This is a genomic window from Dactylosporangium sp. NPDC049742, from assembly GCF_040674675.1.
GTDB classification, from domain to species: domain Bacteria; phylum Actinomycetota; class Actinomycetes; order Mycobacteriales; family Micromonosporaceae; genus Dactylosporangium; species Dactylosporangium maewongense.
In genome coordinates, this window is the sequence record NZ_JBFANF010000029.1 from 1 (window position 1) to 114,879 (window position 114,879).

The following is a 114,879-nucleotide window of genomic DNA, read 5'->3' on the forward strand; positions in this document are numbered from 1 at the left end:
AGGCGATCCAGCCCAGCCCGCGGGCCTGCGCCTCGGACATGATCGTCTCGTGGTCGACCTCGCCGGAGTTGAACTTCCAGCCGAACTCGCCGACGGCGACGTCCCCGCCGCGGCCCGCTGCGCCGACGCCGGGCTGCGCGAGTTCGAGGCGCACCGGGCCAGCCTCGGCGCCACCGAGCTGCGCGTCCGCAGCGGCGGCACGGTCGCCGACCTCGCCGCGTTCCGGCTGCGCCTGGCCGTGGAGCACGAGCCCGCGGAGCAGATCCTGCAGTGGTCGCAGCGGTGCCGGGCCGCGGCGCTCTGGCTGCCGCCCGCCCGGCCCAGCGGCGACCCCGTGATCGCCCGCGACCTGGCCCGCCTGCGCAGCGTCCACGCCGACCTGGCCGCCGCCCCGATCGGCGCCGCACACACCGGCCGCCTGCTGCAGCGCCAGCGCGACCTGGAGGAGCAGGTGCGCCGCCGCTCCTGGCAGGCGCACGGCACCGAGGAGGCGACCGCCGCCGGCCCGCCCCTCGACGTGCTCGCCGCGGCCCTCGGCGACCTCGCGTTCGTCGACCTGCTCGCCGTCGACGCCTGCCTGCACGCCCTGGTCCTCGTCGGCGGCCGGGTCACGCACCGCCCTCTGGGCCCGGCCCAGCCGGTCCTCGACGAACTGCACGCCCTGCGCTTCGCCCAGCGCCGCCTCGTCGCCGGCCGCGGCCACCGCGGCGCCGCGACCCTCGCCGCCGACCACGCCGCCACCGACCTCGACCGCATGCTGCTCGCCCCGCTCGACGACCTCATCGGCGACCGCGACCTGGTCCTCGCCCCGACCGGCCAGCTGCAGGCGCTGTCCTGGTCCCTGCTGCCCCGCTGCCGCGGCCGCGCCGTCCGCGTCACCCCTTCGGCCGCGACCTGGTGGCGGGCGCAGCGCACCCCCCGCCCCGACGGCCCCTCGGTCTTCGTCGGCGCCGCCGACCCGCCGCAGGCGCTGCGCGAGGTCACGGGGATCGCCGCCGGCACACCCGGCGCGACGCTGCTCGCCGGCGACCGCGCCCTCGTCGCCGACGTGCTGCATGCCCTGGACGGCGCCTCGCTGGGCCACATCGCCTGCCACGGCCAGTTCCGCACCGACAACGCCCTCTTCTCCGCACTCCTGCTCGCCGACGGCCCTTTGACGATGTACGACCTTTCCGCCGTCAACCGCCCGCCCGGCACTCTGGTGCTGTCCGGCTGCGACACCGGCCTGTCCGCCGTGCACCCCGGCGAGGAGCTGCTCGGCCTGACCAGCACCCTGCTCCAGCTCGGCACCCGCACCGTGGTCGCGAGCACCGGCCCGGTCGACGACGAGGCCACCCGCACCCTCATGACCGACTTCCACAAACGCCTGGGCACCGGCTACACGGAGGCCGCCGCCCTCGCCGCCGCCCAGCTCGCCACCGACGGCGACGCCCGCTACAGCAGCGCCGGCTTCGTCTGCTACGGCGCCGGCTGAGCTGTACTTCCGCCCCACCGCTGCCGCGGCGCGTCCCGGCGGGGGTTCTCACCCGCGCCCCAATGCGCCGCTGCGCGGCGCACTGCCAGCGCTTGCGCGCGGCAGCTTCGGGCGCGTGCGCGCGGCGTCCGCTGGCCGGCCTGCGACGAGTTGTGCTCCCGGCGTCCGGCCACCATGCGCGCAACGCTGATTTCGCGCCGCGGCATGATCGAAGGACGGTTCTGGCCGCCAGCACGACCGGATCCGTCCTTGGATCACCAGGCGGGGGATCCAGCAGCGACGCGCTTGGCGACCGGATTGATCCCTGCCCCCGAGTCGGTCCTGGCCGCGGTCTGCCTGCGCGGGATTCGTCCGGGGCGGCGCCGGCCGGGCTGAGCTTCCGGCCCACTGCTGGCGCGGCGGGCACTGGCGGGATCCTCACCCGCGCCCCAGTGCGCCGCTGCGCGGCGCGCGGCAGCCTCACCCGCCTGCGCGTCGCATCCGCTGGCCGGGCTGCGATGGTTTGTGCTTCCGGCGCTCGATGTCTGGGTCGATCCCGCGTCCGCCCCCCGTGCCGGTGTTCCGGGCCCAGCCGCCAGGTGTGCAACGCCGATCTTCGCGCCGCGGCATGATCGAAGGACGGTTCTGGCCGCCAGCACGACCGGATCCGTCCTTTGATCGCCAGGCGGGGATCCAGCAGCGACGCGCTTGGCGACCGGATCGATCCCTGACCCCGAGCCGGTCCTGGCAGCGGCTTGCCTGCCGCAGGATTCGTCCGCTACGGCGCCGGCCGGGCTGAGCTTCCGGCTCACCGCTGGCGCGGCGGGCACCAGCGGGGATCGTCGCCCGCCTGCGCGCTACATCGCTGAGCCCGGTCGCCGTGCAATGTCACACGCCAGCCGAACTGCGCGGGATCTCGATCATGAGACCGGTGATCCAATAGCGAATCTGGCTGTCGGGACGACCAGATCCGCGATCTGATCACGGTGGGGACTGGTTCGAGGCCTGGAGCGCGCTCGTGGTTCCAGTTCTTCCGCGCCTTTGGCGCAAATACGAAATGTCGGATAAGTCCGGGCGCTTGCGCCTGGACTTATCCGGGAAGGGGGCGTGGTGCGTACGCCTGGGCTATCCGGGGGAAGGGAGGGCGGCGGTGGCGGTGGTGCGGGCGGTGTCGGCGGTGGTGCGGGCCGCGGTCACGATGCCGACGATCGCGCCGATGAGTAGGACGACGGACCAGATCAGGGCGACGATCGCCACGACGATGCCGGCCACGGCGTCGGTGATGCTGACCAGGATGCCCGGCACCAGGCCGTGCAGGAACGCCACCACCACGTTGCACAGCAGGGAGCACAGGGTCAGCAGGACCAGGCCCTTGTTCTGCAGGAAGCGGGGCTGGGCGGCGACCAGCGAGCCGGCGAAGACGAGCTTCAGGAACATGAGCAGCGAGAGGATGACGGTGGCGGTACCGCGGGGGAACGAGGCGAACAGAATCAGGTAGGCGATCGTGCCGAACGGGAACGCCAGCAGCAGGGCGACCATCAGGACCAGCTTCGCCACGGCGAGGAGGATGAGGCCGATGGACGCCAGGAGCAGCAGGATCGCCACGATCAGCGTGACGACGCCCTGGAGGCGGCCGTGCAGGCGCTGGGGGACCACGAGGCCGGCCGCCATCAGGGCGACGGTGAAGAGGGCCGCGAAGTCCAGCAGCGCCAGGTACGGGATGCCGACGCCGGAGGGGCGTTCGACGTGGCCGCCGGCCGGGACCTGGGCACCGAGGGCGGCGGCGTGGTCGGTGAGGGCGGTGCCCGCGTCGACGCCGCCGATCAGCAGCTGCTCGCCGAGCTCGACGCAGACGACGAGGGCCATCGCGACGAGCGCGACGATGAAGAACGGGGTGCGGAGGCGTTCCACGGCTCAGCCCCTCTTCGCGATGGTGAGGACGCAGGTGCGTTCGCCGGCGCAGATGAGGTCGATGTCGGTGGCGGCGTCGCCGACGGTGACCGAGACCGTGTCGCCGGCCTTGGCGTCGCTGCGCACGAGCGTGTCCTGCCCGGGGGCCGGAGCCTGCACGCCGACGTCGCTGTCGGCGCGCAGGCGGACCGTGCGGCGGCCCTGACGGGCGGCGACCCGCAGCACGCAGCTGCCGTCGCGCACGACGAACGTGTCGCCGGAGCGGCAGGGGGCGCTGAGGTCGGCCGGGTCGGCGTCCGGGGTCTTCGCGAACTTCGCCCCGAACCACTCGACGAGCGCCCCGGGCGCCTCGAGCGAGCCGCCGCCCGGGCGTTGCGCGGCGGAGCCGGCGAACATCACCGTGATCACGACGAGCGCCGCGATCACGATCTTCGTCTGCCGGGTCATCACGGCACCATCTGGGCGGGCAGGACGGCGGCGGCCGGGCCGATGCCGCCGAAGTCGTCGACGGCCTGGACGGTCCACACGAAGGTGCCGTTGAAGGCCAGGACCGTGCCGCCGAGGCCCATGCTCTGCGCGGGGCGCAGCGACGGCGCGTAGCTCTTCACGTCGGTGCGGGCCGTCACCATCGGCACGTTGTTGCAGGCCTGCGGGGTCAGCGGGCCCTGCGCGCACACCGAGACCGACAGGCTGACGACCCAGCGGGTCACGTACGCCTCCGGCTGCTCCCAGACGAGCCTGCCGTCGGCCTGCTTCAGCTGCGCGTTGGCGGGGGTCTTCAGCACGGGCGGGGCCAGCCGGACCGCGACGACCAGGTCGACGGCCGTGCCCGCCGCGACGGTCTTCGCGGCCGGGACGCCCTGCTCCACGACCGTGTCGGCCCTGGTCGGGTCGTTGCGGTGCTTGATGGTGCCGGCGACGAGGCCCGCCTGCTTCAGCGCGAAGACGGCCTGGGTCTCGTTGAGGCGGGCCAGGTCCGGCACGGGGATCGCCCCGGACGGCGGCGCGGTGACGACCGGTGCGGCCGACGCCGACGCCGAGGGCGCCGGTGAGGAGCCGCCGAGCGTCAGCACCAGGGTGACCGTGACGGCGGTGATGACGACGAGACCGGCGGCGATCGCGATGATCCACCACGGGATCCGGCGCTCCGGCGGCGCCGGCGGGGCCGCGACGTCGAAGACGACCCGGCCGCTGAGCACCGACGACTCCTCGGGCGCGGAGTCCGCCGAGTAGGCGCGGCCCTGCACCTCGTACGAGCCGGGCTTCGCCTGCGCCGGGACGTGGACCTTCAGCAGGAACGACGCGGACGCCGCCGGCAGGACCCGGCGCTGCGGGTCGTCGACGGTGAACCAGGACGGGTCCGCGTCGCCGCCGGCGACCGGCTCGAACACGACCCGGTCGGCGGCCTTGCCGGGGTTGGTGACGGTGAACGTGGTGCCGCCCTGGTGCGCGTCGTCCAGGACGATGCGCTCGGCGGCGGTCGTGACGACCCACTTCGTGGACATGACACACAGCTCCTAGGGAATCGAGACGGTGACGGCCGCGGGCTTCTCCTGCTGCACCACCAGCCGGATCAGGGACAGCTGGTCGCGGGCGGGATCGGGCACCCGCACCACGACGTGGAAGGGGCGGGGCTCCTCGACGGTGAAGCCGGGCACCCCGGTCACCGTCTCCAGCAGCGCGCACAGGCCGCCCGCGGTGCCCCGGCGGCGGGCCAGGTCGCCGGCGCGGGCGACGAGGTCGCGCTGCCGGCCGGACGGCAGCGACCGTCCGATGTGGTCCATCGCCACGCACCGCAGCAGGAACGGCAGGAAGGCGTCGGGCGTCCGGTACGCGGCGAAGAGCTCGTCCACGGCCGCGAGCCGCCGCTCGGCCGGCGCGTGCATCGCCTCCATCACGTCCAGCAGCCCCGTCAGGACGCTGCCGGGCTGCGCGGCCGACTGGTACACGGCCGGGAGCAGCCGCACGATGTCGTCATGCCGCATTGAGACGCACCACCTCGACGTCGTGCTCGCCGGAGCACAGCAGCCAGGTGGGCGGGATCGTCACCGGCTGCCGGGTCTCACGGTCGGCGGTGAAGGCCCACGTCCTGGCGTCGTCGCTGCGGTACGCGCCGCGGGGCCCACCCGCGAGGACCCGCCCCACGCCGCCGGTCCCAGTGCTGGTCCCAGTGCTGGTCGCGAGGGCCGCCACCGGCTCGAACCGGGTCCGGTCCCGCAGCGGCAGGCCACCGTTGACGTTGGCCGCCTCCCACTGCGGGGTCTTGCTCGCCAGGTCCAGCCGCAGCACCCCGGCGCTCTGCGTGGCGGCGACGACGGCCTGGCCGGTGAAGTCGAGGTCCCAGCAGGTGCCGCCGGTCCAGCCGGCGTTGAGCTGCTCCCACCGCACGTCCGCCTCGAACAGGCGGGCCCGGTGGCAGCCCTGCCCGGGGCGGCTCGGGTCCGACTCGCCGGCGCCGACCCACACCACGGTGGACGGGCCGTCGTACTGGATCTCGATGGCGCGCGCGTCGGTGCCGCGCAGCCCGACGTGGGCGAACGTGCCGGCGGTGCCGCCCTCGGTGGACAGGTAGACGCCGTACTTCGCCTGGGCCGCGAGGACCACGCCGTGGGTGCCGCGTTCGGAGACGAACGACCGGACGCCGGAGAAGCCGCGGCCCGGGTCGGTGTTGTCGACGAGCACCTGCAGCGGCACCGCGCCGGGTTCGGCGGCGACCTCGTACAGGCCGGCGTCGGTCGCGCACAGCAGCGTCGCCACGCCCTCCCGGTCGATCCAGGCGACGTCGGCGATCGCCGGCTCCAGGGCGGCGACCAGCGCCCACGTCTCGCCGAGGTCCCGCGACACGTGCACGGCGCTGGTCCCGTCGGCGGTGTGGGTGACCGCGGCCAGCAGCCCCGGGCGGGCGGTGATCCCGGGCCGGTTCGGCGCGGGCGCGGCGACGACCCGGCGGACCTCCTCGCCCGGGAACCGCCCGGCGGGCTCCCAGCCGGCGCCGCCGTTGGTGGAGCGGAACACGACCTCGCCGCTGCCGGCGTACCAGGTGTCGTCCTGGAACCGGTCGGCGACGACGGACCGGACGGCCTTGTCGGGCGCCTCGTCGACCACGAACCGCACGTCGTCGACGTACCGGACGCCGGGCTCCGCGGACTCGAGCATCCGGTACACGTTGGACGCGCGCAGCGGCTCGCCGAACGCCCAGCCGGTGGGGGTCATCGGCGTCGGCAGCGGGCTGATCGTCGCGTACAGCCGGTCGTTGATCCGCCGGCGGACCGCGTCGACGTCCTCGTGGTCGCCGACCACGACCCGGGCCCGCACGGCGACCGCCTTGTAGCGGGCCCAGCCGGCGACGACCCGGGTGCCGAGCGCCCGGCGCGCCTCGAGGTCCTGCTGCGTGTGCCGGCGCACGTCCTCGTCCTGCACCTCCAGCAGCCTCGCCACCGGCAGCCGCCAGTCGGGCCGGGACTCCGCGCCGACGTGCGGCACGAGGACGACCTCGACCTCGCCGGGCTGCGCGAAGGACCACATGGTGGCGCGGGTGAACGCGGTCGCCCGGGCCACCGCCGCCGACGCGGCCGTGGCGAGCAGCTCGAAGTCGCGGGCGGTGACGGCCCGGCGGAGTGCGAAGAACTCGTACGGGCCGCGGGTCAGCGCGGCGTCGACGGGCTCCAGGTCCCGGCCGCCGAACGCGGGCAGCTCGTTGGTGACCCGCACGCCGGGCACCGGGTCCCGCAGCGCCGTCACGGTGTGCGCGGCCACGTTGCCGGCCGAGCCGCCGCCGACGCGGTACCAGATCCGCACCTCCCGGCCCGCCGGCGGGACCGCCGCGACGGGCGCGCCACCGGCGTCGACGGCCGGCGCGAACGTGACCGTGCCGGTGCCGCGGTCCAGCTGGTAGACGAGGGCGTCCGCCGGTACACCGGCGAAACCCGCGACGGGCTGCCAGATGACGAACGAGCGGCCGTCGTGCTCCCGCGCCGGGACCCCGTCGGCGAGTTCCTCGGCGGGCGTCTGCACGCCCAGCATCACGTCGAGGTGTTCGGTGGTGGTCACGATCGGCGCCCGCGCCGTGCGCAGCACCTGCCCCGGCATGCCGGTGCCGAGACCGAGCAGCTCGGCCGCGACGGGCTCGCAGTGGTGCGCCCGTACCGTGACCGCGGCCTGCCCCTCGGCGAGCACCGCGGACTCGGTGGTGACGAACAGGACCGGCTGCGGGTCGGCGCCCTGCGCGGCCGCCTTCGTCCCGGCCGGCACCGTGATCCTGGTGGTGGTGTCGTCGCCGGTACGGGTGAACGTCAGCTCCGTCCACGCCGCGGCGGGCGCGTGCCGGGTGACGCCGAGCAGGTTGAGGTACTCGATGTAGGCCTTGTCGGGCAGCCGGTTCAGCCGGTACAGCATGACCTCCGTCAGGTGCGCGAACACCTCGACGAGGGCGATGCCGGGGTCGTGCACCGACAGGTCGGTCCAGCCGGGGCAGGACCGGGCGATGCGGTCGCGGGCCTCACGGACGAGGTCGGTGAACGTGCGGTCGTCGAGGTTGGGGATCGGCAGGGTCATGACGGGCTCCCGTCGGCCGCCGGACCGAGGTCCAGCGGGATGTCGAGGTCGGCGAGGGTGAGGGTGGCGAGGACCCGGTACCGCAGGTGGATGGTCAGCCGGGTCGGCACGTCGGGGTCGGCGGCGGCGTCCAGCGACACGATCTCCGCGCGCGGCTCCCACCGCTGGACCGCCTGCCGGACGTAGTGCACGGCGAGGCCGGCGGTCGTGTGGTCGTTGGGGGCGAACAGCAGCCGGTTGAGGTGGCACCCGTACTGCGGCCGCATCAGCCGCTCGCCCGGGGTCGTGGCGAGCAGGAGCAGCAGCGCCTGCCGTACCGCGGCGTCTCCGTCCACCATGGACAGCGCCCCGGTGGCGGTGAGGGCGGGCGCGAACCTGATCGCCCTCATGCGTCGGCCCCCACGAAGGTCTGGCCGGGGTCGCGGACCGTGTAGTGGACGGTGCCGGGGACCGTGCCGTCGGTGAGACCGTCCAGGTTGGACAGTGCGACCCGCTTGCCGTCGACGCGGATCCAGTCGCTGTACCCCGCCTGCACCGCCAGGGTGAGGGTGCAGGGCTTCATGGTCGGGCCGATGTTGGGGCAGCCGGCGACCGCGCGGCCCTGCGGGTCGTCGTCGACGAGTACGTCTGCGCCGGCGACGGTGACCCAGTGCTGCGAGGCGTTGTTGCGCACCCGGCCGTCGTGGCCGCAGCGCACGACCGCCTGCACCGTCACGAGTTTCATGCCGGACCTCCCGGGAGCGTCGGGACCGCGATGAGGGCGTGCTCGAAGTCGACCGTGCGGGCCTTGACCGTGACGCCGTGCCCTGGTGCCTCCAGGACCAGGTCGGTGGCGGCGTGCAGCCGCACCACGTCCGGCGCGAGCTGGAGGTAGCTGCCGTCGGCGGTCTCCACCCGCAGCGACCGCTCGGCGTCGTCGACGACGATCGACTGGCCGTGCGCGGTCCGCATCGACCAGCGCCGCACGCCGCCGCCCGTGACCCCGGCGCCGTCGGGCGCCTTGGCGGTGCCGAACAGGGAGCCGAGGACGACCGCGTCGCCGGACGCGTCGTGCGGCAGCGCGACCAGCACCGAGTCGCCGACGTCGGGCAGCAGCACCAGGCCCTTGCCGTCGCCGGCGCCGGGCACCAGCAGCGCCACCCAGCCGGCGTCAAGCCCGCCGTGCGCCTGCAGCGCCACCCGCACCCGGCCGCAGCCGTCGGGGTCGTCGACCGCGGTCACCCGCCCGAGCGTCAGCGACGCGCCGGGCCGGGCCACGTCCCGCGCCGGCGGCCGGGTCGACACCGCCGCCAGGTAGCCGTCGGCGTCCACGGTGGACACGACCTCGGTGAGCACGTAGGTGCCGTCCAGAGCGTCGGCGACGCCGCGCACGGCGATCCGGCGCCCGGCCCGCAGCGCGGCGCTGCCGGCGGCGACGCCGTCGAGCGTGACCGCCCGGGCCGCGCTCGCGTCGAGGGCGCCCTGGGCGACGGCGCGCAGCTCGTCGCCGGTCCGCGCGGACTCGTCGACCAGCGTCAGCGGCGCCGGGCTGTCCGGCCGCAGCGCGATGTCGCGGCCCTGCCGGGGCTGCCCGGCGGTCTCGGTGAACGCCTTCGCCCGCTGCGGGTGCCAGCCGACCGCCTCGCAGCGGGCCGCGAGCCGGTCGACGCCGGCGGCCACCTCGACGTGGTGCAGGTCCCGGCCGTACCGGAGCGGGACCGGGTCGCCGTGCCCCTGCAGGGTCAGCACCCGCAGGTCGGTGCCGTCGAGGACGACGTACATCCCGATCCGGCCGAGGGTCTCCGTCAGCAGCTGGAGGTCGCGCTGCCGGTGCTGCACCACCCGCTCGAACCGGGGGCCGTCGCCGCCGTGCACGTGCACCCCCAGGTCGCCGGCGACCGCCTCGACCAGGTCCTTCGGGTCGACGCGGTCGAAGCAGCGGACGGTCTGCCGGGCGCGGAGCCGGTGCAGCAGGTCGTAGCCGGTCAGCCGGGTCTCCGCGGTGCCGTCCGCGGCCCGGGTGAGGCCCACCCCCGTCACCTCGCCGGTGAACAGGGGCCCGTCGTCGCCGGCGACGCGCACGACGAGGCTCGCGCCGAGCAGGTGCAGGGCCTCGCCGCGCGGGTCGTCGAGGGTCAGCTCGCACTGCGCGGGCTGCGAGAGCCGGCTGGTGACCCGCACCCCGGTGACCGGGAGCTCCCGGTCGCCCGCCGTCGCGTGGACCGCCGGCATCATGGCCGGCCGCCCGTCGCCGGCACCGACAGCACCCGGCCCGGCGCGACCGCGAACGGGTCGTCGACGCCGTTGTGCTCGGCGAGCTCCCGCCAGCGCATCGGGCTGCCGAGGGCCTCCATGGCGAGCAGGTCGATCCTGCCGGTGCCGCCCGGGCCGGTGCTGCCGTCGCCGAGCGCCTGCACCGCCGTCGGTGCCGTGCCCGGTGCGGTGCCGGCGCCCGAGCGGGCCAGCTCCCCGTCGAAGTCGCGGGCGCCGGCCTGCTTCGGCTCGTCGACCCGCACCAGCTTCAGCCGCATCCACGACCGTCCCGGCGCGCCCGTGGGGCCGAACGCGTCGAAGCGCTCCGCGATGGCGGCGATGACGCCCGGCACGTTCCACGACCGGCCCCACACGAGCCGGACCAGCGGCGGGCGGGCGGAGCCGAGCTCCTCGGCGGTGTTCTCGGCCAGGTCCCACAGCTTGGCGGTCAGCTGCCGCACGTCCTGCGGCCCGGACCGCGACTCGACCAGCGCCACGTCGAACACCATGTCCAGCAGCAGCTCGGTGCGCCCGCCGCCGGTGAACCGCACCGGGTCGTCGACCCGGCCCCGCCCGACGAGGCGGCTCTCACCGGCGGCGGGCGTGCGGATGCCGGCGAGCCGTTTGACCTCGAACGTCTCCGGGTTGAGCAGGCAGTCGATCCGCTCGCCGGTCTCGTCGACGACGAACGCTACGCGTTCCATGGCAGTCCTCGCTGTTCCTCGTCGAGCCTGCGGATCCGGTCGCCGCCGCGCCGCGGGGTGACCTCCCACTGGGCGCTGTCGTCGGGCAGCTCCGGCCACCGGCGGTGCGTCTCGTTCCCGAGCCGCGGCCACGGCCCGCTCCTCACCACGTGCTCCGCGACCTCGGGCAGCTCGGACCGCCGCTCGGTCGTCCGGTGGCGTCGCGGCGGAGCGTCGGCGTGGTGGGGCGCGGTGCGGCGTGGCGCGACCTCGTCGGGCGGTGTCTCGCCGGTCCATGCGGCGCGGGCCGAGTCCGGCAGGTCCGGCCACCGCAGCACCACCGGGCCGCGGCCGGGCGTCCCGGGGTGCTGGGCCCGGCCGGCGGGACGCCACGCGGGCTCCTCACGGTCGACGCTCATCGGCGCGGGGCTCCAGCCGGGGCGAGGGGCGGCGTCGACCCGCACGGCCGGCTTCGTCCGCGGTGCGGTGTCGTCCTCTGGTACTGGTCTGACCAGCGGGGCGCGGTCTTCCTGCGGCGCCGGCGCGGGGCGCACGGCCGGTGCCTCGGCAGGTTCGGGAAGTCGCCGCGGTGCCGGGGAGCGGACCGGCTCCGGGGCCGCCGGTCGCAGCCGGACCTCCGGCCGTGGCGGCTCGGTGTCCTCAGTGGACATCTGGCGGATCTCCGGCCGGGACGGCTCGACGTCCTGAGTGGACGCCAGGCGGACCGCCGGCCGGGACGGCTCGGTGTCCTCAGTGGACACCCGGCGGATCTCCGGTCGGAACGGCTCGACGTCATGAGTCGACGCCAGGCGGATCGCTGGGCGTGGCGGCTCGGTGTCCTCGATGGACACCCGGCGGGCCGGGGGCGGGGCGGCCGCGGAGACCGCGACCGCCACACCCGTCCATCGCACCGGAGTCTCGTCGGCGGGCGGGGGAGCGGGCGCTGCCCGTACCGACGCCGCCGCCGCGACGGAGAGCACCTTCGCCGGCCGCAGCAGGTGCGGTGCCCGGTCCCGGACCAGGCTGAGCCAGTGCTCCGGCGCTCCCGGCAGCGACCGCTCCTCGACGACCGCCTCCGCGGCGGGCACGAGCCGGTCGGCCGCCCACCGCAGCCACCCGGCGAGGGCGTCACGCAGCCGCGCGGCCACCGCCGGCCTCCCGCTGCAGCCCTTCGTGCGCGAGCACCAGGGTCTCGATGGCCAGTTCCCGGCTCATGGCGTCCAGCGGCGCGCCGCTCCACTCCTGCGGCCAGGCGTTGATGAGGTTCCACCGCAGCGCCTCGGCGGTGCCGGCGGGGTCGAGCATGACGATGGAGACGTTGCGGCGGCTGACCTTGCCCTCGACGGCGGTCATCAGCCAGTTCCACAGCTCGGCGGAGTTGGTCAGGCCGAAGCGCAGCGTCACCGGCGGGTACGTGACCCGGCCGGGGATCGCGCGCACCACGCTGCCGTTGCCGGCCTCCCGGTAGGAGATCCGCTCGACCTTGACGCCGAGCCCCTGCACCTCCGTGAAGTGACCCTCGTTGACGTTGTTGATGAGGAGTTTGAAGTTGTACGCGCGGTACGGGTCGACCCAGTTGCCGGGCTGAGCGGACGGGGCCGGGACGGGTGCGGTCATCGAGCTGCTCCCTTACTGGGCTTCGGTGCCGATGGCGGACTGGCTGAGCTTGAACACGACGAACTCGGCGGGCTTGACCGGCGCGACGCCGATCAGCGCGACGACCTGGCCCGCGTCGCGGACCTCGGCGGGGTTGGTCTCGGCGTCGCACTTGACGAAGAACGCCTCCTGCGGCGTCGCGCCGAGCAGCGCGCCGTCGCGCCAGACCCGGGTCAGGAACGCGCTGATGTCCCGGCGGATCGAGCGCCACAGCTGCTCGTCGTTGGGCTCGAACACGATCCAGCGGGTCCCGTCGCCGATGGACTCCTTCAGCATCGAGAAGAGCCGGCGGACGTTGAGGTAGCGCCACTCCGACGCCTCGGCCGCGAGGGTGCGGGCGCCCCAGACGCGGATGCCCTCGGACGGGAAGTAGCGGATGCAGTTGACGCCGGCCGGGTTCAGCAGGTCCTGTTCGGCGCGGGTCACCCGGTACGTGAGGTCGACGGCGCCCCGGACGGGCTCGTTCGCGGGCGCCTTGTGCACGCCGCGGATGCTGTCGTTGCGCGCCCACAGGCCGGCGACGTGCCCGCTCGGCGGGGTGGTGACGACGTCGCCGCTCATCGGGTCGCGGACGACCAGCCACGGCAGGTAGAAGGTGCCGTAGTCGCTGTTGCGGGGCCGCAGGCCGCCGTCGTCCGCCGTGGGGGCGGGCTGCGCGGGCTGCTGGCCGTCCTGCGCGGGGGTCTTCGCCTTCTTGGGCGCGGGCGCGGTCTCGACCCGCACGAGCCGCTCGACGTCGGTGATCTCCTCCGGCGGGTCGAGGATCGCCATCCGGTCGCCGAGGTTCTCGCAGTGCTTCAGCAGGTCCTCGTGCGACAGCACGTCGGTGTACCCGGGCGCGGCCACGATCGCGATCTCGTCGATCGCCTCCAGCAGGCCGAGGCCGGAGCGGGTGCGGCCGGCGCCGGCGATCGGCTCGCCCGGCGCGATGTTGACGATGTAGCACCGCCCGCCGCCGTTGTCGAAGAACCCGTACACGGCGCGGGACAGCGGCGTGCCGGCGCCCGGCTCGTCCCCGCCGGCGTAGATCCGCAGGAACTCCGACCAGCTGCCGACGGCGACCGCCTCGTTGCGGCGGGCGTCGCGGTCCGGCGCCGTGCCGACGAAGCCGGCGGTGCTGGTGCCGACGGCGCCGATGGGCCGGGCGCCGCCGCTGACCTCCTCGACGTACACGCCGGGAGACGCGTAGTAGGGCATGTCATGCCTCCTTGATCTCGCACCGGATGACCGCCGGGGAGGCGGCACCGGCGGTGACGGTGTGGTGGAACCGAAGGCCGCGGCCGGACAGCCGCAACCTGGCCGGCCGGTCCGCGGGCAGCCCGTCCAGGACGAACGTGCCGTCGGCGCCGGTGTAGGTGACCTCGGACCGGTCGGCGCTCTCGACCCGCATGCCGGCCAGCGGCGTGTCGCCGGGCCCGAGCACCACCCCCGACAGCGGCCGCAGCGGCACCGTCTCGATCCGCAGCGGCGCGGTGACCCGCGGCGCGACGGGCGCGGGCCGGTCGAGCCGCCCGGGGACGTCGACGTAGAACGCGGGTCTCGCCGGTACCCCCGACGACTGCCACACGTGCGCCGGCACCTCGTCGAAGACGGGCCGGTGCGGGCCGGTGGTCGTGGCGCCCAGCAGCCGGTCGAGCGCCGCGACGTCGTCGGCGCGGGCGGTGGCGAGCAGGAACCGCATCCTGAACCGGACCGGCTCCAGCCCGGTGACGGGCCGCATGCCCTGCTCCGGCAGCAGCGCGGTGAGCCACACGTGCACGTCAGCCGGCTTGGCGCCTTTGCCGTCGCTCTTGATGTCGCCGCTCGGCGGCCCTTGCCTCGCGCTGAGGCCCGCGCCGCCGACCCAGCGCAGCAGGGCGGTGGTGGCGGTCTCGACGATGCCCGGTTCAGGCATGACGGTGTCCCCTCGTTCATGGGCTCGGGGTTTCGGTTCGGTGCAAGCAGGACGTACGGCGGCCCCGGTTGATACGGGGAGCCGTGTCGCCTACCTGACTGGGTGAACCGGTATCAGCGGCCCCGGCGGCCACCTCCGCCGGCGCGCAACCCGGCGGCCCGCACCGGGCTACGATGCTCGGGCGGACAGTGACGGACGTCGAAGGGAGACCGGCCGGTGGCGGACAGCGGGCTGGAGCGGGCGCTCGAGGAGCACCTAGGGGCGCTGGAGCGCAAGGACCTCGCGGCGTACGCGGCGACGCTCGCCGAGGAGGTGGTGCTGATCCTGCCCAACGGCACGGTCGTCGACGGCAAGGCGGCCATGGTCGAGTTCCACCGCGAGATGTTCGCCGACGACACCTGGACGCAGGAGCGCACCGTCCGGAAGGTCACCCTGGCCGGCAGCACCGGGTGGGTGCTGATCGAGTACCTGTGGACCACCGTCGACGCGACCGGCGCGGTCGAGTCGCAGACCCGGGCGTACTTCACCCTCACCTACGCGCTCGTCGACGGCAGGTGGCTCGTCGTGGCCGACCAGAACACCCGCCTGCCGTAGCGGGCGGGTGCGGCGGGCCCAGGCGGCGGCGCGGGTGACGGCGGCGCCGAGGGCGGGGGAGAGCAGGCCGGCCAGGATCCAGCCGGGGATGCCGAGGCCCAGCACGACACCGGTGGCCAGCAGCGGTCCGGCGACGCCTTCCACCGACATCCCGAGGCTGAACATGCCCTGGTAGCGGCCGGGTTCGCGGGTGTCGGCGAGGTCGAAGTTCAGCGTCCAGGCGGCCATCGACGTGAGCAGCTCGCTGACGGTCAGCACCGTCACACCGGCCGCGAGCAGCGCGACGGCGGGCGCCGCCGGTACCACGGCGGAACAGGCGACCAGGGCACAGGCCGGGGCCGATGAGCGCGGCTCCACGCCAGGCCGAACCCAGACCGGCGCCGCGGGTGAGCGGGACCTGGAGGGCGACGCTGAGCAGGGTGTGCCCGCCGAGCAGGGCGGCGACCGTGACGTCGGGGGCGTCGGTGCGGGTGATGACCCACAGCGGCAGGGCGATCGTCAGCAGGCTGCGGTACGTCGCCTGCAGGCCGCACAGCACCGCCACCGACAGGTACGGATCGAAGATCCCCTTCCGTCGCAGAGGCAGACGGCGGGGAAGCGTCCACCCGGACGGCCGGAACCGTCGGCTACCCGACTCGCGGAAGAGCGGAATAGCGCGGTGAATTCAAGTGCCCGAATTGGCCGGATCACCGTCGGTGAATTTATGTGAAGGTTTCCGCCGTCGCCGCCGTCGCCCTAAGTGATCTTGGGTGGTCAGCCCGCATGATGGTTGACCTGCGGCGGTGACACTCTGTACCGCAGGGCACGCGGAGCGTTCGGTGCTCATTGCGTTCGCGGGTGGGCTGCCGTACGTTGCCGTCGTCGTCAAGCGATACGGGGGCACGACGTGACCGGCGGGTCTTCTTTCGGTATGTCCAGAATCGTTCTCGGGATTCTGGCGGTGACGTTCCTCCAATTCGTGACCGTTGATCGGGCGGCGGCGAAGCCGCCGTGCCCGGCGGTGATGGCGAGCCTCTCCGCCGCGGAGGCGACGGCGCGGAACTGCGCCGGGCCGGTCGAGGCGCTGGACCGGCGGACCGTCGACTCGCGGACGCTGATCGCCGGCGACGGCACGGCGACGGTCGAGCACCACGTCGCGCCGCGCTGGGTGCGCCGCGCCGACGGCGGCTGGGCGGACATCGACACGACGCTGCGGTTCGTGGACGGTGCCGTGGCACCGGCCGCGACGCTGGTGCCGGTGACGTTCTCGGCCAAGGGCACGGGACCGCTGGCCACGCTGTCGCTGGACGGCCGGCGGATCGCGATGTCGTGGCCGGGCGGCCGGCTGCCGGTGCCGGTGCTGTCCGGTGCGACGGCGACGTACGAGGACGTCCTGCCGGGTGTCGACCTGCGGATGACGGCGCTCGCCGACGGCTTCTCCGAGGTGCTCGTCGTGGAGTCGCCCCAGGCGGCGGCGAACCCGGCCCTGGCGAAGCTCGCGTTCGGCCTGGAGGCGACCGGGGTGACCCTGGGCGTCTCCGAGGACGGCGGGGTCCACGCCAAGGACGGCAAGGGACAGGTCGTGTTCACCTCGCCGCGCGCACTGATGTGGGACAGCGCGGCCGACGGGACGGGCGACGCGGTGACGGCGAAGTCCGCGAAGGCGCCGACCGGTGGGCACGGCGCGCCGCGGATCAAGACGATGGGTGAGTCGCTGTCCGGTGGCAAGCTGACGATCACCCCGGACAAGGCGTTCCTGACCGACCCCGCGACGCGGTACCCGGTCTACATCGACCCGACGTTCACCGGCGGCAAGTCGGGCAACGCCTGGGCGGTGGTGGCGAGCCGGTCGGACCTGGCGGGTTCGAAGTTCTGGCAGACGACGTTCATGTCCAACAGCGGCACCTACGGCGACGCCGGTTCCGGTCTGACCTGTGACAACTTCACCGGCAACACGTGCACCAGCACCACGTACAAGGTGCGGTCGCTGTTCCGGATGGAGACCTACGGCGCCGCCGGCGCGACGGTGATCAGCTCCAACTTCGAGATCACCCAGAAGTGGTCGTGGACCTGCAACACCGCCTCCGACGCGAAGCTGTGGGTGATCGGCGGGTTCGACAGCAACACGACGTGGAACAACCAGCCCTCGTGGGACGGCGCCCACACCTCGACCACCCCGGGCAACCGCGCGGTCGGTTCGGCGAACGGATGTCAGGCGCCCGGGACCGTCAGCTTCGACGCGACCGGCATGGTGCAGTGGGGCTTCTCCCAGGGCTGGTCCGTGCTCAACCTCGGCCTGCAGGCGCTGAGCGAAGGCACGAACCAGCAGTGGAAGCGGTTCGACTCCTCGACCGCCACGCTGAAGATCCGCTACGACCACGCCCCGACCACGCCGGCCCTGTCGGACCTGAAGGTCGGCCCGAACGGCTTCACCAGCTGCGGTCCGTCCGCGGGCACCGCCACGCGCGTCAACACGACGAACGGCCTGACCCTCAACGCCGTGCTGAGCGACGTCGACGCCCCGGCCGGGGACCTTGTCAAGGCCGAGTGGGCCGTGACCGGTGTCGCGGCGCAGTACGCGCCGGCGCCCGAGACGGCGGGGCTGACGTCCGGGTCGAACCACCAGACGACGATCCCGGCGGCCGCGTTCACCAACGGCGCCGCGATCTCCTGGCAGGCGCGCGGCGTCGACACCGACAACGACGCGGCCGGGGGCTGGAGCCCGGCCTGCCACCTGCTGGTGGACAACACCGCGCCCAGCCCGCCCGGGGTCACCAGCACCGACCTCGCGCTGCGGGTCGGCGTCGGTATCGTCCCGGCGCCGAAGCCGACCACCGCGGTCGTCGGCCGCAGCGCGACGGTGACCTTCGCCGCCGACGCCGCCGACGTGGGGTCGATCGTCGGCTTCCGGTACGGGGTGAGCGCCGACATGGACGCGACCCCGACGATCTGGGTCGCCGCCGCCGCGGACGGCACCGCGCAGGCGGCCGTGGTGCCGCTGGACGCGGTGTTCTACAACAGCGTCGTCGTCACCGCCGTCAAGGCCGACGGCACCGCCGGCGCCTCGACGTCCGCCAGGTTCCGGGTGGCCGCGGCGACGGGCACCCCGCACGTGCTGGGCGACGCGACCGGTGACGGCCGGGCCGACGTGACCCTCCTGTCCGACGTCGGCGGCGGCAAGAGCGCGCTGTGGCGGTGGGACGCCACCGCGGCCGGCACCGGCGCGTTCAATGCCCCGGTCGCGCCGCAGGGCAACGCCGGGATCTACACCACCGCCACGACGCTGTCGGCGACCGGCGACTTCGACGGCAACGGACAGTCCGACGTCGCGACGCTCGCGCCGGCCGGTTCCGACGTCACCGTGACCGTTCAGCAGTCGGACGCCAACCAGCTGCTCTCCACCCCGGTCCTGCGGACCATGACCGGCTGGACCCTGTCGAGGATCAAGGCGGTCGGCGGCGGCGACGTCAATGCCGACGGCAAGGCCGACCTGACCGTCGCCTACGACAACGGCAACGTCAGCTGGACGCTCTTCGTCCTGCTGTCCACGTCGACCCCAGGGTCGGTGAGCTTCGCCGCGCCCGCCGACTGGTACCACTTCCCGGTCGGCGGCTCGGACCCCAGCAAGGTGAAGCTGGTCTTCGGCGACTTCAACGGCGACGGCCGGTCCGACGTCGGCCAGTTCTACGACTACGGCAACGTGCACACCAAGCTGTGGATGCACTGGTCGCAGACGAACAACACGTACACCGAGTCGACGCTGACCTGGGACTCCGGCGTCGGTGGCTGGGGCTCGCAGGCCAGCAAGTACGTCGCCGGGGACTTCACCGGCGACGGCAAGACCGACATCGTCTCCTTCTACTTCCCCGGCGGCGTCCTCAACGGCACCCTGGGCATGTCCACCTTCGTGGCGAAGGCCGACGGCACCGGCATCAACGCGCCGACCACCACCTGGACCTCGCCCGCCAACACCTGGGACTGGACCGTCACCGAGCCGCAGCCGGGCGACTTCAACGGCGACGGCAAGGCCGACATCGCCCTCACGTACGGCTGCTGCGGCCCGTACCAGCGCAGCCTGTACACGTTGACCTCGACCGGCCCGTCCTTCGGCGCACCGGCGCTGCGGTGGCAGGGCGGCATCGGCCCGCTGAGCGGCGGCAGCCTCGCCCTGGACACCACCGGCACCGTCCGGTACCAGCTGGTCAACGTCAACTCCGGCAAGTGCCTGCAGATCACCGGGGCGTCCACCACCAGCGGGGCGTGGGCCCAGCAGTCGACCTGCAACGCCACCGCGACCCACCAGCTGTTCACCGCTGAACGGGTCGGCGCCGTGAACACCTACCTCCACCCGGTCCACGCCCCCGGCCAGTGCCTGGCCGTCCCGGGCGGCTACACCACCGACAACGCCGGCATCGGCCAATGGGCCTGCAACACCGCCCCCGACCAGTTCCAGCAGCTGGACTACGTCGCGGGCACCGGGCAGAACACCATGGTCCGGATCCGTCCGACCCACTCCAACAAGTGTGTCGCCATCCCCAACGGCTCCCTCGCCGAAGGCACCGGCGCCATCCAATGGACCTGCGGCGCCTACGCCGACCAGACCTGGTACCTGCGCATCGTCCCCTGATCACGACCGTGCTTCTGGTCCTGCGGGTTGTTGGTCGCGTGACGTCAATCGTGAAGGAGCGCCCGATGTTGCGGCGAGTTCTTGCCCTGTCCCTCCCCGCGGTGCTCGCGGCGACCATCGGTGCCCAGGCGTCGGCATTCGCCGCGCCGCCGAAGCGGATCGGCAAGCCGGCACCGGTCCAATCCGTGCCGGGCTCCTACAGCCGCCCGGCGACGTCGTCGGTCAAGTCGCTGCTGGGCGGCGCGGCACCGGTGTCGGTGCGGTGGCCGGCGGCGACCACGGCCGACGTGACGCTGGCGGTCGCCGGTGACCTGTCCCCGGCGGTGGACCGGGACGTCTCGGCGGCGGTCGCGGTGCCGAACACGCCCGTGCGACTGACCGCCGCGTCGGTGAGCGGCAAGGCGGCGGCGAAGCTGCAGCAGGCCGGCGCGGCACCGAAGATGCGCGTCGAGGTGCTGCCGCACCAGACGGACGCGCATCACCCGGTGGTGCTGCGGCTGTCCCGTGTGGACGGTGCCGCGGCAGCCGGTGGCTCGGTGCGCGTGTCGCTGGACTACAGCGGTTTCCGCGATGCCTACGGCGGCGACTGGTCGAGCCGTCTGCAGCTGGTACGCCTGCCGGAATGCGGATTGAGCACCCCGGGCGCGGCAGCCTGCCAGGCGACGCCGCTGAGCACGGTGAACGACGCGGGGTCCCGGTCGGTGTCCGCGATGGTGCCGGCGTCCGGGGGCGTCGTCGCCCTCGCCGCGTCGACGCAGTCCTCCAACGGCGGCGGTGACTTCGGGGCCACCACCCTGTCCGCGACGAGCAGCTGGGCCGGTGGCGGCTCGGGCGGCGACTTCACCTACAGCTACCCGATCCAGGCCCCGCCGCCGATCGCGGGTCCTGCGCCGGCGGTGGCATTGAGCTACTCGTCCGGCTCGATGGACGGGTTGACCGCGGCGACGAACAACCAGCCGTCGTGGGCGGGCGAAGGGTTCGACTACGCCCCTGGCATGATCAACCGCAGCTACGTGGGCTGCGCCGACGACGGCAAGACCGGCATCGGCGACTACTGCTGGGCCACCGACAACGCGTCGCTGTCGATGCCCGGTCACGCGGGCGAGCTGCTGCAGGTGTCGACGAACCCGGACGTCTGGAAGCTGCGGGCCGACGACGGCACGAAGGTCGAACGGTTGACCGGGGCGACCAACGGCGCGCTCAACGGCGAGCACTGGAAGGTCACGACGACCGACGGCTGGACGTACTGGTTCGGTCTGAACCGGCTGCCCGGCTGGAGCACCGGCAAGCCCACCACGGCATCCGTGTTCACCGTGCCGGTGTTCGGCAACAACACCGGCGAGCCGTGCTACAACGCGACGTTCGCCAACGCCTGGTGCGACCAGGGTTCGACGTGGAACCTCGACTACGTCGAGGACCCGCGCGGCAACACGATGTCCTACTGGTACGACCAGGAGATCAACCACTACGGCCGCAACGTGACGGCGTCGGCGGTGTCGACGTACGTCCGTGGCGGGCACATCGACCACATCGACTACGGCACCCGCAAGGACGCCGGGGTCGACAGCATCTACAGCGCCGGGTTCGCGCCCGCGCGGGTCAGCTTCGGCACGGCGGACCGGTGCGAGACGGCGGGTGCCACGTGTGTGCAGAGCAATCCGTCGAACTGGCCGGACGTGCCGTGGGACCAGCAGTGCGACTCGACCACGTCGTGCCCGACCCAGTTCTCGCCGGCGTTCTTCACTTCCAAGAAGCTGGCCACGATCACGACCCGGGTCTGGTCCGGCACCGGCACGACCTACCGTGACGTGGAGCGGTGGACGTTCAACACGGTGATGAAGACGCCCGGCGACGGCCATCCGAAGCTGCTCTGGCTGGACAGCATCTCGCACGCGGGTCTCGAGGACGGCACCACCCTGACGATGCCGGACGTGAAGTTCACGTCGGTGTCGATGAGCAACCGGGTGGACACGTCGCCGACGAAGAACCCGATCCAGCGGCTGCGGATCTCGTCGGTGCAGTCCGAGTTCGGCAGCGAGATCGCGGTCACGTACTCGCCGCCGGAGTGCGTGCTGAACACGAACATGCCGGCCTCGGCCGAGTCGAACACGAAGCGGTGCTATCCGGTGTACTGGACGCCGTACGGCACGAGCACGGCGACGTTCGACTGGTTCCACAAGTACGTGGTCACCGGGGTCACGGTCACCGACAAGACCGGCGCGCCCGTGTCGAGGGTCGGCAAGCAGGAGACCTACCAGTACATCGGCACGCCCGGCTGGCACTACGACGACAACGAGCTGGTGCCGGTGGCGCACAAGTCGTGGGGTCAGTGGCGGGGCTACCAGAAGGTCCGCACGCTCACCGGCGCGGCCGACACCGCCCAGCTGCAGACCGACACGATCTACTTCCGTGGCATGCACGGCGACAAGCTGCCCAACAACGGCAGCCGCACCGCGCAGATCGCGGCGGACCCCGACTTCGGCGGCACGGCGATCGACGACGAGGACTGGCGGGTCGGCCAGGTCCGCGAGACGATCAGCTACAACGGGGTCGGCGACGCCGCGCCGGTGCTGTCCAAGACGCTGACCACGCCGTGGGAGTACGGCCCGACCGTCACCCGGACCCGTAACGGTGTGACGACGAAGGCCTACGTCGCCAGCGTCAAGTCGTCGACGACGAAACTGGCGCTGGACGCGAGCCGCGGCTGGATGACCACGAGCGTGACCAACACGTTCGACGCCGACGCCGGGCTGCCGACCAAGATCGGCCGGATCGTCAAGGTCGACACCGCCAACGACACCAGCACCACCACCGACGACCGGTGCACGCTGACGACGTACGCCACCGACCCCGCCGGGAAGATCCTGAACGCGGTGGCGCAGGAGCAGGTCATCGCGGCGCCGTGCTCGAACCCGACCCCGAACCTCGCCACCGACCTCATCTCCGACGTGCGGACCTGGTACGACGGCGCGACCAGCTTCGACAAGTCGGTGTCGACCGGCGTCGTCACCAGGAGCGAGGTGGTCGGCAGCATCAGCGGCGGCAACCCGGTCTACGTCAAGAAGGCCGAGGCCACCTACGACCCGTACGGCCGGGTGCTGACCTCGACCGACGCCTTGAACCGGGTGACCACGACCGCCTACACGCCGTCGGCAGGCTCGCAGGCGACCTCGATCTCGGTGAAGAACCCGAAGCTGTGGGAGACGGTCACCACGATCAACCCGGCGTTCGGCAACGTGACGTCCCAGGTGGACCCGAACGGCCGCCGGACCGACGCCACCTACGACGCGCTCGGCCGCACGGTGGCGGTGTGGGAACCGGACCGCAGCAAGTCGGCCGGCCAGTCCGCCACGACGAAGTACGCCTACGTCATCGCCGGCACGACAGCGATCACGTCGGTGGCGACCTCCACGCTGAACACCGCCGGCGACGGGTACATCACCTCGTACCAGCTCTACGACGGGCTGCTCCGGCCGAGGCAGGCGCAGCGCCCGGCCGTCGGTGGCGGTGTCGTGCTGACCGACACCATCTACGACTCGCGGAGCCTGGCCGTGCAGGCCAACAACGCGTACTTCCAGGCCGGGGTGTCGTGGGGCAACCTGTTCACCCCGTCCAGCCCGACGCCCAGCCGGGCGCTGACGGTGTACGACAACGCGGGCCGGGCCACCGACGTCATCTACCAGGTGTCGGGCGTCGAGAAGTGGCGGACGAAGACCACGTTCGGCGGCGACCACACCGACACGACGCCGCCGGCCGGTGAGACGCCGACCTCGGTGTGGATGAACGCGCTCGGGCAGACGACACAGATCCGCCAGTACCGCGGCACCACCCCCACCGGCGCCTACGACACGACGACATACACGTACAACAAGCGTGGCAACACCGAGACGATCACCGACCCGGCCCTCACGGTGTGGTCGTTCACCTTCGATGTGCGTGGCCGGACCCTCACGACCGTCGACCCGGACCGGGGCACCACCGAGTTCACCTATGACGACGCGGACCAGCAGCTGACCGTCAAGGACGGCCGCAACGTCACCCGCACCAGCGTCTACGACGAGCTCGGCCGGGTCACCGACATCTACGAGGGCACCGTCGCCACCGGTACGAAACTGATCCACAACGACTTCGACGGCGTGCTCAAGGGCGAGCTCAGCACGGCGACGCGGTACACGCCCGACGGACGCCAGTACGTCAACGCGATCACCGAGTACAAGCCCGGCACGTACCTGCCCACCAAACTCTCGGTGGTCATCCCGGCGGCCGAGGGCACCCGGCTGGCCGGCACCTACACGACCGAGACGACGTACAACGCCAACGGCACTCCCGCAACGGTGAAGCTGCCCGCGATCGGTGGCACCGGCACCGGGTCGCAGCCGGCGGAGACGCTGACCTACGGCTACGACGCCCTGGGCAACTCCACGACGCTCAGCGGCACGAACTCGTACGTCGCGGCGACGACGTACGACCAGTTCGGGCGGGTCAGCGGCACGCTGTACAACAACGGCAGCAAGAACCTGGCTCAGCTGTGGAGCTACGACCCGGGCACCGACCGGCTGCTGGAGCACGGCGTCTACGACAACGACACGGGCGACGTGTTCCAGGACGTCTACTACGACTACGAGAACTCCGGCCGGATCAAGTCGGTCAGGGACCTCACCAACCAGTACGGCGCCGGCCCGGACGACAACCAGTGCTTCCGCTACGACTACCTGCAGCACCTGACGAACGCCTGGACGCCGGCAAACGGCGACTGCACCGCCGACCCGGCCAACGTCCAGGCGTCGGCGCTGGGCGGGCCCAGCCCGTACTGGCAGGCATGGACCTACGACGCGGCGGGCAACCGCAAGACCCAGACGGACCGCACCGCCGCCGGCGACACGACCGCCACGTCGACCTACGCGGCGCCGACGGCGAGCCAGCCGCACGCGCTGGCCTCGCTGTCCGTGCAGCCGCCGACCGGGGCCGCGACCAGCAACACGTACGACTACGACCCGGCGGGCAACACCACCGGCCGGGCACTGGCCGGGCAACCCGCGCAGGAGCTGAAGTGGGACGCGGAGGGCAGGCTCAAGTCGGTCACCGACACCGCCGGTACCTCCTCGTACGTGTACGACGCGGCGGGCAACCGGCTCATCGCCCGCGACGGCACCGGCACCACCCTCTATCTTGCCGGTCAGCAGGTGCATGTCTCCCCGTCGAACCAGGTCACCACGACCCGGTTCTACGGCACCGGCGCGGTCCGCACCACCGCGGGCGGGCTCGCGTGGACGGTCGCCGACCACCACGGCACCGGCGAGTTGGTGTTCAGGGCCTCCGACCTGGCCAAGACCCAGCGCCGGACGACCCCGTTCGGTTCGCCTCGCGGCGCGAACCCGGCGTGGCCGACCACCCGCGGCTTCGTCGGCGGGACCATCGACCCGACCGGCCTGACCCAGATCGGTGCCCGGCCGTACGACGCGGCACTGGGCCGGTTCATCTCCGCCGACCCGGTCTTCAACAGCGGTGACGTCCAGGCGTTCAACAGCTACGGCTACGCCAACTACAACCCCGTGTCCGACAGCGACCCGTCCGGGCTGGTGCACGACAACGGCGGCTCCGGCGGCATCGACATCAAGGTCCTGTACTTCAACGACGGCAAGTACTACTACCGGAAGCTGGGCATCGCGGTAACGGCACCGTACTGCCACGCGCGAGGTGGTTGCCACGGTCCGAACCTCAACATGATCTTCCCGGACTACGTCTGGATCACCTCGATCATCGGCGTCGTCAAGCACTCGCTCTACCCGCTGCCGCAGCACACGCTCACGGTCAAGGCCAACACCCCGAAGGTGGCGTGCCCCGTCCCGCCGTCGCCGCCCCCGCCGCCGCCGTCGTGTGGCTTCTTCGACGTGAAGTGCGGCTGGAAACACCCCGGCTGGTGGTGGAACGGCAACAAGGGGTGGGTCTACGCCGCCGGCACCATCGCGAGCATCGCCGCCTGCTTCAACCCCGTGCTGTGCCTCGTCGGCGGGGCGCTGATGTCCGGGATGTCGATGGCGGACCGCACCTACGAGTTCGTCAACAGCGGCGGCTACAAGGACGGGTGGATGGCCTGGGGCGGATTCGCCCTCGGCACGGGCATCGACGCCTTGGGGTTCATCCCCGGGGCGGCGTTGGCCAGTCGCGGCGCGACCGCCGGCGAACACATGGTGGGGGCGGCGGCCCGCACCTGTGGACACAGCTTCGACCCCTCGACCGAGGTCCTGCTCGCCGACTCCTCGACGAAGCCGATCAAGGATGTCGTGGTCGGCGACAAGGTCAGGTCGACAGATCCGCAGACCGGCGCCGACACCGCGGAGACGGTCACGGCGCTGCACGTCAACCAGGACACCGACCTGGCCGACGTCACGGTGCTGACCGCGGAGGGCGCGTCGGTCCTGCACACGACGCAGCACCACCCGTTCTGGAACGAGACGCGCCACGAGTGGACCGACGCGGCCGCCCTGCGCGCGACGGACCTGCTGCGCGCCGCCGACGGCACCGTGCAGATCGTGATCTCGGTCGTCGTGTTCACCGGCGACAAGCAGATGCGCGACCTCACCGTCACCCGGCTGCACAACTACTACGTGCTGGCCGGCTCCGTCCCGGTCCTCGTCCACAACTGCCCGAACCCGCTGCTCGGCTGGACGCACTGGGACGGCGCCGGCGGCATGGAAGAGGCGCTGAGAGGCAACTGGAACGATGGTCTGAGCTGGGAGCACGTCGTCGAGCAGTCGCAGATCGACAAGGCCTATTACAGCGGGTTCGATCCCCGGATCATCCACCACCCGGACAACCTCATCCGGATGGACATGAAGTTGAACTCGGCGAAGAACATCTACTACAGCAGTAGGCACTCCTTCACCAATGGGGTGCCGTTGCGCAAGTGGATCGCGAACGAGGGATGGACGTACCAGCAGCAGCGCAGCTTCGGTCTGTACATAATCAACCTTCTGGAAACGGGCAGGCCGCTTCCCGGGTGATGAGAGGAGCAGGCGTGTTCACCACCCTGGGTGCCCAGGTCTGGGACGACAGCCTGGGCCTGGCCATGCGGATGCTCACCGAGGGCGAGGACGTGGCCCTTGATCAGCCGGTGGCGATGCGGCATCTGGCCTACGTCGCCTGGTTCGACAGTCGCGTGGAGGGTTCCAGTCTGAGTCAGGCGCTGGAGTGGCATCCGGCGGAGCGGATGTTGAAGGTGGCGGCCGGCTGCGACTACTTCGGGCTGAGTGGGCTTGCGGAGCTGATCCGTGAGCTCGCGGCGGACCACGAGAACGTCGAGCGGGCGATGGCCCTGGACGGCGAGTACCGGGACCGCAGGGGCCGCGATCCCGAGGACAACCGGATCGTGGACGCCATTGAGGAACGCCTGCGGAGCGCGCCGCAGGATTTCGGCCTGGTGTGAGTGGCGGGTGCCGGCCGGCACCCGCCGTTACAGGCGCTTCTCGAACCAGTGGTGGGCGTAGGGCTCGTCGTTGAAGGCGGGCACCTCCTTGTAGCCGGTGCTGCGGTACAGCGCGATCGCCTCGGTGAGGTTGCGGTTGGTGTCCAGGCGGACGGAGCGGTGGCCGGCCTCGGCGGCGTGGCGCTCCAGCTCGCCCAGGATGCGGCGGCCGAGGCCCAGGCCGCGGACGGTGCCGGAGACCCAGACGCGCTTGATCTCGGCGGGGGCGTCGCGGTGGAGTTTCAGGGCGCCGCAGCCGACGGGCTCGCCGGACAGGGTGGCGAGGAGGAACGCGCCCCGGGGCGGGGTCAGGTCCTCGTCGTCGACCGGTCTGCTGACGCCCGTGTCGAAGCCGTCGTCGAAGCGCTGGGACAGCTCGCGGGCGTAGGCGCGCAGGCAGGCGCGGGCCCGTGGGTCGGCCGGCGGGCAGACCGTGAGCTCGACCATCGAGGCCAGCAGCAGGCGCTCGACCTCCGCCATCGCGGTCGCCAGGCGGGACCGCTGGGTGTCGCTGAGCGGGCCGAGGATCGAGTGCGCCAGGTCGTCGGAGGCGCGGTCGAGGATCGCCCACTCGGCCCGCCCGGCGTCCGTCAGCGAGGCTTCGCGGACGCGCGCGTCGCCGCTCGTACCGGCGCCGACGACGACAAGGTCGTCAGCCTCGAGGGCCCGCAGCAGGCGGCTCAGGTAGCCGGCGTCGAGGCCGAGGCGGGCGCGCAGGGCGGCCACCTCGGCGCCGGCGGGGCCGATCTCCCACAGCAGGCGGGCCTGGCCGAGCGGGCGGCCGCGGGACAGGTATTCGTCGTCGAGCGCGCCGACGCGCTGCGTCACGGTCCGGTTGAAGCGGCGGACGGTCTGGAGGAGTTCCACATGTCTGACTATAGTCAGGTAACGCTCCGCAGTGGTATCCGCCAGGCATACTCGACGCGTGAAACGAGGCTGGTTGCTCGCGGTGGTCGCGACGACGCTGATGGGCTGCATCGGGCCGTTCGCCGACACGGTCGACGAGGCGCTCCAGGACACCCCCGGTGACTACGACGAGTGCTGCATCAACGCCGAGCGGCCGCTGCTCGGCAAGCTCGCCGGCACCCCGATCACCGTGGTGACCGCCCCGGACTTCCCCGGGTTCCGGGTCGACGCCGTCGTCACGACGCACCAGTTCGACGCCGCCACCGAGAAGAAGGTGACCTGGGAGAAGGACGGCGACGGGCTGATCGCGCCGGACGACGCCCACGACTACGTGCTCGCCCTCGTCGCCGGCGTGCCCGGCGGCGACTCGAAGGCGTACCCGCAGACGGTCGTGACCGTCGTGAAGGGGGCTGCCTACGAGTCCACGCCGCTCGTCGACCCGTCCAACGGCAGCCGCATCAGCTCGGTGATCCTCGCCGTGCGGGTCCCCGCCGGGCAGACGGTCCTGCTCACCGCCGAGGACCCCGGCCCGGGCGACCCCGCGGTCGACCTGCGCACCGGCCGCGCCGTGAAGTTCCCCGCCGATGCGTAGCCGCCTGCTCGCCCTCGCCGGCGTCGCGGCGGCCCTGGCGGTCGCGTTCGCGATCCGGGCGGTCGACGACGGCGCGCTGCGCCAGTACTCCGGGACCGCGCTGTACGCCTCCATGATCTACGCCGGGGTCTTCGTCCTGCGGCCCCGGACGACCCCGCTCGTCGCGGGCGCCGTCGCGATCGCCTGGTGCTGGGCGGTGGAGCTGGCGCAGCTGACCGGCGTCCCCGCCGAGCTGTCCGCGCGGAGCCTCCTGGCGCGGTACGCGCTCGGCGTGAAGTTCGACGCTGTCGACCTGGCCTGGTACCCGGTCGGCGTCGTGCCGCTGGTCCTCGTACACCTCGCGCTAACGCGAAAGTTTCATGCCGTGACCAGGCAGGACGACCCGGCCAGACGGTGATATGCCCGCGCCGGGGCGGTGACGCGGTTCAATCCGCGCACCGCCACCCGGAGAGGAGCACCACCCATGCGCAGGAGGATTCTCGGCGCAGTCGCGGCGCTCGGGGTCGCCGCCGCCACGACGGTCATCGCCGTGGCAGCCTCGACCCCGGCGACAGCCGCCCCCGCGTACAACTACGCGGAGGCACTGCAGAAGTCCATCTGGTTCTACGAGGCCCAGCAGGCCGGGCCGAAGCCCGCGTGGAGCCGGGTCGGGTGGCGCGGCAACGCCGCCACGACCGACGGCGCCGACGTCGGCCTCGACCTGACCGGCGGCTGGTTCGACGCCGGCGACCACGTGAAGTTCGGCTTCCCGATGGCGTTCTCGACCACCATGCTCGCGTGGGGTGCGGTGGAGTACCGCGACGCGTACGTGCAGTCGGGGCAGCTGACCAACCTGGTGAACAACCTGAAGTTCGTCAACGACTACTTCATCAAGGCGCACCCGTCCCCGAACGTCCTCTATGGACAGATCGGCTCCGGCAACCCCGACCACGCCTGGTGGGGCCCGGCCGAGGTGATGCCGATGGCGCGACCCTCGTACAAGATCGACGCCACCTGCGGCGGCTCGGACCTCGCCGGTGAGACGGCCGCCGCCATGGCCGCCTCGTCGATCGTGATCCGCCCGACCGACGCCGCGTACGCCGACAAGCTCGTCACGCACGCGAAGCAGCTGTACACGTTCGCCGACACCGTGCGCCGCAAGTACAGCGACTGCATCACCGACGCGGCCAGCTACTACAACTCGTGGAGCGGCTTCAACGACGAGCTCGTGTGGGGCGCGATCTGGCTCTACCGCGCCACCAACGACGCGGCCTACCTCACGAAGGCCGAGGCCGGCTACGACAACCTCAGCAACGAGAACCAGACCACGACGAAGTCCTACCGGTGGACGATCGCGTGGGACGACAAGTCGTACGGCTGCTACGTGCTGCTCGCCAAGCTCACCGGCAAGCAGCGGTACGTCGACGACGCCAACCGCTGGCTGGACTACTGGACCGTCGGCGTCAACGGGCAGAAGGTGCCCACGTCACCCGGCGGCCAGGCGGTGCTGGACAGCTGGGGCTCGCTGCGGTACGCCGCGAACACGTCCTTCGTGGCGCTGCTCTACAGCGACTGGCTCACCGACGCCACCCGCAAGGCCCGCTACCACGACTTCGGCGCCCGGCAGATCAACTACATCCTCGGCGACAACCCCCGCAAGTCCAGCTACATGATCGGCTTCGGGGCGAACCCGCCGAAGAACCCGCACCACCGCACCGCGCACGGGTCGTGGACGGACCAGATCACCAACCCGGAGGTCTCGCGGCACACGCTGTACGGCGCGCTCGTCGGCGGGCCGTCGTCGCCGAACGACGCCTACACCGACAGCCGGTCCGACTACGTGATGAACGAGGTCGCCACCGACTACAACTCCGGGCTCACCTCCGCCCTCGCCCGCATGTACGGCGAGTACGGCGGCACGGCGCTGTCCGGCTTCCCGGCCGCGGAGACCCCGGACGGGCCGGAGATGTACGTCGAGTCCTCCATCAACACCCCCGGGACCACGTTCACCGAGGTCAAGGCGATGGTCTACAACAAGTCGGCGTGGCCGGCGCGGACCCTCGACCAGGGCTCGTTCCGCTACTACTTCACCCTCGACGGCGCCACCACGCCCGCGCAGATCTCGCTCAGCAGCGCCTACAACCAGTGCTCCGCGCCCACCGGCCCGACGCTGGTCAGCGGCAGCACGTACTACGTCACCGTCAGCTGCGCCGGGCAGAAGATCGCCCCGGCCGGCCAGTCCGCGTGGCGGCGCGAGGTGCAGTTCCGCATCTCGTCCGCCGGCACCTGGGACCCGACGAACGACTGGTCGTTCCCGGCCGGCGCCACGCAGAGCCCGAACAGCCACATCACGCTGTACGACGGGGCCACCAAGGTCTGGGGCGACGCCCCCGGCACCGGGCCGGTCGACACCACCCCGCCGTCGGCGCCGGGCAGGCCCGCGTTCACGAACGTCACGTCGACGTCGGTCACCGCCTCGTGGGCGGCGTCCACCGACAACGTGGGCGTCGCGTCCTACCGGGTGTCCTCGGCGGCCGGGGTCGTCGGCACCACGAGCGGCACGTCCGTCGCGATCACCGGTCTCTCGCCGGCGACCGCGTACAGCTTCACGGTCGTCGCGGTCGACGCCTCCGGCAACACGTCGGCGGCCTCGCCGGTCGGCACCGTCACCACCGAGCCGGCGACCGGTGACGTCACCCCGCCGTCGAAGCCCGGCACGCCCGTCGCGTCGGCGGTCACCAGCAGCGGCGCGACCCTCACCTGGGCCGCGTCGACCGACGCCGTCGGCGTCACCGGCTACGACGTCCTGCGCCTCGGCGGCACCGCCGGACCGGTCGTCGTCGCCACCGCCACCGGCACGACCGCCACGGTCACCGGCCTGACGGCGTCCACGGCGTACCAGTTCGCGATCCGGGCGAAGGACGCCGCCGGCAACCTGTCGGTGCTGTCCGACCCGGTCACGGTCACGACCACCGGCACCAGCACCGGCAAGTCCTGCGAGGCCACCTACCGCGTCACGAACCAGTGGGGCGACGGCTTCAACGGCGAGGTGACCGTGCGCAACTCCGGCGGCCAGGCGATCACCGGCTGGACGGTCACGTTCACGTTCCCGGGCAACCAGCGGGTCACCAACGGCTGGTCCGGCGTCTGGACGCAGACCGGCGCCGCCGTCACGGTCCGCAACGCCGACTGGAACGGCGCACTGGCACCCACCGCGTCGACGGCGGCCGGGTTCAACGCCTCCGTCAGCGGCACCAACACCGCTCCGGCCACGGTCACCTGTACCGCGAGCTGAATCAATCCGGTCGGCCCCGGCGCACCACGCGCCGGGGCCGTACCATTGGCAGGGATGATCGACCTCGATGTGCCCGCCGCCACGGTGCCACCCCGGCGCCGCCGCGGCGTGCTGCCGCGGGTCGCGGTGCTGGCCGCGTGCGTCGTGACGGCCGCCGTCCCGGCCGCCGCGCCCGTGCCGGTGTCGGTCGGGCAGCGGCTGCCGATCCCCAGCTACTGCACCGGCGACCCGCTGCCGGGCGGCCGCCTCAACATCGTGCAGGACCACGTGTACATCCTCCTCGACGGCCAGACCGGCGTGGTCCTGAGCACCGGCCGCTGCCCCCGTTGACCACCGACGTCCTGTTCCTCGGTGGCCGGTCCGGCGTCGGCAAGAGCAGCGTGGCGCTGGAGCTGCACGCGCAGCTGTCGGCGGCCGGTGTACGGCACTGCGTCGTCGAAGGGGACAACCTCGACCTCGCGTACCCGCCGCCGTGGGAGCACCACCTCGCGGAGCGCAACCTCGCCGCCATGTGGGCCAACTACCGCGCCCTCGGCTACCGCCGCCTGATCTACACCAACACCGTCAGCGTCCGGCAGGTCTCCGCGCTCACGGCCGCGATGGGCGACGACCCACGCGTCACCGCCGTCCTGCTCACCTCCTCCGACGCGACCGCCCGCACCCGCCTGGCCCGCCGCGAGATCGGCACCGCCTACGACCTGCACGTCTCGCGCAGCGACGCCGCCGCCAGGTCCCTCGACGCGTCGGTCCCGCCGTCGGTACACCGGATCCCCACCGACGACAGAACCGTCGCCGACGTCGCCACCGAGATCCTGGCCCTGACCGGCTGGCCGTCCCGTTAGGCGCCGCCTACCGCAGGTGCACCTCGACGCCGTGTTCGTGCAGGACCGTGAGCGCGTCGTCCCCGGCGGTGTGCCGTTCGTCGAGGACGACGGTGCCGACATTGCCGTCCGGTGCGCCCGCTGCCGCCACGGCGTCGTGGAGCCGGCCCGCAGGGCGGCAGCCGACCAGCACGAAGCGTTCGTACAACGGCGGCGGCGCATCCCCGAACATGCCTTCGACATCCACGCAGGTGCCGAACGGTGCCTCGTCGACGTTGTCGTCCAGCAGGTTCACGATCCGCCACCGTGGGTGGGGGCGGGCAGCGGCGGGGACGGTGCCGGTGAGCGTATCCGCCGGCGGAAAAAGCGCGTGCGCGGTGTGGGAGTGGCGTGGTGGCATCTGGCATGCGGATCGACCGGGATGATCTGGGTGACCGGATGAAGAGCTATGAGCGGGTGACGAAGGCGGTGCTGCCGCGGCGCACCCACACGCTGCTGCGGGTCGACGGGCGGGCGTTCCACGGGTACCTGCGGGGGGCGGCGAAGCCGTTCGACCACGGGTTCATGGCGGACATGGACGCCGTGGCGGAGGCGCTGTGCGCGGAGATCTCGGGCAGCGTGTTCGCCTACGTGCAGTCGGACGAGGTGTCGGTGCTCGTGGTCGACTTCGCGGGAGCCGGGACGCAGGCGTGGTTCGGGGGCGAGGTGCAGAAGTGGTGCTCGGTCGCGGCGTCGGTGGCGACGGCGACGCTGAACGCGCGGCGGCCCGGGAAGCTCGCGCTCTTCGACGCGCGGGTGTTCACCGTCGCCGACCCGGCCGAGGTCGCCGCGTACTTCATCTGGCGGCAGCGCGACGCCGTCCGCAACAGCATCACCATGGCGGCCCAGGCGGTGTTCCCGCACAGCCGGCTCCAGGGCGTGCACTCCGGGCAGGCCCAGGACATGCTCTACACCGAGCACGGCATCAACTGGAACGACTACCCCGACGGCTGCAAGCGCGGGCGCGTGGTCGTCAAGGCGTCCGGCGAGCGCACGGTCACGTTCGTCCACAAGCGCACCGGCGAGACCGAGACGGTGACGGCCCTGCGGTCGTGGTGGGAGACCCGCCCGGCCCCGCACTTCACGGGCGCCCCGGACGGCTTCCTCGCCACCACGATCCCCGTGTTGCCGCCCCTCTGACCGGCGCGGCGCCCCGGAAAACCACGTGCGCGGGAGCGGCGGGGCGTGTTGCGATCGGGGTATGACGATCGACCGGGACGGGACGGGGGTCCGGATGCGGGTGTTCACGGTGGCGGACTCGGTACTGGTTACCGAGTACGTCGTGCGGCGGCAGCGGGACGCGGTCAGGGAGAGCGTCTCGGCGGCGGTGTTCGCGGTGCTGCCGAGCCGCCGGATCCGCGGCGACCACTCGGGCCCGGCGCGGGGGACGCCGTTCGCCAGGCACGGCGCCGGCCGGGGTGCCCCCATGGGCGGCCGCCGGCAGGTCTGGGGCCCGGCGCGGCGCCGGGGAGCCGGCCGCTCGCCGGCATGCGTCAACGGAACGGCGACGCGAGGACGGTAGTGCGTCAAAACGGGACGGCGACGCAAGGCCGGTAGTGCGTTGACGGGACGGGGACGCGAGGACGGTAGTGCCTGACGACCCCCGGCCGGCCCGCCCCCGAAACTGCGGGCCGGCCGGGGGAGGCGGGCGTCAGAAGCGCTTCGCGGCCTCGACCGCGTCGGCCGTGGCAAGGGCGCGGCCCGCGTCGGCGTCGGCGGTGGCGAGGTTGGGGCGGAAGGTGACCGGCGTGATGTCGGTGATGCCCGCCCAGCGCAGCCACCCCTCGAAGAACGGCCGCTGGAAGTCGGCGCCGAACGCCGGGCCGCGGCCCTCGCCGTAGACGGCGCTGGTGTAGACGACCGCGGCCTTGCGGCCGGTGAGCAGGCCGCTGTACCCCTCGACGGGGTCGAAGCCGAAGACCAGGCCCGGCTGGCTGACCACGTCGATGAGCTGCTTGAGGATGTACGGGACCCCGGCGTTCCACATGGGGACCGAGAAGAGCAGCTTGTCGGCGGCGGCGAGGCGGTCGAACGCGGCGCGCGCGGCGGCCCAGGCGGCGGCGCCCTCGCCGGTGGGCTCGATCCCCGCGAACACGTCCATCTTCGCGCCGGCGGCGGCCGGACCGAACGCCGGCAGCGTGCCGTCCCACAGGTCCCACTCGGCGATCTCATGGTCGGGGTGCTGCTCGCCGTACACCTGCAGAAAACGCGACGCGAGCGCGAGTGACTCGGAGCGGGTGCCGCGCGGGGACGCCGAGATGTGCAGCAGCTTGGTCATCGTGAACCTCCGGAAGAAAGTGTGTGCGCACGCACCTAACAACGGCAAAGCTAGCCACTTGCGTGCGCACGCACAAGAGTTGGTACGGTGTGACGATGGACAACACGGCCGCCTGGGCGGGCCTGCTGCGGGTGCACGCCGCGCTGGTCCCGGTGCTGGACCAGGAGCTGCAGGCGGCCCACGGCCTGCCGCTGACCTGGTATGACGTGCTGCTGGAGCTCAACTCGGCGAAGGACCGCCGGCTCACGATGGGGGAGCTGGGCGCGAAGGCGGTGGTCAGCCGCAGCCGCAGCAGCCGGGTCGTCGACGAGCTCACCCGGGCCGGCCTCGTCGAGCGGGTCGCCAACCCGGCCGACGGGCGCTCGGCGTTCGCGCGGATCACGGCCGCGGGCCGGGCCAGGCTGCGGGCCGCCGCGCCGACCTACCTCGCCGGCATCGAGGCGCACTTCACCAGCAGGATGACCGCGGCCGAGGCGCGCACGGTCGCGACGGCATTGGAAAAAGTGCTCAAGGGGTAGATACTCACCGGGCATGGAGAAGGGCCCGGGTCGTGACCTCGCGCACGCGCTGCGCACCGGCCCGTTCTCCGCGGCGCTGCACCTCGCCATCGAGGACCGCGGCATCCGCCTCGACGAGATCCAGCAGCAGCTCGCCAGCAAGGGCGTCAGTGTCAGCATCACCACGCTGAGCTACTGGCGGCGGGGGCGCAGCCGCCCCGAGCGGCCCGAGTCGCTCAAGGCCGTCCGGCTGCTCGAGCAGATCCTGGCGCTGCCCGAGGAGTCGCTGATCGTGCAGCTCGGGCCGCGCCGCCCGCGGGGGCGCTGGCTGAGCCAGCCGCCGGGCACCATCGACGTCGACCGGCTGTTCAGCGACGGCACCAGCGTGGCGAAGATGGTCGGCGAGCTCGACCGGTGGATGTACCACGAGCTGACCAGGCTGAGCCTGCACGACCTGTACGTCGTCGGGCCCCATCGGCAGGAGCTGGGCCTGACCTGCCGGCAGGTGCTGCGGGCCAACATCGACCGGGTCTCCCGCACCGTGGCGGTCTTCCTCACCGACGACCCGGCCGCGAAGGTGACCATCAGCGCGATCCGCAACTGCCGCATCGGCCGGGTCCGGTCCGACGCCGGCGGGCTCGTCGCGGCGGAGATCATCTTCGACCGGATGCTGGCGCAGGGGGAGACGGTGGTGCTGGAGTACCAGTACCGCAGCGACTCGCTCTCCGCGACCGACAACTACTACCGGGGCTTCTCGACCCCGGTCACGGAGTACGTGCTGCAGGTGCAGTTCGACCACGACGCGGTGCCGGCGCGCTGCCGGCGGTTCGAACGTCGCGCGCTCAACGCGCCGGACCAGGGCGTGTGGGAGACGTGGATCGGCTCGACCCACGGCGCCCACGTCGTCGCGTCCGACGTACCCCCCGGCATCGTCGGCATGCGATGGGAGTGGGAGTGAGCCTCGTTGATCACTCCCACCCCCGGGTGGTGACCGGGCGCCCGATGTCGGCGGGCGCCCGGCCGGCTTTCAGGAGGCGCTGATCGACACGTCGTCGAGGACGAAGCTGGTCTGCAACGACCAGTCCTCGACGCCGTTGAACTTCAGCGTCACCGTCTGCCCCGCGAACGCGCTCGCGTCGATGACCTTCTCCACGTACCCGTTGGTCTTGTCCAGGTTCGTGTACGTGGCCACGGTGGTGCTGCCGAGGGTGACGGTCAGCTTGTCGTAGACCAGGTTCTCGGTCTCCGCGGTGGTGATGCGGATCCAGAAGCGCAGCTGCACGGTCGTGCAGCCGGACGGGACCGCGACGGGCTGCGAGACGGTGTCGGTCTGCACCTGCCCGCCGCCGTTGAGCCACGCGTTGCGGGTGCCGCCGCGCGCCGGGTACTGCGACCACGTGCCGATCACGTTCGCGGTCGCGGTCCACGGCGACGTGCCGCTCTCGAAGCCACCGTTGCCGACGGGCTGCGAGGGTGTGCAGCCGCCGCCACCGGTGGTGACCGTCCAGGTGAACTGGGCCGACGCGGTCTTGTTCGCCGCGTCCTTCAGGGTCACCGTGACGTTCGAGGTGCCCGCCGTCGTCGCGCTGCCGGTGATCCGACCGGTCGACGCGCCGATGGACAGCCCGGCCGGGAGGCCGGACGCGCTCCAGGTGTACGGCGTGGTGCCGCCGCTGCCCTGGACCTGCACGTCGACCTGCTGGCCGACGACGGAGCTCTTGTTGCCCGGGTTGGTCACGGCCGGGTCGGTCGGCGTGCCGCCGCCGATGAACGCCGTGTACAGCAGCACGTTGGGCGAGCCGCTCCCCGCGCTGGTGATCTTCCCGGTGGTGCCGTTGTTCACGAGCGCGTCGCGGACCTGCGCCGGCGTCGCGTTCGGGTTCGCGCCGAGGTACAGCGCGGCGGCGCCGGCCACGTGCGGCGACGCCATCGAGGTGCCCGTCATCGTCGCGCTGCCGGTGTTGCTGGAGTACGACGCCGACACGATGCTCGTCCCCGGCGCGAACAGGTCCAGGCACGAGCCGTAGTTGCTGGTGCTGTTGCGGGCGTCGGAGCTGTTGCTGTTGCCGACGGTGATCGCCGCGCCGACCCCCTGCGGGCTGTAGTAGCAGGCGTCGTCGCCGTTGTTGCCGGCCGCCTGCACGAACTGCACGCCCGAGCTGATCAGGCTCGACACGGCGCTGTCCATGGCCTGGCTGCTGCACCGGCTGCCGCAGCCGATGGAGTAGTTCGCGACCGCCGGCTTCTGGGCGTTGGTGCGCACCCAGTTGATCCCCGCGATCAGGTCGTCGTTGGTGCCGCTGCCCTGGCAGTTCAGGACGCGGACCGAGACGAGGTTCGCCTTCTTCGCGATGCCGTACGTGGTGCCGACGGCGGTGCCCGCGACGTGCGTGCCGTGGCCGTGGCAGTCGGCGGGGTTGCTGTCCCCGTCGACGATGTCGGTGCCCTGCTTCACCCGGCCGCTGAACTCGGTGTGGCTCGCGTTGAGGCCGGTGTCCAGCACGTACACGGTGACGCCCTGGCCCGGGTTCGCCGGGTAGGTGAACGCCTGGTTCAGGGGCAGGCTCCGCTGGTCGATGCGGTCGTCGCCCCAGTTCGGCGGGTTGTTCTGGGTGTCGAGCACGGTGATGCGCTGGACCGCCTCGACCGACGCGACGGCCGGGTCTGCGGCCAGCCGCTGCGCCTGCTGCACGGACATGTTCGCCGAGAAGCCCCGCTGCACGCTGTCGAACACGTGCCGGGTCTGCCCGCCGAACCGGCCGGTGAGCCGCTGGGCCTGGGTGGCGATCGCGGTGGAGCCGTCCTTCAGCGTGACGATGTAGCGGCCTGCCACCGCGTCGGGACTGTCCGCGTACAGGATCGCGCCTTGCGCGACGGCCGCCGCCGGCGCGGCCACCGCGAAGGCGCCGGCCAGGGCCGCCACGAGCGCGGTGCCGGCCGCCGTAATTCGGTGGAACACGGTGAGACCTCCTCCGAGGGGATGCCAGCTCCGTGGCCGGGTCCGGTTGACGCCGACCCCGGAGGGCTGGAGCAGAAGGTAGGAGGACACGACCGGCGAAGGTCACCCCGCTGAACAGACGGCGACGATCTGCGCCGTCAAAACTGTTTATGAGTTGCGCGTGCTCACCGGCAGTGACCGGCGGATCGGTTGAGAAGTCAGCCGACGATGAGCCGACCGGCCAAAAGCTGCGTCGAATGGTGCGGGGAAAGATTGCTTCGTGCGAGGCTGGCCGCGGCACCCGCACCAGCTCAGGAGGCATGGATTGAGCAACAACCTGGACGTCGCGCTGAAGAGCGCGATGAACATCGAGGGGGCGTTCGCGGTCGCGCTCGTCGACTACACCAGCGGCATGACGCTGGGCACCCTCGGCGGCGGCGCCGACTTCGACATCACGGTGGCCGCGGCCGGCAACACCGACGTCGTACGGGCGAAGCTGCGCACCATCGAGATGCTCGGTCTCGGCGAGCCGATCGAGGACATCCTCATCACGCTCGACAGCCAGTACCACATCATCCGGCCGCTGCACTCCCGCAACGGCCACGGGCTGTTCCTGTACGTCGCGCTCGCGAAGGCGCGCGCCAACCTCGCGCTGGCCCGCCACCAGCTGCGCGCGATCGAAGAGGGCCTCGAACTGTGACGTCCAGCTTCTTCGGCGGCGCCCCCGACGCGGACGGCCTGCCGCGCAGGGAGAGCCTCGAGCCCGGCGGCGGCGGCGTCGGTCAGCTGCAGCAGCCGCGGCTGGGCGCGCGGCCGGAGCCGCTCGACGCCGCCCTGTCCCCGGTGCGCGCCGCGATGGCGGACCTGCGCCTGCGCGTGCCGGGGGTCCGCGGCAGCGTGCTCGCCGGCGTCGACGGCCTGCTGGTCACCTATGACCTGGGCGCGTACGACGCCGGCGGAGGCACCGAGCCGCACGACGCGGCCGCGCTGGCGGCGACGACGTTCGGCCTGGGCCGGCAGGTGGCGCTGGTGCTGGGGCAGTCACCGTTCCGGGACGCGACCATGCGCAACGACGGCGGCTACTTCACCGTGTACGCCGTGGACGGCAGCACGCTGCTCGCGGTGCTCGGCAGCGACGGGCTCAACGTCGCCCGCCTGCACCTGGAGGCCCGCCCGACCTGCCAGCAGCTCGCCGCGCTGCTCTGAGCCCCGCCCCGGCCCCGGTCCCGCCCGGCGCTGTGCCCGCCCCGCGCGGCGCCGGTCACCAGCGGTCGTGGTGCACGGCGTCGGCGAGCGGGGCCCGGCGGCGCCAGCCGTGCCGCTCCAGGTCGGGGACGGACTCCAGGTGGGTCACCGGGCCCAGGCACAGCCACGCGACCGGGCGGATGCCGGCCGGGACGCCCAGCAGCTCACGGACGAACGGCTCGCGGTAGAACGACACCCAGCCGACGCCGAGCCCCTCCGCGGTCGCGGCCAGCCACAGGTTCTGGATGGCGAGGCAGACGGAGTAGAGGCCGGCGTCGGCGATCGCGTGCCGGCCGAGGACCGCCGGGCCGCCGCGGCCGGGGTCGTACGTGACGACCACCGACAGGGTCGACTCCAGCACACCGTCGATCTTGATGCGGGCGAAGGCCGCGGCCCGGTCGGCGTCCAGCGTCGCGGCGAACGTGTCGCGTTCGGTGCGGACGTGGTCGTGGAAGGCGCCGCGCAGGGCGGGGTCGCGGACGAGGACGAAGTCCCACGGCTGGGACAGGCCGACGCTCGGCGCGGCGTGGGCGGCGCCCAGCACGCGGTCGAGGACGTCGCCGGGGATCGGCGCGCCGTTGAACTGGCCGCGCACGTCGCGGCGGCGGTGCACGACGTCGTACAGGTCGGTGCTCATCAGGGCAGGCTCCCGCTGCTCGTGGCCGCCCGTCACGGACGGCCGGTGACCGCGAGGCCGGTCTTCGGACTCTCGGATCAACGCCTGCACCGTCCGCCTTCCCAGCCCTGGGGCCAGTGACCGCGCACCGCTGGTGCGCATGGACGGCAGCTCCCCGATCACCGCGGCGGGCCCGTGCCGGATTCACACCGGCTTCCCGATTCTCCCCGGTCGCCCGGGGCACCTCGCTTCAGTTCGTGCCGTCCGGCAGCATACGCGGCGGCCCGGCCGGGCCGCGGCGATTGCGGACCGCCGGGGCTCAGGGCACACAGAGCCGGTAGTGGGTGGTGAGCCGGCCGTCCTCGACGAGGTGGAACGCGAGCGCCGGCGGCGGCCCGGGCCGGTCCCGGCTACCGCGGCGGGCGCGCGTCGGCCGCGGCGGTCTCGCGGCTACCGGGGTGGTGCGCGTCGCCCGCGGCGGTCTCGATGTGCTACCGCAGCAGGTGTGCGCTGCCCGCGGTTTCGAAGGCGGCGCGGACGTCGGCGATGCCTTCGGTGAAGTGGGCCCAGCTGTCGACGTGGACCGGGACCACGGTCTTCGCGTCCAGGAGCCTGGCCGCCGCCAGCATCCCGGCCGCGCCGAGGGTGAGGTCGGCGTCGCCGAGCAGCGCGGTGCGGGCCCGGCCGCCGAACAGGATCGCCACGTCGACGGACGGGAAGCGCTCCGCGACCGCGGCGACGACGTCCAGCGACGCGTTGTCGCCGCTGACGTAGACGGTCGGCAGGCCGTCGCCGTGCAGGACGAACCCGGTGACCGGGCCGGTGAGGTGCTCGGTGCCGTCGGGGCCGTGCTGCGCGGGGACGGCGGTGACCCGCACGTGGCCGTCGCCGCCGGGGCGGGGCAGGTCGGTGTGGGACCACGGCTCCAGGTCGGTGACCTGGCCGCCCAGTCGGGCGGCCGCCGCCGGGGTGCTGAGCACCACCGGTACCGACGCCGCGAACGCACGACCGAGGGTGTCGAGGTTGTCGGGGTGCTGGTCGTGCGAGAGCAGCACGACGTCGACGGCGCCGGCGTCCTCAGGGGTGCCGGCAGCGGGCTCGGTCTTGGTCAGCACGCGGCTGCCGAGCGGGTACTGCCCGGGCGGGTCGAACGTGGGGTCGGTGATGAACGTGACGCCACCGACGCCGAACACCACGGTCGGGCCGCCGAATCGCTGGAACTGCATCGTCATGGCTTCACCTTCGCCGGTCCCGGCGCCCGCCGGCAGTGGCTGGAACGCCATCCTCCGATACGATCGAGCCATGACGCGCTCGGCGACGACGGTCGGGGTGCTCATCGGCGACGGCGCGCCGATGCTGGAGGTCGCCGTGGCGCCCCGGGTGTTCGGCGTCGCGGCCGTCTTCGACGTGCGGACCGTGGGGGAGCACCCCGGCCCCCTGGCGACGACGGCCGGCATCGCCCTCACCGCCCCGCACGACCTCGACGACCTCGACACCGCCGGCGTCGTCGTCGTGCCCGGCTGGCGGGTGCCCGGCGGCGCGCCGGTCGCGCCCGGCATCCTCGACCGGCTCCGCCGCGCGCACGACGAGGGCGCCACCGTGGTCGGGCTGTGCCTGGGCGCGTTCGTGCTCGCCGAGGCCGGCCTGCTCGACGGCCGCCGCGCCACGACGCACTGGCGGCACCTGCCCGAGTTCGCTTCCCGCTTCCCCGCGGTCGACGTCGTCGAGGACGTGCTGTATGTCGACGAGGGCCCGGTCGTCACCAGCGCCGGCAGCGCCGCGGGCCTCGACGCCTGCCTGCACCTGCTGCGCCGCGACCACGGCCCGGCGCTCGCCGAAGCGGCCGCCCGCGCCCTCGTCGTCGCCCCGCACCGGGCCGGCGGGCAGGCCCAGTTCATCGAGCGCCCGGTCCCGCGGCTGCGCGCCGGCGACGCCGTGGGCGACGCGATGCGCTTCGCCCTGGAACACCTCGACGACCCGGCCCTGGACGTCGACCGCCTCGCCGCCACCGCCCACCTGAGCCGCCGCACGTTCGACCGCCGCTTCCGCCAGGCGACCGGCTCGTCCCCGCTGCGCTGGCTGCTCCAGCAGCGCGTCCTGCGCGCCCAGCACGTCCTGACCACCACCGACCTGGACATCGACGCGGTCGCCCGCGCGTGCGGCTTCACCGACGGCGTCGCCCTGCGCCCCCACTTCCGCCGCCAGGTCGGGATCCCGCCGCACTCGTACCGCGCCAGCTTCCGCACCCCCTGACGCCGCCCCGGCTCGGCGGTCCGGCGGCTCAGTGGGGGAGCAGGAGGGCGGGCAGCTCGCGCAGTGAGCCGATCCGGTGCGCCTCGCCGGGTGGGGCGGTGCCGGGGCGGTCGAGGTGGACGGCGCGCAGGCCGGCGGCGCGGGCGGGCAGGACGTCCAGGTCGTGGCGGTCGCCGACGCTCACGACGGTCTCCGGGGCGAGGCCCCAGCGGCGGCACGCCTCGGTGAAGACGGCGGGGTCGGGCTTGAACAGGCCGAGGGTCTCGGCGGTGTAGACGGGGCCGGCGAGGTCGCGCAGGCCGATGCGGGCGAGCTTGGCGGTCTGCTGCTCCTCGATGCCGTTGGTGAGGACGGCCGTGCGCAGTCCGGCCTGCCGGATCGCCGCCAGCGCCGGGCGGGCGTCGGGGTAGGCGGCCCACGACTGTTCGTACATCAGCAGAAAGCCGGAGAAGAGGGTGTCGAGCCGCCCGTCGTCCTCGCAGGGGGTGCCGACGGCGGCGAGGAAGTCGCGGAGCCGGCCGCGGCGCTGCTGCTGGAACGTGACCAGGCCGGCCCGCCACGCCTCGAGGTGCCGCTCCTGGACCGTCGCCCACAGGCTCCGGGTGCCGGCGTCCGGCTCGACCCCGATCGTGGGCAGCCAGCGCAGGAGGGCCGCGCTGACGGCGGCCTCGTGGTCGAGCAGGGTGCCGTCGAGGTCGAGCAGGACGCCGCACAGCTTCACGCCGCGCACTCTACGGGGTGACGTTCATAACCCTATTTCCTATCGGAAAAGCAGGTATACGATCGCCCGGTGGAAGGGGTCAGGGCGCGGTGGGTCGTCGCGGTCTGCCTCGGCGCCGGGTTCACCACGCTGCTGGACCAGTCGGTGCTGAACGTGGTCGTGCCCGCGCTGCGCGGCTCGCTGCACGCCGGCACCGCGTCGCTGCAATGGATCCTCGCCGGGTACTCGCTGACGTTCGGGCTGGCGCTGGTGCCCGCGGGGCGGCTCGGCGACCTGTACGGCAGGCGGCTGCTCTTCGTCGGCGGCCTCATCGTGTTCGCCGCGGGTGCGATCGCGGCCGCCACCGCCCGGCACGGCTGGGTCGTCGCCGCGGCCAGGCTCGTGCAGGGTTTCGGCGCCGGCACCGTCAACCCGCAGATCATCGGGCTGTTCCAGGACCTGTTCCGCGGGCGTGCCCGCGCCCGCGCGCTCGGGGCCTACGCCTTCGTCGGCGGGGTCGCCGGCATGCTGGGGCCGCTGCTCGGCGGGGCGGTGCTGCAGGCGGCCGGGCCCGGGTCCGGCTGGCGGCTCGTCCTGCTGGCGAACCTGCCGTTCGCGGTCGTGACGATCCCCCTCGCACTGCGCTTCCTGCCCCCCGGCCGGCCCGCGGGCCACACCGGCGACCTCGACCTCGGCGGCCTGCTGCTGCTCGGTGGCACCACCCTCGCCGCGCTGCTGCCGCTCGCCGGCACCGGCGGCGGCGCCTGGTGGCTGCTCGCCGCCGGCGCGGGGCTGGTGGCGTTCCTCGCGTGGGAGCGCCGGTGGACCGCGCTCGGCCGCACCGCGATCCTGCTGCCGGCGCTGACCCGCAACCGGGGCTACGTCCTCGGCGTGCTCGTGGCCATGTGCTACTTCGGCGCCACCCTCGCCCTCAACCTGGTGTTGTCGCTGTACCTGCAGGACGGCCTGCACCACCCGCCGCTCGCCGCCGCGGCGATCGCACTGCCGAGCGCGGTCGGCTTCACACTGACGTCGGCGCTCGCCTCGGGGCTGCGGCGGCGGGGGACCACGGTCGCGCTCGGCGTCGCGGTGGCCGGCATCGCGGCCTCGATCGCCTCGGTCGAGCTCCTTCCGGAAGGGCAGGTGGTGTGGGCCCTCGCGGTGGGGCAGTTCGTGACGGGGGCGGCGGGCGGCTTCGTCAACTCGCCGAACCAGGCGCTGACCCTGTCCCACGCGCCGCCCGGCGCCAACGGGCTCAGCGCCGCGCTGCTGCAACTGTCGCAGCGGCTCGCCGCGAGCGTCAGCATCGCGGCCGTCAGCGGCATCTTCCTGGCGACGGCGGCCGCGCCCGGCGGTCACACCGACGCGATGGCCCGCGGCGCGGCGCTGTGCCTGGGACTCGCCGCGCTCGGCCTGCTCTTCGCCGCCCTCGACCGCGACCGGCCCCGGGACGCGCCCGGCCCGTCGCCCGTCGCGGCCGGGCGCCCGTCGCGGGTGCCATCCGGGGACTGATCGCCGGCATCGGCCTCGCTATTGGTCGCCGTTGATGCGTGATGGCTAGCGTGGCCGGCGTGTACATCGCCCGGCCGGCGTCGACCGGTCCGCAGCACCGGGTCGTGGTCGGCCATCAGCTCTTCGGGATCGACGCGTCGGTCCGCGCGTTCGCCGACCGGCTCGCCGCCGAGGGGTGCCTGGTCGCCGTGCCCGACCTGTACCGCCGCAGCGCACCCGGCGTCGAGCTCCCCCAGGACGACGAGGGGCGGGCCCGCGGCTTCGAGCTGCTGCACCGCCTCGACCGGGACGAGGTCGTCGCCGACGTCGCGGCGGCGGTCGACGTCCTCGGCGGCGACCCGGCCGGCGTCAGCATGGTCGGGCTGAGCGTGGGCGGGCACGCCGCCTATCTCGCCGCCGCGCGGCTCGGGCTGGGGGCGACCGCGGTGCTGTACCCGGGCTGGCTCACCGGCACGCAGATACCCATCAGCCGCCCCGAGCCGACGGTGACGCTGACCCCGGCCATCACGGGCCGCCTGCTGTTCCTCGTCGGCGGCGCCGACCACGTCGTGCCGCCCGGGGACGTCGCCACCGTCGCCGCGGCGCTGCGGGACGCGGGCGTGCGGCACGAGGTCGTCGTCTACCCGGACACGCCGCACGCGTTCCTGCTGCCCGGTCCGCCCACGTACCGCCCGGAGCCCGCCGCCGACGCGTGGCGGCGGATCCTGGAGCTGATCACGGCCTCGTAGGGTTGGACGCATGCGCGCCATCCGCTGCGACCGCTTCGGCGGCCCCGAGGTCCTCTCGCTCACCGACGTCCCCGACCCGGAGCCCGGCCCCGGCCAGCTGCTCGTCGACGTCAGCGCCGCCGGCGTCAACTACGCCGACACGTATCGCACGCTCGGCACGTACAGCGGCGGCCAGACCCTGCCGTTCATCCCCGGCACCGAGGTCGTGGGGCGCACCACCGGCGGCAGGAGGGTCGCGGCGCTCACCTTCGCCGGCGGCGGCTACGCGGAGCGCGCCGTCGTGTCCACTGTGGACGCCGTGGACGTGCCGGACACCGTCGCCGACGGCGCCGCGCTCGCGCTGCTGGTGCAGGGCCTCACCGCGTGGCACCTGCTGCACGGCAGCGCCGCCCTGCGCCCCGGCGAGACGGTCGTCGTCAACGCCGCCGCCGGCGGCGTCGGCACCCTCGCGGTGCAGCTGGCCCGGCACCTCGGCGCGGGCCGGATCATCGCCGCCGCGTCCAGCCCCGCGAAGCGCGACCTCGCCGTGTCCCTCGGCGCCGACACGGCCGTCGACAGCGACCCCGGCGGCTACCCGGCCCGCGTCCTGGCCGCCAACGGCGGCGCACCGGTCGACGTCGTGCTGGAGTCGACCGGCGGGCCCGCGTTCACGGCCGCGCTGGAGGTCCTCGCGCCGCTCGGCCGGCTGGTCACCTACGGCGACTCGTCCCGCCTCGGCCGCCCGCCCGTCGACCCCTCGCTCCTCGCCGACCGCAGCGTCGCCGTGGCGGGCTTCTGGCTGCGCCCCGTCCTCACCCGCCCGGACGCGTTCGCCGGGCCCCTCGGGCAGCTGCTGGACCTGACCGCGTCCGGGGTCCTGCGGCCGCGGGTCGGGCCCGCGTATCCGCTGCAGGACGCCCGCCGCGCCCACGAGGACCTGCTCGCCCGCCGCACCACCGGCAAGCTCGTCCTCACCGTCGACCAGCCTCGCTGACGGCTTTGCTGACGGCTTTGCTGACGGCTTTGCTGACGGCTTTGCTGACGGCTTTGCTGACGGCTTTCACGACACGCGACCGGCCTTGCTGACGGCTTTCACGCAACGACCGCTACCGGGCCGGCGGGGCGAGGTGGCGGGCGAGGAAGGCGGTGACGGTGCTGGCGAGTTCCAGGCGGTGGTCGGAGAGCGCGTGGTCGGTCGGGAAGAGCGTGTGCTCGAGCAGGATGTGCGGCCGCTGCTCGTACGCGCGAACCAACGGCACATGGTGGATCTCGTGCGGGGTGACGGGGTCGCGGCCGGTGCCGATCAGCAGGACCGGGCGGCCCTCGAACGCGGGGGCGAGGCCGGCCAGGCGCCAGGCGGGACCGGCGGCGGTCATCTCGCGCACGAGGGACTCGCCGCTGGTGCCGCGCAGCGGGAGCAGGTCGCTGCCGAGCGCCGCCACGCATTCGGCCCGCACCACCGGATCCGTGCACAGTTGCGCCGCGGTGCCGACGTCGAACCCGGCGACGGACACGGTCGCGCGGACGGCGGGGTCGGCGGCGGCGGTCATCAGCGCGGCGAACCCGCCGAGGCTGTGGCCGGCGACCGCGACCCGCAACGGATCCAGGCGGTGCGTGGCCGCGAACGCCTCCTCGCGGACGGCGGCCACGACCGCGGCGGCGTCCTCCAGGACGTGCCCCCACGAGTAGTCGCCGCCCGTGCCCCACGAGCCGCGGTAGTGGAAGACGAGCGCCGCGTAGCCCGCCCGGCGCAGCGCCTGCGCGAGGTCGAAGTTGCGCTCGTTGCCCGGGAAGCCGTGCAGGAGCACGACGACCGGGTGCGGACCGTCCCCGGCGGGCAGGTGCAGGACGCCGGCGAGGCGCTCGCCGCCGCTGGTGAAGCTGACCGCGGGCGTACTGGCGTACGGGGGCGTCGTCATCGTCCGGACGCTAGCACCCGGGGACGGCCGTGCAGCGAGTTGTCCAACGGTGTCCAACGACAGGCGATAGACAGATGTCACATCGACACAATGCACGCATGGCGGCGTCGCAACTCGTACACGATGAAGCGTTCTGGAACTATCGGGAGCAGACCCGGCAGAACGGCACGCAGCAGCACACCGGACGGTTACGGGCCTGGCGGGAGGACGGCGGGCGGCTGCTGGCGATGCTGACCGTCCAGCCGTACTTCGAGGACTACGGCTGCACGATCCCGCAGCAGGTGCGGGCGAGGTTCCCGTTCTCGGGGCGGCTCGTCGACGTGGTTTCGTATGAGCCAGGCTGGTGGGGTGGCAGCTGCCGGTACCACATCGCGGACCCGGCGCACGTGAGCGTGCAACGGTGGATGTCGGTGGACGCGCGCGCGGTCGCCAGGCGTCTGGGGCCCGGGTTCCTGATCGACGACGAGGCGGACACGACGTTCGGCCAGCTCGGGGCGTGAGGCCGGTGTTGTCCGGTCCAGGTGGCGTAAATATCGGGTAAAACCGCATATATGCGGTTTTGCGTCCGTAGCGTCGGGTTGATGAGGATGGTTCACAGGCTGGTGGGCGCTCTGGCCGCCCTCGCGGTGACCGGTGCCCCGGCACTCTCCGCGCCCGCCACCGCACTCGTTCCTGTTCCCCCTGCGGCTTCCCCGTCTCCTTCGGGTTCGGTGCCTTCGTCTCCTTCGGCCTCGGCTTCGTCTCCTTCGGGTTCGGCCTCAGCTCCGGCTGCTTCGTCTTCGGCTGCGGCCTCGGAGGATCTTCGGCCGGCGCTGCTGACCGCGGCGGACCTGCCCGACGGGTTCGTGCCGATCGCCGCGGCCACCAACGACAACGGCGCGGTCACGCTCGGCGGCAACTTTCCCGGCTGCCCCTCGCTGGACCCGGTGACCGGCGACGGCACAACGGCCGCCGCCGTCACGTACAGCAAGGGCGCCGTCGGCCCGTACCTGACGCACGCCCTCGTGCACTTCCCGACCGGCGGCGCCGCGACGGCGATGGACAAGCTCGCCGCCGCGGTCACCACGTGCAAGTCGTTCAGCCAGGAGCTCGCCGGGATCACGGTCCGCTTCACGCTCGCGCCCACCGAGGTGCCGACGACGCTCGGCCAGCGCGCCTTCGGCGTACGCATGACCGGCGACACCGACTTCGGCATCGCGGTCACCGCCGACATCGTCGCCGTCCGCCGCGGCGAGTTCGTGCTGTGGCTCAACGACATGACCGTCGGCACCACACCCGCCGGCATGGTCACAACCCTCGCAAAGCCCGCCGCCGACCGCTGCGCCACCCGCATCAAGGGCTGCTGACCTCCGATTTCGCCAACACCACGACCACGTACTACGATGCGTAGCGAGCCCGCTCCGCGCCGAAACCACGATTTGGTGGCCGGTGTTACCGTGTGATGGTCGGAACACGTCACGGGCATCGGTCTCCTTCAACGAGTCGCGGCCGGCGAGTCCGCGGCTCAGAAGTGGCCCAGGAACCGCGGCGGAGTGGCCCAGGAACCGCGGCGGCTCAGTGGGCGACGGTGAGGACGACCTTGCCGGCTGAGCGGCCGGTCGCGACGAGTTCGTGGGCTCGTGCGACCTCCTCCAGCGGCAGGACGGTGTCGACCACGACTCGCAGCTCGCCCTTGTCGACCAGGTCCGCGAGTGACCGCAGCCCAGCGTGGTCGGGCTGCACGAGCAGGAATCCGGCCCGGCGGCCCTGCTGCCGGGCCTCGTCCGTCAGGTACGCCTCGGCGGGCGAAGCCAGGGACACCAGGATGCCGCCGGGGCGCAGGGTGCTCAGGGAGCGGGGGCCGTACTCGCCGCCGATGGGGTCGATCACGGCGTCCAGGTCGGTGGCGGCGTCCTCGAACTTGACCGCGGTGTAGTCGATCAGCTCGTCCGCGCCGAGGTCGCGGAGCAGGTTGTGCTTGGCGGGGCTGGCGGTGCCGATGACGTGCGCGCCGCGTGACTTCGCGATCTGCACCGCGAGGTGGCCGACGCCGCCCGCGGCCGCGTGGATCAGGACCCGCTGGCCCGGCTGGACGTCGGCGGTGTCGACGACCGCCTGCCACGCGGTCAGGCCGGCCAGGCCGAGGCCCGCGGCCTCCACATGGGACAGTCGGGCCGGCTTGCGGGCCAGGTGCCGCGCCGGTGACGTCACGAAGTCCGCGTACGTGCCGGCCGCCTCCGGCAGGCGTGGCATGCCGAACACCTCGTCGCCCGGCCGGAGCCAGGTCACGCCGAGGCCGGTCTCCTCGACGACGCCGGAGACGTCCCAGCCGAGCCGGACCGTGGTGCCGAGCAGGCCGCCGGTCGTGCGGTGCCACAGGTCGGTGGGGTTCACCGCGGTCGCGTGGACGCGGACGAGGACCTCCGAGATCCCCGGCTGGGGGCGGTCCACCTCCACGACCCGCAGCACCTCGGGACCGCCGAACCCGTCTTGACCGATCGCGCGCATCTTGTCGCTTCCCATCTGTTCGTACGACGTGTGTGCGTTCAGCGTCGCCGTGACAGGGGCCGCTTTCGAGTGGCCACATTGCCAGTATGTGCAAAGATCTGGCCATGGCAGCCACCGTGCATCGGGTCGTCGTCCTTGCCCTGGACGGGGTGTATCCGTTCGAGCTGAGCATTCCGAGCAGGATCTTCGGCACCGCCGGGCCGCTGCTGTACGAGGTGGTGACGTGCAGCCTCGACGGTGCTCCGGTTCGCACCGGCTACGACTTCGACGTCGCCGTCCAGCACGACGCGTCCGCGATCGACACCGCCGACACGCTGGTCGTGCCGCCGTTCGTGTGCGCGCCCGACGGGCCACGCGACTGGCTGCCCGCTCCGCTGGCCGCGGCGCTGCGACGGCGGCGTCCCGGGGCGAGGATCGTGTCGATCTGCACCGCCTCCTATGTGCTCGCCGCGGCGGGGTTGCTCGACGGCCGCCGCGCCACCACGCACTGGAACGACGCCGAACACTTCCAGCGCACGTTCCCTCAGATCGACGTCGACGCGTCGGTACTGTTCATCGACGACGGCGACGTGTTGACGGCGGCCGGCGCCGCATCGGGGATCGACGTGTGCCTGCACCTGATCCGGCGGGACCACGGCAGCGCGGTCGCCAACCGGGTCGCCCGGCTCTGCGTCGTGCCACCGTGGCGGGAGGGCGGGCAGGCGCAGTACATCGACCGGCCGGTCCCGGCACCGTCCACGGCGACGACGGCGGCGACCCGGCAGTGGGCCCTCGGCCGCCTCGACCGTCCGATCTCGCTGGCGGAGATGGCGGCGCACGCGAGGATGAGCGTGCGAACGTTCTCCCGCCGGTTCCGCGAGGAGGTCGGCATGACGTCGGGGCAGTGGCTGACCCGCCAGCGGGTGGAGCACGCCAGGCGCCTGCTGGAGACGACCGACCTGCCGGTCGACCGGGTCGCCGCGGAGTCGGGCTTCGGCACCGCCGCCTCCATGCGCCAGCACCTCGCCGGCGCCATCGGCGTCCCGCCAATGGCCTACCGCAACACGTTCCGCACGTCCGCACCGGCCTGACCCGACGCATCGGCCGAGGCAGCCGCGACCGCGGGAGCGGCAGCCTCGGAAGCCGCCGCCTCCGACGCGATGGCATGGGCGGCGGCGGTACGGAACTGCTGCGTCTCGATGACCCACCGGAGATGGTCCCGGTCACGTGGTGGCATCCGGGTCAGCAGATCGGCGACGTAGCCGGCGGGGAGAACGGTGACGAGGCCGTCGTTCGGCCATCCGTGGGGCGGGGCCGCGAGCACCAGCGCCGCGGCGTCCGGAGCGAGCGCGGTCAGGAACCGGGCGGCGACGTCAGGCGGTCGCCACTTCAGATGCTGGGCGGCCCGCAGGGGTGTCATCGCCGCGAGTCGCGCCGCGGCGTCCCCGAAATCCATCAGCAGCAGGATTTCCGTCCGTTTCGGGCGGGGGAACCGGGCGGCGGCCGCCGCGGGTGGCATGGCGGCGAGCAGGCGGGCGGCAAGCGGCTCCGGCATCGCGTTGAACATCCAGGCCGCCGAACGTGGCTCCATGGCGGCGATCGCACCGGCCAGCCCGGCGACATCCGGCGTCGCAGGGTCCGCAGCGGACAGGAGGGCCGCGGCGATTCGTGCGGCGGGGGCCGGTTCGAGGGCCTCGAACACCGCGGTCACGTGTGGTGTGTCGAGGCCGGCGAGCTCCGCGGCGGCGACGGCCGGGGGCAGTGCGGCGAGGTCGGCGGCGGGCCGTGGGTGGGTGATCGGCACGCCGAGCGTCCGGCGCCAGCGGCGCCACGAGCGGGTCGTCAGGCTCTCGCGCGGGTGGTCGATCAGCCACAGCAGATAGTCGGCGCGGAACCGGACGGCCTGGTCGGGCGAGTCGGCCGCGGTCCTCAGCCGGTCCCGCAGCGACGGTCCGTCGAGGAAGCGGGCCAGCTTCACAGGATGGCGTCCGGAGCGGGGTTGGCGCGGTCCGGTGCCGGCGTGGACGGCGTCGAGCACCAGGTCCTCCAGCACGGCCCGGGCCTGCTCGGACGCGCCGTGGCGGATGAACGCGTCGTCGGGCCAGGCGCCGCGCGGCCAGCGGGGGCCCACCCGGCTCCACTCGGCCGGGAACTGCCGCCGCCACTGTACGAACAGCAGCGCGTACGGCTCGAGCGCGCGCAGCTCGCCGGCGGTCAGGTCGGTGGTGTACGCGGCGTACGCGGCGACCGGGTCGGCGAGGGTGCCGGTCGGGTGGGACTCGTAGCGCCGCCAGAGCAGCGCGACATGGCGCTCCACCGCGGCGGCCCGGGCGGCGGGGTCGGCGGAGACGAGGTCGAAGACCCACGCGTACGCGGGCAGGGTGCGCAGGTCGAACCAGCCCACGGTCACTCCGACAGCAGGGCGGAGACCTGCGGGGAGAACGTCGCGTGCAGGACCAGCGCCGCACCGCCCACGACGGCGGCGTCGACGCCGAGGGGGGACAGCGCGACGTCGACGACGCGGATCTGACGGGCCAGGGGGCGGGTGGCGAGGGCGCGGACGACGGCGTCGCGGAAGCGGTCCTCGACGTGGCGGATGCCGTGGCCGCCGAGGATGACCAGGTCGACGTCGATGATGTTGACGACGTTGACGACGACGGTGGCAAGGTGCTCGGCGGCGGCGTCGATGACGGAGACGGCCAGGGGGTCGCCCGCGGCGGCGGCGAGGCAGATCGCCGGATGGTCCACGGTGGACGGGTCGGCGCGGAACGCGGCGGCGAGCGACGACTCAGGCACCCCGGCAACCACCGGCGACTCGACCACCGCAGCGGCACCGGACGACGCCCCGGCAACCGAGGCGGCGCCGGACGATGCCCCGGCAACCGAGGCGGCGGCGAGCGATGGCTCGGCAACAGGGGCGGCGGCGAGGAGTCGGTGCGCGGCGGCGACGATCGCGGGCGGGTTGACCAGGCTCTCCAGGCATCCGCGGTTGCCGCAGTAGCAGCCGGGCCCGTCGTCGGCGACGGTCGTGTGGCCGAACTCGGCGGCGTTCATCGAGCCGCCGCGGAAGACCTGGTGGCCGAGGACGAGGCCGCCGCCGACGCCGGTGCCGAGGTGGAAGTAGGCGAAGTTGGCGACGCCGCGGCCCGCGCCGGCCCAGCGTTCGCCGACGGCGGCGGCGGTCGCGTCGTTGTCGAGCGTGACGTCGAGGCCGGTCGCGGTGGCGAGCATCTCCTTGATGGGCACGCGGGTCCAGTTGGCCAGCTGCGGCGGTGAGATGACCATGCCGACGTGCTGGTCGATCGGGCCGGGGGCGGCGAGGCCGAGGCCGAGGACCCGGTCGCGCTCGACGCCGGCCTCCCGCAGGACCTCGTCGACGAGCTCGGCCATCGCGGCGGTCACCACGGCCGGGTCGGCGGGGCGCGGGGTGGGGCGGCGGGCGGTGACCAGGGGGCGGCCGAGGAGGTCGACGACGACCGCGGCGAGCTCGACCGGGTCGAAGTGCAGGCCGACGGCGCGGCCGGCGTCGGCGTTGATGCGCAGGACGGTGCGGGGCTTGCCGCCGCTGGAGCTGCGGGCGCCGTCCTCGTGGACGATGCCCTCGTCGATCAGCCGGCGGACGATGCCGGAGACGGTCTGCGGGGTCAGGCCGGTGTGCTGCGCGATCTCCACACGGCTGACGCCGTCGGCCAACTGAATCTGATCCAGCACCACAGCCCGGTTGTATTGCCCTACTTTAGGGAGGTTGGTCCCTACCTGTCGCACCCGTTACCGCCTTCGCACCCGTTGCTCATCACATCCTCTCCCAGGACGTTGACTTTGTAAAACAATTTGATTTACGCTCGGACACACGCAGCTCACCGCCCAGACACGAGACCGTGCCTCGCGAGGCAGCGTCATTACCGGATTGTTACCAACCAGTCCAGCTGGCGGCTTTGCAAAGTCTGCGATCTGAAATAAGTTGGTCGCCACAACAAATGTGCCAACTGGCGTTCCCCCGGAGGCAACATGACGAGCAGCGCTCCGGTCTTGCTGGAGATGCGGTCGATCACCAAGGAGTTCCCCGGCGTCAAGGCGTTGTCCGACGTCAACCTGGTGGTCCGGTCCGGCGAGATCCACGCCATCTGCGGCGAGAACGGCGCCGGCAAGTCCACTCTGATGAAGGTGCTCAGCGGTGTCTACCCGTATGGGTCCTACGACGGCGACATCTTCTACCAGGGCAACCAGGTCCGCTTCCCGGACATCCGGTCCAGCGAGCACGCCGGCATCGTGATCATCCACCAGGAGCTCGCCCTCGTCCCGGGCATGTCGATCACCGAGAACCTGTTCCTGGGCAACGAGCCGAAGAAGTTCGGTGCGATCGACTGGCAGGCCGCCAACAAGAAGGCCTACGAGCTGATGGCCCTGGTCGGCCTCAAGGAAGACCCCGACACCCTCATCAAGGACATCGGCGTCGGCAAGCAGCAGCTCGTGGAGATCGCGAAGGCGTTCGCCAAGGAGGTGCGGCTGCTGATCCTCGACGAGCCGACCGCCGCGCTCAACCAGAACGACTCCCAGCACCTGCTGGACCTGCTCAAAGGGTTCAAGGAGCGGGGGATCACCTCGATCATGATCTCGCACAAGCTCAACGAGATCGAGGCGATCGCCGACACCATCACGATCCTGCGCGACGGCAAGACCATCGAGAGCCTCGACGTCAAGGGCGACGGGGTCAACGAGGACCGGATCGTGCGGGGCATGGTGGGTCGCGACCTCAACAGCCGCTTCCCCGACCACACGCCGAAGATCGGCGAGGTGTTCTTCGAGGTCCGCGACTGGACGGTCCGGCACCCGATCTCCGCCGAGCGCCTCGTGTGCAAGAACTCGGCCTTCAACGTCCGGCGCGGCGAGATCGTCGGCTTCGCCGGCCTGATGGGTGCCGGCCGCACGGAGCTCGCGATGAGCATCTTCGGCCGGTCCTATGGGACCTGGCTGTCGGGGCACATCTTCAAGGACGGCAAGGAGATCGAGCTCAAGTCGGTCTCCGAGGCCATCAAGGCGGGCCTTGCGTATGTCAGTGAGGACCGCAAGGCGGTCGGGCTCAACCTCCTCGACGACATCAAGACGTCGATGGTCGCGGCCAAGCTGTCGAAGATCTCCCGCAACGGCGTGCTCGACCCGATCAAGGAGCACTCCGCCGCCGAGGCATACCGCAAGAGCCTGCGGGTCAAGACCCCGACGGTCGACGAGGGCGTCACCAAGCTCTCCGGCGGCAACCAGCAGAAGGTCGTCCTGGCGAAGTGGATGTTCACCGACCCGGACCTGCTGATCCTCGACGAGCCGACCCGCGGCATCGACGTGGGCGCCAAGTACGAGATCTACGGGATCATCCAGCAGCTCGCCGACCAGGGTAAGGGCGTCATCGTCATCTCGTCCGAGCTGCCCGAGCTGATCGGCCTGTGCGACCGCATCTACACCGTGTTCGAGGGCACCATCACCGGCAACATCGAACGCCGCGACGCCAACCCGGAACTCCTCATGAAGCAGATGACCTCCGCGAAGACCGCGCCGACCATGAAGAAGATGCCGACGTCATGAGCCGATTCAAAGACCTGCAGAAGAACCTCTTCGGAGGCTCGACCTCCAACGCCCGGCAGTTCGGGATGATCTTCGCGCTCCTGGCGACCATCCTGTTCTTCCAGTTCAAGACCGACGGCCTGACCCTCACGTCCGGCAACCTGATCAACGTCGTCCTCCAGGGCTCGTACATCCTGATCCTGGCCATCGGCATGCTGATGGTCATCGTGGCCGGTCACATCGACCTGTCCGTCGGGTCGGTCGCCGCCTTCGTCGGCATCATCGTGGCGAAGGTCATGAAGGAGTGGGACCTGCCCTGGTGGGCGGCGATCCTCTTCGGCCTCGGCGTCGGCGCGATCGTCGGGGCGTGGCACGGCTTCTGGGTCGCCTACATCGGCGTGCCGGCCTTCATCGTCACGCTCGCCGGCATGCTGCTGTTCCGCGGCGGCAACCAGTACATCGGCAACGCCGACTCGGTGCCGGTGCCGGCGGCCTTCAAGGAGATCGGCGCGGGCTACCTGCCCGAGGTCGGGCCCGACACCGGGTACAACAACCTGACATTGCTGCTCGGCCTGGCCGCCTGCCTCGCCGTGGTCTACCGGGAGTACCGGGCCCGGCAGGTGCGCTTCGCGATGAACGCGGACCCGACCCCGGTCTGGGTGTCGGCCATCCGCCTGGCGGTCATGCTCGGCGTGATCATCTTCGCCACGCTGCGCTTCGCCGGCGGCCGGGTGGGCACCAGCTTCCCGATCTCCGGCATCATCCTGGCGGTCCTGATCCTCTGGTACTCCTTCTACACCCGCAACACGGCCGGCGGCCGCTACATCTACGCGGTGGGCGGCAACTCCCGCGCCGCGGAGCTGTCGGGCGTGAAGCTCAAGCGGGTCAACTTCTTCGTCATGTTCAACATGTCGGTCCTCGCCGCTCTGGCCGGCATGATCTTCGTGGCCCGTTCCGGTGCCTCCGGCCCGCAGGACGGCCTCAGCTGGGAGCTGGACGCCATCGCGGCCGTCTTCATCGGCGGCGCGGCGGTCTCCGGCGGCCTCGGCACCATCAGCGGCTCGATCGTCGGCGGTCTGGTCATGGCCTTCCTCACCAACGGCCTCCAGCTGCTCGGCACCGGCGCCGACAAGACCCAGATCATCAAGGGTCTGTTCCTGCTCGCCGCCGTCGCGTTCGACGTCTACAACAAGAGCCAGGGTCGCTTCTCGATCATCGGATCGTTGAGCAAACCCTTCCGCCGGGAGTCAACCGGAGGTCCGTCCGCACCAGCCGGAACCGGACAAGAGGCCGCCAAGACCCCGGTGGCCGGCTGACGCCCTGTCCCGCCCCAACACCCGCACCTCCATCCGAAGAAAGGCAATCCAGAACATGCGCAAGTTCCTCACCAGGAGCCTCGCCGTCAGCGCGGTCGCTCTGCTCGCACTCGGCACCGCCGCCTGTGGCGACTCGGAGCGCGAGGGCAGCAGCAGCCCGAGCGGTGCTGCCGCCAAGGGCTTCGCCGCCGACTCGCTGATCGGTGTCGCGCTGCCGTCGAAGACGTCGGAGAACTGGGTGCTCGCCGGTGACCTGTTCACCAACGGCCTCAAGGACGCCGGCTTCAAGTCCGACGTGCAGTACGCCGGTGCCTCGACCACGGTCGCGGACCAGCAGGCGCAGATCTCCGCCATGGTCACCAAGGGCGCGAAGGTCATCGTCATCGGCGCCACCGACGCGGCGCAGCTCTCGACCCAGGTCAAGGCGGCCAAGGACGCGGGCGCCAAGGTCATCGCCTACGACCGGCTCATCACCCAGACGCCGGACCTGGACTACTACATCGCGTTCGACAACTTCAAGGTCGGCCAGCTCCAGGGCCAGGCCCTGCTGGACGGCATGAAGGCCAAGAAGGCGACCGGCCCGTGGACCGTCGAGCTGTTCTCCGGCTCGCCGGACGACAACAACGCCGGTGTGTTCTTCAACGGCGCGATGGACGTGCTCAAGCCGCTCATCGACAAGGGTGACGTCATCGTCGGCTCCGGCCAGAAGGACGTCAAGCAGACCGCGATCCAGGGCTGGAAGGCCGAGGGTGCGCAGCAGCGCATGGACTCCCTGCTGACCTCGACCTACACCGCCGGCAAGACCCTCGACGGTGTGCTCTCCCCGAACGACACCCTGGCCCGCGCGATCATCACCTCGGTGAAGGCCGCCAACAAGCCGATCCCGGTCGTCACCGGCCAGGACTCCGAGGTCGAGTCGGTCAAGTCGATCATGGCTGGCGAGCAGTACTCCACGATCAACAAGGACACCCGCAAGCTGGTCGCCGAGACCATCAACATGGTCAAGGCGCTGCAGGCCGGTAACGAGCCGACCATCAACGACACCAAGTCCTACAACAACGGCGTCAAGGTCGTCCCGTCCTACCTGCTCCCGCCGGTGATCGTGACGAAGGCCAACGCCGCTGAGGCGTACGCCAACGACCCGAAGCTGTCCCCGCTCACCAAGTAATTCAGAGCGACACAGCGATCAAGTAGTACGAGGCAACTCACCGTCGTGGGCCCCCGGAACACGGTTCCGGGGGCCCACGGCCGCTCAAGGGAGCGAAGGGAGCGATCCGTGTCCACGAGCCCCCAGCGAAGCACCCCGACCCAGGACTCGGTCCGCCGCCAGAACCTGGGCGCGCTGCTGCGATACGTGCACGTCAGCGGCGACACGTCCCGCGCCGAGCTGACCAACCAGCTCGGTCTCAACCGCAGCACCATCGGCGCCCTCACCGCGGACCTCGCCGGCGCCGGGCTCATCGACGAGGGCATGCCGCAGGAGACCGGCCGGGCCGGTCGGCCGTCGCTGGTCGTGCGGCCGAGGTCGTCGTGGGTGTACGGCTACGCGATGAGCATCGAGGTCGACCGGCTGCGCGCGGCGCGGGTCGGGCTCGGCGGCAAGGTCCTCGACAGCCGAGAACTGCCCCGCCCGCACGGCACGGCGGTCCGCGACACCGTCGCGACGCTCGCCGGGTTCGTCCGCGACATGCAGCGCACGGTGTCCGCGTCAGGTCCCGGCGGCGCCGTCTTCGTCGGCAGCGGCATCGCGGTGTCCCGCATGATGCGCCACGCCGACGGCACCGTCCGCATGCTGCCCGCCGGGGCGCGGCTCGGGTCCGACCTCGACGGGTGGTCGGAGCTGGGACTGGACAGGGAGCCGCTCGTCGGCAACGTGGCCGACCTCGCCGCGCTCGCCGAGCACACCCGGGGCGCCGCCGCCGGCCTCGACAACGTCGTATACCTGCACGGCGACGCCGGCATCAGCGCCGGGATCATCGCCGGCGGGCGGCGCGTCACCGGCCACGGCGGTCACGGCGGCGAGGTCGGCCACATGGTCGTCAACCCGCAGGGCCGCGACTGCGGCTGCGGCTCGCGGGGCTGCTGGGAGACCGAGATCGCCCGGCACGTGCCGCTGGACCGCGCCGGCGTCCTCGCGGCCGTCGAGGCGGCCCGGCGCGGCGACCCGCCCGCGCGCGCCGCGGTGCGCCAGGCCGCGGACTGGCTCGGCTTCGGGGTCGCCAACCTGGTCAACGTCTTCAACCCGACGGCGGTCGTCTTCGGCGGCGCGCTGCGGGAGCTGTACCTGACGGGCGCCGCCCACGTCCGGAGCCGCCTCTCGACGATGGCGCTGCCGGCCTGCCGGGAGCACGTACGGCTGCGGACGCCGCTGCTCGGGGACGACGCCCCGCTGGTCGGCGCGGCCGAGCTCGCCTTCGAACGCCTCCTCGCCGACCCCCTGGAAACCGCCGACACCTGACCTCCGGAAGCCGCCGACACCTGACCTCCGGAAGCCGCCGAGACCTGAGCTCCGGAAACCGCCGACACCTGACCTCCGGAAGCCGCCGAGACCTGAGCTCCGGAAGCCGCCGGAGCCGGCCTCCGGAAGCCGCCTCCGCGGCTGACGCCCAGCGGGCCCGGGAGCAGGAGCCGGGTACAGGAGCAGGGAACTTAACGGACCACCGCGGTCAATGCGTCGGGATCGTCGAAGTCGTCGGTGCCGGTGGCGTCCGGGTCCGCCGGTTCGGTGGCGAAGAGGGTGAGCCTGGCGCCGGGCGGCAGCGACTCGCGCAGCGCCGTCAGGTCCTCGCCGGGGCTGACCCGGTGCCAGCGGCGCTCCTCGCCGGACCGCTCCAGCAGCGGCAGCGCGGTGCCCGCCGCGGCCACCTGATCGGCCACCTCCGACCACCACGCGTCGCCCGCGACGGGCAGCGGCGGCACGACGGGGACGGCGCGCTTCGACACCTCGAGCAGGCTCGCCCGCTCCTGCGGCCGGCTCTGCCGCGGCGCCAGCCGCGAGCGCAGCAGTGCGGCGTACACCCGGCGGCGGACCCCGAACACGGCGACGCCGAGCAGCACGACCAGCGCCAGCCGGGCCACCAGGATCGGGATCATCCACCGCAGGCGCACCTCGAAGCCGTGCGCGGCCAGCAGATCCGCGTGGGGCAGCGTCGCCCCGGCCACGAGGGTGGCCGCGGCGCCGACCTGGAACACCGTCAGCGTGACGGTGCGCAGGACCGTGGCGGGCTCCTCGCCGAGCCCTCGCACGGTGACGGCGCCCAGCAGGAACCAGCCGTAGACGGCGGCGAGCAGGACGAAGAACAGCACCATCTGGGCCGTGCCGAGCCCCTGACCGGCCACCAGGACGTGCAGGTCGGGCGAGGGGAGCGCGGCGCGGACCCGCAGCACGTACGCCAGGTCGTCCGCGGCCACGGCGGCGAAGACCCCCGCCACCGCGAGCAGGCCCCACGTGGCCCACTCGACCCGCGCGCCCGCGCCGCCCGCGGCGAGCCGGAACGGCGGCCGGACCGCCGCGACGTCCTGCGTCATACCCGCCACCCGCCCGCCACCGAGTGGAGCCGGTCCGCCGCGGGCACGTCGCCGGTCGTGACCGCCCACCGGTCACCGGCGACCAGCGCCGCCGGCAGGCCCGCGAAGCCGCTGGCGATCACGGTCAACCGCTCCGACTCGACCCAGGCGTCGCGCTGGGCGTTGTCGTCGAACGTCGCCACCGTGACGTCGAAGCCGCCCTCCTGGCAGGCGACGGTCTCCCGCGTCCCGGTGGCGTGCTTCGGCTCCGCCGGCGGGCAGCCGAGGAACGCGGCGAGCGCCGCCGCCGACGGCGCGTCGGCCGCGTCGGACTCACGGCCGGACGCGATGCCGTAGGCCGCGATGACCGCGACGGCGACCAGCGTCCACAGGTAGCGTTGGAAGGACACGCGCGCACTGTACCGGCGCAAGGTCTACTGCGATGACCCGCCGGCGAGGGGCACGTCGCGGGCGACCGGGATGCGTGCCGGGCGGGACGCCGCTGAATTCCCTGGGGTCGCCTGTCGATTTCGGTGCCGCCCGCATCGTCGTACAGGTAAAACGGCCGCTTGGAAAGGACAGCACGTGGCGAAGTACCTGATTCTCATCTACGGCGACGAGCAGCGCTGGGACGCCGAGACCCCGCAGGAGCTGCGGGCCAAGGACGAAGGGCACCGGGCGTTCGCCGCCACCGGCGGGGCCCGCGTCCTCGCCGGGCACGAGCTGGAGTCGTCCTCGACGGCGACGACGCTGCGCGGCAACGACGGCGAGGGGCTGCTGACGACCGACGGGCCGTTCCTGGAGGCGAAGGAGGCGCTCGGCGGCTTCTACGTCATCGAGGCCGCCGACCTCGACGCGGCGATCTCCCTGGCGGCGCTGCTGCCGGAGCTCGCCTCCGGCCACGGCGGCGTCGAGATCCGGCCGATCGTGGACCACGGGTGAGCGAGGCCGTCGCGGACGCGCACCGTCGCGAGTGGGCCCGGGTGCTCGCCGCGACGGTGCGGGTCACCCGCGACCTCGACCTCGCCGAGGAGTGTGTCCAGGAGGCGTACGCGCAGGCCCTGCGCACCTGGCCCGCCGACGGCGTCCCGGCCCGCCCCGGCGCGTGGCTGACGACCGTCGCCCGCAACCGCGCCCTCGACGCGCTGCGCCGCGAGTCGGCCCTGCGCCGCGCGCTGCCGCTGCTGGTGCCGGTGCCCGAGGCTGGGGAGCCCGCGCCCGACGGCCGGCTCGAGCTCATCTTCATCTGCTGCCACCCTGCGCTGTCGCGGGAGGCGCAGGTCGCGCTGACGCTGCGGCTCGTCTGCGGGCTGACGACCGCGGAGGTGGCGCGGGCGTTCCTCGTGCCGGAGGCGACGATGGCCGCCCGGGTGACCCGCGCCAAGCGGAAGATCAGCGCCGCCCGCATCCCGTTCCGGGTGCCGTCGCCGGACGAGCTGCCCGTGCGGGTCGGTGCCGTGCTCGAGGTCGTCCACCTCGTCTTCACCACCGGCCACACCGCGCCCGTCGGCGAGCAGCTGGTCCGGCAGGACCTGGTCGACGCCGCGATCGGCCTGGCCCGGGTGCTGCGGCTGCTGGTGCCGGGCGACGCCTCGGTCGCCGCTCTGCTGGCGCTGATGCTGCTGATCGACGCCCGCCGGGCCACCCGCGACTCCGGCGGCCGGCTGCTCCTGCTGTCCGAGCAGGACCGCACCCGCTGGGACGCCCGCCAGATCCGCGAGGGCACCGACCTGCTGACCTTCGCGCTGCGCCGCAGCCCCCCGACCCGCTACGCCGTCGAGGCCGCGATCGCCGCCGTCCACGCCGAGGCGCCCTCGTGGGAGGCGACCGACTGGCAGGAGATCGTCGCGCTGTACGACGTCCTCCTGCGCCTCTGGCCGTCGCCGGTCGTCGCGCTGAACCGCGCGGTCGCCGTCGGCCTGCGCGACGGGCCCGCGGCGGGGCTGTCCGCGCTCGCCCCGCTGCTCGACTCGCCGTCGCTGTCGACGTACGCGTACCTCAGCGCGGCCCGCGCCGACTTCCTCCGGCGCCTCGGCCGCCTGCCCGAGGCCGCCGAGGCGTACGCGGAAGCCCTGGCCCTCACCGGCAACGACGTCGAGCGCGCCTTCCTCGCGGCCCGCCTCGCATCGCTCACCCCGTGACGAGGTCGTTCGCGGTGCGCAGGACGGGGGCGGTGCGCCAGGCGGGGGCGTCCGGTGCGGGCAGGCCGGAGCCGGTGACGCGCAGGGTCACCGAGGCGCCCGGCAGCAGCGTCACGAGCTGGTCGTCGACCGTCGCAGAGGGGGAGAGACGGTCGGCGAACAGGGTCAGGTCGCGCACGAGCGTGCGGGCGGTGATCTCCACGTCGGCGCCGCCGTCGAACGGCCGGACGGTCACGTCGACCGAGGCGGCCGGGTAGGCCAGGTCGACGTCCTCGGCGAAGAACCACACCGCCCGGTCGGCGGTGATGAGCTCCGCCGACGGCGAGTCCGGCGTGACCACGTCCGCGGGCAGCGGCAGGGTCACCGACCCGAACGCCGGCACGTCCAGCGTGACCGTCGTCTTCGCCCTGATGTCGCCGGTGAAGGAGACCCGCTGCACGTCCAGCTGGGCCTGCCAGGGCAGCGCCGAGTCGTTGACGGCGACCAGCGCTGGTGCGCCGTCGCGCGGCTGGAAGGTGAGGAGGCGGTCGGCGTACACCCGCCGCAATGCGAACCAGAGCGGCTTGCGGCGGCCGTCGCCGTCCACGGCGGACCACGACGTGACGGGCCAGTTGTCGTTGAGCTGCCACAGGATCGTGCCCATGCACAGGGGGCGCAGCGAGCGGAAGTGTTCGATCCCGAACGTGATGGCGCGGGCCTGGTTGAGCTGCGTCGCCCAGTGCCAGTCGTCGAAGTCCGGGAAGGCGAGGTCCGAGGGCACGGGGAAGTGGCCGGTGAGGCCGCGGGCGAGCTTGCCGTTGCCGTCGGCGGCCTTCTGGTGGTGCAGGACACCCGGCGAGGTCGGGGTCAGCGGGTCGTCGGACACGGCGCGGCGGAGGGTGGCGTAGGACGGCGGCGCCTGGAACCCGAACTCGGCCACGAACCGCGGCCGGTAGGTGCCGTAGTGCCGGTAGTCGTGGGTGTTCCACACGTCCCAGATGTGGGTGGTGCCGTGCGCGGGGTCGTTCGGGTGCACGTCCGGGGTCCCGGAGTAGGGGCTGCCCGGCCAGTACGGGCGGGACGGGTCCAGCTCGCGCACGATCCCCGGCAGCACGTCCAGGTAGTAGCCCTCGCCCCAGGTGCGGCCGTCCAGCGCGGCCTGCCAGTCCCAGTCGTGCCAGCCCCAGATGTTCTCGTTGTTGCCGACCCACATGACCAGGCTCGGGTGCGGCATCAGGCGGACCACCTGCTCGCGCGCCTCCGCGGCGACCTCCGACGCCAGGGGCTCCTCCTCGGGGTAGGCGGCGCACGCGAACAGGAAGTCCTGCCCGACGAGCAGCCCGAGGGAGTCGGCGAGGTCGTAGAAGTCCTCGCTCTCGTACCGGCCGCCGCCCCACACCCGCAGGTAGTTCACCCCGGCGTCGACGGCCTGGGTGAACCGTGCCTCGTAGCGGGCCCGGTCGACGCGGGTGACGAACGCGTCGTCGGGAATCCAGTTCACGCCCCGCACGAACACCGGCACCCCGTTGACGACCAGGGTGAACGCCGTCCCGTCGGCGTCGGCGGCGGTGTCCAGCTCCACGGTGCGGAAGCCGATGCGGCGCTCCCACGCGTCGAGCGGATCCGCGCCGGCGGACAGGGTCACCGACAGGTCGTACCGCGCGGGGTCACCGTAGCCGCGGGGCCACCACAGCCGCACGTCCGGCACCCGCACCCGCACCGACGCCTCGGTGGCCCCGGCCGGGACGGTCGCGGTCGCGGTGACGCCGGCGACCGAGGCGGTCACGGTCAGCGGGTCGTCGGCGGCGCGCTCGACGCTCACGTGCACGTCGAGCACGCCGGCGGCGCCGTCGACGCTCACGACGGGCCGCACCGACGACAGCCGGGCCACCGACCAGGACTGCAGGCCGATGGCCTGCCAGATGCCGGCGGTGACGAGGGTCGGACCCCAGTCCCAGCCGAAGTTCGAGGCCATTTTGCGGATGTACTGGAATGGCTCGTCATACGCGTTGGGGCGGGCGCCCAGCGCGTCACGGACGCCCAGCGCGTACTCGTACGCCGAGTCGAAGTGCACCTCGAGCACGTTGCCGACGGGTCGCAGCAGCGAGCGCACGTCGAACCGGTAGCCGCGGTGCATGTTCGCCGTCCGGCCCAGCCGCACCCCGTTGAGCGTCACCGTCGCCACCGTGTCCAGGCCGTCGGCGACCAGGTCGACCCGGTCGACCCGGTCGGCCTGGTCGGCCTCCGCGGCGGCGTCGAACGACGTCGAGTACACCCACGACGACCGGCCGATCCACGCCAGGTCCAGCTCGTTCGCGTCCAGGTACGGGTCGGGGATCAGCCCGGCGGCGAGCAGGTCCGTGTGCACGCAGCCCGGCACGGTCGCCGGCACGGGGCCGTCGATGGAGGGTGCGCGCAGGGTCCATCCCGAGTGGAGGGGACGCAGGACAAGCATGTGGTGTGCTCCCGTGGTCACTGCCGGACTGAACCGGATAAGTACGCGAAGCATGACCTTAAGTTGGTGGTGTAAGGAGTGTCAACAGTAGCGCGCTGAACCGGTTGCGAACGGTCAGGCGGTGCGGCCGGGGCGCAGCGGCCGGGTCGACTGGCGGGCGGTGAGGGTGCCCGGGGGCAGCGTGACGTGGCTGATGCCGCCGCCGTTGATGGTCGTGAGCAGGGCGCGGGCGGCGAGCTCCGCCTGCTCCGCGGGGGTCTGCTGCACGGCGGTGATCGCCGGGACCGTGATCTGGCACAGGTCGGAGTCGTCCCAGGCGACGACCGACACGTCCTCCGGCACGGACAGGCCCATCTCGTGCGCCACCTTCAGCGACGCGGCGGCCATCACGTCGTTGTCGAACACGACGGCGGTCGGCGGCTCCGCGCCGCTCATCAGCTCGCGCATCGCCCGCATGCCGTCGACGGCGCTGTAGTTGGTGTAGACGACCCGGTACCGGTCGGTGTCGAGCCCGGAGTCGGCGAGCGCCGCCAGGTACGCGGCGTCGCGCTGGCCGGTGTGGAAGAGCTCCTCGGTGCCGGCGACGCGGGCGATCGTGCGGTGCCCGAGGGCCCGCAGGTAGCCGACGATGGCGCGGGCGGTGCCCGCCGTGTCGGCGTCGACGGTGCTGCACCCGTCGAGCCCGGGCTTGCCGCCGATCACCGCGGCGGGCAGGCCGATCTCGACGAGCGCGTCGAGCCGCGGGTCGTCCTTGCGCAGGTCGGTCAGGATGACGCCGTCGACGTGCCGGCCCGCCCACCACTTGCGGTACACGTCGATGGTGTCCTCGATCCGGTCGACGAGGTGCAGCACCAGCGCGATGTCGTTGCGGTTGAGCTCGGCCTCGACGCCGCTGAGCATCTGCGTGAACCAGGAGTCGACGATCATCACCCGCGGCGGCCGGACGAGGACCAGCCCGACCGCGTTGGCGCGGGCGGTGCCCAGCGAGCGGGCGGCGATGTTGGGCGCCCAGCCGAGGTCCCGGGCGGCGGCGAGCACCCGCGCCCGGGTCTGCTCCGAGACGCCGGGCCGGTTGTTGAGCGCGTAGGACACGGCCGCCTCGGACACCCCGGCGTGGACGGCGACCTGGCGGATCGTGACCCGCGCCTGCCCGGCCGCCTCGCCGCCGGTGTCCTTCGCTGCTGCGGCCACCTGTGCTCCCGCCTGCTCGCCCTGCACTGTCCGTGAGGGTACATCCCCACAGGGCGGTCACACCGGCGGCGGCACCGCAAGCTCCGGCAGGCCCAGGTGGGAACGCAGCGTGGTGCCCTCGTACGCCGTGCGGTACACGCCGCGCTCCTGCAACTGTGGCACGAGTCGGTCCACGATGTCCTCGACGGTGCCCGGCAGCAGCTGTGGCAGCAGGTTGAACCCGTCGACGACGCGGTCCCGCACGTAGCGGGTCCACTCGTCGGCGACCTGACCGGGCGTGCCGACGAACGTGTTGTGCCGCGGCGTCACCTCGATCACCAGGTCCCGGATCGACAGCCCGCGCTCCGCCGCGAGGGCGCGCCACCCGGCGATCCGTTGCAGCTTGCCGGTGCGCAGCTCGATCGGGATGGTGCCGCGGGACGGGTCCAGCTCGCCGTCGGCCGGGTCGATGTCCGGCAGCGGACCGTCGGGGTCGTAGCCGGAGAGGTCCTTGCCCCAGTACTGCTCCAGGAACGCGATCGCGCGCGGTCCGGTGGTCTGTTCCCGGGTGATCCAGTGGGCCCGCTCCCGCGCCTCGCCGGCGGTGTCGCCGAGCACGACCGACGCGCCGGGCAGGATCCGCAGGGAGTCCGCGGACCGGCCGTGCCGGGCGAGCCGCGCCCGCAGGTCCGTGGCGTAGGCGGCGGCCTGGTCGTAGTCGGTGTGGGCGGAGAAGACCACGTCGGCGTGGCGGGCGGCGAGCTCGCGGCCGCCGTCGGAGTCGCCGGCCTGGAAGAGCACCGGCCGCCCCTGCGGGCTCGGCGGGACCGCGCCGGTCGCGTCGAGCGTGACGAGGTCGGTGTCGCGGATGACGTGCTCGTGGCGCCACAACGCCTTCGCCGTCTCGACGAACCCGGTCGCCCGCTCGTAGCGGCGCTCGTGCGGCAGCCAGCCGCCGTGCCGGAAGTTCGCGCCGGTCCACGCGTTGTCGGTGGTGACGATGTTCCAGCCGGCCCGGCCGCCGGAGACGGCGTCGAGCGAGGCCAGCCGCCGGGCCAGGTCCGCCGGGTAGTTGTAGGTGGTGTTCTGCGTGGCGACCAGCCCGATGTGGGTCGTCTCCGCGGCCAGCGCGGCCAGCTGGGTGATCGCGTCGGGCCGTCCGGCGACGTCGAGGTCGTACACGGTGCCGCGGTTCTCCCGCACCCGCAGGCCCTCGCCGAGGAAGAACGCGTCGAACAGGCCGCGTTCGAGGGTCCGCACGACGTCGACGAACGTGTCGATGTGGGTGTGCTCGGCGAAGTCCGGCTCGGTCCACAGCAGGTTGGGCCCGACGCCCGTGAAGAAGACGCCGAGATGCAGCTGGGTCATGCGGTGCTCCTCGCGACGGCGTAGCGGTTCGTGGGGCGGGGGAGGCCGAGCGTCTCCCGCAGGGTCGCGCCGTGCGCGCCTGCGGCGATGACGGGTGGTGTACCGCCGTGGAAGTGCACCCCGTCGACCACGCCCTCCAGCGCGGCGGCGTCGAAGCCGGCGGGCACGTCGGCGAAGACCAGCGGCGTCCCGGTCGCGCGGGCCGCGGCGGCGCGCTCGGCGATGTCCGCGACTCCGGAGCCCCGCACCAGCGCGACGTCCAGCTCCGCCGCGATCGAGGCGGCGCCGATGACGACGACCTGCCCCTGCGGCGGGCGGGGCGTGATGAGCGGCCCGGTCACGGAGAACCCGGACCCTTCGAAGTCGACGTGGTGGACCTTGCGCGAGTCGAGGAACCGGCCGGTCGGCACGTCCCGGATGACCGCGTCGTCCTCCCACGAGTCCCACAGCCGCCGGGCGACCTCGACGACGTCGGCGGCCTCGCCGGCGTCGGCGTGAAGGCGGCCGACGGTGGCGAGGTCCGGCGGTGCCGTGGTGGCGCCGACGACCCAGCCGGCCCGCCCCAGCGACGCGTGGTCGAGGCTGGCGAGCTGGGTGGCGAGGTGGAACGGCTCGGTGGTGGTGACGTGCAGCGTCGGCGCCAGCCCGATCCGGGTGGTGCGCCGCGCCAGGTAGGCGGCCAGGACCCCGGCCTCGACACCCGTGCGCCGTGGCGCGTCGGGGAACGTCACGAACGCGTAGCCGGTCCGCTCGGCGTCGAGCACGGCCCGCTCCAGGCCGGCGAGCGAAGGCGCCTCGACCTCGGTGGCGTAGAGCATCAGGCTGGCCCTCCCACGAGCGACGGGACCCGCACCGCCCGGAACGTGGTGCGGCGGCGCAGCTGGAAGCCGATCGACTCGTACAGGCGGATCGCGCCGGTGTTCGTCGCCGCGGCATGCAGGAACGGCTGCTCGCCGCGGTCGCGGATGCCGTGCGCGACGGCCCGCACGAGCCGGGTCGCGAGGCCCTGCCCGCGGTGCGCGGGGTCGGTGCAGACGGCGGAGATCTCGGTCCAGCCGGGCGGGTGCAGGCGCTCCCCGGCGAGCGCGATCAGCTTCCCGTCGCGGCGGATGCCGAGGTACGTGCCGAGCTCGATCGTGCGCTGCCGGAACGGCCCCGGCTGGGTCCGTTCGACGAGGTCGAGGATCTCGGGCACGTCGGCGGCGGTCAGGACGGTGGCCTCCGGGTCGGACCGCGCCTCGAGGGCGACGTCGGTCAGCTGCACGCCGCCGGCCTCGAGGACGACCTCCCAGTGCGCCGGCGGGGGCGGCGTCGTGCCGGTGATCGTGACGACCTCGCCGGCGCCGGCGAGCGCGGCCACGTCGTCCCAGACGTCCGGGCCGGAGCCGGGCGCGACGGTGATGAAGGGGGTGACGTCAGTCTGGTAGCGGATGGCGTCGCCGCTGCGCTCGGCGAAGCGGGCGTGCGGGCCGGTGAGCGCGGCCCAGGCTGGGTTGTCCAGAATATGCATGGTTGTCCCTGGTGGAGAGCGGTCAGCTGGCCAGTGCCGGCAGCGCGGCGAGCAGGGTCCGGGTGTAGGCATGGTCGGGCCGGGCGAAGACGTCCTCGACCGGGCCGTGCTCGACGACGCGGCCGTCGTGCATGACGAGCACGCGGTCGGCCAGGTGGTGGATGACGCCGAGGTCATGGGAGATGAACAGCAGTGCCGTGCCGTCGGCGGCGCGCAGGTCCGCGAGCAGGTCGAGGACCTGCGCCTGGACCGACACGTCGAGCGCCGACACGGGCTCGTCGCAGACGAGGACGTCGGGGCGGGGACCGACGGCGCGGGCGATCGCGACCCGCTGCCGCTGCCCGCCGGACAGGGCCCTCGGGTGGCGGCCCAGGTGCGCGGCGCTCAGGCCGACCCGCTCCAGCAGCTCCACGACCCGGTCCCGGCGGGCCGCGCCACGCAGCCCGAGAGGCTCCGCGATGAGTTTCTCCACGGTGTACCGCGGATCGAACGAGCTGAGCGGGTCCTGCGAGACGACCTGCAGCCGGCGGCGGTCGGGCCGGCGGCGCCGCTCGGGCACCCCCGTCCAGGGTCGGTCGCCCAGGTGCACGGTGCCGCCGTCGGGCTGCAGGAGCCCGAGCGCGATCCGCGCCACGGTGGTCTTGCCGGAGCCGGACTCGCCGACGACGCCGAGGATCTCGCCGCGGGCGAGCGTGAAGCTGACGTCGTCGACGGCGTGCCGGGCGCCGTAGTGCTTGTGCAGCCCCGCGGCGCGCAGCACGACCCGGTCCGGCTCGACCGCCGCCGGCGCCAGCGGCTCGCGGGCGGCCGAGGACAGCCGGTGCCCGCGCGAGGCGGCGGTCGGCACGGCGGCGAGGAGCATGCGGGTGTAGTCGTGCTCGGGTGCGGTCAGGATCCGTGCGGTCGGGCCCTGCTCGACGATGACGCCGTCGCGCATGACGAGGACCCGGTCGGCGATGCCGGCGACGACGGCGAGGTCGTGGCTGACGAGCAGCAGCGTCGAGCCGGCCGCGCGGCGCTCCGCGAGCAGCCGCAGCAGCTGCGCCTGCACGGTGACGTCCAGCGCCGTGGTCGGCTCGTCGGCGATGAGCAGCGGCGGGTCGGCGGCGATCGCCGAGGCGATCAGCGCGCGCTGGCGCAGCCCGCCGGACAGCTGGTGCGGGTACTGCTTCGCGCGGGCCGCGGGCTCCGGCACGTGCACCGCGTCGAGCAACGCGGTGATCCGCGCGTCGCGGGTGGCGGCGGTGCCGACGCCGTGGGTGCGCAGCACCTCGCCGATCTCCTGGCCGACGGTGTTGAGCGGGTCGAGCGAGACGAGCGCGTCCTGCAGCACGAGCCCGGCGACCCGGCCGCGCAGCCGGCGCCAGTCCCGGTCGGTGAACCGGGTCGTGTCGCGCCCGCCGACGTCCAATGTGGACGCCCGCACCTCGGCACCGGGCCCGGCGAGGCCGACGAGACTGCGCGCGGTGACGCTCTTGCCGGAGCCGCTCTCGCCGACGATCGCGACACACTCGCCCCGCTCGACGGTGAAGCTGACGCCGCGCACGGCCTGCACGGGCCCCGCGCCGTGCCCGGGGAACGTGACCCGCAGATCGGCCACGGTGACCAGCGGCGCCATGTCAGCGCCTCCCTTCGAAGCGGCGCTGGAGCCGGCGGCCCACGGCGGTCAGCGAGATGACGGTGATCGTGAGGGTGGCGCCGGGCAGGATCGCCGCCCACCACGCGACCCGCAGGTAGTTGCGGCTCTCGGCGAGCATCGCGCCCCACTCCGGCGACGGTGGCTGCGGGCCCATGCCGAGGAACGACAGCGCGGACGCGTTGACGATCGCGGTGCCCAGGCCGATGGTGGCGATGACCGGCAGCGGCCCGAGGGCGTTGGGCAGCACGTGCCGCCCCACGAGACGGGCCCGGGACAGGCCGAACGTGACGGCCTGCTCCACGTAGCCCGACCGCCGGACCAGCAGCGTCTGGGCGCGGACGATGCGGCCGTACCGTGGCGCGAACGCCAGGGCGATGGCCATGACGAGGCTCGGGGTGCCCGGCTCGGTGAACGCGATGAACAGCAGCGCGAGCAGCACCTCCGGAAACGCGGACAGCACGTCCAGCGCGCGGCTGAGCACCTCGTCGACGGCGCGCGGCGCCAGCCCGGCGAGCAGCCCGGCGATCCCGCCGGCGAGCACCGACAGCAGCGTCGACACGATGCCGATGCTCAGCGAGTAGCGGGCGCCGTGCACGACCCGGGTGAAGACGTCGCGCCCGAGCTGGTCGGTGCCGAACCAGTGCGCCCCGCCCGGCGGCTCCAGCGCGTGGAACGGGTCCGCCGCCAGGGGGTCGGCGCCGGTGATGAGCCTCGGCGCGACGGCCGCGACGGCGACGAGCAGCAGCACGACGCCGGCGGCCACCGCGCCGGGCGCCCACCGCGGGGACCGGCCGCGCGGGCTCTCGACGGCGGGGACGGCGGGCAGGGCGATCGACATGACGGTCAGCCTTTCCGCAGGCGCGGGTCGATGAGCAGGTACGCCAGGTCCGCGACGGTGCTGAGCACCACGTAGATGGCGGCGGCGAGCATGACGACGGCGAGGACCACGGGGATGTCCTTGTTGCTGACGGCCTCGGTGGCGACCTCGCCGAGACCGGGCCGGCCGAAGACCCGCTCGACGACGACGGCGGCGCTGAGCAGGAAGCCGATCAGCGTCCCGGCGAGCGTCACCGCGGGCAGCAGCGCGTGCCGCAGGGCGTGCCGCCACAGCAGGGCGAGCCGGGTCAGGCCGCGGGCGCGGGCGGTCACCGCGAACGGCTCCTCCAGCGCGCGTTCGAGGCCTTCGCGGATGACCTGGCTGAGCAGCCCACCGATCGGCAGCGCGAGCGACACGGCCGGCAGGACCAGCGCGGACGCGTCCCGGTCGCCGGAGACGGGGAACCAGCCGAGCTGGAAGGAGAACACGCTCAGCAGCAGGATGCCGATGAGGAAGCCGGGCGCGGACACGATGGACAGCTCGAGGCCGGAGACGAGGCCGCGCAGCCACCGGGCCCGGCCGGTCGTGACGATCGCGAGGCCGACCGCGATGACGGCGCTGAACGCGGTGGCGAGCAGCGTGAGCTTGACCGTGGGCCAGACCTGGCTGCCGATGACGTCGGCGACCGGCCGTTGCAGCACGTACGAGCGGCCGAGGTCGCCGTGCAGGAGCCGCCACAGGTAGCCGAGGTACTGCACCACCGCCGGCCGGTCGAGGCCGAGGTCGCGGGCGATCTGGGCGCGGATCTGCGGCGTGTCGGGGCCGTCGCCGACGAGGGTGTCGACGGTGTCGCCCGGGGCCAGGCGCAGCGCGAGGTAGGCCGCGGAGGCGGCGGCCCAGAGGACCACCGCCCCGCTGCCGAGCCGCCGCAGGACCGGCTTCAGCATCGGCGGCATCGCTACTTGCCGATCCACACGTTGTAGGCGCTGCCCGGTACGCCGGCCGTCGGCTCGAAGCCCACCCCGCCGACGTTCCGCTGCGCGGCCACCTGGTCCGCCGGCGCGTACAGGGGCAGCAGCACGGCCTTGTCGTTGAGGGTCTTCTGGACGGTGGAGTAGGCCGCCTTGCGCAGGGCCGTGTCGCTGGTCGCCGCCGCCTCGCCGATCAGCTTCTCCAGCTCCGGGTCGACGTAGCCGTGCCGGTTGATCGGGGCGCCCTTCGGCACGATCAGGCCGATCGCGGCGCCGGCGTCGGTGTCGGCGCGGGAGTTGTCGAAGACCTCGAACTCGCCCTTGGCGATCGCGTCGGCGGCGGTGCCCTGGTCGACGACCTTGACCTGCAGGTCGATGCCCGCGCTCTGCTTCACCGCGGCCTGCACGGCCTGGGCGAGGATGTCGCGCTTGTCCCGCACGAACGGCGCCGACAGCACGATCCGCGCGGTGAGCCGCCTGCCGTCCCTGGTGCGGAAGCCCTCGCCGTCCCTGGTGCCCCAGCCGGCCTCGTCGAGCAGGCGGTTGGCCTTCGCGGGGTCGTTGCCGTACGTCTTCTCCACCGCCGGCTCGTAGAACGGGCTGGACGGGCTGAGCAGGCTCCAGGCCCGGGTCGCGGTGCCGCGGTAGACGCCCTGCAGGACGGCGTCGACGTCGACCGCGTCGCGGAACGCCTGCCGGACCCGGATGTCGTCGAACGGTGCGCGGGTCAGGTTGAAGTAGAGGTTGTACGCCGTGCCGCTGTTGAGCTGCTTGGCGAAGCGCAGGTTCGGGTCGCTCTTGACCAGTTCCTGTTCCGTGGCGGGTACGCCCTCGATGACGTCGACCTGGCCGGAGGTGAGGGCGCCGACGCGGACGCTGGACTCCTTGAGGAACCGGTAGGTGACCTCGTCGAGGTACGCGGGTCCCTGATGGCCGGCGTTGGCGGGCGCCCACGCGTAGGCCGGGTTCTTCGTGTAGTGGACCTCCTGGCCCTTGGTGTAGCGGTCGAGGACGAACGGCCCGGTGCCGACGACGGACGGGCCGCCGGCCTTCAGGTCGGGGCTCTTCAGCGACTTCGGCGACACCTGCGCGCCCTGCGGGGAGGCGAAGAAGTCGAGGATGAGCACGTCGGGCTGCTTGAGGTGGACGGCGAGCGTCCTGCCGTCGACGACCTCGGCGTCCTTGAAGTGCTTCAGCTGGGTCGCGGCGACGCTCGGGGCGTAGCCGGGCACGAGGAGCTGGTCGAGGTTCGCCTTGACCGCGGCCGCGTCGAACTTCTCGCCGTCGTGGAACGTGACGCCGTCGCGCAGCTTGAACGTGTAGGTGAGCCCGTCGGCGGACGCCTCCCACGAGGTCGCCAGCCACGGCAGGTAGCCGCCCTTGTCGTCGTGGGTGAGCAGCGCCTCGAAGCTGTTCCACACCAGCAGGCGGGCCTTGGCCTGGGCATACTGGTGCGGGTTGAAGGTGACGGGCTCGGTCTCGATCGCCCAGGTGAGCTTGCCGCCCTGGACGGGCGCGCCGGTGGCCTCGGCGGCGGGGTCCCCGGCGGTGCCGTCGCAGCCACCGAGCAGTAAGGCCGCGACGGCAAGGGACGCAAGGAATCTACGCATGGGACATCCTCAATGGGGGGTTCGCGACGGGTTCGACGTGCGCGACGAAGCGACGGGCCGGCACCGCGGGTGGGTCAGCGGCCTCTCGTCGGGTCAGTGCAGCAGTGGCTGTGCGTGACTGTCAACGGTCGATGGGCGGTCCTGTCGGCCATGTCACGTACCCCTGGATTAATTCCTAGTATCCACGTAGGATTGGTTGGCTATGCCGCTCCGGCTCGACGGAGGACCACCATGCCGAAACTGCCCCGCTCAAGCCGTCTGGCCAGCCCGGTCGACACGACGGCCCACGGCGTGTACCGCATTCCCCAGGACCCTGACGACCCCCGTCCGCTGTACCGGTTCGCCGGTCGCGTCGACCCTCAGGCCCCGCCGGGCCGCTACCACCTCTACGCGGGCTGGTTCTGCCCGTGGTCGCAGCGCGTGACGATCGCGCACGCGCTCGCCGGCCTGCGGGACGTCGTCAGCGTGTCCTTTGTGGACAACGTCCGCGACGGCCGCGGCTGGGCCTTCCGGGAGCGCTACGGCCCCGACCCGGTCAACGGGTTCACGCTGCTGCGGCAGGCGTACGACGCGACCGAGCCGGACTTCGACGGGCACGTCTCCGTCCCGACGCTGTGGGACCGCACGGACGGCGTGGTGCTCAGCAACGACTGCAAGGGCATCGGCATCGACCTCGCGACCCGGTTCCGGCACCTGGCGACGCCGGTGATCGACACGTACCCGGAGGCGCACCGCGAGGAGATCGAGCAGCTCGACGCGTGGCTCGGCCCCGCGGTCAACCGCGGCGCACCCGGCAGCACCGCGTTCCTGGACGCCCTCGGCACCCTCGACGAGCGGCTGGCGACCCGGCGCTACCTCGTCGGGCCCGAGATCACCGAGGCCGACATCCGCCTGTACGTCACGCTGGTGCGCCACGGCGCCGGGCTCGCCGCCTTCCCCCACCTGTGGGCCTACGCCCGGGACCTGTACACGGTGCCGGCCTTCCGCGACACGACCGACTTCACCGCGTTCGACGCGCCCGGCAACGACCAGCTCGACTGGGACGCCCCCGCGGACCGCCCGGAAGGAGCCGTCGCATGACCTCGCAGCTGCACCTGGCCGTCGCGCTGGACGGGGCGGGGTGGCATCCGGCCGCCTGGCGCGACCCGTCGGCTTCCCCCGATGCGGTGTTCTCGCCGGGGTACTGGCTGGACCTGGTCCGCATCGCCGAGCGCGGCAAGCTCGACTTCGTCACCATCGAGGACTCCCTCGGCCTGCAGTCCGGCCGGCCCGACGGCCTCGACGGGCGGGCCGACCACGTCAAGGGCCGCCTCGACGCGTTGCTCATCGCGGCCAGGCTCGCGCCGGTCACCACCCACATCGGGCTGGTGCCGACCGTGACCACGACCCACACCGAGCCGTTCCACGTCTCCACCCAGCTCGCCACCCTCGACCACCTGAGCACCGGCCGGGCCGGCTGGCGGGTGCAGGTGTCCGGGCGGGCCGGCGAGGCCGCGCACTTCGGCCGCCGCGAGTTCCCCGAGCTCGACCTTGCCGCGTACGCCGAGCCGGCCGCGCAGGCGTTCATCGCGGAGCTGTTCGCCGAGGCCGCCGACCACATCGAGGTGGTCCGCCGGCTGTGGGACAGCTGGGAGGACGACGCCGAGATCCGCGACGTCGCCACCGGCCGGTTCATCGACCGGGACAAGCTGCACCACATCGACTTCACCGGCCGGCACTTCAGCGTCAAGGGCCCCTCGATCACGCCGCGCCCGCCGCAGGGCCAGCCGGTGGTCACCGCCCTCACCCACACGCCGCTCGGCTACCGGCTCGGCGCCGACATCCTCTACGTGACCCCGAAATCCGTCGAGGACGCCGCCGCGCTGGCCGCCGCCGCCCGCCCGGCGCGGGTCTTCGCCGACGTCGTCGTGTTCCTCGACCCGGACCGCAAGGCCCGCCTCGACGAGCTCGACGGCGGCCCGTACACCAGCGACGCCCACATCCACGTCGGTGACGCCGCCGGGCTGGCCGCGCTGCTGCTGTCGTGGCGCGACGCCGGCATCGACGGCTTCCGGCTGCGCCCCGGGGCGCTGCCCGCCGACCTGACGGCCGTCGTCGACGAGGTGCTGCCGCTGCTGCGGGCCGAGGGCGCGTTCCGCACCGGCTACACGAGCACCACCCTGCGCGGGCACCTCGGCCTGCCCGCCGCGCGGAACCGGTACGCCCGCACGGAGGTCACCGCATGAAACAGGTCATCCTCGCGGCGCACTTCCCGGGCGTGAACAACACGACCGTGTGGAGCGACCCGGCCGCCGGCAGCCAGATCGCGTTCGAGTCGTTCCGCCGCTTCGCGCAGACCGCGGAGCGCGGCAGGTTCGACTTCTTCTTCCTCGCCGAGGGCCTGCGGCTGCGCGAGCAGCGCGGCCGCATCCACGACCTCGACGTCGTCGGCCGGCCCGACGCGCTCACCGTCCTCGCCGGGCTCGCCGCCGTCACCACCCACCTCGGGCTGACCGGCACCGTCAACGCCACCTTCAACGAGCCCTACGAGCTGGCCCGCAAGCTCGCGTCGCTGGATCACCTGTCCGGCGGCCGGGCCGGCTGGAACGTCGTCACCTCCTCCGACGCGTTCACCGGCGAGAACTTCCGCCGCGGCGGCTACCTCGACCGCGCCGACCGCTACACCCGCGCCGCCGAGGTCCTGCACACCGCGCGCGAGCTGTGGGACACCTGGCCCGCCGGCGAGGTCGTCGCCGACCGCGTCTCGGGGGCCTTCACCCGTACCGGCGACCCCGGCGCATTCGTCCACAGTGGACAGCACGTCGACATCCGCGGCCACTTCACGGTGCCGCGCACGCCGCAGGGGCGGCCGCTCATCATCCAGGCCGGCGACTCGGACCCGGGCCGCGAGTTCGCCGCCCGCGACGCCGACGCCATCTTCTCCCGGCACGGCACCCTCGAGGCCGGCAAGGCGTTCTACGCCGACGTGAAGGGCCGCATGGCGAAGTTCGGCCGGCACCCCGACGAGCTGAAGATCCTGCCGGCCAGCACGTTCGTGCTGGGTGCCACCGAGTCGGAGGCCGCGGAGAAGGCACACCACATCCGGCGGCAGCAGGTCAGCCCGCAGACCGCGATCCTGCTCCTCGAACAGCTGTGGAACAAGGACCTCAGCGACCACGACCCCGACGGGCCGCTGCCCGTCTTCGACCCGGTCCTGGACGACGACTCCATCATCAAGGGCCGCGCCCGCCTCTTCGACGACCCCCTCGCCACCGCCCGGCAGTGGCGTTCACTGGCGGAGGAGAAGGGGCTCGGCATCCGTGACCTCATCATCGAGGTGACCGGCCGGCAGACCTTCATCGGCACCCCGTCCACGGTCGCGGCCACCATCGACGAGTTCGTGCAGAGCGACGCGGCCGACGGGTTCATCCTCGTGCCGCACCTCGTGCCGGGCGGCCTCGACGAGTTCGTCGACACCGTCGTGCCACTGCTGCAGGAGCGCGGCGTCCTCCGCACCGACTACACCACCACGACGCTGCGCGGCCACCTCGGACTGCGGCATGAGTGACCCCGTGACCGGCCCGGTGTTCCACTGGTTCCTGCCGACGGGCGGCGACGACCGCGCCGTCGGCGCCGGCACCCACGGCGGCATCATCGGCGCGACGGACGCCGCCCCGCTGCCGCGCTCCGCGACGTTCCGCCCCCCGACCCTGGACTACCTGACCCAGCTCGCCCGCGCCGCCGACCAGCTCGGCTACGCCGGCGTGCTCACCCCGACCGGGGCGCACTGCGAGGACGCGTGGCTCACCACCGCCGCGCTGATCGCGCAGACCCGGCGGCTCAAGTTCCTCGTCGCGTTCCGGCCCGGGCTCATCACCCCGGTCCTCGCCGCGCAGATGGCCGCCACGTTCCAGCGGCTGTCCGAGGGGAGGCTGCTGCTCAACGTCGTCATCGGCGGCAGCGCCGCCGAGCAGCGCGGCTACGGCGACCCGCTCGACCACGACGCCCGCTACGAGCGCGCCGGCGAGTTCCTCGACGTGGTCCGCGCCGCCTGGTCCGGGTCCCGCTTCGACCACCACGGCGTGCACTACGACATCGAGGGCGGGTTGCTGCGCGAGCCGCCGCCGGTCCCGCCGGCGGTGTATCTCGGCGGGTCGTCGTCGGCCGCGGTCAAGCTCGCCGCCCGGCACGCCGACGTGTACCTCACCTGGGGCGAACCCGTCGCGCTCGTGGCGGAGAAGATCGCCGCGGTCCGCGCCGCCGCCGAACGGCCGGTGCGCTTCGGGATCCGGCTGCACGTCATCACCCGGGCCACCGCCGGCGAGGCCTGGTCCGCGGCGGAGCGGCTCATCGCCGGCCTGTCCGACGAGACGATCCGCGAGCGGCAGGAGAGCCTGCGCGGCCTCGACTCCGTCGGCCAGCGCCGGATGCTCGACCTGCACGGCGGCGACCGCGACCGGCTCGTCGTCGCCCCCAACCTGTGGGCCGGCATCGGCCTGGTCCGCGGCGGCGCCGGCACCGCCCTCGTCGGCAGCCACGCGGAGGTCGCCGCCCGCATCGCCGAATACCGGGCGGCCGGGATCGACGAGTTCATCCTCTCCGGCTACCCGCACCTGGAAGAGGCGTACACGTTCGCCGAAGGAGTGCTGCGGTGAAGTTCCTCGCCATCACCCTCATCGTCACCGACGGCAGGAAGCCGGCCCGCGAGCGGCTGCGCGAGGTCGTCGACAACGCGGTCCTCGCCGAGGAGCTCGGCTTCGACGGCTTCGGCGTCGGCGAACGCCACGAGCGGCCCTTCATCTCCTCCTCGCCGCCGGTCGTGCTGAGCCACATCGCCGCCCGCACGAGCGTCATCCGGCTCTTCACCGCCGTGACGACGCTGAGCCTCCTCGACCCGGTCCGCGCGTTCGAGGACTACTCCACCCTGGACAACCTGTCCGGCGGCCGCCTGGAGCTGATCGTCGGCAAGGGCAACGGCGCCGCGCAGGCCCGCCTGTTCCACGTCACGGCGGAGGACCAGTGGGAGCGCAACCGCGAGGGGTACGAGCTGTTCACCAGGCTGTGGCGGGAGGACAAGGTCACCTGGTCCGGCCGCTTCCGCCCGCCGCTGTCGGAGGCCGAGGCCTGGCCGCGGCCCCTGCAGCAGCCGATCCGCATCTGGCACGGCAGCGCCACCAGCAAGGCGTCCGTCGAGCTGGCCGCCCTGCACGGCGACCCGCTCTTCTCCGCCAACGTCACCAACCCCGTCGAGCCCTACGCCGACCTCGTCGCCCACTACCGGGAGCGGCTGGCCTTCCACGGCCACGACCCGTCGGCGGCGCTCGTCGGTGCCGGGTCCGCCGGGTTGTACGTCGCCGAACGGTCCCAGGACGCCGTCGACACCTACCGGCCGATCTTCAACGCCCGCCTGGAGACCTTCCGGCGCGTCGGCGTCGAGCCGGTGTTCCACACCATCGAGGACGCGATCGAACGCAGCTCGCTGCTCGTCGGCAGCCCGCAGCAGATCATCGACAAGGTCCACCGGTACCACGTCCACCTCGGCCACGAGGTCATGCACGTCCAGGCCGACGCCGACGGGCTCACCGACAAGCAACACCGCGGCTCCCTGGAGCTCTTCCAGGCCGAGGTCGCTCCTGTACTGCGACGCGAGATCCCGAGTCGCCCGTTCCCCACCCCGGCGGTGCCGTCATGACCGTGCCCCTGTCCATCCTCGACCTGTCCCCGATCAGCTCCGGCAGCGACGCGGGCGCCGCGCTGCGCAACACGATCGACCTCGCCCGGCGCGCCGAGTCGTTCGGCTACCACCGGTTCTGGGTCGCCGAGCACCACTTCGCGCCCGGCGTCGCCAGCGCCGCGCCGGCCGTGCTCATCGGCCTCATCGCCGCCGCCACCGACCGGATCCGGGTCGGCTCGGGCGCCGTGCAGGTCGGCCACCAGACCGCGCTGTCCGTGGTGGAGCAGTTCGGCCTCCTCGACGCGGTGCACCCCGGCCGGCTCGACCTCGGCCTGGGCCGCTCCGGTCAGCGCCGCGCCCCCGCCGCCGCGCCTTCGGCCGCGCAGCCTGTACGGGTCGTGGACGGGCTGCTCATCCCGCCGGCGTTCGACTTCTCCCGGCTGCTGACCCAGCCGCGGTTCGCGCTCTTCGCGCAGCTGCTGCAGCAGCCGGGTGCGCAGTCGCCGGACTTCGCCGAGGTGGTCGACGACATCCGGGCCCTCATCGCCGGCACGTTCACCCGCGACGGCCTCGACGTGCACGCCACCCCCGGCGAGGGCGCGAAGGTCGAGCTGTGGATCCTCGGCTCCAGCGGCGGCCAGAGCGCCACGGTGGCGGGGGAGCGGGGCCTGCCGTTCGCCGCCAACTACCACGTCGCCCCGTCGGCCGTCCTCGAGGCGGTGGCGGCCTACCGCGCCGCATTCCGTCCCGGGGTCCTCGACCGGCCGTACGTCGTGGTCTCCGCGGACGTGGTCGTCGCCCCGTCGGCGGCGGTGGCGAAGCAGCTGGCGTCGCCGTACCGGCACTGGGTCCGCAGCATCCGCACCGGCGCCGGCGCGATCCCGTTCCCGACCCCGGCGGAGGCGGCCGCGGCGCCCTGGACCGACGAGGACCAGGCGCTCGTCCAGGACCGCCTGGACACGCAGTTCGTGGGGGACCCGGCGTCGGTCGCGGCCCAGCTGCGCACGCTGCGGCGGGCCACCGGCGCCGACGAGCTCCTTGTCACCACGATCACCCACGACCACGCGGACCGGGTCCGCTCCTTCGAGCTGCTCGCCCGCGAGTGGCACGGCGAGCGCTCCGAGGCCTGACCCGCCGCGTGGCGTCCCGCCGTCCGGCGCCCGGTCATCGTGCCGCTCGCCGGGCCGTCACGCCGGCGGACCTCATGGGGGCCTGTCAGCGTGCCGCCCGCACGGCCAGCCACGCGGCGAGGGCGAATCCCATGAGGGCCGCGGCGGCGCGCAGGACCCTCGGGTCGAGGCGCCGGGTGACGGCGGGGCCGATCGCCCCGCCGATCGTCGTGCCGGCCGCCAGGGGCAGCACCGTCCACCAGGCGACGTCGGCGGCGAGCACGAACACCACGGCGGGCAGTACGCCGGCGCAGGCGGTCAGCGCGTTCTTCACCGCGTTGGCGCGGACCAGGTCGGCGTCGACCAGGTGCAGCACGGCGGCGAGCGTGAGGATGCCCGCGCCGGCGCCGAAGTACCCGCTGTAGACGCCGACCGAGAAGACCGCCACCGGCCACGTCCTGCCGCCGGGCCGTGCCGGCCGCCCGCCGCGGGGCGGCGATCCGGCGGCGGGGCGGACGAGGATCAGCACCGCGGCGAACGCGACCAGCACCGGCACGATCCACGCGAACACGTCCGCCGGCGTCACCAGCAGCAGCACCGCCCCTGCGGTGCCACCGGCCGCCGCGAGCGCGGCCCACCCGGGCAGTCCGCGCCGGTGTGCCCGCAGCTCCTGCCGTGACGCCGCCGACGCCGCGACCGCCCCGCTGATCAGCGCCACCGTGTTCGCGACGTTGGCCTGCACCGGCGCCAGCCCGGCGGCGAGCAGCGCCGGGAACGCGACCAGCGACGCGATCCCGCCCGCGGTGCCGATCACCCCGCCGATCACCCCGGCCAGGAGGAGGAACACCGTTGACATCCACCGATCTTATACCTAGCCTCTCTAGGTATGGATGTGCGGGGGCACCTCGACCTGTTGCTGCTGACCGTGCTGGCCGACGCCGGCCCGGTCCACGGCTATGCGCTGATCGCCACCCTCCGGGAGCGGTCGGGCGGCGCGTTCGACCTGCCGGAGGGCACCGTCTACCCGGCTCTGCACCGTTTGGAACGTGACGGGCTCGTCGTCAGCCACTGGGAGCACGCCGTCCCCCGCCGCCGCCGCGTCTACTCCCTCACCCCCGACGGTCGCCGCGCCCGGGTGAGGAAGCAGGCCGAGTGGCACACCTTCCTCACCGGCGTCGAGTCCGTCCTCGCCGGCACCGCGGCACCGTAGGCCGCCGGCGTGGGCTTCGACGTCGGCGTCGGGCTGTTCCTCTGCGCCGAGACCTTCCGGCCGCTGGAGGAGCGGCGGCGGCTCCTGGACGCCGTCAACGCCACGCTGGAGCGGCACGGGCTGCCCCCGCACCGGGAGCCGCGGTCCGTCGCCGAGATCGATCCGCCGCTGCCGCCGGGGACGGACCCGTGCCTGCTCGGCGCGTCGATGGGCGCGTACTCGTCGCACGCCCGGCGGTCCGACCGGCTCGACTGGCTCGCCCGGCACGTCGCGGTCCGCGGCACCGCGCCGGCCGCCGACCCGCCGTACGGGCCGGCGCTGTACCAGGCGTATGACCGCCTGCCGGACCGCGCGGCGACGTTCGACCACCTGCTCACCGCGTGCGGCGACGGGGTCGTCGTGCTGCCGCGGCCGCTGGACCGGATCCTGGCCGGCGACCACGGCTGGCTGATCTCGGCGGACCGGCTGCGCGCCGAGGCCGTGGCGCTTGGGTACGTCCTGCGCACCGCCGACCCGGCCGTCAGCGACTCGCCCGTGGTGGACTGGATCACCGGGACGCCCGTGCCGGACCGCTCGTTCGAGCACCTCCGCGCCCGGATCCCCGACGATGCCGGCGTCTGGCAGGGCTGGGCCGAGGAGTCCGACCTGTGCCACCGCCTGCTGCAGAGCGCGGACGACGTGCTGCGTACGGGCGCGCTGGGCATCACCAGCTGACCCGCCCCCCGGGCCGCGGGATGTCAGTCCAGCATGGCGCCGCAGGTGACGTTGACGGCGGTGCCGGTCATCGTGCGGGCCAGATCCGAAGCGGCGAACACCGCGACGTCGCCGACGTCCGCCAGGGTCGCGGCGCGGCCGAGAAGGGTCTGGCCGGTGATGGACTTCTCGATCGCCTCGCGGGCCGGCGCGTCGGCGGGGATCGAGTCGGGCAGGCCGCCGGTGCGCAGCGTCAGGACCCGGACGCCGTGCGGGCCGAGCTCCGTGGCGAGCTGGCGGCGCATGTGCTCGACCGCCTGGAAGCCCGCCTGCAGGCCGCCGAGATGGAAGTCGCGCGGGGGATCGCCGGCGCCGCCGAAGAACAGCAGGACGCCGCCGCGGCCGTCGCGGACCATGTGGCGGGCGGTGGCGCGGGACGTGATGAACTTCGAGCGGACCGACTGCACGACCGGGGCCAGGTAGTCCTCGACGGTCATGTCGATCATCGGGGTGCCCTGGACGTCGGCGTCGGCGATGACGTTCACGGCGATGTCGATCCGGCCCGCCGCGGCCGAGACCGCCGCCGCGTGGGCGTCGACGGCGTGCTCGTCGAGCGCGTCGACGAGGGCGGTGTCCGCCGCCCCGCCCGAGGCGCGGACGTCGGCGGCGACCGCGTCCAGGGCGGCGAGGGTGCGGCCGGTGAGGAACACCCGGGCGCCCGCCCGGCCGAAGGCCCGCGCGATGGCGCCGCCGACCGAGCCTCCGCCGCCGTAGATGATCGCGTTCCTGCCTGCGAGGAGCATGCTGGTTCCTTCCCGTGGGTGTACCTGTCACCAAGTACAACCCCGCGGGCCGGCGAAACTCATCGGGCGGCGAGCGTGGGCGGCAGCTCGAAGGCGGGGAACAGCGTGGGGTCGAGGAACGACACCACGTCGGTCAGTTGGCCGCCGCGCACCGTGACCACGTCGATGCTCGCCGCGACGAAGGTGCCGTCCCGCAGCAGGTACGTGCCGAAGGCCGGCCGCCCGTTGGCCCGGACCGGCAGGAACCGCCACCGGTGGTGGGCCGGACCGGCGAGGAGGAACGTGCGGATGGCCGCGGCGCCGCGGTACACCTCGGGCAACGGCGGCATCGAATACTTCGCGTCGTCGGCGAGCATGCTCACGATCGCGTCCACGTCGCCGCGCTCCCAGGCCGTGCGGTATGCCCCGGCGACCGCCGCCACGTCCCCGGCGGCCACCGGCTCGGGCGCGGGCAGGGCCGCCCGCGCCCGCTGGACGGCGCTGTTGACGGCGGCGACCGTGGTGCCGAGCAGGCCGGCGGTCTCCGCGGCGGAGAAGCCGAGCACGTCGCGCAGCAGGACCGCGGCCCGCGGGCGCGGCGGCAGGTGCTGCAGGGCGGCCACGAACGCCAGCTCCACCGAGATCCCGGTCAGCGCGTCCGGCAGCGGCTGCAACCACAGCGGCTCACCCTCGGCGTCGGCGGGCAGCTCGCGGTGGCCGCGCCGCTGCAGCGCGGTGAGGCAGCGGTTGGTGGCGATGCGGAACAGCCAGGGCCGCACCCCGTCGTGGTCGGCGAGCCGCTCGAACGCCTTCCACGCCCGCAGGTACGTCTCCTGCACCGCGTCCTCGGCGTCGTGCAGCGAGCCCAGCATGCGGTAGCAGTGCGCGAGCACCTCACCGCGCAGCGGGCCGGTCAGCGCCTCGAACGTCACCCGCCCATCGGTCACCTTGGCTGGAGACGCTGCCGCACCGTGGCGGGGGAGGGGTTCACCTGCGCGTAGCCGCCGATGACGACGGTCGGCACGGTCTCGTTGCCGTCGGCGACCGTCCGCACCGCCGCGGCGCCGTCCGGGTCCCGCCAGATGTTGACCCACGCCGCGTGCCGGGCCCGGCCCAGCAGGCTGAACCGCAGACGCAGGCAGTACTGGCAGCCGGGCCGCCAGTAGATGACCGGCCGCCCCGACGCCTGCGCCTCGGCCGCGGGCACGTGCCGCGGGAACGCGAGCGGCGAGAACGCGAGGCCGATCGCGGCGAAGAGCAGCCCGAAGACCACCGCGCCGGTCGGGGACCCGCTCCGGAGCTGGTTGGCGACGACCACGGCGCCGATGGCCACGAACGCGAGGGGCACCAGCCATACACGGGTCACGGCACACACCCTAACCCGTCACGACACGATCGCCCCGTGCTCGTCGACGACCTTGTCGCGCCAGTAGCGGTCCCACTCGTCGTCGATGTACTTGGGGACCTTGCCGTCGGGGTAGTCGACGTAGCCGGCCGGTGGGTCGGTGCCGTCGCGGACGCAGGTGCGGCCGGTGGCGTTGCCGACGGCCTTGACCGGGTGCTCGCCGGAGCCGCAGACGCGCTCCTTGAACGAGCACCCGCCTCCGGTGAGCAGGACCGCGGCCAGCAACAGGGGGACGAGCACGCGCTGGGGCATGCTCTCAGTGTGGCCCCACCGGGGCGTCGCCGCGCAGCGTGATGCGGTGCATGACGCGGTGGGCGGTGCCGTAGTCGCGGTTGGCGTAGTGGGCGGTGCTGCGGTTGTCCCACATGGCGACGTCGCCGGGCCGCCAGCGGTGCCGCACGATGTGCTCCGGCTTCGTCAGGTGCGCGTACAGCAGGTCGAGGATGCCGCGGCTCTCCGCCTCCGAGACGCCGACGATGTGCGACGTGAACCCCGGGTTGACGAACAGGCCCTTCCGGCCGGTCTCCGGGTGGACCCGCACCACCGGGTGCTCGACCGGGTCGAGGCGGGTGACGACCTCGCCGTCCCACACGCTGCCCTTGCCGCCGCGGCGCTGCGCCAGGTAGTACCCGAACTCCCGGTTGCCGTCGTGCACGGCGGTCAGCCTGTCGGCGAGGGCTCGTACAGGAGCGGACAACGACGCATAGGCCAGCTGGCTGTCCGCCCAGCTGGTGTCGCCACCCGACGGCGGCAGCACGACCGCGCGCAGGATCGAGCCGAGCGGCGGGCGGGGCATGAACGTGACGTCGGTGTGCCACACGTCGGCGAAGCCGTTGTCGGCGCTGTCGAGCGCGTACACCTCGGGGTGGGCCTCGTCGACGCCACCCACGACGGGGTGCGACGCGGTCAGCTCGCCGAGCCGCCGGCCGAGCCGCACCTGGCCGTCGTCGTCGAGCCGCTGCCCTTCGAAGAACAGCACCTTGTGCTCGACGAGCGCGGCCCGCACCTCGGCGAGCTCGTCGTCGGTGGCCCGGTCGAGGTCGATGTCGTGCACGTCGGCGCCGAAGTGCGGGCCGAGGTGGTCGAGCTTCACAGGGTGCTCCTCTCGATTGCCTTGCCACGTTCATGGGCCGCTTCGCCTGCCTCTTCATGGGCCGCTTCGCGTTCACGGGCCGCTTCGCGTTCACGGGCCGCTTTGCGGACGGCGTGGCCGATGGTGGCTCGGAGCGTCGCGTACTCCGGCAGGCCGCGCAGCTCGTCCGGCTCGACGCCGGTGCGGGGCAGGTCGATGTCCAGGTCCAGGGCGATCCGGCCGGGGCGGCTCGTCAGCACCACCACGCGGCTGCCGAGGAACACCGCCTCGTCGACGCTGTGGGTCACGAAGACGCAGGTCCGTCCGGTCTCCGCGGTGACCCGCCGCAGGTCCTCCTGCAGCCGCTCCCTGGTCAGCGCGTCGAGTGCCGCGAAGGGCTCGTCCAGAAGGAGCAGCGGATTCGGTACCGCCAGCGCCCGGGCGATCGCGACGCGCTGCTGCTGCCCGCCGGAGATCTGCCAGACCCGCCGCCCGGCGACGTCGTGCAACCCGACCCGCTCCAGCAGCTCCAGCACCCGTTGCTGGCGTTGTTTCTGGGGTACGCCGGCATACCGCAACGCGAGCTCGACGTTGCCGCCGACGGTCTTCCACGGCAGCAGGCGCGGCTGCTGGAACACCAGGCCGGCGCCGCGTCCCGGCTCCGGGATCTCGCCGCCGGTGCGCACCGTGCCGGCGGTCGGCCGCTCGAAGCCCGCGATCAGCCGCAGCAGCGTGCTCTTGCCGCAGCCGGACGCGCCGACCAGCACCAGGAAGGTGCCGGCCGGCACGTGCAGGTCGATCGGGCCGACGGCGGTGACTTCGCCGTACCGGTGCTCGACGCCCTGTACCTGTACGGCTTCAGGACTGGAGGACACCCGGGAGGCCCTTGGTGTAGATGGCCTTCTCGACCGTGGCGAGGTCCGGCACGGCGTCGATCTTCTTCTGGCCCTTGAGGAACTCGGCCGCGGCGAGCAGGTTCTTCGCCAGGTCACCGACCTTCTCGGGGGTGCCGAGCCAGGTGCTGCTGGAGATGTCGGCGGGCTTGAGGAACACGCCCTGGCTCAGCTGGTGCTTGGCGTCCTCGGCGCTGATGTTGAGCTCCTTGCCGACGGCCGTGGCCGCGGCGGCCGGGTCGTTGGCGATGATGTCGAGCGCCTTCGCCTCGGCCTTGCGCCACGCGTCGACGGCGTCGGGGTGCGCGGTCGCGAACGCGGTCGACACCACGCCGAGGTCGAGCGTCGGCTTGCCGCCGGCGGCCAGTTCGCGGCTGGTGATGAGGACCTTGCCGGTCTTCTTCAGCTCGTCGAGGGACGGCAGCCAGGTGTACGCGGCGTCGAGGTCACCGCGGGTCCACGCGGCCTGGATGTCCTGCGGCTCCAGGTCGACGATGGTCAGCTCGGACTCCTTGATGCCGGCCTTGTCCAGCGCGGCGAGCAGGCTGTAGTGCGCGGTCGACGCGAACGGCGTGCCGACCTTCTTGCCCTTGAGATCGGCGATCGCGTTGACGTTGGATCCGTTGCGGGCGACGAGCGCCTCGTTGTCGCCGGCGACGTCGAGGACGAACGCGACCTGGTACGGGATGTTCAGCGGCGCCGACAGCCCACGGGCGACGGGGCTGGACCCGATGGCGGCGATGTCGACGCTCTTGGCGACGAACGCGGTGTTGATGCTCGCCCCGGAGTCGAACTTCGTCCAGGTGATCCTGTAGTCGGGCAGCGCCTTCTCCAGCAGCCCCTGCTGCTTGACGATGAGGTCGCCGCTGGGGAACGCCTGGTACGCGATCCGGATGGTCTTCTGCTCGGCGCTGCTGTTGCCACTGGCGGCACCGTCGCCGCAGGCGGCCAGGGACATCGCGACGGCAGTGACAGCAGTGACGGCGATCAGGCTTCTGATTCTCAAGGAGTTCGTCCTTCTCTTTGTTCGGGTTGCTTTCAGGCGCGTCCGCGCCAGGGGATGAGGCGGTTCTCGGCCTGACGCAGCACCGCGTCGATGGCCAGCCCGGACAGTCCGATGGCGAAGAGGCCGAGCACGACGACGTCGGTCTGGGAGTACCGCTGCGCGTCACGGACCATGCCGCCGATACCGGGCACACCGTTGATGGTCTCGGCGGCCACGACGGACGAGTACGCGATACCGACCGCGAGCCGGATCCCCGTGAATATCTCGGGCAGCGCGCTGGGCAGCACCACGTCACGGGTCACCTGCCAGCGCTTCGCCCCCAGCGCCCGGGTCGCCTCGACCAGCGCGGCCGGCGCCCCGTGCACGGCCGCAGCGGTCGCCACCGCGACGGGCGGCATGGCGGCGATCGACAGCAGCCACAGCTTGGGCGTCTCGTCGATGCCGAACCAGATGATGAAGAGGCTGAAGTACGCCAGCGGCGGCAACGCCCGCACGAACGTCACGACCGGCTCGACGACGACCCGGACCCACCCGACGGTCCCCATCACCACCCCGGCGACGAGCCCCCCGGCCACCCCGATCACCGACCCGATAAGGATGCGCCGCAGGCTCACCCCGAGGTGCTCGATGAGCAGGTGCCCGCTGTACCCCCTGCTCCCGTCATGCGTGCTGGAGGTCTGCACCAGCCGATCCCACACCGCACCGGGCGAGGGAACGAACGTCGGATTGTCCATAACAACCGCCGCCACCTGCCACAACACCCCAATCACAACCACGGCGAGCACCCGCAACCCCACCCGCCGCCCATACCCCCCTGCCACAGCCCTCCCCCCTCAACCCTCGCTCTCGTAAAGTATGCAATTCCTATCGCATAAGTAGAGAAGAATCAAGCACTCTCCCCCCGCCCAACAACAACCACAACACCCCACCGCCGCTCAGGAAGCCCACAACGCCGCCGCCCCCTCCCCACCCCAGCCGCAACAGCGATCACAAGGCCACCGCCACCACTCGGGAAGCCCACAATGACGCCGCCCCCTCCCCACGCCAGCCGCAACAGCGATCGCAACGCCCCCGCCACCACTCGGGAGCCACGATGACGCCGACCTCTCCCCACGCCAGCCGCAACAGCGATCACAACGCCTCGTCGCCGGTCGGGAAGCCCACGACGACCCCGGACCCTCCCCAGACCAGCCGCGACAGTGATCGCAACGCCCCGCCGCCGCTCGAAAGCCCACGATGACGCCGGGCCCTCCCCACACCAGCCCACCCGCCACCGGACCCACCGCAGCACCCTCACGCCCGCCAGCCGCCTCGGCCCGCAACCACCCCGTGCTTGCCCGACGCCGCGCAGCCGACCCCGACTCAATCGGCTCCGTCTAACCGGCCTTGCGTTACCGGCCTTGCGTAACCGATTCCGCGCCCGACCGACTCCGCAACCATCCGGCGCAGACCCTCAAGCCACGGCGATCGCGGTCGGCCCGGCAACCGCCAAGCCGACGACGGTGGCCCGCCTGGAGCAGACAACGTGCCCCGCGAACTCACAGCGACGGTGCCCAACTCAAACTCGCGGCGCTCGACGAGCGCCAGCCCGGCGCCGGCGAGCGAACACCAACGCAGGTCGGAAATCCTGGCGGAGGCGGTCGGCGCGCCTGGTCGCCCCGGCGGACCTCTGCCGGCGGTTCTCCGGTGCGGCGGAGGCCCTTCCGGTGGTGGCCGGCACCGACGCCGCCGACCCGAGCCGAAGGCCTGACGTTGGTAGCCCGCGGCGCTGGCGGTGGCCGGGCCGCCGAGCGGAATCCGGCGGGCGGAAGTCTGGTGGTCGTAGTTCTGGTGCCGGTGGTGGCCGGGGTGTGACGGCAGCGGCGGCTGCCGGCTGCCCGCCGCAGCTGTCTGGGGGCGATCGTGCCGCGGTGGTGATGGTGGCGGCCGGCGTGACAACGGTGGAGCGCCGATGTGGTTCGCCGCTGCGCAAGGCCATCCCGGCGCTGGCTCGCCCGGCCGTCGGCGCCAGACCGACGAGAGCACCTCGACGAGACCACGCCGAGCGAACGCCGCCGCCCGACGAGGTGGTAGCGAGTCAGCGTGCCCCGGCGGATGAGACGATGGCGAACCAGCAGCGATGCCCGGACCGGCAATGGCGAAGGCCGACCCGATCGACCGTGGACTGCCCGTTGCAGCAGGCGCAGGTGACAGCCGACTGTCGTCGATGACCGGTCGGACCGAGGCTGGGACTGGTGGATGTGCCTCGGCCGCGGGGCTGGGCGGATGTGGACGGACAGCGGCACCTTGCCGAGCCGGTGGTGGCCCGATGGTCGGTGCCGCCGTGGATGGCGATGACGGTGGCGATGGTGCGGTAGCTGTTCTGAGCGCCGGTGCGCCAGCCTTGGTCCGTGGTCGCGACGGCGAACGTGCGCCCGCGGCCGTAGCGACTGGCGGTGGGCAGGTTGCGGCGGCTGGCGCAGGTGCCGGCGGGTCAGCGGTGGCCGGTGCAGGTGCCTGCGAGCTGGTGGTGGTTGGTGGTCGGGATGGTGAGTAGACCGCTGAGGCCCACCTGGGTGGTGAATGGCGCTTTGCAGTCGGTGGGTCGAGTGATGAGTTGGCTGCTGAGATCCGATGGGGTGGTGACGGGCGCGTTGTCGCCGGTGGTCTGGGTGCATGTGGGCCGGAGGTAGCGGCCGCTCCGGGCAATGGTGTGCCGGCGCCCGGCCCGGGTGGAAGTGGGGCGGCGGTGGCCGGTCTTGGTGGTGGGCCGGCGGCTGGCCTGGCTGGAGGTGGGGTGATGGTTGGTCTGGGTGGAGGTAGGGCGGTGGTTGGTCTGGGCGGAGGTGCGTCGGCGACTGGTCTGGATAGCAGCGGGGCGGTAGTTGGTCTGGGCGGTGTGCTGGCGGCCGGTCTGGGCCGCGGTGGATATGGAGCAGAGCCGCCCGGAGTTCGTCCTCCTGCTCCCGTACCGTCTCCGCCTTGGGCGACGGGTGGTCCAGATGGGCGCGGTTGTGGTGGGGCGGGATGGTCGAGCTCGCGCAGGGTCTGGGCGTTGCGGAGGCGGGTCAGCTTGGTCGCGTGGCGGGCGGCGAGGCCGTGCGCGCGGGCTTCTGCGAACTCCGCCCTGGCTCGCTGCTTCGCATCGCGGCGGCGTTGCCAGTCGGCGGCGGACGCGGCGCGACGGGCCTCCCCGCTGACAGGGTCCAGCGTCGCCAGTGGGCTGGAATCTGGTGCTGACAAAGAAAAGTACGGTCGTGGCATGCGCCGCCTCCCCCGATAGGCGCTGCCCCACCATTCTCCCAACCCCCACACCCCACCGTCCAGTCCGATGACGCACAGCGAGCGTCACCGCACCATGAGTCAGGCTGTGATTTCGAGGGTGGCTTTTGTGGGACGCTTGGAGCGGGAGCCGGTCAGTTCGACGGTGATCTTGCCCTCGGTGAGGGCTGCCGTCGGCATGGTCCATTCGACGGTGCCTGTGGAGGTGGCGGTCTTGACGATTTTCTGGGTGCCGTTGACTTTGATGGTGACCTGTTCGCCCTTGTCGAAGCCGGTGCCGGTGACCTTGACCGAGGCGGTGCCGACCTTGACGGAGGTGGGGGTGAGCTTGGCGGTCGGGCCGGGGGCGGCGGCAGTGGTGGAGGAGGCAGCGGAAGCGGCGGCCTTCGTCGGGGTGGTCGAGGCGGGCGCGCTCGCCTGCGGATTACCGGTCCACTGCTCGATTTTGTCGCGGCCGGCGCTGAGCAGGCCGCGGCCCCACGGGGTCAGGGCGAGGACGATGATGAGCGGCACGGCCATGAGACGGAGGCGCCAGAAGAAGCGGGAGATGGAGAAGCCTGAGCCGCTCCGGCGGGGACGGGCGGGCGGCGGCGCCGGCGGTGGGTCTGCGGGACGCTCCGGTGGGTCTTCGCGGGCGTACTGCGGCATGAGGTCCTCGTCGCCGTAAATTGCGACGTTGCCCTGCATGGTGACGCCCGGGCCGATGATGACCGAGGGGCGCTGTGGGCGTTGTTGCTGCGGTACGACCGGGGCCTGCTGGACCGCCGGAGCCTGCAGAGCGGCGCCGTGCGTGGGCGGGTAGGCCGGTGCGGGGGATGCGTACGCCCCGGGGCCGGAGGTCTGATACGCCGCGGGCGGTGCGGACGCAGGGAAGCTCGTCGAAGGGGGATAGCCCGCCGGTTGCCCAGCACCCGGATAGGCCCCGGGCGCACCGGAAGCCGGGTAGCCCGCAGGCGGCGCAGAAGTCTGGTAACCCGCAGGCGGAGAGGAAGCCGGGAAACCAGAGGCCGGGGTAGAAGCCGCGTAGCCAGGAGACGGTGAGGAGGCCGCGTAGCCAGAAGACGGTGAGGAGGCCGGGTAGCCAGAAGACGGTGAGGAGGCCGGGTAGCCAGAAGACGGTGAGGAGGCCGGGTAGCCAGGAGGCGGGGTAGAAGCCGGGTAGCCGGCAGGCGACGCGGAAGTCTGGTAACCCGTGGGCGGCCCGGAAGCTGGGTAACCAGAAGACGGGGTGGAACCCGGGTAGCCAGAAGTAGGTGAGGAAGCCGCGTAGTCAGAAGGCGGGGCGGAAGCCGGGTGGCCAGGCGACGGTGACGAAGCTGGGTAAGCAGAAGGCGGGGTAGAGGCCGCGTAGCCAGAAGACGGTGAGGAAGCAGCGTAGCCAGCAGGTGGGGCGGAAGCTGGGTAACCAGAAGACGATGCGGAAGTTGGGTAGCCCGTGGCGGGTGTGGAAGTCGTGTACCCGGGCGGTGAAGAGAGTGGATAGCCCGGCGCGGGTTCGGTGGGTGGCGGGGCGGAAGGGTATGCCGCAGGGGCGACCTGAGTGATGGTGTTGCCGAGGAGGAGGGCGCCGAAGGCGACCGGCAGTTCGGGCTGCTCCGGCACGATGGGGGCCATGCCGAAGCGGGCGTGCAGGCGGCTCGCCACCAGGGGCAGTCGGCTGGAGCCGCCGACCAGGAGGATCGCGTCCAGTTGAGAGGCGGGGACGCCGGAGCGTTGCAGGACGCGGCGGGTCTCGTCGACGGCGCGGTCGACCAAGGGGCCCGCGACCCGGTCCAGTTCCTCCCGCGTCAGATGGGTGGCCTGGTCGACGCCCGGCACGTGCACCGGGGCGGAGGCGGCTCTGGAGAGCATCTCCTTCGCTGCGCGTACCTCCGACCAGAGCGCCATCCGGTCGCGGAAGTCGGCACCTGTACGCGGCTGCTGCAGGCGGCGCCACAGGTCGGGGTCGTGGGCGGCGATCTGCTGGCCGAGGTGGCCGACCAGGGCGGCGTCGATGTCGGTGCCGCCCAGGTCGTCGAGGCCGCCGGTGGCCAGGACACGCAGGGCGTCGGGCGAACCCGAAGGAGCCGCGGCGGCCACGGTGACGTCCAGCGTGCCGCCGCCGAAGTCGAACACGGCGACCGCACGGCCGGGAGCGACCCGGGCGCCGAGGACCCGCATGCAGTACGTGGCCGCGGCCACCGGCTCGTCCAGCAGCGTCACCCGGCCCAGCCCGGCGACGTCGGCCGCCGAGGACAGCACGGCGCGGCGGCGCGGGCCCCAGTCGGCGGGGCAGGTGAGGACCGTGGTGCCGCCGGTCAGGACGCCGGTCTGCGCGGCCTCGCCCGCGACGCGGCGCAGGATCGCGGCGAGCAGCTCGACGACGGGCACCTCGCGGTCGCCCAGCAGGATGAGGCCCTCGTCGATGTGACCCTTGGGGTTCGGCTCGTAGCGCGCCGCGTCGGTCGCCATGTGCCGCTCGGCGTCGCGCCCCACGAACACGGTGCCGGAGGCGTCGGCGAACACGGCCGACGGCAGCAGCGGGTTGCCGTCGAAGAGCAGCGGGCGCGGCGTGCCGTCACCCCGGTCGACGACCGCGACCGTGTTGGAGGTGCCGAGGTCGACGGCGAAGCGGACCTGACCCTGCACGAAGCACCCCCACAAGCGGACCGGACGCCGAATGGTACGCCACCTCGAGGCCCCCTCGCCGGTCACGGCGTGCGCCCACGGGTGCCCAGGAGGTTAGGGTTGGCGGATGCCGGTGCTGTACGTCGTGGCCTGCGGCGGGCGCCCCGCTGCCGACCTGCCCGACTTCGTCGCCTCCGCCCAGCGCGACGGATGGACCGTCTGCGTGGTCGCGACCCCCGACGGCCTCAAGTTCATCGACGCCGCCGCTCTCCGGGAGCAGACCGGGTATCCGGTGCGCTCGCAGTACAAGGACCCTGACGAGCCTGACGTCCTGCCGCCGGCCGACGCGTTCGTGGTCGCCCCGGCCACCTTCAACACGGTCAACAAGCTCGCCGCCGGGATCAGCGACACCCTCGCCCTCGGCCTGCTCAACGAGGGCATCGGCCTGGGCCGCCCCGTCATCGCCGTCCCGACCCCCAACGCGGGCCTGTCCCGCCACCCCGCGTTCCTGGCGAGCGTGCGCACCCTGCGCGACTGGGGCGTCACGGTCCTGTTCGACCCCGCCGCCGTCCCGCCCCTGGACAGCGACCCGACCACCCCGGTGCCCCCGTTCCCGTGGCCCGCCGCCACCGCCGCACTCCGCGCCCTGCCCAGATGAGACGCCTCGCCGTCATCGGCGTCCCCGTCGCGGACCCGTGGGCCATCGCCGACATGATCGCCGCGCGCCTCGGCGTCGCTGCCGTCAGCATCAGCGCTGCCATGCAGGCGGAGTTCCGTGCCGGCACCGCCCTCGCGGCCGAGGCCGGCCGGTTCATGAACGCCGGTGAGATCGTGCCGGACGAGCTGTACCTGTCGATCCTGCTGCCGCACCTGCACCGCGACGGCTTCGTCCTGGCCAACTTCCCGAGAGACCTCGCCCATGCCGCCGGGCTCGCCGAGCGGGGCGTCACCCTCGACCGCGCCGTCGATCTGGTGCTGCCGGACGCGGAGGCCGTCCGCAGGCTCGACGGCCAGCGGATCTGCCGTGGCTGTGGCCAGGTGTGGCAGGTCGACGACGCCCCGCTGGACCGTTGCGACCGCTGCGCCGGCGAGCTGTTCCGGCCCGGTGCCAACGCCCCCGGACTCGCCGTGATGAGAGTGCGGAACCACCGGTCCATGGTCGCGCCGGCGCTGGAGCACTACCGGGCGCTGGGGATCCTGCACCCGGTCGACGCGACCCTGCCGCCGGAGCGGATCGTCGAGGCGGCGCTGTGCTGACCCGGGACGGGTGTCGACTGTGGACGGAGGTCGGCGGGGACGGGCCGCCGCTGGTGTTCTGTCACGGTGGGCCCGGGCTGTGGGACATGGCCGGCGGCCTGGCCGCGATGTTCGCCGCGGAGCACCGGACCGTCCGCTGGGACCAGCGTGGCTGCGGGCGGTCGGAGCGGCGCGGGCCGTACACCCTGGACCAGAGCCTCCAGGATCTCGACGACGTCATCGAGGAGCACACGGGCGGCAGGGCCACGCTGCTCGGGCACTCGTGGGGTGCGCACCTCGCACTCGAATACGCGCTGCGGCATCCGGATCGCGTGAAGCGGCTGGTGTACGTCGCCGGCACGGGCATCGACGACGAGGACACGTGGAAGCCGGCGTTCCGGCGCAACCTCGGCGGCGTGTTGAGCGGCTGGGACCGGGCGTCGGTGGTGCGGCTGTGGACCGCCGAGTTCCCCGACCGGGAGCGGGCCGTCGCGCACGCCGAGGCGATGGCGACGCCGTGGTTCGACATCAACCGCGAGTGCAGCGCCACCATCAACGCCGAGATCGCGCGGCGGCTGCGGGAGACGGACCTGGCCGCGCGGTGCCGGGAGCTGCGCGTGCCGGTGCTGGTCGTCGACGGCAGCGCGGACCTGCGGCCGCGGACGGCGGTCGACTCGCTGGTTGCGGCGCTGCCCGACGTGCGCAGGGTGGTGCTGGAGGGGGCGAGCCACCTGCCGTGGGTGGAGGACCCCGACGGCTTCTCGGGGGCGGTTCTCGGGGACCCTCGGAGGTAAACCCCGGATGCCCGTGCGGCATCTGCGGCGAAAGGGTGGGAGGGACAGATTTCCACCTATCGTTGGAGGTGACCGCAGATGCGCGCACTCGGTGCCGCACTCGTCGCGGCGGCGCTCGTCGTCGGGACGGCCGTGCCCGCCCAGGCACACGGCACGCACGGGGAGCGGTGCACGCCCGTGGCCGCCGGGACCCCGCTGGGGGAGGCAATCGCGGGGCTGCCGGACGCGGAGGCGTCCGGGGCGCTCCTGCTGCTGCACGACGCCGGCGGCTGCCGGCAGGGCGCCGCCGGGATCGCCGACGTCCGCACCGGACGGACGGTGCCGGTGGACGGCAGGTTCCGGATCGGCAGCATGACGAAGACGTTCACGGCTGTCGTCACGCTGCAGCTGGTCGCCGAGGGGCGGCTCGACCTGGACGAGACCGTGCAGCACTACCTGCCGGACCTCCTGCCCGCCGGCACGGCACCCGTGACGGTGCGGCAGGTCCTCACGTACACCAGCGGCATCAACCACGTCGAGGTCCCCAACAAGCAGTCGGCGTGGTTCCTGGAGCACCGCTACGACCGGTGGGCCAAGGGCAGCCAGATCGACACGGCGAAGCCCCTGGCGTTCACGCCCGGCACGAAGCAGCGGTACGGCAACGTCGACTACATCGTGGCCGGGCTGCTGATCGAGAAGGTCACCGGCCGCACCTGGGAGTCGCAGATCCAGCGCCGGATCGTCGAGCCGCTCGGCCTGCGCGGCACCACCGCGCCCGGCCGCGACGTCGAGGTCCGCGGCCCGCACGCCCACGGCTACGAGGCGACCGCCGCCGGCTGGGTCGACGTGACCCGCGCCGACACGTCGCTGCAGTGGTCCGCCGCGTCGATCGTCTCGACCGCGCCGGACCTGGACAGGTTCATGGTGGCCCTGTTCAGCGGCCGGCTGGTGCCGGAGCCCCAGCTGGCGGAGATGTTCACCGTGCCTGCGGGGATCAAGCTGTACGACGGCAACGACGACCCGTCGGACGACAAGGACGGGGTGTACAGCGCCGGCCTGACGAAGCTGCCCGTCGGCCCGCTGACGCTGTGGGGCAAGAGCGGCGACCGCCCCGGCTACAACAACGGCATGGCCGCGACCCGCGACCTGTCCTCGCGCCTGGTCTTCTCCGTCAACACCCTGCACATGGGCGGCAGCGACCAGCCGGTCCGCTCCCAGCGCATCATCGCCGCCGCGCTCCTCGGCCTGTAGAAACGAAGAACGCCTTGCGACTTAGTCTCCGCGAAGATAATCTCTGCGGAGACTAAGTCGTGCGAGGGGGAGCCATGTGGGAGTACGAGTACGCGGCCGACAGTACGGTGGACGCCGGGGCGCTCTGGGCGCTCTGGAGTGACGTCGGCGGGTGGCCGCGGTGGAACTCAGGGGTCGAGCGGATCGAGATCGACGGGCCGTTCGCGGCCGGGACCGCGTTCCGGATGACTGGACCCGGCGAGGACGAGGCGATCGAGATGCGGCTCACCGAGGTCGTGCCGGGGGAGCGGTTCACCGACGAGATGGACGCCGGGGACTTCGTCGTGCGGACCGAGCACCGCATCGAGCGGACCGCCGGCGGGACCAGGGTCGTGTACCGGACCGAGATCACCGGGCCGGCCGCCGGTGAGATCGGGCCGCGGCTCGGACCGGCGATCACCGGGGACTTCCCGGACGTCGTCGCGGCCCTCATCGCGCAGGCACGGGTGGGGGTGTAGAGGATGGCGCTGCGGCCGGACGAGAGCCCGGGGTTCCTGCTGTGGCACGCCACGCTGCGCTGGCAGCGGGGCATCGCGGCGGCGCTCGGGCCGCTCGACCTGACTCACGTGCAGTTCGTGCTCCTGGCCAGCGCCTGGTGGCTCAACCGGGCCGGCGAGGCGCCCAACCAGCTGGCGCTCGCCCGGCACGCCGGCACCGACGTGAAGATGGCGTCGCAGGTGCTGCGCAAGCTGGAGGAGAAGGGCCTGGTCGAGCGGGCCGTCGACCCCGCCGACACGCGGGCCAGGCGGCTGCGGGTCACGGACCGGGGCGCCGAGCTCGCCCAGCGTGCGATCGAGGTCGTCGAGGCCGCCGATGCCGCGTTCTTCGCCGGTACGGACGCAGCCGCCGTCATTCGGACGCTCAAGCCTCTGGCGGGTCGCTGACCGGTACGGCGGAGAAGAACTGGCGGCCGCCGCGCAGGTGCCGGTCGAAGCGCAGCCCGGCCGCGACGAGGGCGGCGCGCATGTCGGCGTTGCTGAGGCGGCGGGCCGAGTTGCGCTGCTCCCAGGCGGTGCGGCCGAGACGGTAGGTGCTGCGACTGTCCAGGACCGTGCCGTCGAAGGACTCGATCTCGAACGTGATCTCCATTCGCTTGAGCCGGCCGGTGAACGTCACCGCCGTGTCGAACCACGACGGCGGCAGCCAGCGCAGCACGACCAGGCCATCGGGGGTGACGTGCCGGCGGCACGCGGCGAGCAGCTCGTCGCGCAGCGTGACGTCGACGGCGTTGGTGCGGGTGTTCGCCGCCAGCACCACCGGGAAGCGTTCGCCGAGGTCCAGGCCGCCGAGGTCCGCCTGCACGGTGCGGGCGTCCCGGACCTGAGCCAGCATGGCGGCCGAGTCGTCGACGACCACCATCGGATGGCCCAGGCCGGCGAGGGGATTCGCGAAGCGGCCGCCCGAGTGGCTGAGGTCCAGGATCGCCGCGCCCGGAGGGACCTTGGAGTGGAGAAAGGCCGGATCGCCGCCGTCGGGCAGCACCTCGTAGAGACCGACGGGGCGGCCGTCGGCGGTGACCTCGGACATCAGGCAACCATGCCACGGCCGTGGCATCATTGCCGGCGACATGACCTCACTCGACCTCTGTTACGAAAGTCTCGACGGGTTGTCCGTCGGCGACGCGGTCGGCGCCCAGTTCTTCGTGCCGGGCACCACGCTGTCCCACATCACCGAGGCGAACGAGCCGCCCGGCGCCTGGCCGTGGACCGACGACACGGAGATGGCCTGCTCGATCGTCGACGAGCTCGCGGTGCACGGGCGCATCGACCGGGACCGGCTCGCGTCGGCGTTCTCCCGCCGGTACGAGCCGTACCGCGGCTACGGCGGCGGCGCCGTCGTCGTGCTGCACCGGATCCGCGACGGCGTGCCGTGGCGGGAGGCGGCCCGCGACGCGTTCGACGGGCTCGGCTCGATGGGCAACGGCGCCGCGATGCGGGTCGCGCCGCTCGGGGCGTTCCACGCCGGGGACTCGCGCAGCGCCGCGCTCGACGCGATGCGCAGCGCCGAGGTCACCCACGCGCACAGCGAAGGCATCCTCGGCGCGGTCGCCGTCGCCGTCGCGGCCGCCGAGGCGGGCTGGGGGCGGCTCGTCGACGCGCCGCTGGAGCCCGGCGAGCTGTTCGACGCGGTGCTCGCGTACCAGGTGGACAGCCAGGTCAAGAGCGGCCTGGAGCGGGCCCGCCGGCTCGTCGACGAGAGCGCGGGCGTGGCGGAGGCCGCGTACGTCCTGGGCAACGGCTCGCAGGTGCTCGCGCAGGACACGGTGCCGTTCGCGCTGTGGGCCGCCGCGACCCACCTCGCCGACTACCGCGCGGCGATCCTGGCGTGCGTGGAGGCCGGCGGCGACGTCGACACGACGGCCGCGATCACCGGCGGTGTCGTCGCCGCGGCGGTCGGCCGCGCCGGCATCCCGAAGGACTGGCTCACCCACCGCGAGCGGCTGCCGGGCTGGGTCGCGGCACCCTGAGAACCGCGATGCAAACTTTCCGGCACCGCCGGCGTCAATGGCGGTGAAGGAGGTGCCACGTCGTGGAGACACCCGAGGAGGCCGAGTTCTCGGCCTTCGTCGAGCAGCGCGCGCACGCGCTGCTGAAGACGGCGTACGCGCTGACCGGGGACCGGCACGCCGCCGAGGACCTCGTGCAGAACGCCCTGGCGAAGGCGTTCGCCCGGTGGCCGCGCATCGACGAGCCTGAGCCGTACCTCCGGCGGATGATCTACAACGAGTTCGCGTCGGGGTGGCGCAGCCGGCGCCGGCAGGCGGAGGTGACGGTCGCCGAGCCGCCGGACCGCGCCGGCACCCGGCACCTCGACTCCGACACCGCGCTGCGGCTGCTGCTGCGCGACGCCCTGCGGTCGCTGCCGCCCCGGCAGCGGGCGGTGCTGATCCTGCGGTACTTCGAGGACATGAGCGTCGAGGAGACCGCGGCGATCCTGTCCTGCCGGGTGGGCACGGTCGCCAGCCAGGCGTCCCGCGGCCTGGCGAAACTGCGCGAGCTCGTGCCGCAGCTCGACTGGGTGGAAGTGGGAGGGCGGCACTGATGCGCTTCGAGCGGCTGCTCCACGAGACGATCGACGAGATGGCCGGCGAGGTCCACGCCCCCGGCGCCGGTCTCGCCGCCCGCAGCATGGTCAAGGGCCGGCGCATCCGCAGGACCCGCCGCCTGGCCGTCGGCGCCGCCGCGGCCGTGGCGGTCGCCGCCGTCGCCGTGCCGTGGCTGGTCCTGCCGCACCGGGACGGCGCGGCGCCCGTGGTGCCGGCCGCGTCCCAGCCGGCGTCCCGACAGGCGTCAGCCGCGGCGACACTCGCGTGGGGGTCGGGGCTTCCCGGTGGCTGGGTCGTGACCAAGATCGGCGACCGGGTGCTCGACCGGGCGACCGGCGAGCTCGTCACCACGTCCGGGCTGGTGTGGCCGGCGCCGACCGGCAAGCGGGTCCTCACGGTCGTCGCCCCCGAGAAGGTACGGATCAGCGACGTCCGCGGCACGAACCCGGTCACCGTCGACACCGCCGGCTTCGTCGGCGACTACAGCTGGAACGCGGTCGGTGACCGCCTCGTCGGCGGGATCAGCCAGAAGGAGCCGTTCAAGGTCGGGTTCGCCGTCATCGACGCCGGGACCGGTGAGGTGCGCCGGCACTGGATCGACCACGACCGGTACGACTGCAGCGAGTGCACCTTCACCTGGACGCGCGACGGCGGCGGCGTCACGCTGCCCATCGCCGACCGCTCCGGCGGTGAGGCGGAGGAACGCGTCGACCACCTCCAGTACTTCGACGCCACCACCGGCGAGGCCGGAAGCGTTGCGCAGGTGCCGGCGACGCCGTCCGGCCCGTTCTCGTGGTCTCCGGGCGGGCGGTACGTCGTGGCCGGCCCCCCGGTGCCCGGGACTCAGGCGGGCTGGCGGCGCTTCGACACCACCACCGGGCAGAGCGTGCCCTTCCCGGGGCCTGCGGTGTGGGTGACCGCCGACGTGCTGCTCGCCGTCCAGAGCGGCAAGGTGCTCGTCGTGACCCCCGACGGCGCCGTCACCGCCACGCTCGACGTCCCCGGCGCCGAGCCGGGCACCGCGATCAGCATCGGACCGCCGGGCTAGCGGGGCACCCGCAGCGGCCGCTCGACGGCGTCCTGGGCCGCCAGCAGCGCCATCAGGTCGCGGTACGCGGCCGGGTCCAGGTCGCCGGTCAGCAGCCGGTCGAACGCCTTCGCCTCGCGGCGGGCCAGGACAGGGCCGGCCGGGCGGGGCGGGGGGAGCGGGCCGAAGCGGGCGGCGAGCCACCTGGCCGCCCGCGGCTCGTACGCGCCCTCGAGCCGGTGGTGCCGGATCATCCACGCGTGGAGGGCGATCAGTACCGCGTACGCCACGGCGACGAACAGCACGACGAGCACACCGAGCAGGGTATCCCCCCGACGTGCGGGGCCGGTGAGTTGGCCGCCGCCCGAATCCGCCGATAGTGTTGCGGACCGCAGCAAAAGAGCGGCGCACAGGGGAGGAGCGGGACCGCGTGGTGCAGGAGTGGCAGCCTGACCTCTTCGACAGCGGCCCGGTCACCAGCTCCGACCAGCCCGAGGTCCGTTCACCGGCCGCGGACGCGTCGATGCGGGCCCGCTGGCGGGCGCTGATCCTCACCGACCCGGTCGCCCGGCTCGTCCGCAACGCCGCCCACGTCAGCGTCCACCAGGCCTACGACCTGCGCCAGCTCGCCCTCGCCGCGGTCGACATCGCGGTCGCGTCGATGGGGTTCGCCAGGCAGATCACCCTCGCCGAGCTGATCGAGTCGACCGCCGAGCTCGCCGCCGTCATGCACCCCGGCGGCGCGGCCGGCGACCACCAGGACGCCGCCCGCTGGGTCGTGAAAGGCCTGCTCAACGACGCCGACAACCAGGGCGCGTTCGTCTACTCGTTCGTCGACGCGCACGTGTCCCCGCCGCGCCGCGAGGAGTACGCCTTCAAGCTCCTGCAGCTGCAGGACGGCCCCGACGGCGCGGTCGTGCTCGCCTCCCACCAGGCGGTCATGCTGTACCTCAACGGCCTCGACCTGGACGTCGACGACGCCGAGGCCGCGTTCTCCGTCGTGCTGCAGCGCCAGCTGCGGGACCGGCGTTTCGAGGCCGCCGCCCGCACCGCCACGCAGGCCGAGCGCGTGTCGGTGGCCATGTCCGCGTCCCTCGCCGACGTGCTCGACGCGACCCGCCGCGACGTGCGCTCGTTCGACTGGATCACCGACGTGCCGCACCGCCTCGCGCGGGCCCGCGAGCACGTCGAGGCCCGCATCGCCGCCGACGCCGAGGTCCTCAACCACGTCGCGGCGGGCATCGACACCGAGACCGACAGCGCCGTGCGGCAGGCGTCCGGCGACCTGGTGGAGACCCTGCGCCGCATCCGCCGGGTACACCTGGACCTCGCGGAGCGGGTCGCCGGCGCGCGGGGCGTGTTCCTGCAGGCCCAGCTGAGCCAGGTCTTCGCCCGCCGGGTCCACCTGCGGCTGCTCAACATCGAGCCCGAGCTGTTCCACCCCGTGCTCGACGCGCCGGCGGAGCAGGCCCGGGTCGTGGCCGAGACGTTCGGGGACCGGGTGCTCGGGCTGCGCGTGCCGCGGCTGCTGCACCTCGACGGGCTCGTCGACATGCTGCTCGCCCCGCCGCGCGCGGCCGAACCCGCCGACCAGGAGACCGAGACGCCCGGCGACGTCGAGGGCGTCGACCTGCAGGCCTACCCGCCCGCGGTCGTCGCCGAGGCCACCCGCATCCTGCGCCGCGCCGCGGACGAGCCGGTCCCGCTGTCGGCGCTGCTGAGCGAGGCCACTGGGACCGCCGCCGGCGACGACCTGCGGGAGCTGGTGCTGCTGACGGCGCTGTGGTCCTACGCGCCCGACGTCGGGGACCCCGACGCCAAGTCCGACCTCACGGCCCTCACCGAGGCGCTGTCCGCGGAGCGCTCCGGCGACCGCCTCGACCACCCCCTCGCCTGGGGCGACGACCTGCTGGTGCGGTACGAAGGAGGCATGGACTCGTGACGGTCCCGATCGAGGACGTGTGGTCGGCGGCCGAGCTCGTCGCGTTCGGCCTGCGCACCGGCGCCCGGCCCACCGACGGCAACACCTACGGTCAGCTGCTGGAGCGGTACCGCACCAACACCGCCTTCCGCGACGCGGTCGACACCGTCGCCGGGGGCCTCGGCCTCATCGTGCTCGGCGCGCCCGCCCGCACCGGCCTGGTCCTGAGCACCCAGCCCGGCAGCGTGTTCGCGCTGCGCATGGCCGACCTGCGCGGCGGCAGCATGAGCGCCGACGACAAGCTCATCGCCGGCCTCGTCGTGCTGGGCATCGCCGCGTACGCGTTCCCGCACGACGTCGACCTCGACACCACCGACGTGAAGATCGTGGAGGTCGCGGCGCTGGACCGGTTCGTCCGCGACGCCGCCGACCGGGTCCTCGCCCTGCCCGGCGACCCCGACACCGTCGACGGGCAGGCCCGCAGGGCGGCCGAGGTGTACCGGCGGACCGCCGCGTTCAAGCCGAAGGACCGCCTGCCGGGGCCGGCGCGGGGGTGCACGCAGTTCGCGGTCCTCGAGGTCCTGGGCTGGCTCGTCGAGCGGGGCGCCGCGCGGCAGGTGCCGCAGATGGGCGCCGGCTCGTTTCAGCTGACCGACCGCTTCCGGCTGCTCGTCGCGGACGTGGCCGGCGGCGAGGCCCTGGAGGCGCTCCGCTCGGTGCGCCGCACCGCGACCGCCGCGGCCGACTCCGGCGCGGCCGGCGCTTCCGGCGGGTCCACTGTGGAGGGTGTGTGATGGCGGCGCCGGCGAGACTGTGGCAGATGCGGCGGGTGTACCTCGACCGGGTGGGCTCACCGGCGGCGCGCTTCCGCGACGTGTGGCTCGACCTGACCGGCAAGGACGGCACGCCGCTGGACACCATCCTGTGGATGCGCAACGGCGGCGGCAAGTCGACGCTGATCGCCCTCATCTGTGCCCTGATCCGGCCCGACCGGCGGGACTTCCTCGCCACCGCCACGACCGGCCGGCACCTGGAGGACTGCATCCTCGGCGCCGACACCGGCCACGTCGTCGTCGAGTGGACCGACCCGACCGGCCGGCGGCTCGTCACCGGCGCCGTCTACGAGTGGACCGACCGCGTCCAGCCCGCCGACCCCAACGCCGGGCACGACCGGCTGAAGCAGACCTGGTACGCCTTCACGCCCGAGGTCGAGATCGAGTCCCTGCCGTTCGCGACCGCCGACTTCAAGGAGTTCGTGCGGGCCGTCGAGGCGCTGCCGGCCGGTGCCGAGGCCGTCGTCACCACCAAGCAGGACCGGTGGGCGCAGGCGCTGCACGACCGCGGCCTCGACCCGGGCCTGTTCACCGCCATCCTGCGGATCAACGCCTCCGAGGGCGGCATCGAGCACCACTTCAAGTTCAGGACGTCCGACGACTTCGTGCAGTACCTGCTGAGCCTCGTCACCGAGCCCACCTCGGCGACGAAGGTCGCCACGATCCTGCGCGGCACCCGCGAACGGCTCGCCCGCCAGCCGCGCCTGCGCGCCGAGGTCGCCTTCTGCGACGAGGCCGTCGACCTCCTCGACGTCCTCGACCGGTCCCGCGCCGCCGTCACCGCCGCCACCACCGAGGCCGCCGCCACCCGGCAGGCGGCGGTGCGCCTCGCCGCGTCGTTCACCGGCGCCGCCGCCCTCGCCGCTGCCGCCGCCGGCGAGCACGAGGCCGTGGCCGGCGCCGCCGCGCTCGCCGCCTCCGACGCGGAGAGCAGGGCGGCCGCCCTCGACGTGCTGCTGCGCGAGGAGCAGTGGCAGGCCGCGTCCCGCCGGCACGCCGACGCCCGCACCGCCGTCGAGGACGCCGCCGGCACCGTCGTCGCCCGGCGCCGCGTGCACCGCGCCTGGCAACTCGTCCCGCTCCTCGTCGACCGCGACCAGCTCACCTCCCGCCTCACCGCCGCCCAGGGCCGGCAGCGGGCGGCGGAGGCCGGCGCCGCCCCGCTGCGGCAGGCCAGGTCGGAGGCCGCCGCCGGGTACCTGTCGGCCCTGCGCGACGCGTGTGCGGAGCTCGACGACACCGTCGCCACGCTCACCACCCAGGCCGCCGACGCCGCCGAGCAGCAGGCGAAGTCCCGCGCCCTCGCCGACGGCCTCCGCGCCGAACTGGGCGGCCTCACCGGCCGGCAGCGCGCGATCGAGCAGTACCTCGCCACCTTCGACCACGACGTGCGCGCCGCCGCCACCGCCGGCCACCTCACCACGACCACCGACCCGGCCGCCGACGAAGCGACAACCGCCGACCCGGCCACCGCCGGCCACCTCGGCGTTGCCGGTCACGCCGGTGCCGCCGCGGAGGACGCGGAAGCGGTGGGCACCGTCGAGCGGCTGGGGGCGGCGCTGTCCGCGGCCCGCGCCGCCGACGAGGAGGCGGCGCGGCGGCTGGCGGAGGAGCTGCCGGCCGAGGCGGAGCGGCTCGACGCGGACCGGGCCGGGCACGAGCGGGAACGCGCCTCGGTGCACGCCGCCGTCACCGAGCTGACCCGGCAGCTGGCCACGCTCGACAGCGTCCGCACGCCGCTGCTCGCCGAGATCGACGCCCTGGCCACCGACCCGCGGCTCACCGCGCTCACCGAACGCGACACCGTCGACCCCGTCGGCGAGCAGCGGCTCCTCGTCGACCAGCTGTCGGAGGCGATCGTCGGCGCCGACCGGCAGCGCATCCAGCTCGCCGTCGCCGACGCCGAGGACGACCGGGCCGTGCAGGCGCTCGCCTCGCCGCGCGGGCTGCTGCCCGCCGCCCTCGACCTGGCCCGCGCCGCCGACGTCCTCGCCGCCGAGCGCATCCCCGCCAGCACCGGCTGGCACCACCTCGCCGACCGGGTCCCGCAGGACCGCTGGGCCGCGCTCGTCGACCGGGTCCCGCACCTCGTCGGCGGCCTCCTCCTGCACGACGAGGCCGACCTCGGCCGAGCCCGCGCGGCCCTGCACGCCGCCCGGCTCTTCCCCACCAGCGCCGTCCAGGTCTCCACCACCGCGCACCTCGACGCCGCCATAGGGGAGCCAGGGGAGCCGGGGCCGGGGTTCGTCCTGGAGCCGGCGCCCGCCATGTACGACCGGACCGCGGCGGCACGGGAGGCGGACCGCCGGGCCGAGAGCCGCCGGGACCGGGGCGAGCGGGTCCAGGAGCTGCTCGACGCCCGCGACCACGACCTGCGGCTCAAGGACCAGCTGCGCCAGCTCGCCGACCGGTGCCCGCCGGGGCATCGCGAGCACCTCGACGCCGAGCACCAGCGCCTCGGCGACCTGCTGCACAGCGCCCGCGACCGGGCGGTCCAGCTCGACGCCGCCCGCGGGGAGCTCGACGCGCGCGCCGGCAGGCTGCGCGTCACGCAGCAGCGGCTCGCCGAGCGGCGCCGGGTCCTGGCCACCCGCCTCGGTGTGCTGCAGGACCTGGCCCGCCGGGCGCCCGAGGCCGACCGGCAGCGGGCCGAGCTGCGCGGGCTGCCCGCCGCCCGGACCGACCTGGAGGGGCAGCTGGAGCAGGCGGAGGAGCAGGAGCGCGGGCACGCCACCGTCGCCGCCCGCTGCACCTCGGACGCCGAACAGCACCGGAGCACCGCCAGGGGCCACCGCGCCAGGATGGACGAGCTCCGCCGGGTCGCCGAGCCGGCGGCCGGCGCCGGGCCGGCCCGCCAAGGTGCCGACGCGGCGGCAGGCATCGGAAAGCCGGTGAGCCTCGCGGCGGCGATGAGCGCGTACCAGGCGGCCGACGAGGCGTACACGCGCCGCTCGTCCGGCGACGCCCTCGAGGCCACGATCAGCGAGATCGGCCGGCGGCTCGACGCGCTCGACCGGCAGGCGCGGCAGTTCAGCGCCGAGGAGCACGAGACCGCCGCCCGGCTCGCCGCCACGCCCGAGGCCGCCGACCCGGCGCTCGTCGCCCGCGACACCGAGCTCGCGGAGCAGGAGCACTTCGCGGCGCGGGCGGCCGCGACCCGGGCCGAGGCCGAGCGCGACGCCGCCCGCCGGGACCTCGCCGACCGCGGCGCGAGCCGCCCGGCGCCGGAGGAGCTGTCGCCGGCCGTACCGACGCCGCAGAACCTGCAGGAGCACCTCGACGCCGCCGGTGAGACCGTGCGGGTGGCCCGCGAACGGCAGGCGGCGGCCGTGCGGTCGGCCGAGGCGCAGCGCCGCCGCGCCGCCGACTTCCAGGGGCTCGCCGGGGACCTGGAGGCCGACCTCGGCGAGCACGACCCGGTCGCCGCGCCACCGTTCGACGGCGACGTCGACGCGGCGCGGGAGGCGGGCCGCGCCGCGCGGCGGGCGCTGCAGGCGGCCGAGAAGGCGGTCACCGCCGCCCGCAACCAGCTCGCCGCCGAGGTGCACCGCGTCGACCGCTGGGCCGGCGAGGAGCGCTTCGCCGCCGTCACCGCCGAGGTGCGGGACCGGTTCCGCGGCGAGCGCACCGCCGACCTGCCGCCGGAGCTGGCGGGGGAGCTGCGCACGTACCGGCACGCGCTCGCCGGCGAGCTCGAGGCCGTCGACAAGGACAAGCATCTCGTGGTGACCGCGCTGTGCGCCGAGGTCCGCGAGGGGCTCAAGACGCTGCAGCGCGCCCAGCACCACGCGCAGCTGCCGCCCGGCCTCGCCGACCACCTGCGCAACCGCCGCTTCCTCGACGTCGGCCCGCGCTCGACCGTGGACACCACCGACGCGACGCTGCGCAGCCGGGTCGAGCGCCTCGTGGAGCGGCTCGTCGCCCGCCAGGAGAACATCCCCGACGGGCTGACGCTGGTGTGGGAGGCGACCACCGCCGTCGTCGGCCGCGGCAACTTCACCGCCCGCGTGCTGAAGCCGTCGACCGAGCTCGGCGAGGACCGCCAGCCGGTCGAGCTGATGAGCAAGTGGTCCGGCGGGGAGAAGGTCACGATCAGCCTGCTGCTGTTCTGCATGCTCGCCCGCCTGCGCGCCGCCAACCGCGGCGGCGACGTGCCCGGCCTGGGCGTGCTGCCGATGGACAACCCGCTCGGCACGGCGAACTACGTCGCGTTCCTGGACCTGCAGCGCCGGGTCGCCGCCGCGAACGGCATCCAGCTCGTCTTCCTGTCCGGCCTCGGCGACATGCGCGCCGTCGGCCGCTTCCCCAACGTGGTCCGGATGCGCAACACCCACCACCGCGGCCGCAACTACGCCCAGGTGCAGGAACGCGAGCTGAACGACGACCAGGTGATCGAGGGGATCACCACGGCCCGCCTTACGTTCCCGCACCAGGAGACCTTGCTGTAGCGCAAGTACATACTGGCATCGATGCGATGGTCGGTGGCGGTGTAGACGGTGGTGTACGGCGCGGTCACGGGCGCCGGCACGTGGATCGCGCTCGCGATGCTCCTCGGCTACGCCTGGAACTCCTACAGCGGCCCGCCGATCCTGGAGGCCGCGGGGGCCTGCGTGCTCACCGTCGTGCTGACGGGCGGCGTGTGGGGCATCTTCTCCGGCGTGACCCGCAGCCCGCGCACCTGGCCGCACCTGCTGGTGCCGCCGTTCCTGATCCCGGTCGTCGGGGCCGGCGTCATGGGCCTGTCGAACTGGCGGCACCCGGTCGAGACGACCGCCTGCTGGGTCGCGTTCGCCGTCGCCGCGCACCTGCTCGTCGCGCTCGGCGGCGCCGTGGGCCGGCAGGGGCGGGCCGTGCTCGCCGCGGCGCTCGTCGCCCTCGCCGCCGTGCCGGTCGCGGTGCAGCAGCTGGCGCAGGAGCGCTGGTTGGCCGCCGCGCTGCGGGACCGCGGGCTGACCCCGGTCGTGCCGGTCGCGGCCGGCTTCCACGTCGACCGGGTCAACCTCGGGAAATACACCCTGGTCATGCGGATGGCCGACGGGCAGGGGAACCTCTTCTCCGTGGCGGCCGACCGGCCGGACCAGCCGTGCGGCGGCCCGCTGTGCGTGGACGGCATGCTCGGCTACGCGTACTCCGGCAAGGCCCCGGACGGCACGACCCTGCGGCCGGCGAGCGTCGCCACCCTGGCCCGGATCCGGCGCTTCAAGGAGAACGTCGAGGCCGACTGACGGACTTTCGATTCCATCGACAGAAGTCATGGACATTCGAGCAAAAGTCTTCTAGCGTGACTGACACATCGAGGGCCGTCACCGAAAGGTGGCGGCTCGCGGTGCCCGTGTCGCCCTTCGGCGAGCGCGCGGGAGTTCTCAGGGCGGCGCACCGTGCCGCCGGACAACTCCTACCCTCTGGAGCGCTCGATGAGGAGAACCGTCCTCGGCGCGGCGGCCGCCGTCCTGATCGCGGGCCTGCTGCCCGCGACGCAGGCCCGCGCCGCCGTCCCGCCGCAGGAACCCGGCGTCACGCTGCGCGTCTTCGACGTGCAGACGCCGCTGAGCTCGATCTGCACCCTCAAGACCGGGCAGACGCCGAACATCGACAAGCTCATGCCGACGGTCAACTGGAGCACGGCCGCCGACTTCGGTCTCGAGGACCTGTTCCAGGCGCAGGTGACGGGCAACGTCAACGTCACCGCCGCCGGGTCGTACATCTTCCGGCTCACCAGCGACGACGGCTCCCGGCTGCTCGTCGACGGCGCGACCGTCATCAACCACGACGGGCTGCACGGGGCGACCGCCATGGACGGCACCGTCACCCTCGGCCCCGGCTACCACGCGATCCGGATCGACTACTTCGAGCGTACCGGCGGGCAGCAGCTGACCCTCGAGTGGCGGCCGCCGGGCGCGTCCGGGTTCACGGTCGTGCCGAACTCGGCGCTGAGCACCGACGCCGGGGTCGTGCGGGTCACCGCGCCCGGGCGCAAGGAGTGCGAGGGCGCCGCCGACAGCCCCGGCGACGGACTGCCGCTGAACGCCGTGCATCCCGGGTACACCTTGACCAACCTCCGCCCGAACGGCTTCCAGCCGCAGGTGAGCGCCATGGACTGGCTGCCCGACGGGCGCCTGGCGATCACGACCTGGGGCGGCAGCAACACCACCGTGGGCGAGGTCTACCTGCTCAGCGGTGTCACCGGCGCCACGTCGCCCGCGCAGGTGACCTACACCAGGATCGCGACCGGCCTGCGCGAGCCGATGGGCATCAAGTACGTCGACGGCAAGCTGTACGTGTCGCAGAAGCACGAGCTGACCGAGCTCAACGACACCAACGGCGACGGCCAGATCGACCAGTACCGCACCGTCGCGACGTGGCCGTTCGACGGCAACTTCCACGAGTTCGCTTTCGGGCTGCTGTACAAGGACGGCTACTTCTACCTGAACCTGTCGGTGTCCATCAACCAGGGCGGCGCGACCACCGATCCGCAGGGCTCGCCGAACCGCGGCACCAGTCTGAAGATCAACCGCAGCACGGGCGCGGTGCAGTACGTCGCCGGCGGCCTGCGCACCCCCGACGGCATCGGCTGGGGCCCGGAGGGCGACATCTTCGTCACCGACAACCAGGGCGGCTGGCTGCCGGCCTCGAAGCTGGTGCGCATCAAGCAGGACCGGTTCTTCGGCCACTACACCAACCCCGACGGGCCGTTCGACGGCCAGCCGGTGACCGCCCCGGTGCTGTGGCTGCCGCAGAACGAGATCGCCAACTCCCCGAGCACCCCGCTGCTGCTGTCCAGCGGCCCGTTCGCCGGCCAGCTGCTGTTCGGCGACGTCACCTACGGCGGCATCCAGCGGGCGTACCTGGAGAAGGTCAACGGCGAGTACCAGGGCGCGGTCTTCCGGCTCACGCAGGGCCTGGAGATGGGCGTGCTGCGGCTCAGCCAGGGCCCCGACGGCGCGCTGTACGCCGGCGGTCTCGGCGCCGGCGGCAACTGGGGCCAGGACGGCAAGCTCACCTACGGCCTGCAGAAGCTCACCCCGAACGGCGCCTCGGCCTTCGAGATCAAGGCGATGCGGGCGATCGCCGGCGGGTTCGAGCTGGAGTACACGCAGCCGGTGTCCACCGCGACCGCCGCCCAGCTCGCCGCCCGCTACGTCGCGAAGCAGTGGCGCTACGTGCCGACGCCCGCCTACGGCGGCCCGAAGGTCGACGAGGAGACGCTGCCGGTCACGTCCGCGACCCTGTCCGCGGACCGGCTGAAGGTGACGCTGCAGCTGGCGAACCTCAAGCCCGGCCGGGTCGTGTACCTGCGCTCGCCGCGCCCCTTCACCTCCACCACCGGGGCGTCGCTGTGGAGCACCGAGGCGTGGTACACGCTGAACAGCCTCGTCGACGGCACCCTGGCGCAACCGGGCCGGCTCGAGGCGGAGCACGCCGGCCTGAGCGGCAGCGCGCAGGTCGCGACCGACCACAGTGGATACACCGGGTCGGGTTTCGTCGCCGGCTACGGTACGGCCGGCGCGGCGACCACGTTCAGCGTCACGACGCAGACGGCCGGCGCGTACGACGTCAACCTGCGCTACAGCAACGGCCCCAACCCGTCGCCCGGGACGAAGACGGTGAGCCTCTACGTCAACGGCGCGAAGGTCCGCCAGGTCAGCCTCGCCAGCACCGGCGACTGGGAGACGTGGGCCAACGCGGTGGACCGGGTGACGCTGCGGGCCGGCGGCAACACCATCGCGTACAAGGTGGACGGTGGCGACATCGGGCACGTGAACCTCGACAGCCTCACCGTCGGCCTGCCGCCCGGCGACCGCACCGGCACGATCACCGGCGCGGACGGCCGGTGCGTCGACGTCAGCAACGCCGACACCGCCAACGGCACCAAGGTCCAGCTGTGGAACTGCAACGGCACGACCGCGCAGAGCTGGACCCGCACCGGCGACACCCTGCGCGCCCTCGGCAAGTGCCTGGACGTCTCCGGCGGCAACACCGCGGCCGGCACCCCGGTGCAGCTGTGGAACTGCAACGGCAGCGGCGCCCAGGTGTGGCAGGCCCAGCCCGACGGCGCGCTGCTCAACCCGCAGTCGGGCCGGTTCCTCAACGCCGGCGGCGCCGCGCTGCAGATCGGCGACGCGCGGCAGGCGTGGACGCACAACGGGGTCAGCCGGGTGCAGCTGTTCGACGGCGGCAACCTCAACGCGTTCGCAGCGTCCGACGGCAGCGCGGCGACCTGGCCCGTGTCCGGCGGGTCGGTGGAGGTGCTCGGCGGTGACCTGCGCACCAAGCAGGCCTACGGCGACTTCCGGCTGCACGTGGAGTTCTGGCTGCCGAACCTGCCGCCCGAGGTGACCGGCCAGGCCCGCGGCAACAGCGGGATCTACCTGCAGGACCGCTACGAGCTGCAGGTGCTCGACACGTACGGCAAGGCCACCCTCGCCACCAACGAGTGCGGCGCGATCTACCTGAAGCGGGCACCGGACAGCAACCCGGCGACGGCGCCGGAGACGTGGCAGACCTACGACGTCACGTTCCGCGCCGCCCGCTGGAACGGCGCGACGAAGACGGAGAACGCCCGCGTCACCGTCGTGTGGAACGGCGTCGTCGTCCACAACGACGTGGCGATCGACGGCCCGACCGGCAACGGGGCCGCCGAGTCCGCGGCCGCCCTGCCGATCCGCCTGCAGGACCACAACGACCCCGGCGCCAACGTCCGCTACCGCAACATCTGGATCGAACCGGCCTGACGGGGCCGGGCGGGGGGGGGGCGGGGCCGGGGCGGGGGCGCCCCCCCCCCGGGGGGGCGGGCGGGGGCGGGGGGGGGCGCCCGCCGGGGGGGGGGGCCCCCCCCCGCCCGGTGTGCTACCGCCAGGTGTCGTTCAGGGCGACGCTGCCGCCCGACGGGGTGGCGACCGTGCGGTTCGGGTCGCTCTCCCAGGTGACGGTGCCGGCGGCGTCCTTGCGGATGTACTTGTACTCGACGACCGCCGAGCCGGGCAGGGTCACCTGGCCGGTCCACGTCGCGTCCGCCGTCTTCGTCAGCGGCACCGCGTTCGCCGGGTTCCACGAGCCGATGGACGGCGCGGCGCCGACGAGGAACAGCTGCTGCCCCGGCTCCTCCGCGACGTGCAGCGTCACGTCGCCCTGGACGGTGGCGCCGGCCTCCCAGCCGTCCGAGGTGGACAGCCAGCCGTCGGCGGGCACGGTCTCCGTGCGGTTGGGGCGGCTCTCCCAGGTGACCGTGCCGTCGGCGGCGAGCTTCACGTACTTGTACTCCAGCGCGGTGCCGGCCGGGACCTGGACCCGTGCGGTCCACTGTGGATAGCCGACCGACGACAGCCGCACGCCGTTGGCGGGGTTCCAGGCGCCGAGGGCGGGGGCGTTGCCGACGAGGACGAGGCGCTCGCCCGGGGCGACCACCGCGTACGCGGAGAACGACACCGCCGCCGCGGGGGCCGCGACGGTCCGGGAGACGCGGTGCCGCACGTCGATCGCGAGGGTGCTCAGGCCGGGCACCGTCGTGGTCAGCGCGCCGCCCTTGCCGACGGTGACGGTCGGGCCCGTGCACCGCTCGCCGCGCACGGTGCCGCGGGTGACGTCGCAGTAGACGCCGGCCGGCAGGCCCGTGTCGAACGTGCGGGTGACGGCGGTGCTCTCCCGGTTGAGCACGATGTAGCCGCGGCCCTCGCGGGCGAAGGCGATCGCGTTGTCGCCGTCGCTCCACCAGCGGCTGACCGGCGCGGTGCCGGCGGCGTTGCGGAAGCCGACCAGGCCGGTGGTCGCGGTGTCCCGCTGCTGGCAGAGCCAGCCGCCGGGGCCGCTGGTGACCCCGCCGCAGCGCACGGAGCCCAGGTCGCCGTTGGCCGACGATCCCGGCGGGCCGGCGTCGGTGCTGGTGAACCCGTAGCTGGACAGCACGAGCGGGTGCCCGTAAGGCCACGCCAGGGAGAAGGCGTTGCCGAGCGCGAAGAGCGGCCCGTCCTTGTACGTGAGGGTCGCGCCGCTCTGGTCGCGCTCGGTGTCGTGGCTGTCGACGTAGACGACGGCGGTGGCGGAGGGGGAGAAGCCCCACGCCTCGCCGAACTGGTCGAGCCAGCTGAGCTTGCCGGACTTCACGACCCGGCTGATCTGCTGGCCGTACGCGTCCTCGATGACGTCGCCGACCGGCAGGTAGTCGGACTTCGGGATCGGGGCGTTGCCGAGGACCTCCTGGTAGAGGTACGCGGGCCGCTTCAGCTTGGCCTTGATGGCGGCGAGGTCGGCCGCCGGGACGTGCTTGGCGGCGTCGATGCGGAAGCCGTCGACGCCGAGGCGCAGCAGGCCGTTGAGGTAGCCGGCGATGTCGGCGCGCACGTCCTCCTGCTCGGTCGCGAGGTCGGACAGGCCGAGCAGCTCGCAGTGCTGGATCTCCCACGCGTCGTTCCAGTCGTGGATCCAGTCGTCGCCGTTGCGGCCGCAGTGGTGGAAGTCCGTGCTGTCGTACAGGCCGGGGTAGTCGTACTTGCCGAACCGGGTGCCGCCGCTGCCCACGCCGCCGGTGGTCTGGCCCGACATGTGGTTGATGACGGCGTCGACGTACACCTTCACGCCGGCGCGGTGGCAGGCCTCGACCATGCCGGCGAACTCGCGGGGGTTGCCGTAGCGGCTGTCGAGCCTGTAGCTGACCGGCTGGTACGCCTGCCACCACGGATACCCCTGTGCGGGTAACTCGACGTGCTCCTGGGGCGGGGTGACCTGCACGGCGGCGTAGCCGGCCGGACCGAGGGTGGTGCGGCACTCGTGGGCGACGTCGCGCCACGGCCATTGGAAGAGGTGTGCGGTGACGTCGCCGCGGTCCGGGGACGCCGCCGCGGGCGGGGCACTGAGCCCGACGGCGGTGAGGGCGAGGATCGCCGCGAGCATGAGGGGACGCTTCACGAATACGCTCCACTGTAGGCGACTTGCAGGAGTTGCAAGGTCTTGCAAGAGCGCCCTGATGCTAGCTTCCCGTAACGCGCCGGTAAAGACCTGTTGATCTTTGCAAGATGGCGTCGACGTTTCAGCAGCTCAGCCCGGATCTGTCCGGTGAGGAGTTGGTGATTTTTGCAAGAAGCTTGACATGTGTCAATCGGCCAGATCAGTCTTCCTCCACGCGCTGCCATGCCCCGCCAGGCTGTCACGTCGGTCGGTCCGCCGCCGCATCGATGCACGCAAGGAGCACCCCGTGTCCCGAAGAAGAGCCCTGCTG

100 protein-coding genes and 1 riboswitch (1 of these 101 only partly in view) are annotated in these 114,879 nt (G+C 73.2%); of the genes, 52 read left to right on the forward strand and 48 right to left on the reverse strand.

Features of this window, described 5'->3' with window-relative positions; all coding sequences use genetic code 11:
• Positions 1-1,474 (forward strand): CHAT domain-containing protein (locus AB0J72_RS30700; protein ID WP_363404602.1); only part of this gene is annotated, 1,474 nt, incomplete at its 5' end.
• 1,104 nt (positions 1,475-2,578) lie between these two features.
• On the opposite strand, the gene AB0J72_RS30705 is transcribed toward AB0J72_RS30700, so the two are convergent.
• Genes AB0J72_RS30705 through AB0J72_RS30765 form a run of 13 tightly spaced genes read right to left on the reverse strand, consistent with a single transcriptional unit; the run spans position 2,579 to position 14,383 of the window.
• Positions 2,579-3,364 carry a hypothetical protein gene (locus AB0J72_RS30705; protein WP_363404604.1) on the reverse strand — a complete coding sequence of 262 codons (786 nt, stop codon included), beginning with the start codon at positions 3,362-3,364 and terminating at the stop codon, positions 2,579-2,581.
• Positions 3,365-3,367: 3 nt separating this feature from the next.
• Positions 3,368-3,811, reverse strand: coding sequence for a hypothetical protein (locus AB0J72_RS30710; protein ID WP_363404606.1), 444 nt, complete (start codon positions 3,809-3,811; stop codon positions 3,368-3,370).
• Positions 3,811-4,869, reverse strand: a complete 1,059-nt coding sequence (locus tag AB0J72_RS30715; RefSeq protein WP_363404608.1) for a PASTA domain-containing protein — start codon at positions 4,867-4,869, stop codon at positions 3,811-3,813. Before AB0J72_RS30715 ends, AB0J72_RS30710 begins: the two co-directional genes overlap by 1 nt.
• A gap of 12 nt (positions 4,870-4,881) precedes the next feature.
• Positions 4,882-5,349, reverse strand: a complete 468-nt coding sequence (locus tag AB0J72_RS30720) for a phage tail protein (RefSeq protein ID WP_363404610.1) — start codon at positions 5,347-5,349, stop codon at positions 4,882-4,884.
• On the reverse strand, positions 5,339-7,918 hold the full coding sequence (locus AB0J72_RS30725; protein ID WP_363404612.1) for a putative baseplate assembly protein: 2,580 nt from the start codon (positions 7,916-7,918) through the stop codon (positions 5,339-5,341). Before AB0J72_RS30725 ends, AB0J72_RS30720 begins: the two co-directional genes overlap by 11 nt.
• Complete coding sequence (locus tag AB0J72_RS30730; protein ID WP_363404614.1) at positions 7,915-8,307, reverse strand: GPW/gp25 family protein; 393 nt, start codon at positions 8,305-8,307, stop codon at positions 7,915-7,917. The genes AB0J72_RS30725 and AB0J72_RS30730 overlap by 4 nt, the downstream gene beginning before the upstream one ends.
• Positions 8,304-8,642, reverse strand: coding sequence for a hypothetical protein (locus tag AB0J72_RS30735; protein ID WP_363404616.1), 339 nt, complete (start codon positions 8,640-8,642; stop codon positions 8,304-8,306). Before AB0J72_RS30735 ends, AB0J72_RS30730 begins: the two co-directional genes overlap by 4 nt.
• Positions 8,639-10,132, reverse strand: a complete 1,494-nt coding sequence (locus tag AB0J72_RS30740; RefSeq protein ID WP_363404618.1) for a phage baseplate assembly protein V — start codon at positions 10,130-10,132, stop codon at positions 8,639-8,641. Before AB0J72_RS30740 ends, AB0J72_RS30735 begins: the two co-directional genes overlap by 4 nt.
• On the reverse strand, positions 10,129-10,854 hold the full coding sequence (locus tag AB0J72_RS30745; protein WP_363404620.1) for a hypothetical protein: 726 nt from the start codon (positions 10,852-10,854) through the stop codon (positions 10,129-10,131). The genes AB0J72_RS30740 and AB0J72_RS30745 overlap by 4 nt, the downstream gene beginning before the upstream one ends.
• Entirely contained in the window at positions 10,842-11,981 is a 1,140-nt protein-coding gene (locus AB0J72_RS30750) for a hypothetical protein (RefSeq protein ID WP_363404622.1), read from the reverse strand. The genes AB0J72_RS30745 and AB0J72_RS30750 overlap by 13 nt, the downstream gene beginning before the upstream one ends.
• A complete protein-coding gene (locus AB0J72_RS30755) occupies positions 11,962-12,450 on the reverse strand; it encodes a phage tail protein (RefSeq protein ID WP_344504053.1) in 489 nt (162 codons plus the stop codon). Before AB0J72_RS30755 ends, AB0J72_RS30750 begins: the two co-directional genes overlap by 20 nt.
• 12 nt (positions 12,451-12,462) lie before the next feature.
• A complete protein-coding gene (locus AB0J72_RS30760) occupies positions 12,463-13,686 on the reverse strand; it encodes a phage tail sheath subtilisin-like domain-containing protein (protein ID WP_363404624.1) in 1,224 nt (407 codons plus the stop codon).
• 1 nt (position 13,687) lies between these two features.
• Positions 13,688-14,383: a carboxypeptidase-like regulatory domain-containing protein gene (locus tag AB0J72_RS30765; protein WP_363404626.1), complete on the reverse strand. Its 696-nt coding sequence runs from the start codon at positions 14,381-14,383 to the stop codon at positions 13,688-13,690.
• 216 nt (positions 14,384-14,599) lie between these two features.
• On the opposite strand from AB0J72_RS30765, the gene AB0J72_RS30770 reads away from it, so the two are divergent.
• From AB0J72_RS30770 to AB0J72_RS30785, 4 genes are all read left to right on the forward strand, one after another.
• Complete coding sequence (locus AB0J72_RS30770; RefSeq protein WP_363404628.1) at positions 14,600-14,977, forward strand: nuclear transport factor 2 family protein; 378 nt, start codon at positions 14,600-14,602, stop codon at positions 14,975-14,977.
• A 958-nt stretch (positions 14,978-15,935) separates the two neighbouring features.
• Positions 15,936-19,583, forward strand: coding sequence for an RICIN domain-containing protein (locus AB0J72_RS30775; protein ID WP_363404630.1), 3,648 nt, complete (start codon positions 15,936-15,938; stop codon positions 19,581-19,583).
• 65 nt (positions 19,584-19,648) lie between these two features.
• Positions 19,649-26,587 carry an RHS repeat-associated core domain-containing protein gene (locus AB0J72_RS30780; protein WP_363404631.1) on the forward strand — a complete coding sequence of 2,313 codons (6,939 nt, stop codon included), beginning with the start codon at positions 19,649-19,651 and terminating at the stop codon, positions 26,585-26,587.
• 14 nt (positions 26,588-26,601) lie between these two features.
• Positions 26,602-27,009 (forward strand): hypothetical protein, encoded by a 408-nt coding sequence (locus AB0J72_RS30785; protein WP_363404633.1) that lies wholly within the window; start codon positions 26,602-26,604, stop codon positions 27,007-27,009.
• 27 nt (positions 27,010-27,036) lie between these two features.
• Here AB0J72_RS30785 and AB0J72_RS30790 read toward each other — a convergent pair whose 3' ends face one another.
• Entirely contained in the window at positions 27,037-27,915 is an 879-nt protein-coding gene (locus tag AB0J72_RS30790) for a helix-turn-helix domain-containing GNAT family N-acetyltransferase (protein WP_363404635.1), read from the reverse strand.
• Between the two features lie 58 nt (positions 27,916-27,973).
• Here AB0J72_RS30790 and AB0J72_RS30795 point away from each other — a divergent pair, with 58 nt between their 5' ends.
• The 5 genes from AB0J72_RS30795 to AB0J72_RS30815 all read left to right on the forward strand — a co-directional run bounded on the left by AB0J72_RS30795 (position 27,974) and on the right by AB0J72_RS30815 (position 32,662).
• Positions 27,974-28,546 (forward strand): hypothetical protein, encoded by a 573-nt coding sequence (locus tag AB0J72_RS30795; protein WP_363404637.1) that lies wholly within the window; start codon positions 27,974-27,976, stop codon positions 28,544-28,546.
• The gene (locus tag AB0J72_RS30800) at positions 28,539-28,943 is read left to right on the forward strand and encodes a DUF2809 domain-containing protein (protein ID WP_363404639.1); all 405 of its coding nucleotides are present in this window, start codon (positions 28,539-28,541) and stop codon (positions 28,941-28,943) included. The genes AB0J72_RS30795 and AB0J72_RS30800 overlap by 8 nt, the downstream gene beginning before the upstream one ends.
• A gap of 66 nt (positions 28,944-29,009) precedes the next feature.
• A complete protein-coding gene (locus AB0J72_RS30805; protein WP_363404641.1) occupies positions 29,010-31,820 on the forward strand; it encodes a glycoside hydrolase family 9 protein in 2,811 nt (936 codons plus the stop codon).
• 54 nt (positions 31,821-31,874) lie between these two features.
• Positions 31,875-32,150 carry a hypothetical protein gene (locus AB0J72_RS30810; protein ID WP_363404643.1) on the forward strand — a complete coding sequence of 92 codons (276 nt, stop codon included), beginning with the start codon at positions 31,875-31,877 and terminating at the stop codon, positions 32,148-32,150.
• Positions 32,147-32,662 carry an adenylyl-sulfate kinase gene (locus AB0J72_RS30815; RefSeq protein WP_363404645.1) on the forward strand — a complete coding sequence of 172 codons (516 nt, stop codon included), beginning with the start codon at positions 32,147-32,149 and terminating at the stop codon, positions 32,660-32,662. The genes AB0J72_RS30810 and AB0J72_RS30815 overlap by 4 nt, the downstream gene beginning before the upstream one ends.
• 7 nt (positions 32,663-32,669) lie before the next feature.
• Here the strand turns inward: AB0J72_RS30815 and AB0J72_RS30820 are convergent, their stop codons facing one another.
• Positions 32,670-32,936, reverse strand: coding sequence for a hypothetical protein (locus tag AB0J72_RS30820; protein WP_363404647.1), 267 nt, complete (start codon positions 32,934-32,936; stop codon positions 32,670-32,672).
• Between the two features lie 143 nt (positions 32,937-33,079).
• On the opposite strand from AB0J72_RS30820, the gene AB0J72_RS30825 reads away from it, so the two are divergent.
• Positions 33,080-33,820, forward strand: coding sequence for a tRNA(His) guanylyltransferase Thg1 family protein (locus AB0J72_RS30825; RefSeq protein ID WP_363404649.1), 741 nt, complete (start codon positions 33,080-33,082; stop codon positions 33,818-33,820).
• Positions 33,821-33,881: 61 nt separating this feature from the next.
• Complete coding sequence (locus tag AB0J72_RS30830; RefSeq protein WP_363404651.1) at positions 33,882-34,202, forward strand: hypothetical protein; 321 nt, start codon at positions 33,882-33,884, stop codon at positions 34,200-34,202.
• Between the two features lie 129 nt (positions 34,203-34,331).
• On the opposite strand, the gene AB0J72_RS30835 is transcribed toward AB0J72_RS30830, so the two are convergent.
• Entirely contained in the window at positions 34,332-34,958 is a 627-nt protein-coding gene (locus AB0J72_RS30835) for an NAD(P)H-dependent oxidoreductase (RefSeq protein ID WP_363404653.1), read from the reverse strand.
• Between the two features lie 95 nt (positions 34,959-35,053).
• Here AB0J72_RS30835 and AB0J72_RS30840 point away from each other — a divergent pair, with 95 nt between their 5' ends.
• Positions 35,054-35,476, forward strand: coding sequence for a helix-turn-helix domain-containing protein (locus AB0J72_RS30840; protein WP_363404655.1), 423 nt, complete (start codon positions 35,054-35,056; stop codon positions 35,474-35,476).
• A gap of 13 nt (positions 35,477-35,489) precedes the next feature.
• Positions 35,490-36,413, forward strand: coding sequence for a hypothetical protein (locus AB0J72_RS30845; RefSeq protein WP_344504068.1), 924 nt, complete (start codon positions 35,490-35,492; stop codon positions 36,411-36,413).
• A gap of 69 nt (positions 36,414-36,482) precedes the next feature.
• Here AB0J72_RS30845 and AB0J72_RS30850 read toward each other — a convergent pair whose 3' ends face one another.
• Positions 36,483-38,414, reverse strand: a complete 1,932-nt coding sequence (locus AB0J72_RS30850; RefSeq protein WP_363404658.1) for a S8 family serine peptidase — start codon at positions 38,412-38,414, stop codon at positions 36,483-36,485.
• Between the two features lie 340 nt (positions 38,415-38,754).
• Between AB0J72_RS30850 and AB0J72_RS30855 the strand changes: the two genes are divergently transcribed.
• On the forward strand, positions 38,755-39,093 hold the full coding sequence (locus tag AB0J72_RS30855; protein ID WP_344504439.1) for a hypothetical protein: 339 nt from the start codon (positions 38,755-38,757) through the stop codon (positions 39,091-39,093).
• The gene (locus tag AB0J72_RS30860) at positions 39,090-39,599 is read left to right on the forward strand and encodes a roadblock/LC7 domain-containing protein (protein WP_363404660.1); all 510 of its coding nucleotides are present in this window, start codon (positions 39,090-39,092) and stop codon (positions 39,597-39,599) included. Before AB0J72_RS30855 ends, AB0J72_RS30860 begins: the two co-directional genes overlap by 4 nt.
• Before the next feature lie 55 nt (positions 39,600-39,654).
• Here the strand turns inward: AB0J72_RS30860 and bluB are convergent, their stop codons facing one another.
• Together bluB and AB0J72_RS30870 are read right to left on the reverse strand one after the other, a co-directional pair.
• Entirely contained in the window at positions 39,655-40,275 is a 621-nt protein-coding gene (gene bluB / locus AB0J72_RS30865; RefSeq protein WP_363404662.1) for a 5,6-dimethylbenzimidazole synthase, read from the reverse strand.
• A 37-nt stretch (positions 40,276-40,312) separates the two neighbouring features.
• Positions 40,313-40,517: riboswitch (cobalamin riboswitch) on the reverse strand.
• A gap of 228 nt (positions 40,518-40,745) precedes the next feature.
• Positions 40,746-41,486 (reverse strand): MBL fold metallo-hydrolase, encoded by a 741-nt coding sequence (locus AB0J72_RS30870; protein WP_363404664.1) that lies wholly within the window; start codon positions 41,484-41,486, stop codon positions 40,746-40,748.
• Positions 41,487-41,556: 70 nt separating this feature from the next.
• On the opposite strand from AB0J72_RS30870, the gene AB0J72_RS30875 reads away from it, so the two are divergent.
• Positions 41,557-42,507: a helix-turn-helix domain-containing protein gene (locus AB0J72_RS30875; RefSeq protein WP_363404666.1), complete on the forward strand. Its 951-nt coding sequence runs from the start codon at positions 41,557-41,559 to the stop codon at positions 42,505-42,507.
• Between the two features lie 28 nt (positions 42,508-42,535).
• On the opposite strand, the gene AB0J72_RS30880 is transcribed toward AB0J72_RS30875, so the two are convergent.
• Positions 42,536-43,228, reverse strand: a complete 693-nt coding sequence (locus tag AB0J72_RS30880; RefSeq protein WP_363404668.1) for an HAD family hydrolase — start codon at positions 43,226-43,228, stop codon at positions 42,536-42,538.
• Between the two features lie 69 nt (positions 43,229-43,297).
• Here AB0J72_RS30880 and AB0J72_RS30885 point away from each other — a divergent pair, with 69 nt between their 5' ends.
• From AB0J72_RS30885 to AB0J72_RS30895, 3 genes are read left to right on the forward strand one after another with little or no spacing between them, the layout of a single operon-like run.
• Positions 43,298-44,719, forward strand: coding sequence for an MFS transporter (locus tag AB0J72_RS30885; RefSeq protein WP_363404670.1), 1,422 nt, complete (start codon positions 43,298-43,300; stop codon positions 44,717-44,719).
• Positions 44,720-44,778: 59 nt separating this feature from the next.
• Positions 44,779-45,447, forward strand: coding sequence for a dienelactone hydrolase family protein (locus tag AB0J72_RS30890; protein ID WP_363404672.1), 669 nt, complete (start codon positions 44,779-44,781; stop codon positions 45,445-45,447).
• Between the two features lie 10 nt (positions 45,448-45,457).
• Positions 45,458-46,420, forward strand: coding sequence for a zinc-binding dehydrogenase (locus AB0J72_RS30895; RefSeq protein WP_363404674.1), 963 nt, complete (start codon positions 45,458-45,460; stop codon positions 46,418-46,420).
• A 112-nt stretch (positions 46,421-46,532) separates the two neighbouring features.
• On the opposite strand, the gene AB0J72_RS30900 is transcribed toward AB0J72_RS30895, so the two are convergent.
• A complete protein-coding gene (locus AB0J72_RS30900) occupies positions 46,533-47,345 on the reverse strand; it encodes an alpha/beta fold hydrolase (protein WP_363404676.1) in 813 nt (270 codons plus the stop codon).
• Positions 47,346-47,443: 98 nt separating this feature from the next.
• Between AB0J72_RS30900 and AB0J72_RS30905 the strand changes: the two genes are divergently transcribed.
• Positions 47,444-47,845 (forward strand): hypothetical protein, encoded by a 402-nt coding sequence (locus tag AB0J72_RS30905; RefSeq protein ID WP_363404678.1) that lies wholly within the window; start codon positions 47,444-47,446, stop codon positions 47,843-47,845.
• 345 nt (positions 47,846-48,190) lie between these two features.
• The gene (locus AB0J72_RS30910; RefSeq protein WP_363404680.1) at positions 48,191-48,691 is read left to right on the forward strand and encodes a hypothetical protein; all 501 of its coding nucleotides are present in this window, start codon (positions 48,191-48,193) and stop codon (positions 48,689-48,691) included.
• A 208-nt stretch (positions 48,692-48,899) separates the two neighbouring features.
• On the opposite strand, the gene AB0J72_RS30915 is transcribed toward AB0J72_RS30910, so the two are convergent.
• On the reverse strand, positions 48,900-49,832 hold the full coding sequence (locus AB0J72_RS30915; protein WP_363404681.1) for an NADP-dependent oxidoreductase: 933 nt from the start codon (positions 49,830-49,832) through the stop codon (positions 48,900-48,902).
• 104 nt (positions 49,833-49,936) lie between these two features.
• Here AB0J72_RS30915 and AB0J72_RS30920 point away from each other — a divergent pair, with 104 nt between their 5' ends.
• On the forward strand, positions 49,937-50,902 hold the full coding sequence (locus AB0J72_RS30920) for a helix-turn-helix domain-containing protein (RefSeq protein WP_363404683.1): 966 nt from the start codon (positions 49,937-49,939) through the stop codon (positions 50,900-50,902).
• Here the strand turns inward: AB0J72_RS30920 and AB0J72_RS30925 are convergent.
• Together AB0J72_RS30925 and AB0J72_RS30930 are read right to left on the reverse strand one after the other, a co-directional pair.
• Positions 50,866-52,215 (reverse strand): hypothetical protein, encoded by a 1,350-nt coding sequence (locus AB0J72_RS30925; protein WP_363404685.1) that lies wholly within the window; start codon positions 52,213-52,215, stop codon positions 50,866-50,868. The genes AB0J72_RS30920 and AB0J72_RS30925 overlap by 37 nt on opposite strands.
• Before the next feature lie 2 nt (positions 52,216-52,217).
• A complete protein-coding gene (locus AB0J72_RS30930; RefSeq protein ID WP_363404687.1) occupies positions 52,218-53,522 on the reverse strand; it encodes an ROK family transcriptional regulator in 1,305 nt (434 codons plus the stop codon).
• Positions 53,523-53,819: 297 nt separating this feature from the next.
• Between AB0J72_RS30930 and mmsA the strand changes: the two genes are divergently transcribed.
• The 4 genes from mmsA to AB0J72_RS30950 all read left to right on the forward strand — a co-directional run bounded on the left by mmsA (position 53,820) and on the right by AB0J72_RS30950 (position 59,141).
• A complete protein-coding gene (gene mmsA, locus AB0J72_RS30935; RefSeq protein ID WP_363404689.1) occupies positions 53,820-55,388 on the forward strand; it encodes a multiple monosaccharide ABC transporter ATP-binding protein in 1,569 nt (522 codons plus the stop codon).
• Positions 55,385-56,683, forward strand: coding sequence for a multiple monosaccharide ABC transporter permease (gene mmsB / locus AB0J72_RS30940; RefSeq protein ID WP_363404691.1), 1,299 nt, complete (start codon positions 55,385-55,387; stop codon positions 56,681-56,683). Before mmsA ends, mmsB begins: the two co-directional genes overlap by 4 nt.
• 55 nt (positions 56,684-56,738) lie before the next feature.
• Positions 56,739-57,851, forward strand: a complete 1,113-nt coding sequence (locus AB0J72_RS30945; RefSeq protein WP_363404693.1) for a sugar-binding protein — start codon at positions 56,739-56,741, stop codon at positions 57,849-57,851.
• Positions 57,852-57,959: 108 nt separating this feature from the next.
• Positions 57,960-59,141, forward strand: coding sequence for an ROK family protein (locus AB0J72_RS30950; protein ID WP_363404695.1), 1,182 nt, complete (start codon positions 57,960-57,962; stop codon positions 59,139-59,141).
• 191 nt (positions 59,142-59,332) lie between these two features.
• Here the strand turns inward: AB0J72_RS30950 and AB0J72_RS30955 are convergent, their stop codons facing one another.
• Positions 59,333-60,211, reverse strand: a complete 879-nt coding sequence (locus tag AB0J72_RS30955) for a hypothetical protein (protein ID WP_363404697.1) — start codon at positions 60,209-60,211, stop codon at positions 59,333-59,335.
• Positions 60,208-60,600, reverse strand: a complete 393-nt coding sequence (locus tag AB0J72_RS30960) for a hypothetical protein (protein WP_363404699.1) — start codon at positions 60,598-60,600, stop codon at positions 60,208-60,210. The genes AB0J72_RS30955 and AB0J72_RS30960 overlap by 4 nt, the downstream gene beginning before the upstream one ends.
• 175 nt (positions 60,601-60,775) lie before the next feature.
• Between AB0J72_RS30960 and AB0J72_RS30965 the strand changes: the two genes are divergently transcribed.
• Positions 60,776-61,132 carry a YciI family protein gene (locus tag AB0J72_RS30965; protein WP_344504096.1) on the forward strand — a complete coding sequence of 119 codons (357 nt, stop codon included), beginning with the start codon at positions 60,776-60,778 and terminating at the stop codon, positions 61,130-61,132.
• A 41-nt stretch (positions 61,133-61,173) separates the two neighbouring features.
• Positions 61,174-62,331, forward strand: coding sequence for a DUF6596 domain-containing protein (locus tag AB0J72_RS30970; RefSeq protein ID WP_363404838.1), 1,158 nt, complete (start codon positions 61,174-61,176; stop codon positions 62,329-62,331).
• Here the strand turns inward: AB0J72_RS30970 and AB0J72_RS30975 are convergent.
• The 9 genes from AB0J72_RS30975 to AB0J72_RS31015 form a co-directional block, all read right to left on the reverse strand.
• Positions 62,321-64,765 carry a glycoside hydrolase family 2 protein gene (locus AB0J72_RS30975; protein WP_363404701.1) on the reverse strand — a complete coding sequence of 815 codons (2,445 nt, stop codon included), beginning with the start codon at positions 64,763-64,765 and terminating at the stop codon, positions 62,321-62,323. The two genes, AB0J72_RS30970 and AB0J72_RS30975, sit on opposite strands and share 11 nt — an antisense overlap.
• A 114-nt stretch (positions 64,766-64,879) precedes the next feature.
• Complete coding sequence (locus AB0J72_RS30980; RefSeq protein ID WP_360565698.1) at positions 64,880-65,956, reverse strand: LacI family DNA-binding transcriptional regulator; 1,077 nt, start codon at positions 65,954-65,956, stop codon at positions 64,880-64,882.
• A 57-nt stretch (positions 65,957-66,013) separates the two neighbouring features.
• Positions 66,014-67,303, reverse strand: a complete 1,290-nt coding sequence (locus AB0J72_RS30985) for an LLM class flavin-dependent oxidoreductase (RefSeq protein ID WP_363404703.1) — start codon at positions 67,301-67,303, stop codon at positions 66,014-66,016.
• Positions 67,300-68,121 (reverse strand): LLM class flavin-dependent oxidoreductase, encoded by an 822-nt coding sequence (locus AB0J72_RS30990; protein ID WP_363404704.1) that lies wholly within the window; start codon positions 68,119-68,121, stop codon positions 67,300-67,302. Before AB0J72_RS30990 ends, AB0J72_RS30985 begins: the two co-directional genes overlap by 4 nt.
• Positions 68,121-68,813 carry a GNAT family N-acetyltransferase gene (locus AB0J72_RS30995; RefSeq protein WP_363404705.1) on the reverse strand — a complete coding sequence of 231 codons (693 nt, stop codon included), beginning with the start codon at positions 68,811-68,813 and terminating at the stop codon, positions 68,121-68,123. Before AB0J72_RS30995 ends, AB0J72_RS30990 begins: the two co-directional genes overlap by 1 nt.
• 22 nt (positions 68,814-68,835) lie before the next feature.
• Positions 68,836-70,431 carry an ABC transporter ATP-binding protein gene (locus AB0J72_RS31000; RefSeq protein ID WP_363404706.1) on the reverse strand — a complete coding sequence of 532 codons (1,596 nt, stop codon included), beginning with the start codon at positions 70,429-70,431 and terminating at the stop codon, positions 68,836-68,838.
• 1 nt (position 70,432) lies between these two features.
• A complete protein-coding gene (locus AB0J72_RS31005) occupies positions 70,433-71,290 on the reverse strand; it encodes an ABC transporter permease (protein WP_363404708.1) in 858 nt (285 codons plus the stop codon).
• 5 nt (positions 71,291-71,295) lie between these two features.
• Positions 71,296-72,216, reverse strand: coding sequence for an ABC transporter permease (locus tag AB0J72_RS31010; RefSeq protein ID WP_363404710.1), 921 nt, complete (start codon positions 72,214-72,216; stop codon positions 71,296-71,298).
• Positions 72,217-72,227: 11 nt separating this feature from the next.
• Positions 72,228-73,850 (reverse strand): ABC transporter substrate-binding protein, encoded by a 1,623-nt coding sequence (locus AB0J72_RS31015; protein WP_363404712.1) that lies wholly within the window; start codon positions 73,848-73,850, stop codon positions 72,228-72,230.
• A 231-nt stretch (positions 73,851-74,081) separates the two neighbouring features.
• Between AB0J72_RS31015 and AB0J72_RS31020 the strand changes: the two genes are divergently transcribed.
• The 6 genes from AB0J72_RS31020 to AB0J72_RS31045 are packed head-to-tail and all read left to right on the forward strand — an operon-like array spanning position 74,082 to position 80,633.
• Positions 74,082-74,930 carry a glutathione S-transferase C-terminal domain-containing protein gene (locus AB0J72_RS31020; protein ID WP_363404714.1) on the forward strand — a complete coding sequence of 283 codons (849 nt, stop codon included), beginning with the start codon at positions 74,082-74,084 and terminating at the stop codon, positions 74,928-74,930.
• Positions 74,927-76,075, forward strand: coding sequence for an LLM class flavin-dependent oxidoreductase (locus AB0J72_RS31025; RefSeq protein WP_363404716.1), 1,149 nt, complete (start codon positions 74,927-74,929; stop codon positions 76,073-76,075). Before AB0J72_RS31020 ends, AB0J72_RS31025 begins: the two co-directional genes overlap by 4 nt.
• Positions 76,072-77,397 (forward strand): NtaA/DmoA family FMN-dependent monooxygenase, encoded by a 1,326-nt coding sequence (locus AB0J72_RS31030; protein WP_363404718.1) that lies wholly within the window; start codon positions 76,072-76,074, stop codon positions 77,395-77,397. The genes AB0J72_RS31025 and AB0J72_RS31030 overlap by 4 nt, the downstream gene beginning before the upstream one ends.
• Positions 77,390-78,484, forward strand: coding sequence for an LLM class flavin-dependent oxidoreductase (locus tag AB0J72_RS31035; protein WP_363404720.1), 1,095 nt, complete (start codon positions 77,390-77,392; stop codon positions 78,482-78,484). The genes AB0J72_RS31030 and AB0J72_RS31035 overlap by 8 nt, the downstream gene beginning before the upstream one ends.
• Entirely contained in the window at positions 78,481-79,521 is a 1,041-nt protein-coding gene (locus AB0J72_RS31040; protein WP_363404722.1) for an LLM class flavin-dependent oxidoreductase, read from the forward strand. Before AB0J72_RS31035 ends, AB0J72_RS31040 begins: the two co-directional genes overlap by 4 nt.
• Complete coding sequence (locus AB0J72_RS31045; protein WP_363404724.1) at positions 79,518-80,633, forward strand: LLM class flavin-dependent oxidoreductase; 1,116 nt, start codon at positions 79,518-79,520, stop codon at positions 80,631-80,633. Before AB0J72_RS31040 ends, AB0J72_RS31045 begins: the two co-directional genes overlap by 4 nt.
• An 85-nt stretch (positions 80,634-80,718) precedes the next feature.
• Here AB0J72_RS31045 and AB0J72_RS31050 read toward each other — a convergent pair whose 3' ends face one another.
• A complete protein-coding gene (locus tag AB0J72_RS31050) occupies positions 80,719-81,468 on the reverse strand; it encodes a sulfite exporter TauE/SafE family protein (RefSeq protein ID WP_363404726.1) in 750 nt (249 codons plus the stop codon).
• Between the two features lie 30 nt (positions 81,469-81,498).
• Between AB0J72_RS31050 and AB0J72_RS31055 the strand changes: the two genes are divergently transcribed.
• Positions 81,499-81,822: a helix-turn-helix transcriptional regulator gene (locus tag AB0J72_RS31055; RefSeq protein WP_363404728.1), complete on the forward strand. Its 324-nt coding sequence runs from the start codon at positions 81,499-81,501 to the stop codon at positions 81,820-81,822.
• A 9-nt stretch (positions 81,823-81,831) separates the two neighbouring features.
• Entirely contained in the window at positions 81,832-82,536 is a 705-nt protein-coding gene (locus AB0J72_RS31060) for a hypothetical protein (protein WP_363404730.1), read from the forward strand.
• Between the two features lie 23 nt (positions 82,537-82,559).
• Here AB0J72_RS31060 and AB0J72_RS31065 read toward each other — a convergent pair whose 3' ends face one another.
• The 9 genes from AB0J72_RS31065 to AB0J72_RS31105 form a co-directional block, all read right to left on the reverse strand.
• A complete protein-coding gene (locus AB0J72_RS31065) occupies positions 82,560-83,318 on the reverse strand; it encodes an SDR family oxidoreductase (RefSeq protein ID WP_363404732.1) in 759 nt (252 codons plus the stop codon).
• 59 nt (positions 83,319-83,377) lie between these two features.
• A complete protein-coding gene (locus AB0J72_RS31070; protein ID WP_363404734.1) occupies positions 83,378-84,229 on the reverse strand; it encodes an RNA polymerase subunit sigma-70 in 852 nt (283 codons plus the stop codon).
• 11 nt (positions 84,230-84,240) lie between these two features.
• Positions 84,241-84,663 (reverse strand): glutaredoxin domain-containing protein, encoded by a 423-nt coding sequence (locus AB0J72_RS31075; RefSeq protein ID WP_363404736.1) that lies wholly within the window; start codon positions 84,661-84,663, stop codon positions 84,241-84,243.
• 18 nt (positions 84,664-84,681) lie between these two features.
• Complete coding sequence (locus AB0J72_RS31080) at positions 84,682-84,954, reverse strand: hypothetical protein (protein WP_363404738.1); 273 nt, start codon at positions 84,952-84,954, stop codon at positions 84,682-84,684.
• A 4-nt stretch (positions 84,955-84,958) separates the two neighbouring features.
• The gene (locus AB0J72_RS31085; protein WP_363404740.1) at positions 84,959-85,795 is read right to left on the reverse strand and encodes a TauD/TfdA family dioxygenase; all 837 of its coding nucleotides are present in this window, start codon (positions 85,793-85,795) and stop codon (positions 84,959-84,961) included.
• Positions 85,792-86,649: an ABC transporter ATP-binding protein gene (locus tag AB0J72_RS31090; protein WP_363404742.1), complete on the reverse strand. Its 858-nt coding sequence runs from the start codon at positions 86,647-86,649 to the stop codon at positions 85,792-85,794. The genes AB0J72_RS31085 and AB0J72_RS31090 overlap by 4 nt, the downstream gene beginning before the upstream one ends.
• Complete coding sequence (locus tag AB0J72_RS31095; protein ID WP_363404744.1) at positions 86,633-87,673, reverse strand: ABC transporter substrate-binding protein; 1,041 nt, start codon at positions 87,671-87,673, stop codon at positions 86,633-86,635. Before AB0J72_RS31095 ends, AB0J72_RS31090 begins: the two co-directional genes overlap by 17 nt.
• A 32-nt stretch (positions 87,674-87,705) precedes the next feature.
• The gene (locus AB0J72_RS31100) at positions 87,706-88,356 is read right to left on the reverse strand and encodes an ABC transporter permease (RefSeq protein ID WP_363404746.1); all 651 of its coding nucleotides are present in this window, start codon (positions 88,354-88,356) and stop codon (positions 87,706-87,708) included.
• A 2,659-nt stretch (positions 88,357-91,015) separates the two neighbouring features.
• Positions 91,016-93,562 carry an Hsp70 family protein gene (locus tag AB0J72_RS31105; RefSeq protein ID WP_363404748.1) on the reverse strand — a complete coding sequence of 849 codons (2,547 nt, stop codon included), beginning with the start codon at positions 93,560-93,562 and terminating at the stop codon, positions 91,016-91,018.
• A gap of 106 nt (positions 93,563-93,668) precedes the next feature.
• Between AB0J72_RS31105 and AB0J72_RS31110 the strand changes: the two genes are divergently transcribed.
• The 6 genes from AB0J72_RS31110 to AB0J72_RS31135 all read left to right on the forward strand — a co-directional run bounded on the left by AB0J72_RS31110 (position 93,669) and on the right by AB0J72_RS31135 (position 97,724).
• Entirely contained in the window at positions 93,669-94,199 is a 531-nt protein-coding gene (locus tag AB0J72_RS31110; protein ID WP_363404750.1) for a flavoprotein, read from the forward strand.
• A complete protein-coding gene (locus AB0J72_RS31115) occupies positions 94,196-94,798 on the forward strand; it encodes a nucleoside monophosphate kinase (protein ID WP_363404752.1) in 603 nt (200 codons plus the stop codon). The genes AB0J72_RS31110 and AB0J72_RS31115 overlap by 4 nt, the downstream gene beginning before the upstream one ends.
• Complete coding sequence (locus tag AB0J72_RS31120; protein ID WP_363404754.1) at positions 94,792-95,571, forward strand: alpha/beta hydrolase; 780 nt, start codon at positions 94,792-94,794, stop codon at positions 95,569-95,571. The genes AB0J72_RS31115 and AB0J72_RS31120 overlap by 7 nt, the downstream gene beginning before the upstream one ends.
• A 78-nt stretch (positions 95,572-95,649) precedes the next feature.
• Complete coding sequence (locus AB0J72_RS31125; RefSeq protein ID WP_363404756.1) at positions 95,650-96,801, forward strand: serine hydrolase domain-containing protein; 1,152 nt, start codon at positions 95,650-95,652, stop codon at positions 96,799-96,801.
• A 74-nt stretch (positions 96,802-96,875) separates the two neighbouring features.
• A complete protein-coding gene (locus AB0J72_RS31130; protein WP_363404758.1) occupies positions 96,876-97,298 on the forward strand; it encodes an SRPBCC family protein in 423 nt (140 codons plus the stop codon).
• Positions 97,299-97,301: 3 nt separating this feature from the next.
• Complete coding sequence (locus AB0J72_RS31135) at positions 97,302-97,724, forward strand: MarR family transcriptional regulator (RefSeq protein WP_363404760.1); 423 nt, start codon at positions 97,302-97,304, stop codon at positions 97,722-97,724.
• Here the strand turns inward: AB0J72_RS31135 and AB0J72_RS31140 are convergent.
• A complete protein-coding gene (locus tag AB0J72_RS31140) occupies positions 97,702-98,367 on the reverse strand; it encodes a class I SAM-dependent methyltransferase (protein WP_363404762.1) in 666 nt (221 codons plus the stop codon). The two genes, AB0J72_RS31135 and AB0J72_RS31140, sit on opposite strands and share 23 nt — an antisense overlap.
• Positions 98,368-98,407: 40 nt before the next feature.
• Here AB0J72_RS31140 and AB0J72_RS31145 point away from each other — a divergent pair, with 40 nt between their 5' ends.
• The 3 genes from AB0J72_RS31145 (at position 98,408) to AB0J72_RS31155 (ending at position 100,934) form a co-directional block, all read left to right on the forward strand.
• Positions 98,408-99,307, forward strand: a complete 900-nt coding sequence (locus tag AB0J72_RS31145; protein WP_363404764.1) for an ADP-ribosylglycohydrolase family protein — start codon at positions 98,408-98,410, stop codon at positions 99,305-99,307.
• 62 nt (positions 99,308-99,369) lie between these two features.
• Complete coding sequence (locus AB0J72_RS31150) at positions 99,370-99,882, forward strand: SigE family RNA polymerase sigma factor (protein ID WP_363404766.1); 513 nt, start codon at positions 99,370-99,372, stop codon at positions 99,880-99,882.
• Complete coding sequence (locus AB0J72_RS31155; protein ID WP_363404768.1) at positions 99,882-100,934, forward strand: hypothetical protein; 1,053 nt, start codon at positions 99,882-99,884, stop codon at positions 100,932-100,934. Before AB0J72_RS31150 ends, AB0J72_RS31155 begins: the two co-directional genes overlap by 1 nt.
• Here the strand turns inward: AB0J72_RS31155 and AB0J72_RS31160 are convergent.
• Entirely contained in the window at positions 100,931-101,227 is a 297-nt protein-coding gene (locus AB0J72_RS31160) for a hypothetical protein (protein ID WP_344504134.1), read from the reverse strand. The two genes, AB0J72_RS31155 and AB0J72_RS31160, sit on opposite strands and share 4 nt — an antisense overlap.
• Before the next feature lie 116 nt (positions 101,228-101,343).
• Between AB0J72_RS31160 and AB0J72_RS31165 the strand changes: the two genes are divergently transcribed.
• The 5 genes from AB0J72_RS31165 to AB0J72_RS31185 all read left to right on the forward strand — a co-directional run bounded on the left by AB0J72_RS31165 (position 101,344) and on the right by AB0J72_RS31185 (position 112,399).
• Positions 101,344-102,855, forward strand: a complete 1,512-nt coding sequence (locus AB0J72_RS31165) for a hypothetical protein (RefSeq protein WP_363404770.1) — start codon at positions 101,344-101,346, stop codon at positions 102,853-102,855.
• Positions 102,852-103,628, forward strand: a complete 777-nt coding sequence (locus AB0J72_RS31170; protein WP_363404772.1) for a hypothetical protein — start codon at positions 102,852-102,854, stop codon at positions 103,626-103,628. Before AB0J72_RS31165 ends, AB0J72_RS31170 begins: the two co-directional genes overlap by 4 nt.
• A gap of 26 nt (positions 103,629-103,654) precedes the next feature.
• A complete protein-coding gene (locus AB0J72_RS31175; RefSeq protein WP_363404774.1) occupies positions 103,655-108,115 on the forward strand; it encodes a hypothetical protein in 4,461 nt (1,486 codons plus the stop codon).
• Positions 108,116-108,163: 48 nt separating this feature from the next.
• Positions 108,164-108,892: a hypothetical protein gene (locus tag AB0J72_RS31180; protein WP_363404776.1), complete on the forward strand. Its 729-nt coding sequence runs from the start codon at positions 108,164-108,166 to the stop codon at positions 108,890-108,892.
• Positions 108,893-109,081: 189 nt separating this feature from the next.
• Complete coding sequence (locus tag AB0J72_RS31185; RefSeq protein ID WP_363404778.1) at positions 109,082-112,399, forward strand: family 16 glycoside hydrolase; 3,318 nt, start codon at positions 109,082-109,084, stop codon at positions 112,397-112,399.
• Between the two features lie 115 nt (positions 112,400-112,514).
• Here AB0J72_RS31185 and AB0J72_RS31190 read toward each other — a convergent pair whose 3' ends face one another.
• Complete coding sequence (locus AB0J72_RS31190) at positions 112,515-114,569, reverse strand: carbohydrate-binding module family 20 domain-containing protein (RefSeq protein WP_363404780.1); 2,055 nt, start codon at positions 114,567-114,569, stop codon at positions 112,515-112,517.
• Positions 114,570-114,855: 286 nt separating this feature from the next.
• Between AB0J72_RS31190 and AB0J72_RS31195 the strand changes: the two genes are divergently transcribed.
• On the forward strand, positions 114,856-114,879 hold the beginning of the coding sequence (locus AB0J72_RS31195; protein ID WP_363404782.1) for a carbohydrate binding domain-containing protein. 2,919 nt of this gene lie beyond the right edge of the window; only the first 24 of its 2,943 coding nucleotides appear in the window; it begins with the start codon at positions 114,856-114,858; the stop codon falls past the right edge of the window.

Excerpts from the sequence above, each read along its gene's own strand:
- AB0J72_RS30755 (WP_344504053.1), bottom strand. The coding sequence starts at position 12,450 with ATGACCGCACCCGTCCCGGCCCCGTCCGCTCAGCCCGGCAACTGGGTC.
- AB0J72_RS30825 (WP_363404649.1), top strand. The coding sequence starts at position 33,080 with ATGAAGAGCTATGAGCGGGTGACGAAGGCGGTGCTGCCGCGGCGCACC.
- AB0J72_RS31155 (WP_363404768.1), top strand. The coding sequence starts at position 99,882 with ATGCGCTTCGAGCGGCTGCTCCACGAGACGATCGACGAGATGGCCGGC.
- AB0J72_RS30730 (WP_363404614.1), bottom strand. The coding sequence starts at position 8,307 with ATGAGGGCGATCAGGTTCGCGCCCGCCCTCACCGCCACCGGGGCGCTG.
- AB0J72_RS31140 (WP_363404762.1), bottom strand. The coding sequence starts at position 98,367 with ATGTCCGAGGTCACCGCCGACGGCCGCCCCGTCGGTCTCTACGAGGTG.
- AB0J72_RS31145 (WP_363404764.1), top strand. The coding sequence starts at position 98,408 with ATGACCTCACTCGACCTCTGTTACGAAAGTCTCGACGGGTTGTCCGTC.
- AB0J72_RS30875 (WP_363404666.1), top strand. The coding sequence starts at position 41,557 with ATGACGCGCTCGGCGACGACGGTCGGGGTGCTCATCGGCGACGGCGCG.
- AB0J72_RS30725 (WP_363404612.1), bottom strand. The coding sequence starts at position 7,918 with ATGACCCTGCCGATCCCCAACCTCGACGACCGCACGTTCACCGACCTC.
- AB0J72_RS30900 (WP_363404676.1), bottom strand. The coding sequence starts at position 47,345 with ATGACGACGCCCCCGTACGCCAGTACGCCCGCGGTCAGCTTCACCAGC.
- AB0J72_RS30945 (WP_363404693.1), top strand. The coding sequence starts at position 56,739 with ATGCGCAAGTTCCTCACCAGGAGCCTCGCCGTCAGCGCGGTCGCTCTG.
- AB0J72_RS31050 (WP_363404726.1), bottom strand. The coding sequence starts at position 81,468 with ATGTCAACGGTGTTCCTCCTCCTGGCCGGGGTGATCGGCGGGGTGATC.
- AB0J72_RS31065 (WP_363404732.1), bottom strand. The coding sequence starts at position 83,318 with ATGCTCCTCGCAGGCAGGAACGCGATCATCTACGGCGGCGGAGGCTCG.
- AB0J72_RS30720 (WP_363404610.1), bottom strand. The coding sequence starts at position 5,349 with ATGCGGCATGACGACATCGTGCGGCTGCTCCCGGCCGTGTACCAGTCG.
- AB0J72_RS30810 (WP_363404643.1), top strand. The coding sequence starts at position 31,875 with ATGATCGACCTCGATGTGCCCGCCGCCACGGTGCCACCCCGGCGCCGC.
- AB0J72_RS30915 (WP_363404681.1), bottom strand. The coding sequence starts at position 49,832 with ATGCGCGCGATCGGTCAAGACGGGTTCGGCGGTCCCGAGGTGCTGCGG.
- AB0J72_RS30905 (WP_363404678.1), top strand. The coding sequence starts at position 47,444 with ATGGCGGCGTCGCAACTCGTACACGATGAAGCGTTCTGGAACTATCGG.
- AB0J72_RS31125 (WP_363404756.1), top strand. The coding sequence starts at position 95,650 with ATGCGCGCACTCGGTGCCGCACTCGTCGCGGCGGCGCTCGTCGTCGGG.
- AB0J72_RS30735 (WP_363404616.1), bottom strand. The coding sequence starts at position 8,642 with ATGAAACTCGTGACGGTGCAGGCGGTCGTGCGCTGCGGCCACGACGGC.
- mmsA (WP_363404689.1), top strand. The coding sequence starts at position 53,820 with ATGACGAGCAGCGCTCCGGTCTTGCTGGAGATGCGGTCGATCACCAAG.
- AB0J72_RS31005 (WP_363404708.1), bottom strand. The coding sequence starts at position 71,290 with ATGTCGATCGCCCTGCCCGCCGTCCCCGCCGTCGAGAGCCCGCGCGGC.
- AB0J72_RS30780 (WP_363404631.1), top strand. The coding sequence starts at position 19,649 with ATGTTGCGGCGAGTTCTTGCCCTGTCCCTCCCCGCGGTGCTCGCGGCG.
- AB0J72_RS30855 (WP_344504439.1), top strand. The coding sequence starts at position 38,755 with ATGAACATCGAGGGGGCGTTCGCGGTCGCGCTCGTCGACTACACCAGC.
- AB0J72_RS30830 (WP_363404651.1), top strand. The coding sequence starts at position 33,882 with ATGACGATCGACCGGGACGGGACGGGGGTCCGGATGCGGGTGTTCACG.
- AB0J72_RS30805 (WP_363404641.1), top strand. The coding sequence starts at position 29,010 with ATGCGCAGGAGGATTCTCGGCGCAGTCGCGGCGCTCGGGGTCGCCGCC.
- AB0J72_RS31020 (WP_363404714.1), top strand. The coding sequence starts at position 74,082 with ATGCCGAAACTGCCCCGCTCAAGCCGTCTGGCCAGCCCGGTCGACACG.
- AB0J72_RS31015 (WP_363404712.1), bottom strand. The coding sequence starts at position 73,850 with ATGCGTAGATTCCTTGCGTCCCTTGCCGTCGCGGCCTTACTGCTCGGT.
- AB0J72_RS30710 (WP_363404606.1), bottom strand. The coding sequence starts at position 3,811 with ATGACCCGGCAGACGAAGATCGTGATCGCGGCGCTCGTCGTGATCACG.
- AB0J72_RS31110 (WP_363404750.1), top strand. The coding sequence starts at position 93,669 with ATGCCGGTGCTGTACGTCGTGGCCTGCGGCGGGCGCCCCGCTGCCGAC.
- AB0J72_RS31130 (WP_363404758.1), top strand. The coding sequence starts at position 96,876 with ATGTGGGAGTACGAGTACGCGGCCGACAGTACGGTGGACGCCGGGGCG.
- AB0J72_RS30955 (WP_363404697.1), bottom strand. The coding sequence starts at position 60,211 with ATGACGCAGGACGTCGCGGCGGTCCGGCCGCCGTTCCGGCTCGCCGCG.
- AB0J72_RS30765 (WP_363404626.1), bottom strand. The coding sequence starts at position 14,383 with ATGCCTGAACCGGGCATCGTCGAGACCGCCACCACCGCCCTGCTGCGC.
- AB0J72_RS30975 (WP_363404701.1), bottom strand. The coding sequence starts at position 64,765 with ATGCTTGTCCTGCGTCCCCTCCACTCGGGATGGACCCTGCGCGCACCC.
- AB0J72_RS31080 (WP_363404738.1), bottom strand. The coding sequence starts at position 84,954 with ATGCCCCAGCGCGTGCTCGTCCCCCTGTTGCTGGCCGCGGTCCTGCTC.
- AB0J72_RS31115 (WP_363404752.1), top strand. The coding sequence starts at position 94,196 with ATGAGACGCCTCGCCGTCATCGGCGTCCCCGTCGCGGACCCGTGGGCC.
- AB0J72_RS31035 (WP_363404720.1), top strand. The coding sequence starts at position 77,390 with ATGAGTGACCCCGTGACCGGCCCGGTGTTCCACTGGTTCCTGCCGACG.
- AB0J72_RS30845 (WP_344504068.1), top strand. The coding sequence starts at position 35,490 with ATGGAGAAGGGCCCGGGTCGTGACCTCGCGCACGCGCTGCGCACCGGC.
- AB0J72_RS30740 (WP_363404618.1), bottom strand. The coding sequence starts at position 10,132 with ATGATGCCGGCGGTCCACGCGACGGCGGGCGACCGGGAGCTCCCGGTC.
- AB0J72_RS30760 (WP_363404624.1), bottom strand. The coding sequence starts at position 13,686 with ATGCCCTACTACGCGTCTCCCGGCGTGTACGTCGAGGAGGTCAGCGGC.
- AB0J72_RS30870 (WP_363404664.1), bottom strand. The coding sequence starts at position 41,486 with ATGACGATGCAGTTCCAGCGATTCGGCGGCCCGACCGTGGTGTTCGGC.
- AB0J72_RS31175 (WP_363404774.1), top strand. The coding sequence starts at position 103,655 with ATGCGGCGGGTGTACCTCGACCGGGTGGGCTCACCGGCGGCGCGCTTC.
- AB0J72_RS30745 (WP_363404620.1), bottom strand. The coding sequence starts at position 10,854 with ATGGAACGCGTAGCGTTCGTCGTCGACGAGACCGGCGAGCGGATCGAC.
- AB0J72_RS30985 (WP_363404703.1), bottom strand. The coding sequence starts at position 67,303 with ATGACCCAGCTGCATCTCGGCGTCTTCTTCACGGGCGTCGGGCCCAAC.
- AB0J72_RS31010 (WP_363404710.1), bottom strand. The coding sequence starts at position 72,216 with ATGCTGAAGCCGGTCCTGCGGCGGCTCGGCAGCGGGGCGGTGGTCCTC.
- AB0J72_RS31025 (WP_363404716.1), top strand. The coding sequence starts at position 74,927 with ATGACCTCGCAGCTGCACCTGGCCGTCGCGCTGGACGGGGCGGGGTGG.
- bluB (WP_363404662.1), bottom strand. The coding sequence starts at position 40,275 with ATGAGCACCGACCTGTACGACGTCGTGCACCGCCGCCGCGACGTGCGC.
- AB0J72_RS31000 (WP_363404706.1), bottom strand. The coding sequence starts at position 70,431 with ATGGCGCCGCTGGTCACCGTGGCCGATCTGCGGGTCACGTTCCCCGGG.
- AB0J72_RS30835 (WP_363404653.1), bottom strand. The coding sequence starts at position 34,958 with ATGACCAAGCTGCTGCACATCTCGGCGTCCCCGCGCGGCACCCGCTCC.
- mmsB (WP_363404691.1), top strand. The coding sequence starts at position 55,385 with ATGAGCCGATTCAAAGACCTGCAGAAGAACCTCTTCGGAGGCTCGACC.
- AB0J72_RS30920 (WP_363404683.1), top strand. The coding sequence starts at position 49,937 with ATGGCAGCCACCGTGCATCGGGTCGTCGTCCTTGCCCTGGACGGGGTG.
- AB0J72_RS30895 (WP_363404674.1), top strand. The coding sequence starts at position 45,458 with ATGCGCGCCATCCGCTGCGACCGCTTCGGCGGCCCCGAGGTCCTCTCG.
- AB0J72_RS30715 (WP_363404608.1), bottom strand. The coding sequence starts at position 4,869 with ATGTCCACGAAGTGGGTCGTCACGACCGCCGCCGAGCGCATCGTCCTG.
- AB0J72_RS31135 (WP_363404760.1), top strand. The coding sequence starts at position 97,302 with ATGGCGCTGCGGCCGGACGAGAGCCCGGGGTTCCTGCTGTGGCACGCC.
- AB0J72_RS31185 (WP_363404778.1), top strand. The coding sequence starts at position 109,082 with ATGAGGAGAACCGTCCTCGGCGCGGCGGCCGCCGTCCTGATCGCGGGC.
- AB0J72_RS30995 (WP_363404705.1), bottom strand. The coding sequence starts at position 68,813 with ATGCATATTCTGGACAACCCAGCCTGGGCCGCGCTCACCGGCCCGCAC.
- AB0J72_RS31030 (WP_363404718.1), top strand. The coding sequence starts at position 76,072 with ATGAAACAGGTCATCCTCGCGGCGCACTTCCCGGGCGTGAACAACACG.
- AB0J72_RS30990 (WP_363404704.1), bottom strand. The coding sequence starts at position 68,121 with ATGCTCTACGCCACCGAGGTCGAGGCGCCTTCGCTCGCCGGCCTGGAG.
- AB0J72_RS30800 (WP_363404639.1), top strand. The coding sequence starts at position 28,539 with ATGCGTAGCCGCCTGCTCGCCCTCGCCGGCGTCGCGGCGGCCCTGGCG.
- AB0J72_RS31055 (WP_363404728.1), top strand. The coding sequence starts at position 81,499 with ATGGATGTGCGGGGGCACCTCGACCTGTTGCTGCTGACCGTGCTGGCC.
- AB0J72_RS30840 (WP_363404655.1), top strand. The coding sequence starts at position 35,054 with ATGGACAACACGGCCGCCTGGGCGGGCCTGCTGCGGGTGCACGCCGCG.
- AB0J72_RS31045 (WP_363404724.1), top strand. The coding sequence starts at position 79,518 with ATGACCGTGCCCCTGTCCATCCTCGACCTGTCCCCGATCAGCTCCGGC.